This window comes from Undibacterium sp. FT79W (genome assembly GCF_014284215.1).
Lineage (GTDB): Bacteria > Pseudomonadota > Gammaproteobacteria > Burkholderiales > Burkholderiaceae_D > Undibacterium > Undibacterium aquatile.
Genome location: NZ_JACOGB010000002.1, coordinates 173,015 through 286,935, shown reverse-complemented (window position 1 = coordinate 286,935; position 113,921 = coordinate 173,015). Strand labels below are relative to the sequence as shown.

Below are 113,921 nucleotides of genomic sequence, written 5' to 3'. Positions count from 1 at the left end.
GAGCCGCAGCCGTAGGTTTTGAATTTCGCATCTTCAATCACGCCATTCGCGCCCACTTTGATTTGCAGTTTCATTACGTCGCCGCAGGCAGGTGCGCCTACCATACCGGTGCCAACCGTTTCGTCGCCTTTTTCAAATGCGCCGACGTTGCGTGGATGTTCGTAGTGATCTAAAACTTTATCTGAGTATGCCATGATGATGCTCCTGAATTTTTTACTGTTCGTTCTCTCTGGCGAACAATATCACCAGAATCCGGATACGTTAATGAACGTGTTGCCTTAGTGTGCTGCCCACTGAATTGTCGAGATATCGATGCCTTCTTTGTACATATCCCACAGTGGTGATAATTCGCGCAGTTTTTCTACTTTGGTTTTCAGCAGATTGATCGCGAAATCAATGTCTTCTTCGGTAGTGAAACGACCGATCGTAAAGCGTATCGAGCTGTGCGCGAGTTCATCGCTGCGACCCAGTGCGCGTAATACATACGATGGTTCCAGGCTGGCGGAAGTACATGCGGAACCGGATGAAACGGCGATATCTTTGACCGCCATGATCAGAGATTCACCTTCAACGTAGTTGAAGCTGACGTTCAGATTATGCGGAACACGGTGCGCCATATCACCATTCACATAGGTTTCTTCGATTTCATTCAGCCCTTTGGCCAGACGATCACGCATGGCACGTACATGTGCCAGCTCGCTTTGCATTTCTTCTTTAGCGATACGGAACGCTTCGCCCATGCCTACGCATTGATGCGGAGCCAGTGTGCCGGAACGGAAACCGCGTTCATGACCGCCACCATGCATTTGCGCTTCGAGGCGCACGCGTGGTTTGCGGCGAATGTACAAGGCACCTATGCCTTTTGGGCCATACGTTTTATGCGCAGAAAAAGACACCAGATCGACTTTGACTTTTTCCAGATCGATTTCAACTTTGCCGGTTGCCTGTGCTGCGTCTGAATGAAAAACGATGCCTTTTTCGCGGCACAGTTCGCCAATTTCAGCGATAGGCTGAACCACGCCGATTTCATTATTCACCCACATCACCGACACCAAAATCGTATCGGGGCGGATTGCTGCTTTCAATTGCTCGACTGTGATCAGGCCATTGTCCTGCGGTTGCAGGTAGGTGGCTTCAAAACCCTGACGTTCCAGTTCGCGCACAGTATCGAGCACAGCTTTGTGCTCGGTTTTCACCGTAATAATGTGCTTACCTTTGGCTTTATAGAAATGCGCTGCACCTTTCAGTGCAAGGTTATTGCTTTCCGTTGCGCCGGATGTCCAGATGATTTCGCGTGGGTCAGCGTTGACCAGTGCTGCGACATTGCCGCGTGCTTCTTCAACCGCAGCTTCAGCATCCCAGCCGTACATGTGACTGCGGGATGCAGGATTGCCATACTGGGCACGCAAAAACGGGATCATTTTGTCTGCAACGCGCGGATCAACCGGGGTCGTCGCCGAGTAATCCATGTATATAGGAAAATGCGGTGTTTTCAGCGTATCGAGCAGGCTTTGTTCTAAAGGGGCATTCATTCAAGACTCCAAATATTCAAGTAGCAGTGTGATTGGCATGCGGCTGACGCACGACAACGACCTGGTTTTCCGAGATTTTCTGTTTTTGCTGATTGACCAGATCCTGCAGGGAAACTGAGTCAAGATAATCGACCATTTTAGCGTTCAGCGTCGCCCATAAATCATGCGTCATGCAGTGCAGGCCATTTTCATGATCGCTGCCGTGACAACTGCCTTTACCGCCGCATTGTGTGGCATCGAGCGGCTCATCAACGGCAATAATAATGTCTGCCACCGTGACCTGTTGTGCTTTGCGGGCAAGATTGTAGCCGCCGCCGGGGCCGCGTACCGACTCGACGATTTCGTGTCGGCGCAGTTTGCCAAACAGCTGTTCGAGATAGGACAGGGAAATATCCTGACGTTGGCTGATGCCGGCGAGCGTGACAGGACCCTTGTCCTGACGCAATGCCAGATCAATCATTGCCGTAACGGCAAAACGTCCTTTAGTAGTGAGGCGCATACGCTAGCTCCTGGTGCCTGAGACAGAAATTCCTTAATGCCCTGAGTTGTTGAGCATTTTGATCAAGTATAGCAAACTTGAGTAATTCTGTCAGGCAAGGGCTTTTTTTGCGATGGCGGGGAAGGTGCGGCGTTTGTCACGGCTTGGCGCAAATGTCAGCGCAGATCAGGATTGCAGAAATAGCTGTTCGACTTTTTCGCGTGCCCACGGCGTTTTGCGTAAAAATTTCAGGCTCGATTTTACACTCGGATCGGAAATGAAGCAGCGCACCGGGATTTTTTGCCCTAATACTTCCCAGCCGTACTGATCGACCAGATGGTGAAGAATTTGCTCTAAGGTAATGCCATCGAGGCTGCGTTTTTCCATGATATATGCCAATATTATGCCAATAAGGGGGAGTATGTGTGATTTTACGGCTAATGTCCGCGTAAAGTCTGGGCTTTTAAATATACTCACCCCAGTATATTTTGCTGATTGCAAAGGCTTTTAAGCATCTGTGATGGGCTAGGCGGCGTATTCGGCACTCTCAATCTGGTCTGTTTCATCCTGAAAAAAAGCCCCGGCAACGTAGCCGGGGCTGAAGGCTGGAGGCAAACCCTGATTCAGATATCGAAGCTGATTCCCTGCGCCAGCGGCAGCGAGTTGCTGTAATTAAAGGTATTGGTAGTGCGGCGCATATAGGCTTTCCAAGCATCAGAACCAGATTCACGACCGCCGCCGGTATCTTTTTCGCCGCCAAAAGCCCCGCCGATTTCCGCACCCGACGGGCCGATATTCACATTCGCGATGCCGCAATCGCTGCCGGTTGCCGAGACGAAGGTTTCCGCTTCACGCATGTCGGTGGTGAAAATCGCAGAGGATAAACCTTGCGGAACCGCGTTATTCCATTCGATCGCCTGTGCCAGATCCTGATAGCGCACGATGTAAAGGATAGGCGCGAAGGTTTCGTGATGCATCGCTATCGTTTGTGCTGGCATTTCAACGATTGCCGGGCGTACGTAATAACCGGCTTCGCAGCCGGACACAGTAATACGTTCGCCGCCGGATACTTTGCCATGTTCGCCCTTTGCAATCGCCAGAGCACTTTGCATTGCTTCAAATGCAGCCAGGTCAATCAAAGGGCCGACCAAGGTGGTTTTTTCCAGTGGCGAGCCGATAGGTAGGCCAGCGTAGATTTTCTGCAGGCGTGGCACCAGTGTGTCGTAGATGCTGTCGTGCACGAATAAGCGGCGCAGGGTGGTGCAGCGTTGTCCGGCTGTGCCCACCGCTGAGAAAGTAATCGCACGTACCGCCATTTCCAGATCGGCGCTGGGAGCGACGATCATCGCATTGTTGCCGCCGAGTTCCAGTATGCTGCGGGCGAGTCGCTGCGCGCATACGGCGGCGACCTGTTTTCCCATGCGTGTGCTGCCGGTGGCGCTGACGAGTTTGATGCGTGGATCTGCCACCATGCTGGCACCGGCATCACGACCGCCGATAATCAATTCGGCTAAACCTTCGGGTGCATCGCTGCCAAATCTGGCCACGGCCTTCATGAATAAAGCGTGGGTGGCGATTGCGGTCAGCGGCGTTTTTTCTGATGGTTTCCAGATCACGCTGTCGCCGCAAACAAAGGCGAGTGCGGCATTCCATGCCCATACTGCGACCGGGAAGTTAAACGCTGAAATCACGCCGACCACGCCCAGCGGCAGCCATTGTTCCATCATCCTGTGCCCCGGGCGTTCCGAGGCGATGGTCAGACCATACAACTGGCGCGAAAGCCCGACAGCGAAATCGCAGATATCGATCATTTCCTGCACTTCGCCCAGACCTTCCTGCAAAATTTTGCCAGCTTCGAGCGTGACGATTTTGCCCAGCGCTTCTTTGTGCGTGCGTAACTCGTCACCAAACAGGCGCACCAGCTCGCCGCGGCGTGGTGCCGGCACTTGTTGCCATTGCTGAAATGCCGCTTGTGCACGGCCGATGCGGGCATCGATCTGCGCAGCGGAGTCGGCAGCCAGACTGGCGAGCGGCGTGCCATCGACAGGGGAAATGCTGTGCAGTTCTGTTCCCTGATAATGGCGGAGATCAACTCCCATGCTATTGAGTAAGGTGTGAAGTGTCGCGTTATCCATGATCGTGATTGCTCATTTGGGTGGAAGCGGGTCTTCTTGTGGATGACCCGCTTCGGTTAAAAATAATGACGTCGCAGCAGAACGTCAGCCTGCCGGATATCAGACAGCGTAATACTGACCAAAACGGTTACTGAGGAAATCAGATAACTTCGTTTGCTCTTGTCGCACCAGTCCACGTTGTGGCAGCTTGCCGCTGACCACCAGATCCACCATCGCGCAGATGCCGGAAGCGGTTGTTAATTGTATGGCAGACAGCAACTGACCATTCACATTCTGAGCATAGATTTTTTTCGCATACGATTCTTGTTCCAGCCGGCCAGCGCGCATACCGACCACGCTGACGAATACCAGCACCACGTCTTGTTTGGTCATAGGAATGGACGTTTCCAGTACATCTTTCAGGATGGGGCGGCGTTCGATTTTGCCGAGTTCCAGATCACGGATCAGCATTTTGACGATGTCGCGATGGCCTGGATAGCGTACGGTTTTGTAATTCAGATTTTGTACCTTGCCCTCCAGACTTTCGCAGAGTGTGCCGAGGCCGCCGGAAGTGTTAAAGGCTTCGTAGTCGATGCCGTCGAGTGAAAAGTGTTCGATTTCTTCGAGCGCCGCGGTTTCACGTAGTTGGCCATCGACGATCGCTTCACAAGGATTGCAGTATTCGTTGATCAGACCGTCAGTGCTCCAGGTCAGATTGTATTTCAGCGCATTGTTCGGAAATGTCGGCAGGGCGCCGACGCGCATGCTGACATCACGCAGGGTGTCGAAACGCTGAGCAACGTCGTTGGCAACGATAGAGATAAAGCCCGGCGCCAGACCACATTGCGGCACAAATGCCGAATGCGCTCCCTCGGCGAGTTGTTTGACGATACGCGTGCTTTCCACATCTTCGGTCAGATCGAAATAGTGCGAATTTGCCTCGCGCGCAGCACCGGCAATAATGGGAGTCAGAAAATAGGGACAAGCGGACAGCGTTACCTGATGACCGCGTATCAGTTCCGTCACCGCAGCTTTGTCGCTCAAATCGGCCTGCACGATGCGGGTGTGTGGAAACGCGGCCTGTTCTACGTACTTCAACCGTTGTGGGTCGCGGTCTGCCACCGTGATTTCGTAGTCGCCGGTGTGCGACAACAGGTTCAGAATTGCGTCGCCGATTTTACCTGCGCCGAGCAGGATGAGTTTGCTTGTCATGATGTTCTCCAAAACCTGATTGATGTTGTAAAAAGGTGCTGGAGCAAGTGTAGATGTAAATTTTGTCAGATAATAGTAGGTAAAATATCGTCAAAATGTAGCAATATAATTCAATATGACGATATATAAAATCAAAATGACGATATGAAGCCTGCGCTCGATGATATTGACCAGAAAATACTGGCCTTGCTGATGGATGATGCACGCACGCCGGTGACGACGATTGCCCGGCAGGTGGCGATTGCGCGCACGACCGTGATCGCCAGAATTGCGGCATTGGAAAAGCGCGGCATTATCGAAGGCTACGGCGTCAGGCTCAGTCATACGATGCGCCAGCCCGCAGTCAGGGCGTATGTAGGGATGTCGGTCGAGGCTAAATGCGCGCCATCGCTGATCCGTCATTTGCAGCAATTACCGGAAACCGAAACCTTGTGCGCGGTTAGCGGAGCGATCGACTACATGCTGACTTTGCGCTGCGATACGACAGAAACACTGGATCGTTTGCTCGATCAGATCGGTGCGATGGATGGGGTGCGGCAGACTTCCACCTCGGTCATCCTGAGTAAAAGGATAGACCGCGCCGCTTTATGATACTGCTGGAGATGAGATACTCCCGGTGAGTATGCTTAAAGAGTCAGCGCCGTTACTTGAGTCCGGCGCGATGGCATAGGGGAGTATCTTACGAAATCAGGGCTTGTTCAGGAATTACTGGATGCTTTAATCTGCGCTTTTTTATCGTAAGCACCGGTTTTTTTCGCGACGTTGTTGTCTGAAAAATGGGTGTTCGACTGCTGCAGGATTTGCAAATGTACCGATGCGCGATCAACGCCACCACGATCAAGCTGTGTCTGAACTTGCGCACTTGCGCTGGCAGAGGCAGATTCCTGAGCGACGTCAACGGTGTTTCTGTCTTGCGGATTCTGCGGAATTGTCATGGATGTCATGGCCAACACGTTGCTGCAAAAGACAGTACCAGCCAGCATAGTGGCTGAAAGCAAACTCAGGAGTAGCGGTTTTTTTAACATGATTACCTGCTGATATGTGAATGCTGCAAACGGAAGTACATGCAACTATAAGGTAAGTGTTGTGACTTGCCAAACAATTTAGTGTAAATTTTTTTTCAGATCGTCAGTATAGTTGCTTACTTATACCAGCAATGCTGGCTTTTTATGCAATTTTGTTCTGGCTTGCTGAATACTTTGATCCTGGCGGTCAAATGCCAGTTTTTCTTCGGCTGTCAGGCGTTTTCCTGTAATTTCCACGGTGTGTACAGTGGATGCGGATTGCGCAAGGTCGAAAGCGATCTTCTGTTGCTCCGTCATTCTCTGGGCTGTTATTGTAACGACAGGAATCAGTGGGTCGCTGATGGCTGTTTGCTGGAATGCTGTTGTCAGTGCGATGGCTGCGGCAAATCCAGCGATGCTGAAGATGCTTAATTGTGAAGTTGTCAGTGATTTCATGGTTGTTCTCCGGTTGTTTGATTGGTGTTGCGATGGTTGTACTGTAAATAACGCCCCAACATATCGCCAGCGGGATGCGATGAAATGCAGAAAGTCAAGGTTAAAGCTAAAAAAACAACGACTGAAATGCGATGACCTGACTGCGATTTTGTGAACCGGGATTAGGAATGACGTTTTACTGGAGGCGATATGCCTGAATTCAGAAGTGCTTGTCTGTGGTTGGTATTGAGTGCATTCCTGCCTGGAATGGCACAAGCACAGACATGGGGAGCGTATCCTGCGATGCCGCCAGCGGTGGTGCAGGCGGTTCAGTCGATCAGAGATAATGCCACCAGTGAAGCGGCAGCCCCTTTTCGCCTGTTTGAACAAACGGAACATGTGCAGATAAAGGATTGGCTGCAACGACAAAATGCACTAACGGATAGTGTGATGGCAAGGCTGGAAGGGCGCGACGCCTTGCTGGCACGTCTGCGCGGACAGATCTTGTCTGAAGTGCCGACTGTTCCCGTCACCGGGAAAGCTGCTGCGATTGAAGATATAGAAAACGCCGACAGCAGGATTTATGTGCAGGCGGGTGCGGATCAGCACAGACGCGTCATTATTCAGAGCAAGGCAGTTGGCGCTGAGCGGGTCTTGTTTCTGACCACAGATAATGAGCAGATACAGCGCTTGTTACCCGCGCCCGACATGAGCAAACTGGGCGTACTGACACAAACTAATAACAATGGTCGTACAGAATTGCATCTCAGCGTCGTCCATATCAGTGAGGGGCGGCTATTGGATGATCGCATTACGCTGGCTGATGATGCTGAAAATAATGCGTTCTGGAAAGCGGATAGCAAGGCAGTTTTTTATACCCGCTCTGCTGATCGCCATAGCAATGGAATTCAGCAGAGAAAAACTGAAATTGCGCAGCACATCATCGGCGAGCCGGTGCGCATTGATAAAGTGATCGTCGGTGCCGGTATGGCAAAACCTGCCCGCTTGTCGTCTGACGACACTGTGCGCATGAGAATCGTACCGGACGCGGCGCTGGTATTCGTTGAAGTGACGCACGCGAACGGTAAAGTAAAAAGCTATTTTTACGCAAAACAAAGTGACGTGACTGGTGTCGGCACAGCCTGGAAATTATTTGCGGCGCCTGCGGATAAAATCGAGAGTCTGGAGTTCGCCGGGGACGCAATTTATCTGCTATCGCGTAAGAAAACGACCAATGGCAGCCTGTTAAAAATCGATTTAAAAACGCTGAAGCTGAATCAGGCAAAGCCATTGGTGAAAGATGGAGCCGCGATCTTGCATGAATTATTCGCAGTAAAAGACGCGGTGTATTGGCATGCGAGTGAAGCGGGCGTGAGTCAATTGCTGAAAGCTGACGCGAATAGCGGGAACATCAGTGCTATCGTTTTGCCTTTGCGGGGACAAGTCAGTGAAATGTCGCTGGAGCCTGCTTCCGGCCAGCTTTCTTTTATTCTGCAGTCTGCCAGTGTTGCACCAGTCAGATATCGTCTTGGTAAAGACGGACAGCTTGTTTCAGTCTTGACCGCAGGTACGGCAGCGCAGCCAACCGCCGGTATTCTGAGTAAAACTTTCTATTTGGCCGCCGCCAATGGTGAGCGTATTCCTTTAACGCTGATTTATCACGCAGGCCTGGAAATGGATGGTAGCCATCCGGCCCTACTGGTGACTGACTATGCTACGCCGCCATTCTTTGCCCCGGGGTTTGATACAAGCAGAATGGCGTGGCTGGAGCAGGGAGGTATTGTAGCGATTGCACAAATGCGTTCTGCAACAAATGATGTTGATAGAAAAGCTGCCAGACTGGCGAAATACACTGCAGCGGACAATAAAAACGACCAAAGTGCGAAGGTGATTCTGGCGGCAGAGTATCTGATCAAGGAGGCTTATACATCACCCGGAAAACTTGCTGCAGAGGAGTTGGACTCCGGCAAGGATGCCGTGATTAAAGCGGCATTGCGTCGCCCGGATTTGTTCGCGGCGGTGCACGTGCATAACGTGCGTAGTGAGGCTTTGCCTACCGCCGATGAAAAAATCACGCCGAAAAAAAATCGCACGACTGCAGTAGAGACGGCATTCGCGTTTGATGAATTGCGTTCTGGCGTGGCTTATCCCGCGATGCTGATATCGGCTGATGCCACTGAGACTGGTGTCCCGCTGTGGATGTCTGCCAAATTAGCCGCTGGCATGCAAATACTCAGTGCCAATAAAAATCGTCCAGTTTTACTGCGAACATCGGCAAAGAGGTCTGATGCTGAAATGCAGACTGCACAGTCAGCACAGTCTGAGCGCGCTGATGCGTGGGCTTTTCTGCTATGGCAGGCCGGAGTTAAGAAGTTCTCTTTGATCGGTAGTAAATAATCGGATAGCGAAAACTTCGCGATCCGATTGTGGGTGCTGCTTATTCCTTGTCAGCAAGCCGCATAGTTTACAGTCACGACGTGAATGGCGAGGCCACCTAATGAGGTTTCTTTGTATTTTGCCTGCATGTCAGCACCAGTCTGACGCATCGTTTCTATTGCATCATCTAAAGTCACTTTGTGCTGACCGTCACCGCGCAACGCCAGTGATGCGGCGGTGATGGCTTTGACGGCACCCATGCCATTGCGTTCTATACAGGGAATCTGTACCAGCCCGCCGATAGGGTCGCAGGTCATTCCCAGATGATGTTCTATGCCGATTTCAGCCGCAGCCTCGATCTGTGCATTAGTACCGCCGAGTGCAGCGGTCAGACCGGCGGCAGCCATCGCGCAGGCGACGCCGACCTCGCCCTGACAACCTATCTCAGCGCCGGAAATAGAGGCATTTTTTTTGCACAACATCCCAATCGCGGATGCAGCGAGCAAAAAGTTACGTATGCCTTGCTCAGGGTTAGATGGCTTACAGTCTTCTGCGTAATAGCGCAACACCGCAGGAATAATGCCGGCGGCACCATTGGTCGGGGCCGTCACAACGCGGCCACCGGCCGCATTTTCTTCATTGACTGCCATCGCGTACAAGCTGACTCTGTGCAAGCCATCATGTGGCAGCACATCAGCGCTGGAATTCGCCGCACGCCATAGATTCGCAGCGCGCCTCTGTACCTGCAAACCACCAGGCAATTCACCACTCATCTGCAAGCCACGGGCGATGCAGGTTTTCATCACCGCCCAGATGTTATCGATACCCGCATTCAACTCTTCGTCACTGCAGTGACAGTTTTCGTTCGCGCGTAACATCGTCGTGATCGACAAACCTGTGCGTTGGCCATGAGCGAGTAAATCTGCCATGGTATTGAATGGGAATGGCACTGGTTTCGTAGTGTTCTTACTCTCTGTGGGAGTGGCTGTTAATTCCTCTTCAGAGTAAATAAAACCGCCGCCGGTAGAGTAGTAAGTTTTTTCAGAAATACTGCCGTCGCTGCGCGTGAGGAAAAATTTGAGACCATTCGGATGGCCGGGTAAGACTTCCTGTTTGAACCAGAGCAGATCGGTTTGCGGATCAAACGCAACGCTGTGCTGTCCGAGTAATTTCAGCTGTCCGGTTTGCTTCAGAATGGCAAGCTTTTCTTCTACGCTTTCTGGCGCGACATCTTGCGGAGTTTCTCCCATCAGGCCGAGCAGCACCGCTTTGTCTGTGGCGTGACCGACACCGGTCAGGGCGAGTGAACCATACAGCGCAACCTGCACATTTGTTGCCAGATGCAGATCGGGTGTTTCCAGTAAAAAACGCCGGCCTGCCAGCATGGGGCCAACGGTATGAGAGCTGGAGGGGCCGACGCCAATTTTAAATAAATCAAATACACGCATGTCCATCGTCGCCACTCCAGTCTCAAATTTTATTTATGCAGCCTTGTCTAATCCTTTGGCTGCTACGGTGATATTTTTCAGCATGTCAGCGACCAACGCATCGAGACCGATGTTCGCCTGCCATTTCCAGTCCTTCTGTGCCTGACTGTCGTCCAGACTTTGTGGCCAGGAAGCTGCAATTGCTTGTCTGCTGTCCGGGGCGTAGTGTATTTCAAATGCAGGCAAATTTTGTTTGATTGCAGCGGCCAATTCACGCGGATTGAAACTTAAACCTGCGACATTATAGGAAGAACGTACAGAAAGTTTGGTCGGGTCTGCATCCATTAGCGAAATCGTGGCGCGGATCGCATCTGGCATATAGATCATCGGCAGCGTGGTTTCTGATTCCAGAAAACACTCATAGGATTCGCCACGCAATGCTGAATGGAAAATCGCAATCGCATAATCAGTAGTGCCGCCGCCTGGTGGAGACTTGTAACTGATGATGCCGGGATAGCGAATGCTGCGGACATCAACGCCATATTTTTCGAAATAATATTCGCACAGACGTTCACCGGCGAGTTTGCTGATGCCGTAGATCGTGCTTGGGTCCATCACCGTGTATTGTGGCGTATTGACCGGCGGTGTGTTCGGGCCAAACGCGGCGATGGAGGAAGGCCAGAATATTTTCAGTGGTTTTCCGGCTTCACCTCGGATGCGGGCGATTTCCAGAATATTCAGCAAACCATCCATGTTCAGTTCCCAGGCTTTCAGCGGCGCTTTTTCGCCGGTTGCCGATAACAGTGCTGCCAGTTGATAAACCTGCGTGATGTTGTACTGTTCTATCACTTCGCTGATACGGGCTGCATTCAGTACGTCGATGATTTCATAAATTTTTGCGCCGTACAGGCTGGCGTGGCTGATATCGGCCGCCACCACGTTGTCTGCGCCATGCTGCAGTGCGAGCGCTTCAACCAGCTCACTACCGATCTGACCGTTGGCGCCAATGACTAATATTTTTTCCATGTCCATTCCTTATTTAATCAGACCCAGTTCGCGGCCAGCTTGTGCAAAAGCAGCGAGTGCGGTGTTGAGTTGTTCTGTTGTGTGTGCGGCAGATAGCTGGACGCGGACCCGTGCTTGTCCCATTGGCACGACCGGATAGAAGAAGCCGGTGACAAACACGCCGAGCTCATACAAGCGAGCGGCAAATTTTTGCGCAACTGGCGCATCGAACAGCATGACCGGAACGACAGGGTGCGTACCCGGTTTAATCGTGAATCCAAGCGAGACGATTTCGCGGCGGAAGTGCTCGGTATTCGCATGCAGACGGTCGCGCAACTCGGTTGAAGAAGATAGTCGTTGCAATACCGATAAAGAGGCACCGGCGATTGAGGGCGCAAGCGTATTCGAGAACAGGTAAGGGCGTGATTTCTGACGCAGGGTGTTGATCACTTCTTTGCGTCCCGCTGTAAAGCCACCCATCGCACCGCCCAATGCTTTGCCCAGCGTGCCAGTGATGATGTCGATGCGCCCGATCACATTGTGATGCTCATGCGTACCGCGACCGGTCTTACCCATGAAGCCGGAGGCATGGCACTCGTCTATCATCACCAGTGCATCATATTTATCCGCCAGTGCACAGATTTTATCGAGCTGGGCAATCGTACCGTCCATCGAAAATACACCGTCAGTGACGATGATACGATGGCGTTTATCAGCAGCAGCCTGCAGTTGCGTTTCCAGATCAGCCATGTCGTTATGTGCATAGCGATAACGTGCCGCCTTGCATAAACGGATGCCGTCGATAATCGATGCGTGATTCAGTGCGTCGGAAATGATGGCGTCATTTTCATCAAACAGGGGTTCAAACACACCGCCGTTAGCGTCGAATGCGGCAGCATACAAAATGCAATCTTCGGTACCGAGAAATTCTGCGATCGCTTTTTCCAGCTGCTTGTGTACCGTTTGCGTGCCGCAGATGAAACGTACCGACGACAAGCCATAGCCAAATTGTTCTGTTGCAGCAATGGATGCCTGCACCATCGCTTCGTCGCCAGATAGACCCAGATAGTTATTTGCGCACAGGTTAATTAACTGGCGACCATCGTCGCAAGTGACAACCGCACCCTGACGCGACGCAATCACGCGTTCTGATTTGTACAAACCTTGCTCGCGTAAATTGTTCAGATTTCCCGCTAAATTGCTGATGAAGTGTTGTCTGGATGTAGTCTGGCTCATGATAGTCTCGGTAATTGCTGCGGCTGACGGGTTTCTGCTGTTAGACTGAAAAAAGAAAGTTTTTTTAACTTATTTAGAATAAATTGAAAAATTCAATATCTAGAACATAAATTCGATATATCGAATATTAAGCATTAATTTTTAATGATGCAAGAGCCTTTATGAAAAAAGTTTTATCAAATACACCGCCGGAAGTAGGCGCAACCTTGCAGAAATTGCGTCTCGACCGCGGCCTGACGCTGGAAGATTTGTCGCGTACCGCGGGTGTTTCCAAATCGATGCTATCGCAAATTGAACGTGAAAAAGCGAACCCCACCATTGCTGTTGCATGGCGACTGGCAAATGCACTGGGTGTGACGATGGCTGAGCTGTTGTCGTCGGAAGTGCCGCAGCAGGATGTAATCCGTTTGCTGGAGTCACACGAAACACCGACACTCTCCGGTGAACACGCTGGCTATGTTTTACGGATTCTTGGCCCTATGGATCTGGCCGGTAAATATGAATGGTACGAGTTAATGCTGGCACCCGGCGGGGCCTTGGTATCGAATCCGCATGATCCAGGCACGACTGAACATCTGACGGTGCTGCAGGGCAGTGTCGAAATTGAAGTGGACAACACACGCAAGAAAGTTAAAGTCGGTGCCACGGCCCGTTACGAAGCCGACAAAAGTCACGCCATCAGAAACACTGGTAAGACTGAAGCAAAAGCGTTGATGGTGGTGATACATCGTTGATGCAGCACCTTGCCAGCTATTGTTGAGAGTGTTACAGCAAGAGCGCCGCGTTGCACTGCCGATTTACCGCTGGTTTGCGGACATTGATAACGGGCGCTTTGTGAATTGACCTGATCAGAAATTTTCCTCATCAGAGCGGTAGCGCAGGTGGTCAAAAAAATAAATTTTAGTAACAAAATGCAATATTGATCTGGATCAAAGCGCTTACTTTGATAAGCTCAGGCCATATTATTGAAAAAGCATTTTTAAACAGGAGTGTTGTATGTCGCAAACGCAACCGGGGTGGTTTGCTAAAGAGCGCACGATCGCAGGCGAGGGTTTTAACCGCTGGTTGGTGCCGCCAGCCGCATTAGCGATACATTTGTGCATAGGCATGGCGTATGGCTTTTCGGTGTTCTGGTTGCCTTTGTCGCGTGCCATCGGGATTAAGAATCCGGTCGCCTGTCCGCAGGATATGAGTTTGCTGGCTGAGTTGTTCGCCAGCGATTGCGACTGGCGTATTTCTACTTTGGCGTGGATGTACACCTTGTTTTTTGTGTTTCTCGGCAGTTCGGCCGCCTTATTCGGTAAGTGGCTCGAGCATGCCGGGCCACGCAAGGCAGGCATCGTGTCTGCACTCTGCTGGTGTGGTGGTCTGGTCATTTCTGCTTTTGGTATTTATATCCATCAAATGTGGCTGATGTGGCTGGGTGCCGGTGTGATCGGCGGTATCGGACTGGGTCTTGGCTACATTTCGCCGGTCTCTACTTTGATTAAATGGTTTCCTGATCGTCGCGGTATGGCAACGGGCATGGCGATTATGGGTTTTGGTGGCGGCGCGATGGTGGGAGCTCCGCTGGCCGACTGGCTGATGCGTTTCTATACGACGCCGGTGTCCGTCGGTGTATGGGAAACCTTCCTGACGATGGCGGCGATTTACTTTGTCTTTATGCTTGCCGGTGCTTTTGCTTATCGCGTACCAGCTTCCGGTTGGGCACCTGCAGGCTGGGCGCCAGCGGCGACCCAGATCAGCAATGTCATGATTACCAGTCGCCATGTTCATCTGGAAAAAGCGTGGAAGACGCCACAATTCTGGCTGATATGGAGTGTGCTGTGCCTCAATGTTTCTGCGGGGATTGGCATCCTGGGTATGGCATCGCCATTATTGCAGGAGGTGTTTGGCGGTAAGTTGATTGGTGTTGACGTTGCTTTCAATGATCTGACCGCGGCACAAAAAACGCAGATCGCAACCATTGCAGCAGGCTTTACCGGTTTGCTGTCCTTATTCAATATCGGTGGGCGGTTTTTCTGGGCTTCGTGTTCCGATTACCTGGGGCGCAAGGCAACTTATTTCATTTTCTTTGTTCTTGGGTTCGTTTTGTATGCGTCCATCCCCAGTGCTGGTAAGACTGGCAGCATGGCGCTGTTTGTGCTGGCGTTCTGCATAATTTTATCGATGTACGGCGGCGGATTTGCTACGGTACCTGCATATCTGGCAGATATGTTTGGCTCGCAAATGGTGGGTGCAATTCATGGCCGCTTGCTGACGGCATGGGCAACGGCTGGTGTGCTGGGCCCTTTGCTGATTACGTATATCCGCGAATACCAGATTGCTCAAGGCGTACCAAAAGCACATGCTTACGACGTCACGATGTATATCCTCGCCGGATTGTTGGTGCTTGGTTTTGTCTGCAATTCAATGATAAACCCCGTGGAGCCGGAGAATTTCATGAGTGATGAAGAGCTGGCATTGGAACGTAAGCTCGCGCATGATCGCAGCGTTACCGTTACTGACAACGGCGTTGCCCCGGTTGCCAGCGTATCCAGCCATCCTGTCTTGCTGATTGCCGGATGGGCGGCGGTCGGCATTCCTATGTTGGCAGGAATCTGGATCACCTTTCAGAAAGCCATTGTGCTGTTTAAGTAACGGATAGTCACAGAGGTTCTGATGGATAAAAAGGTCATACAAGTCTATACCCAGCCTGCCGGTGGCTGGGGTGCTCTGAAAAGCGTGGCGCAACAAATTCTTGAGCAAGGAAATCCTGCCAAGGGCGCACGCACGCTGTTATCCGCGAATCAGCCTGATGGATTCGATTGTCCCGGCTGCGCGTGGCCGGATGCCGATCACACATCGACGTTTGAATTTTGTGAAAACGGCGCCAAGGCGGTTGCTGCGGAGTCAACCGCGCGACGAGCCACGCCGGACTTGTTTGCTGACTACACCGTGACCCAGCTTGCTGAAAAAACGGATCACTGGCTGGAAGCGCAGGGGCGTCTGACACATCCACTGGCTTATGACAGGGTTAGCGATAAGTATCTGCCGGTGTCGTGGGATACCGCGTTTGAATTAATTGCCATGCATTTGCGTGCTCTGCCGACGCCAGACGATGCGATTTTTTATACCTCTGGTCGTACCAGTAATGAGGCCGCATTTTTGTATCAGCTGTTTGTGCGTGAATTCGGTACAAATAATTTTCCTGATTGTTCCAACATGTGTCACGAACCTTCCGGATATGCGATGCGTGAGGCCATCGGAACTGGCAAGGGTACGGTGCTATTAGCTGATTTTCAGAAAGCAGATGCCATTCTGATTTTTGGACAGAATCCCGGCACCAATCATCCGCGTATGCTTGGTGAGTTACGCGCAGCAGCAAAGCGTGGCGCCGCGATCATGTCATTCAATCCTTTGCGTGAACGTGGTCTGGAAAAATTTCAGAATCCGCAAGATATGTCTGAGATGCTGGGCGGCAAAGTAACGACAATTTCCTCGGATTATTTTCAGCTCAACATTGGTGGTGACCTCGCCGCCGTTAAAGGCATGATCAAGTGTGTGCTGGAGGCTGATATCGTCGCGCAGGCCAATGCTCAACCGCGTGTGATCGATGTCGCGTTTATTGCAGAGCATACGGCGAATTTTGAAGTTTTTGCGGCGGATGTGCTGGCCGAGTCCTGGGATGTAATCGTCAGCGAGTCCGGTCTGGATCGCACGCAGATACAACGTGCTGCTGACAGTTACATGGCGGCAGGCAAGGTGATCGCGTGCTGGGGAATGGGAATCACGCAGCATAAGCATTCGGTGGCGACGATACAGATGATATTGAATCTGCTGCTGTTGCGCGGCAATATCGGCAGGCCGGGTGCCGGCCCATGTCCTGTGCGCGGGCACAGCAATGTGCAGGGCGATCGCACAATGGGCATCAATGAAAGACCGAAGCGGGCTTTTCTTGAACGTCTTGGTAAAGCGTTTGATTTCGCTCCGCCGCTGGAAGATGGTTACGACACTGTCAGCGCAATTCAGGCGATGCTGGATAGCCCCGATAAAGTGTTCTTTGCCATGGGCGGTAACTTTGCCACGGCGACGCCGGATACACCATTGACCCATCGCGCTTTGCAAAACTGCGCGCTGACCGTGCATGTCACAACCAAGCTCAATCGCAGTCATCTGGTTTGTGGTCGCGAGGCATTGATTTTGCCTTGTCTTGGTCGCACTGAAATCGATATTCAGGCCAGCGGGCCGCAAGCGGTGACGGTGGAAGATTCGATGAGCATGGTGCATTTGTCGTCTGGCATCAACCCACCGGCATCGCCAGATTTACTATCGGAACCCATGATCGTAGCGCGGCTGGCGATGGCAACTTTAGGTGAAAAAAGTAACACCGATTGGATGGGGCTAGTTGCTGATTACGACCGCATCCGCGACAAAATCGCGCTGGTATTTGATGAGTTTGCCGACTTTAATGCGCGCGTTAAAGCGCCGGGCGGATTTCATTTGCGGAATTCTGCTGGTGAGCGGGAATGGCTGACCACATCGGGGAAAGCCAATTTCTATGCGCATCCGGTACCGACTGATCTGCCAATTCATCAGGCGCGTGAGCAGCGTGATTCGCCGGTATTTAACCTCGCAACGATGCGCTCTCACGATCAGTACAACACGACCATTTATGGTTTGAATGATCGCTATCGCGGCGTGTTCGGCGAGCGTCGCGTTTTATTTATTCATGCGGAAGATATCGCTGCCATCGGCATGCAGGCGGGTGACTGGGTGGATATCGAAAGCCTGTCTGACGATGGCATCCGGCGTCAGGTAAAGCGCTTTATGCTGGTCGAATACAATATTCCGCGTGGTTGTCTGGCGGCTTATTTCCCTGAAACGAACGGGCTCGTTCCACTCTCCAGTTTTGCAGATCACGCCCGCACGCCGACCTCTAAATCGATCCCTGTGATCTTACATCCGCATCTGGCTGGCAATGAATAATGAACCGGTATTGTTGCGTCCGGCATCGTCAACCTTGGTTGATGCTTTACTACATGAGCTGGCATTGAGCAGTACCCCCGTTCCCGTCCTGCGTCTGACCAAGCGCTTACGTGTGCGCCTGAGCAGCTTGCTGCGTTGCGTCGCTTATCTGGGTGAGGACATTATCGCTGGCAACCCCGGCCCCGGTTGGGTGCAGTTACATCAGGATGGCGACAGAACTTTGTTGAGCCTGACACAAAAAGGTCGTGATAAATGGCAACAGGAACGCTGAATCCGCCGGATATATTTGCGCGCGGCAGCCGTGAAATGACTGTGGACCAACATAAGTTTGCCGATGGATGGTTCTTGCAAACCAGCGACAGTATTGCTGAGGAAGTGCCGGTTGCGCTGGTCTTTAATGGCATTTCACATGCGGTGATGATGGCGACGCCGCTGGATCTGGAGGATTTTGCGATCGGCTTCAGTCTGGCAGAGCGTATCGTCGATCAGCCTTCGGAGATTTACGATATTGTGGTGGTCAGCAATACCGCGATACTCGGCATTGAATTGCAGATACAGATCGCCTCTCAATGTTTTGTCAGACTCAAAAATAAACGTCGCAGCCTGTCGGGCAAAACCGGCTGTGGCTTGTGCGGTCTTGAAAGTTTGCAGTCATTGGATCTTGCCACGCCGCGTCTGAATGCTGATCATCGTGTGAGTAAAGCAGCACTGGCCAAAGCGTTTGGGCAACTCAGCAGCAAGCAGGTACTGAATGCCGCTACAGGCTCTATGCATGCAGCCGCATGGGCTGATCTGGACGGCGACATCCTTTGCGTGCGGGAAGATGTCGGTCGCCACAATGCGCTGGATAAACTGATCGGTGCATTGCGTTGTGAGCGCGGTGAGGTTGCCGATATTCGTGATTCTGTTGCGGGAAACGCATTGGCAGCCGGTTTCGCGATCATGAGCAGCCGCGCCAGTTACGAGTTGCTGCAGAAATCGGCGCGTGCGGGCATCAGTATACTGGCGACGATTTCTGCCCCGACCAGCTTAGCCATCAGCATGGCGGAATCAGCCGGTATCTGTCTGATCGGTTTTGTCCGCGAACATGGCTTTGTTGTGTACACCCATCCGCAACGCCTGCAAGCTGGAAGTGCATGATGCTGTTGCATTGTAAAACTGTACTTAGCTGTTACGGCAGTTCATCGTCTGATTCGTGTTACTGACTGCCGCACCGTAACAACGCCAGACTTACTTTCATTCGTTTTGCCTGGGTTTTGAGGGGGTAAGGGCGATATAATAGATGGAAAATTCATCTAACCTCTTAATATACTTCAGTCATCTTATGCAATACGCTTCAACCCGCGGACATGCCGCCGCACAAAATTTCTCAGAAATTCTCTTAGGTGGTCTGGCGCCGGATGGCGGATTGTATTTACCCACCAGTTACCCGCAAGTCAGCGGTGCTGAACTGGATGCATGGCGCGGTCTGTCATACGCCGGTCTGGCGTTTGAAGTGCTGAAAAAATTTGCGACTGATATTCCGGCAGACGACCTGAAAGCGATTGTTGAAAAAACCTACACCGCTGATGTGTATCGCAATGCGCGTCAGGGTGAAGACGCAGCGCAGATCACACCCTTGCGCGTGCTCGAAGATAAAGATGGCCGCAAGCTGATCCTGCAAGCCTTGTCGAATGGCCCGACGCTGGCGTTCAAGGATATGGCGATGCAATTGCTCGGTAATCTGTTTGAATATGCGCTGGCAAAAAAACAAGCGGAACTGAATATTTTTGGTGCCACTTCCGGCGATACCGGCAGCGCAGCTGAATATGCAATGCGTGGCAAAAAAGGCATACGCGTTTTCATGCTGTCGCCGCATAAAAAAATGAGCGCGTTCCAGGCCGCACAAATGTTCAGCCTGCAAGATCCGAATATTTTTAATATCGCGGTCGAAGGCGTGTTTGACGATTGTCAGGATATGGTGAAGGCCGTTTCCAATGATCTGGCGTATAAAGAACGCCAGAAAATCGGCACAGTCAATTCGATTAACTGGGCACGTGTGGTCGCGCAAGTGGTCTACTACTTCCGTGGCTACCTGAGTGCAACGAGCAGTAATGCGCAAAAGGTGTCGTTCACTGTGCCTTCGGGTAATTTCGGCAATATCTGTGCCGGACACATCGCACGCATGATGGGTTTGCCGATTGATAAGCTGGTCGTGGCAACCAATGAAAATGATGTGCTTGATGAGTTTTTCCGCACAGGTGTTTATCGCGTGCGTAAATCGGCTGAAACCTGGCATACCACCAGCCCGTCGATGGACATTTCCAAAGCCTCGAACTTTGAACGCTTTATTTACGATCTGCTCGATGGCGATGCAGACCGGGTGAAAGCCTTGTTTGGCAAAGTAGAAACAGCGGGCGGTTTTGATTTGTCTGGTCAACCTGGCAGCGATGGCGACGAGTTCAAAAAGGTGGCCCGTTTCGGTTTTCAATCAGGCAAATCGGTGCATGCAGACAGGTTGAACACGATACGTCAGGTTGAAAAAAATTACGGCATCACTATCGATACGCATACCGCCGATGGTATCAAGGTCGCGCTGGAGCATATAGAAACCGGTGTGCCTATGATCGTGCTGGAAACTGCCTTGCCAGCGAAATTCAATGAAACCATCCGTGAAGCGCTGGGGCGCGATGCGGAACGTCCAGCCGGTTTTGAAAACATTGAAGCGCTGCCGCAGCGCTTTGAAGTGATGACAGCCGATGTCGATAAAATGAAAGCGTTTATCGCGGCGAACACTGGTTTGTAATTGGTTTCTAGTAGGTTTTTAACTTCTGCTGATTGCTTGTTTATTGATGCGCCTTTCCGCAGGTTTTTGCCTGCTGAGGCGCATTTTTATTGGGCGTGTTTTTTTTCTGATTGCGATTTTGTTTTTTGGGTTTGTATGTGAGGGCCGATCACCGGGAGCGGAAAATGTCCCGCAAGTGACTCAGTAATCGCGGTCCGAACACATTGATCAGCAAACCTCCCATCACGATCAGCGCACCGGTAATCTGCAACGCGCTGAGCGCCTCGCCGAGTAATACCCATGCGGCTGTCAGGCCGATCACCGGCACCATCAAAGTCAGTGGCGCGACCATGTGCGTTGGCAAACTAGCCAGTAATCGTCCCCATAAAGTGTAGCCGGTCAGGGTGGCGGCAAACGCCAGATAGACGATGGTCAGTGCCGATGGCAGGCTCATATTCAGCAGGCTGTGGCTGATCTGATCGGGGCCTTCAAACCAGAGCGACAGCAGAAAAAAAGGAATCACCGGCACCAGCGCACTCCATGAGACCAGGCTCAGTACAGCTGTCGGGCCGATTTTCTTACTGATTACATTGCCGCTTGCCCACGAAATGGCGGCGCAAATGGTCAGTGCAAAACCCGCTAAGGTGACCTGACTTGCTGAACTGGTGATGCTGGCGCTGCCGAGTAAGACCAGCCCTGTGCTGGCAATCAGCATGCCCAGCAGGTTGCTGGGGCGCAGCTTGTCGCCAAAAACGAGCGCCGATAAACCCACCGTAAAAAAAGCCTGCGCCTGTAGTACCAGTGATGCCAGACCCGCTGGCATACCTATCGCCATGGCGGAAAACAGAAAAGCGAATTGCCCGAGGCTGATCGTCATCGCATACGCCACCAACAGTTTCAACGATACCTTTGGACGCGGCAAAAACAGTATTGCCGGAAACGCGACCAGCATGAAACGCAGGGTTCCCATCAGAAACGGTGGAATGCCGCGCAGGCCGATTTTGATGACGACGAAATTCATCCCCCACAAAAACACCACGATCAATGCCATCAGAAGGTGGCGGGGGCTAAGGCTGTTCTGCGACATATCGTCCGTCAAAAAAGGTGGGGAAGGTGGAGGGCTGCTTTCAGGTAGCTTCTGGTTCTGCTTAGTTGAAAATCAGCGTATCAGCGTTGATCCGCAGCGCGTCCTTGCAAACGTTGCAGCAACTCCTGATGCGCAGCAAGATCAGCAGGGTGGTATTTTCTGCTGGTGCTTGCCGGATAATTTGTCAGATCATTGCCGCCTTTCCAGTTCTGCGCCGGACGCACCGGGCGCGGGCTGAAACCACCGCCACAATTCGGGCAAACGTTATGCAAAATCGTTTCAGCACAGTCGGCACAAAAAGTACATTCAAAACTGCAAATCCGCGCATTGCTCGAGGCAGGCGGTAAATCGGTATCGCAATGTTCACAGCCGGGACGAAGTTCTAGCATGATGATCAAAATGGTCGGTGGAAGGTATGCCTTCAGCATAACAGCCTCTGTTGGCGATAAAAACATTTTTGCTTGTCTTTTACGGTTACCTTGAGTGTATGTGTATTTTTTGTCGATGTGCCTGGGGCTTACTTGATTGGAGTTATGCCTGATCCATGATTCTTATCTTGTATCTGGACGACCAGATCGTATGTGGCGTGCAACTTCGCTCAGGACGTAGTTAAAACAACAGATAAATAGAGATATCATCAAATTACGAAATTCATCGTATATAATTACGATGAATTTCGTAATTAATGTTTTTGGAATGTGACTATATGAATCCTCCCACCCCCGCTGAACTAGAAATTCTTGCCATTTTGTGGCGATTAGGTGAAAGCAAAATCCAGGCGGTAAATGACGAACTTTGTCAAATACGCCCTGTAGGTTACACAACTACTCTCAAGACCATGCAGATCATGGAGCAAAAAGGTTTGCTTGGACGGAGGAGGGATGGTAGGAGTCATATTTACTACCCGCTTGAAAATCAACAATCGACCCAAGTGTCTTTGCTCGAGCGGCTATTGAATAGTGCATTTGCCGGATCAAAGACAGCGCTAGTGATGAGCCTCTTTGGAAATCAAGCTGTGAGTAAAGGTGAGGTTCTGGAGTTAAAAAACTTCCTGGATCAGCTTGAATCCTCCTCTCCAACAGATACTCAGCCTCGGAGCTCATTGAGTGCCCGTTTAATTGAAGACAAAGGAGGAAAATCATGAGTGTCGATGCCGAAACGATTTCTTCCATTGTTTTTGCATTGGGATGGACCGTCATTCATTCAATATGGCAGTGCAGTTTGATTGCTCTATTTGCTCTGGCAATTTCACAATTGACGGCGCTAAATAATTCCAACCTGCGTTGTAATCTATATAGTCTTAGTATGGTGATTTGCGGAGCATGGAGCACACTCACTTTTTCTCAGTTGTATAAATCACGCGTTACACAAGACATAATCGCTCCAACGACAGGTCGTTTGACCGAAACAATGGCTGCATGGTCAGCAAGTGAGCTGCCAGTTGAAATGCGCTTTCTGGTTTGGATAGCATTATTCTGGGGCATCGGCATTCTATTTTTTCTGGTGAAATTAGTCACTGAAGTAATACGTAGCTGGCTATTGAAGCGGCAAAGTACAGAGATACACAGCGCCGAATGGCAGATCGCATTGGCACGATTAAAAAAGAATATCGGCGTAAGTAGAGATGTTGCTATTTGCTTGTCTCAGAAATTATCTATTCCATGTGTTGTCGGTTACTTTAATCCCATCATACTGTTGCCAAGCAGTGTATTTCTCGGCTTGAGTCCGCTGCAAATTGAGATGATTATCCTTCATGAATTGGCACATATCAGACGCAACGATGTCCTGATTAATTATGTGCAGATTGTGTTGAAAATCGTGTTCTTTTTTAATCCAGCATTGCTTTATCTTTCACGCTGCACCGATCTGGAGCGTGAGCATGCTTGCGATGATTTGGCGGTTCAGGCTTGCGGCGATGCATTTTTATATGCGCGGACCTTGCAAGTGTGCGCGGAAATGAATTTATCGGTGTCGCGTCAAATAGCTTTTGGGAATCAACTTTTTGAAAGGAACACGATGTTAAAGCAGCGCGTATTTCGTTTGTTTATGAGGGAAGTCAAATCGCAGCAAGGCTTCAAAAAAACAGCCAGTGTTTTTGGTTTGCTTGTCTTATCTCTGACAATTGCTAGTTGCAGCTTGTTGAAGTTGAATGAAGCTGATCTTGATATTCGTGGTAAAGGAGTGCGTTTTGAGATATCCATCAAGAGGAATGGTGAAATTCTGGCACAACCCGTACTGTTGTCTGAATTTGGTCAAAAAGCCAGTGTCGAAGTAGATAATCAGATAAAAATAGTCAGCATAGCGCAAAAACCTCAAGGTCAGCGTTCATATGTGGAATCGCTTATTTATCAAAACGGAGACAAGGGTTGGATTCTCATTCAGCAACTAGATATGTCTGCTGCTATTGCACAAACTCCCTCATTTGAATACACAACCCCAGACAAGCAATATCGCATCGTGATTAAACAGAGGCTCGCAGATCTTCCGCGCTAAGCAATTCGTTTGATTGCATCATGCGCGAAGCATTACGGCGATTTGCTGCCGACTTTGTGAGGTTAAGAATTGCTCCTTGCCTGTCGATTTTTCGTGCCGATAAAATCAGTTCGACATGAAAAAAATCTGACTCATCAATAAAAATATGTGGTCATTTGATATTGCACGTTGAATTCTCAGGAAGAGTGCGCTCGTATGCGGTGGGGTACGGGTGTATTGCTCAAAAATAATACTCCCTGGAGTATTTTTTAGGCACCTTATTTTATGCTGACAATAAGGCGAAAATTGCACATACTCCCTTCTTTTCTTGTTTTTTGAAGTTTCCTGAGACGAGTGCAACATGCTTTGCGCTGGTCAGATGCGAGACCACTCCAATCAACCATAGTCGTATGAATAAGGTCAGGACTGACGCAAAGTTGCACCGGCAAGGCAAGGCATGGCGACGAAGACAGTACGAATAGTACGGCTAGGAGCCATAACGCCGCTGGGGCGGTTTTGCGTCAGTCCTAAAGGTGAATGATGATGCGTAGCTACCCATACCGAATCCTGAATGTGTTTGCTGAGTCTGATTTTGGCGGCAATCCTTTGTGTGTGTTTGAACATGCCGATGGCTTGTCGGATGCTGAAATGCAGGCGCTGGCTTTGCAGTTCAATTTATCGGAAACAACGTTTATTCTGCCGTCCGACACAGCAACAGCCCGCATGCGGATTTTTACGCCGGGTACAGAAATGGCGTTTGCCGGTCATCCCAGCATTGGTACTGCGCATGTTGTGTCTGCGCTTTGTCATGTGGGAGATGCTGCAGGAGATGCGCTGACACTGGAATGTAAAGCTGGAATAGTGCCGCTGAACCTGCGCGATCAGGTGTGGACGTTTGCCGCGCCGCAGGCGGTGCAGACTAGGGCGTGTGAGGTGAGTCCGGCAGAGATTGCCCGCTTGCTAGGCTTGCGCGAAGACGACTTATTGTCAGCACCGCTGTGGGTGAGTACCGGGTCTGATCAGTTATTGGTTGCCCTGAAAACACCGGATGCAGTGCGTCGCGCGCGGCCGGATGCCGCTTTGCTGGATACCTGGCCTGTAAGCAGTTTGGGGCGGCGCACTGCGTATCTCTTTGCGTTTGATGCTACTGCCGGTGCGGATGCGGCAGGCCGCCAGCCGGTGACTGCACGTTATTTCTTTGTCCGCCCTGAAGGGGGCGTTGGTGAAGACCCCGCGACCGGCTCTGCCTGCGCCAATCTGGGTGGCTGGTGGCTGACGTCAGGGCGTAATCTACCCGCCAGCCTCGTGGTGGAGCAGGGTGTGCAAATGCGACGCCCTAGCCAGTTGTATCTGGACGTGGCGCTTGATAAAACGATCAGGGTTGGCGGCAAAGTTGTTGAAATCGGCCGAGGCATGATTCAAATCAGCTAAAAAGACGGCGGAATCCGCAGAAAGCACGGGAAGTGTTTCTGGAAATCCTTTAAAATAGCGACTTCATTCAAATGCAGTCAGTGGAGCGCCGCCTCAAGCGCCGGTGCTGAGCCCACTACAGGATATTCCCCTATGAGCATGTCAAATACATTAGAAATCGTCGCAGAATTGCGCGCCGGACGCATGGTGATTCTGGTTGACGAAGAAGACCGTGAAAATGAAGGCGATCTGGTGATGGCAGCGGAATTCGTCACACCGGAAGCGATTAATTTCATGGCGAAATATGGCCGTGGTCTGATCTGCCTGACATTGACAGAAGAACGTTGCGATGAGCTGAACCTTGCCATGATGACGAGCCGTAACGGCACCTCGTTTGGCACTAATTTCACGGTATCGATTGAAGCTGCAGAAGGTGTCACTACGGGTATTTCCGCCGCAGACCGCGCCCGTACTGTGCAAGTGGCGGTGGATAAGAAATCGACTGCGCATGACATCGTGCAGCCAGGTCACGTGTTCCCGTTAAAAGCACAAAAGGGCGGTGTGCTGATGCGTGCCGGCCATACGGAAGCGGGTTGCGATCTGACTGAAATGGCGGGGCTGATACCAGCTTCTGTGATCTGCGAGATCATGAAGGACGACGGCACGATGGCACGTCTGCCGGATCTGATCGAATTCGCCAAAGAGCATCAACTGAAAATCGGTACGATTGCTGATCTGATTCATTACCGCAGTCAGACTGAAAGCATCGTCGATCGCGTTGCCGAACGTAAGATGGATACAGTGCATGGCAGTTTTCAGGCAGTGGTGTATCGCGATAAGCCTAGCGGATCAGCGCATCTGGCTTTGATCTACGGTGATATTTCGGCAGAAAAAGAAACTCTGGTGCGCGTCCATCAGCCGGTATCGATCCTTGATCTGCTGGAAAGCAAGGCGACCACGCACTCATGGAATATCGCAGCGGCGATGCAGACGGTGCAAGCGGCGGATTCCGGCGTCATCGTGTTGTTAAATTGCGAAGAAACTGCCGAGCAAATGTTTGATCAGTTTAAAGCGCTGCAAACGCCAGACAGCCGCCCGGCGACTGGTCGCGCTGCCCGCATGGATTTGCGTAACTATGGTATCGGCGCACAAATTTTGAAAGATGTTGGTGTACGTAAGATGAAGCTGTTGGCCAGTCCGCGTAAAATGCCTTCAATGACAGGGTTTAATCTGGAAGTAGTCGGTTACATGGATAAGCCGGAAGCAGCGCAATAATATTGTCGTCGTGCTCAGTTGTTTCTGGTTTCTAGTTTTTGTTAACCATCCCATTCAGGCGCGTCAGCGCGAGAGAGAATATTATGACAGTAGGACATTACGAATCAAATCTGGACGGCGCGGGTGTACGCGTCGGTATCGTGCAGGCACGTTTTAACGAAGTCGTCGGCAACGGTTTGCTGACGGCCTGCCTCGCTGAACTCGCACGTCTTGGTGTGATGAACGAAGATATTTTGCATGTCACTGTACCGGGCGCACTGGAAGTGCCGTTGGCATTGCAAAAACTGGCTGAAACCAATCAATTCGATGCGTTGATCGCGTTAGGTGCTGTTATCCGTGGCGAGACTTACCACTTTGAGTTGGTATCGAATGAATCCGGTGCAGGTATCACCCGTGTTGGTCTGGATTCTGGCATTCCTATTGCGAATGCGATTCTGACGACGGAAAACGATGAGCAGGCAGAAGTCCGCATGTTTGAAAAAGGTACAGATGCGGCACGGGTCGCAGTTGAAATGGCGAATCTGACCCTGGCGCTTGAAGAATTGGCCGAAGCCACAGAAGAAGTCGATTACGACGCTTAAGTTGTGTTCAGGCCGGCTTGCATCTGTATTGATGCAGGTTCGGCACTGACACCGCAGTTGAAGAACAAGTAAGATCAAGCAAGAATTCAGCAAGAGAAAATATGAATAATAATTCCATACACGCCAATCCAAGTAAAAGCCGTTCACCACGTCACCGCGCGCGCGAGTTTGCGTTGCAAGGCCTGTATCAATGGCTGTTGAATAATGAAGATTCCGGCGTGATTGATGCGCATATTCGTCAGGCACATGGCTTTGATAAAGCGGATCGTGAGCATTTTGATGCCTTGTTGCATGGCGCGATCAATAATTCCATCGCCTTGCGCGAAGATTTTGCACCGTTGATCGATCGTACGATTGCTGAATTGTCACCGATAGAACATGCAGTTTTATTGATCGGTGCGTATGAGCTAAAAAATCACGTAGAAATTCCTTACCGTGTCGTGATTAATGAAGCGGTAGAGTTGACCAAATCTTTTGGCGGTCTCGATGGTCATAAATACGTCAATGGTGTTTTGGATAAGCTGGCCGCTAAATTGCGTCCGAACGAGGTCGCAGCGAAGTAATTCTTTGTATTCCGGTAACACAGATCACACCGCCTCTTTTCTACGAAAGAAAACAGGCGGTTTTTTTCAGGGTTTCATTTGTATGCATAATAATCTCGCCTCCCGTCTTGATAATATCGCCCCGTTTCATGTCATGGAGTTGATGAAAATGGCCGCCGCGCTGGAAGAGCAGGGGCGTCATCTGATTCATATGGGGATAGGCGAGCCGGATTTTACGGCGCCGCAGACGGTAATTGATGCAGCAGCTAAAGCGATGGCAGATGGACGTTTGCAATATACGTCCGCTCTCGGCCTGCCTGCTTTGCGCGAAGCCATTGCGACGTATTACTTGCAGCAATACGGTCTGACGATTCCGGCTTCACGCATTATTGTGACTGCCGGCGCCTCGGCTGCGCTGTTGTTGGCATGTGCGGCATTGGTTGAGCCAGGCAAAGAAGTCTTGATGCCAGATCCTTGTTATCCATGTAATCGCCATTTTGTTGCCGCGTTTAATGGTCAGGCGAAACTGGTGGCAAGCGGCGCCGAGGATCGTTTTCAGCTTTCCGGTCAGATGGTGCGTCAGAACTGGGGTGACAACACCAGCGGCGTATTATTGGCATCGCCATCCAATCCAACGGGCACCTCGATCAGCACCTCCGAGTTGAAGGCGATCATTGCCAGCGTAAAGCAGCGCGGTGGCTTTACGATTGTTGATGAGATATATCAGGGCTTATCCTATGATGCAGCGCCATTTTCTGCGTTGTCACTGGATGACGATGTGGTTGTGATCAATAGCTTCAGCAAGTATTTCAACATGACGGGCTGGCGTCTGGGCTGGATCGTCGTGCCGGAACGCATCGTGCCACAAATCGAAAAACTCGCACAAAATCTGTTCATCTGTGCGTCGTCTGTCGCCCAGCATGCAGCACTTGCCTGTTTTACGCCTGAAACAATGGCGATTTACGAAAACCGTAAAGCAGAGCTTGAGCGCCGTCGTGATTACATCGTGCCTGCTTTGCGGGAGTTGGGTTTTGGGATTCCTGTGATGCCTGACGGTGCATTTTATGTCTATGCCGATTGCTCGCGTTTTACCGACGATGCCGATGCTTTTGCAAAGGAAGTCCTGACGCAAGCGGGAGTCGTGATAGTTCCCGGGCTGGACTTTGGTCCTGCGACAGCCAATACCTATGTGCGTCTTTCGTATGCGAATTCATTTGAGAATCTGCAAGAAGCCGTGGCGCGGCTCAGTCAGTTTTTGCAATCAAGACCAGCATACAAATAAAAAAAGCAGCCTGATGTAACGTCAGGCTGCTTTTTTTTAGCGGAACAGCTTACAGCGCAGCAACCTGTTCGGTATGCGTTGTTTTTGCTTTTGCTTCCGTTGGTTCGGATTTTATTGCCGGTGCCGCTTCCAGTGGGCGCGGTAACGGTGCTGCGGTCGCTGGTGCGGCAAATGTTGTCGGTACTTTCTTACCGGCAGAAACGTCTTTCAGGCGTTTATATTCGGTCAGAACCCTTGAGCCGTAGCCGGAATCAGAGTCAAAAGCCCCTGCGCCAACATACATTTTCAGACCAGCTTCGACAGAACCGGTGCGTGACACATAATCCTTCAGAATCAAAGCGCCGACTTTGATATTGGCGACCGGGTTCAATGCTGCTTTGACGCCGCCCATATCCTCAAATTTTTCATGATGGACTTTGGACATGACCTGCATCAGGCCTTGTGCGCCGACAGGGCTTTCCGCGAACGGATTCAGGCCGGATTCAATCGCCATCACTGATAGGATCAGTAAAGGGTCAAGCTTGATTTCTTTGGCTGTCAGATACGCTGCCGATACCAGCATATTGGTTGCATCACTGGCGACGCGATAACGTTTTGATAACCAGTTGGTAACCCATTCCTGCTGACGCTGATTGCCCAGCATTTTGGCATCTTCTTCAGAGTATCCAGCCGCATGTACGTTGGCACTGGTATTGACCTTGCCTGGTGCTTGCATCAGCATCGCAAGGCTTGGTGGTGGCACTTCTGCTTCGACCGTGGCTTCTGCCTCAGCGAAGGGGGACAGATTTTTAAATTTGTCAGCCAGTTCAGGTTTGATAAACATCATCGCCAGCATAGCGATGGAGGTGATACCGAAAGCCATGAACAGGTGGCGCATGGAAGTGATAAAACCGCTGGTTGTATCACGTGCTACTGATTGCAGCGCGGCGCGCTTCTCTTGTTTAGTTAAATTACTTTGTTGTACAGCTAAAATAAAACGTTGAAACATATTACCTCCTGAATATACGCGTCGCAAAAAAGCCGAACGACAAGCCGTTTGCAAATTTATACTTTCGCGAATCAGAAACATCGTCCTCGTCGCAAGTCGCGATCGGAAGACGCCGGAGCTGTTTATCAAATTAAGTCCGTCAGACTTGGTACTGGAGTGTCCAGTGATAAACAACTATTTTCGGGGGAAGGCAGACGCCTTTTGAAAACAATCCTTACAATGTTGTGTGGGGCCCGATCCCCGTGAATGATGTTACCGATATTGGCGAAACTTTCCTTGTATCGAAAGTGGCGGAAGTTTTGACTTCTGCATCAAGTTGGGCGAATTGTAGGGGCGGTTTTATATCGAGTCAATACTATCAAACTTGTTTTATATAACTTATAGGTATAATAAAATCTACCGCAATGCAGCAAAAATCAATAAAATCAAGCACTTGGCGAATTAAGCTTGATCATCTGATTCAGACATGTAAAAAAGCGAAAAATGATTAAATATTCTGATTTGAGAGACTTTATTTCTCAACTGCAACGAATCGACGAGTTAAAGCAGATCGATATCGAAGTTTCACCTCATCTGGAGATGACTGAAGTCTGTGACCGCACTTTGCGTGCTGAAGGCCCTGCGCTTTTATTCAATAAACCAACCGGCCATCGCATCCCTGTGTTGGCAAATTTATTCGGCACGCCGCGTCGCGTTGCGCTTGGCATGGGCGCGGATGATGTCAGTGAGTTGCGCCAGATCGGCCATGTGTTATCGGCTCTAAAAGAACCGGAACCGCCAAAAGGTCTCAAAGATCTGATGGGTATGGGGTCTTTGGTGAAAGCAGTGTGGGATATGGCGCCGAAAGAAGTTCGCGGTGCTAAATGTCAGGAGATCGTATGGGAGGGAAATGATGTTGATCTTTCCCGTCTGCCGATACAGCACTGCTGGCCGGGCGACGTTGCGTCGCTGATTACATGGGGATTGGTGATTACCAAAGGACCGAATAAGAAGCGCCAGAATCTGGGTATCTATCGCCAGCAGGTGCTGGGGCGGAATAAGGTGATTATGCGCTGGCTCGCTCATCGTGGCGGTGCGCTGGATTTTCGTGAGCACTGTATCGTCAATAAAGGAAAGCCATATCCAATTGCCGTGGCGCTGGGCGCTGATCCGGCGACAATTTTAGGTGCTGTAACGCCTGTGCCGGATAGTCTGTCGGAATATCAGTTTGCCGGTTTGCTGCGTGGCAGCCGCACTGAGCTGGTGAAGGCGATAGGCAGTGAATTGCGCGTGCCGGCATCGGCAGAAATTGTGCTGGAAGGGCATATCTATCCTGATGAGAACCATTCATCGGGGTATGAACATGCTCTCGAAGGGCCGTATGGCGATCATACCGGTTATTACAATGAGCAGGACTGGTTCCCCGTATTTACGATAGACAGGATCACCATGCGGCGTGATCCTATATATCACTCGACTTATACCGGCAAACCACCTGATGAGCCGGCGATACTTGGCGTTGCTTTAAATGAAGTGTTTATCCCGTTGCTGCAAAAGCAGTTCAGTGAGATTACTGATTTTTATTTGCCGCCGGAAGGGTGCAGCTACCGTATGGCGGTAGTGCAAATGAAAAAATCGTATGCAGGCCATGCCAAGCGTGTCATGTTCGGCGTCTGGAGCTTTCTGCGTCAGTTCATGTATACCAAGTTCATCGTGGTAGTGGATGAGGACGTGAATATTCGTGATTGGAAAGAGGTGATCTGGGCCATCACCACCCGCGTCGATCCGGTGCGGGATACCACGCTGGTCGATAACACACCTATCGATTATCTGGATTTCGCCTCGCCAGTCAGCGGGCTTGGTGGGAAAATGGGGATAGATGCGACCAATAAATGGCCAGGTGAAACTGATCGCGAATGGGGAACAACAATCACGATGGCACCCGAAGTGAAAACCCGGGTCGATCAGATCTGGCGACAGCTCGGGCTCTGAAGTATATTCAGTTTGCAGGTTCATCCGCTGCACCGTTCACATACTCGGGGGGAGTATGGGTCTATATAGCTAGAAGGTCGTTTGTTATTAACGGCAAGGAGCTATATTTCCTACATACTCCCTTGATTGTGTGCTGCTACATATATATGAGTAACATTGCTTATCGGTATATCGGTTCTTTAGTGTTGCTGGCGGCGCTATCGTTTGTCTGAATAGACTATTCTCTGGGTCAGGGCGTCACTCTAAGTTGAGTCAGTGTGACAAAATATCCTGTCGAGTGTTGGCATCATCCGGCCCGTTAATTTGAAGTAGCATTTCTCGCTCGGAAACTTGTGTATATCTATGCAGGATTGCGCTATAATGCGCACTGGCGGGCCCCTGCGCATTGCGGCATGGCCAATCTGGTCAGGTCGGGAACGAAGCAGCCACAGTCATTTACCGCAAGTGCCGCAGATCAGGCTCGCCAACCTTCCTCCGTTTCCCATCCGTCTGTTTTCCACTCTCCCACCCTTACTTTTTGCCAGTATTGTTGCGTTCAGCGTCGTTCATTTTCGAATCGTTTTGATTTTAATTGCACACCAGAATGAAAGCTGAAATCATGGCTGTTTGCATCCATTGTTTTTTCCGCAGAATTACCAATCGCTGTCTTTTCCTTCTGAAATGTATATTTGAAATGAGTCGTACTCTCTATCCGATGACGCAAAGGTTTATTGCGTGGTTTTCTCGTCCCATTTTGCTGGGCGGCTTGTTGTTGTCTATCCCCGCCTTTTATTTGTTGCTGGCTGGTGAGACCGATGTGTACCGGAAAATCGGGCACGGCACATACATTTTTTCCGCGCTCATTATCGCTGTCGATGTTTATCTGCAGTGGGCAAAAAACCGTCATCGTCGCCGCCGTCGCCACGGCAAACTGATTATGGACGCCATCATTATTATTGGTTGTGTGCTGAGTGGCTGGCCGACCAGTGGTGAGTGGGGTGTGATTGAGTGGTTACTGCGACTCTCTCTCTGCACGGTGATACTGCTGAGAATGGCAACGCTGCTCTTGCAGAAATTAAAACCCAGTCATCTGATGCAGGTGATTGGTTTGGCTTTGTTAATGCTGAGCACCGCCGGTGCCGGTTTTTACTGGCTGGAACCGAACGTGAATAGCTACGCCAATGGTGTCTGGCTTGCGTTTACAACGGTGGCAACTGTTGGTTACGGCGATATAGTGCCATCGACCCCGGCATCAAAAATTTTCGCGGTGTTTATTGTGCTGCTCGGTTACGCGATGTTTTCGATAGTCACTGCAAATATCGCAGCGCTGTTTGTCGGTGAAGAGGAAAAACTGTTCGAGCGGGAATTTCATGCTGATATCCGGGTGTTGACGCGCGAAGTTCAGGCCTTACGTGAAGAGCTGCGTCAGCGGGATAAGATCATGTTGCATTTGCAGGAGCAATTGGATAGGCATGAAGGGCGGGAATGATGGTGATCAGTTATTTAAATTTCCTTTGCGGCAGGTACTATGTCGCGCAACGAATAGGGTAAAATCGCAGGATGTCCTATCAAGTTCTCGCCCGAAAATATCGTCCCAAAAGCTTTGACACGCTGGTGGGGCAAGAGCACGTGGTCCGTGCTTTAACGCATGCGCTGGAGCAGCAGCGGTTGCATCACGCCTATCTGTTTACCGGAACCCGTGGTGTCGGTAAAACGACGTTGTCACGCATACTGGCCAAATCCTTTAACTGCGAAACTGGTATTACCGCCAACCCTTGTGGTGTCTGTGATGCCTGTGTCGCCATTGATGCTGGCCGCTTTGTCGATTATATAGAGATGGATGCGGCGTCTAACCGTGGTGTCGATGAAATGGCATCGCTGTTGGAGCAGGCAATTTATGCGCCGTCGAATGCACGATTTAAAGTGTATATGATCGACGAGGTGCACATGCTGACCAACCACGCTTTCAATGCCATGTTGAAAACGCTGGAAGAACCGCCTGAACACGTCAAATTCATTCTGGCAACGACAGACCCGCAAAAAATTCCGGTCACAGTCTTGTCGCGTTGTCTGCAATTTAATCTCAAACAAATGCCACCGGGCCATATTGTCGGCCATCTGGAAAATATTCTTGGGCAGGAGCATATTGAATTCGAGCAGCCGGCGCTGCGTTTGCTGGCGCAAGGCGCGCATGGTTCCATGCGTGATGCCTTATCCCTGACGGATCAGGCGATTGCTTATGCCGCTGGTAAAGTGAGTCTCGATGCGGTGCAAGGGATGCTCGGTGCGCTGGATCAATCGTATCTGATCCGTTTATTGGATGCGCTGGCTGAGAATGACGGCAAAGCCCTGCTGGATGTGGCAGATGAAATGGCCGCACGCAGTTTGTCGTATAAATCCGCGTTGCAGGATCTCGGTACTTTGCTGCATCAGCTGGCGATTGCGCAAATGGTATCGGCAGCCGTTGCTGATGATTTGCCTGAGCGTGAACAGGTGCTGCGCCTGGCGAACGTATTTAACAAAGAAGAAGTGCAGTTGTTTTACCAGATCGCTGTGCATGGTCGGAATGAATTGGCGCTGGCCCCCGATGAATATGCTGGTTTCAGCATGACGCTGTTGCGTATGCTGGCTTTCCGTCCGGTGGATGGTGGCGTGCTGACGCAGTCAGGCGGCACGGGTATATCGCCAGCTCCTCGCCCGGGTAATGGGATGCCTTCTGCTCCGGTAAGGGGAACTGCTTCGTCAACACCGGCGGCACCTGCAATACCTGTTAAAACGGCGGCGGTAAATTCTGCTTCTGCTTCTGCTTCTGCTTCTGCTCAGACTCAGCAGAATGTCTCTACTCAGCCAGCGGCGACGGTTGCAACTGCTGTTCCGGCTGCAAAGCCGATGAGCCCTGCAATGGCCGCGCTTGCGGCTGCCCGAGCGGCCAGCGCAAAAGCTGGATCGACGACAAAGCCTGCGGCATCGAAGCAAGAAAATGATGTCGCGCCGATTGTGACGCCAGTTGTTCCTGTTTCTCCTGTCGCCTCTGCAATGCCTGCCCCGGTTGCTGTTGCTAAGATTGCGCCTGCTGTTGCTCCGTTGGTTGCTCCAGTAGTTGCTCCTGCCACTGAACCTGCACCGGTACCTACGCCTGCGGCTGCCAGAGCACCGCAGGAAATGGAGCCGGTCGGCATGGATGGTATGCCACCGCCATGGGATGACGACGTCTGGCAGGCATCAGCATTCGCATCTGCGCCCGCACCTGCACCGATTTCGAGTCCCGCGGTGACGCGAAATTTTCAGCAAAATACAGTCGCTGAGTCTGTGGCGCCGGTGGCTGTATCAGAAACGCCTGCTGTGGCAACTGCCACAGTTACACCGGTGGCAAATGTTGAGCCAGTGGCTATGGACCGCACTTTGTGGTCGGGCCCGGTTCCAGCGTTGGAATGGGATGGTAACTGGCCAGTCCTGGCAGCGAGTCTGCCTGTGCGCGGTGTGGCGCAACAACTGGCGCAACAAAGCGAACTGATTCATTGCAAGCAAGACGGGAATGCTTTTGTGTTTGAATTGCGCGTTCCGCTATCGACCTTATTGTCTGCGGGGAGTATCGATAAGTTAGCTGCCGCTTTATCCGAACGTTTCGGTAAAAACATTCGGGTGGAAAGCAAAATCGGTGCTGTTGAACTGACGGCCAACGCAAAAGCAGTCGCGGACCGCGAGGTGCGGCAGCAACAGGCTGAGTTGGCAATACAAAACGACTCTTTCGTGCAAACCCTGATGCGGGAATTTGGCGCTGCGATTGTGACTGGCAGCGTGCGTCCGATCTGATCTGGTTTGTACATTCCTTCCTAATTTATTTATTTCCTTACTTTTCAGGAGCAACTCTTATGATGAAAAATCAACTCGCTGGCTTGATGAAACAAGCGCAGGCTATGCAAGACAATATGAAAAAAGCGCAGGATCAACTTGCTCTGATCGAAGTTGAAGGGCAGGCGGGAGCAGGCATGGTGAAGGTGGTTATGACATGTAAAAACGATGTGAAGCGCGTGACCATTGACCCATCCCTGTTTGGCGATGATAAGGATATGCTGGAAGATCTGGTCGCTGCGGCGTTCAATGACGCTGTGCGTAAGGCAGAAGCAACATCGGCTGAAAAAATGTCAGGTTTGACGGCAGGCATGCCTTTGCCTCCTGGCTTCAAAATGCCATTCTGAACGTGAAAAAAAACGGTAGCCTCGAACATCTGGCGGAAGCCCTGCGCCGCTTGCCCGGCATAGGGCCGAAGTCGGCGCAGCGCATGGCATATCATCTGCTGCAGCATGACCGTGAAGCCGCATCCGGGCTCGGCCATGCTCTGCTGAACGCAGTTGATCGCATTCATCACTGCGCTTCCTGTAACACCTTTACTGAGATCGACATCTGCGAAACATGTCAGGATGCTGAGCGTGATGACAGTATGCTGTGCGTCGTCGAGACGCCATCAGATCAGATGATGATAGAACAGACCCTGACATTCAAGGGAATGTACTTTGTGCTGATGGGGCGTTTGTCGCCGCTGGATGGCATAGGTCCGAAAGACATCTATCTGGAAAAGTTGATTGCACGCGCGACCAATGGCATTGTGAAAGAAGTGGTTCTGGCGACCAATTTTACGAACGAAGGCGAAGCAACCGCGCACTACATCAGCGAAACTCTGAAAGCACGTGGTCTGAAAGTCAGCCGTCTGGCACGAGGCGTTCCTGTTGGCGGCGAGCTTGAATACGTTGATGCTGGCACGATTGCGCGCGCCATGCTGGATCGGCGTACGACCTGAAGCAATCACAATGTCTGTGCTGATGCCACCGCCTTGTTCTGCTCGTGCGAGTGCACTGCATTGTTTCAGTGATTGTTTTTCTATCGATGTTGATGAATCTGTGAGGTGCAATCCAGACCCGGAAATCCATTAACTTTCTTTCTTCCCTGACTTCCTTTTACTTTCTTCCACCTCATGACACAAAATCGCAAGGGCCCTTTGGCAGGTATCAAAGTTCTTGAATTGGGCACTCTGATTGCAGGGCCTTTTTGCGCTCGCATGCTGGCAGAATTCGGTGCTGATGTGATTAAGGTTGAGTCGCCGGATGGTGGTGATCCTTTGCGTCAGTGGCGGATATTAAAAGATGGGACTTCACTCTGGTGGAGTGTGCAGGCGCGCAATAAAAAAAGTATCACCCTGAATATGAAAAGCGCGGAGGGGCAGGAGATCGCCCGTCGGCTTGCGCTGGATGCCGATATCATTATCGAAAATTATCGTCCCGGCGTGCTGGAAAAATGGCAGTTGGGCTATGAACAGTTGAAGGCGCTGAATCCGGCGACGATCATGGTGCGTTTGTCTGGTTATGGCCAGACTGGGCCAATGAAAGATCAACCTGGTTTTGGTGCTATCGGTGAATCTATGGGCGGCTTGCGTTACGTCTCCGGTCACGCTGACAGGCCGCCGGTGCGGGTGGGTATTTCTATCGGTGACTCGGTCGCCGCGTTGCACGGCGTGATAGGCGCGATGATGGCGTTGCGCCATCGTGATGTCACAGGTGGTCGCTGGAATGGAAAAAGCGGTGAACACAGTATCGCAGGGCAGGGGCAGATGGTGGATGTTGCCTTGTATGAGTCGGTCTTTAATCTGATGGAATCGCTGGTGCCGGAATTTGATGTGGCCGGTGTTGTCCGCGAACGTACCGGTGGTGCGTTGCCCGGCATTGTGCCATCGAATACCTATACCACTGGTGACGGTGAAAATATTGTGATCGCCGGCAATGGCGATGCGATTTTTCATCGCCTGATGAAGGCGATAAAGCGCGAAGATCTGGCGCATGATCCGGCGCTGGTACGGAATGACGGCCGCGTGCCGCGCACGGCGGAAATTGATGCAGCGATACAGGATTGGTGCGCGACACAGAATATCGATAGTGCCTTGCAAATACTGAAAGCGGCGGATGTGCCAGTCGGTAAAATATACTCGGTGCGCGATATGATGAATGATCCGCAATTTCAGGCGCGGCAGATGTTTGAGCAGCATCATTTCGCGGATGGTGAGGGAATTAAGTTGCCCGCGATTTCGCCTAAGTTATCAGAAACACCGGGACAAACCGCGTGGCTGGGCCCTGAGCTTGGTGAGCACAACGACGAGGTATTATCTGCGCTCGGTTACTCCGAGGCAGACATCGCAGAATTACAAAATAAAAAAATTATTTAAACGGAGATCGCAATGAATCGTCAGTTCTGGAAGCAGTTCCTGATTGCCCTGGTATTATTTTTATTGGGCTACTTCACGTTTAACAGCAAGTTGTTTGCGGCAGAGTTGCCGCCAGTTGAGAATATGGCTGTTGTCGGCTGAAATCTGAGAGCGTCAGAGCAAGAATCAACCAGAGAAAATCCGCCTGAATTTTAATCAATTAAAAACTCAGGCTGATCGCGTGGTCTTCTTTCTGTCTCTGACTTAGAGGATGTTTCGTCAGCTCAGCGTTTTGATATATTCGCGGAAGCCGGCTAGCAGCATTTCTATCGACATCGCGGCAAGTATTAAGCCCATCAGGCGTTCAAATGCCGTCATCACGTGAGCACCTAACACTCGTTGCATACGTTCTGCACTTAGTAAGACGATCAGCCAGACCACCGCCACGGCGGTCAGTGCACCCAGATGCACCAGCATTTCCTGATTATTGTCAGATGAAAACAGCAGTACCGTCGCCAGTGCAGACGGGCCCGCCAGCGCTGGGATGGCGAGCGGCACGATGAAGGGTTCGTGATTATCCTCAGTGTCGCCAAAAATACCGCCTTCTTGCGGAAATACCATACGCAGCGCGATCAGGAACAGAATCACGCCGCCACCAATGCGGATGGAAATTTCTGATAATTGCAAGGCTGTCAGAAAATTTTTGCCGAAAAACATAAACAGCAGCAGCAAAATAAAGGCAATGCCGCATTCGCGTACGATCACGCGCCAACGCCGTTCTGGTGAAACGTGTGAGAGTGCGCTGACGAAAATCGGCACGTTGCCGAACGGGTCGGTAACGATGACCAGAAGGATCAGGGTTTGAAAAAAATCTTGTGCCATGAATTACATTTTCTATTGAATAGTGAAACCAGAATATTCTGATGGTTGCGACCTGTGTCGCTGCGGTAGTGATGACAGGAACTGGTGCTACAGATGGTCAGTGTTGATCAGTTTGCAGTGCCTTTTATGTTGAGTCGCAAGCTGAAGAGGCTCAATTTTCCTGTGCTTTGACTGTGGCTGTCAATCAAAGCAGCGGCTAGTCGGCGGTTTTGCCGGAAATAGAACTTTCGCACCAGAGCGATACAGCATAATTAGCGTTACTATTACTCCCCGGATAGGTGCATGCCTGTCTTTTATTTTTTTGAATGTGCCTGCTTCGTCTTGTACGGTAAAGACAAGCAGAGTTGCGCTGGATGGTATGAATCATGAGTGAAACAAAAGAACGCCCGGATACGCCTTGTGTGGCGGTGTGTTCCACGACCTTCGATGAAATTTGTCGCGGCTGCGGCCGCACTGTCACCGAAGTGGCGGACTGGGTGTTTATGAATGCAGAACAAAAAGAAGTCGTCTGGCAACGTATTTTGTCGCAAGGATATCCACGAAGGAATAGCTGAGACGACAAGCGAGGCAAATTTATTGATCCTTGATCACTCTTAATTTAAAAAATAAAAAATACTGAAAACGGAGACCAGGTAATGTCAGACATCAAGAAAACAGGGCGTCGCCGCTTTATTTTAGGCGCGGCCGGTGCTGCTGGCGCTTTGCTGGTTGGCTGGGGGCTGATGCCGCCGCGCCAGCGTTTGAACGCGGCGCATTCTTTGCCTTTGGTGAATGATGAAGTCGCACTCAATGGCTGGATAAAAATTGCCAGAGACGGTAGCGTCACCGTTGCCATGCATCGCAGCGAAATGGGGCAGGGCATACATACTGCGCTGCAAATGCTGGTGGCGGAAGAGCTCGATGTCGCGATGGCGCAAGTCAAAACCATGCCAGCGCCCATCGATAAAATCTACGGCAATCTTTCTATGCTGGCCGATGGCCTGCCTTTTCATCCTGACGATCAAGGTGTGATCAAACAATTCGCTCAGTGGATGACATTGAAAACCTCACGCGAACTGGGTCTGCAGGTAACGGGTGGGTCTTCCAGCGTCAAGGATGCGTGGTTGCCTATGCGTGAGGCGGGGGCGGCAGCGCGTGCGATGCTGATTGCCGCGGCGGCGAAAGAGTGGAACGTGCCTGCAGATCAGTGCACGACCGCGAATGGTATGGTGAAGCACACATCCGGCAAGCAAAAGTCTTACGGTGAGCTGGCAGCCAGTGCAGCTGAAACCAAGCCCGCGCAGATACGGCTGAAAGCGCCTGCAGAATTTAAACTGATCGGCCATCCCGAGCCGCGCACCGATGCCAAAGTGAAGGTGGATGGCAGCGCGCAGTTCGGAATCGATGCGCATCCGGCTGGAATGCTGTTTGCGGCACTGAAATTAAGCCCGGTCATCGGCGGCAAGATTAAACGCGTGGATCAGGCCCCGGTGCTGGCGATGTCTGGCGTCACGCATGTCGTCGATTTTTCCGCCGCCGTTGGCGAGGCCGGTGTTGCTGGTGTGGCTGTCGTCGCCAAAAACTATTGGACGGCGAAAACGGCCTTAGCCGCATTGCCGGTGGAGTGGGATGCCGGTGCGCACGCGCAGTTATCGACCGAATCTGTATTCAAAGAGCTGGCAGAAAAACTCGATAGCGAATCTGGCTTCACTTATTACAAACAAGGTGATGCTACTGCGATTTTGGCCGACTCTAAGGAAGTGGCTGTGGCTGGCGCCTCGGTCGCAAAAACCATCAAGGCAGAATATCGCGCCCCGTTTCTTGCACACGCCACGATGGAGCCGATGAATTGCACGGCACAACTGAAAGATGGCAAGCTGGATTTGTGGGTATCCACCCAGGTGCCAAGCATTGCCGTGGCGGTGGCCGCCAAAGCTGCGGGCATCGGTGCTGAACAGGTGCAGTTGCACATGTGCTTTCTGGGTGGTGGCTTTGGTCGCCGCTTAGAGGTGGATATGGTGGTGCAGGCGGTAGCGATTGCAAAACAGACGCAGGGCTTGCCGGTCAAGCTGATCTGGAGTCGAGAAGAAGATATGGCGCATGATATGTATCGTCCGGCAGCGCTGGCGCGGTTTACGGCGGCGCTTGACGATAAGGGTAAGGTACTGGCCTACGATAATAAATCGGCGTCTGGATCTATCATGCATCAGGTGCTGAAACGGACTTTTGGTTTGCCGGGGGCGGGGCCGGATAAGACGACGGCGGAAGGTGAATTTGATATGCCGTATCAAATTGCACATCAGAAAATCGCCCATGTGATTGTGCCCACGCCTGTGCCTGTCGGCTTCTGGCGTTCGGTCGGGCACTCGCATAATGCCTTTTTTAAAGAGAGTTTTATCGATGAGCTGGCGCATGCTGCGGGCGCTGATCCTGTCGATTTCCGGCGTGGTTTGCTTGCGAACCGGAAACGTCATCTGACGGTGCTCGATGCCGCGATGAACAAGGCGGGGAAGCCAGCCGAAGGTCGTGCGCACGGCGTCGCTTTGCATCAGTCATTCGGTACTGTCGTCGCGGAAGTGGCCGAAGTCTCGGTGCAGAATGGGCAAATCCGCGTACACCGGGTGGTCTGTGCGGTCGATTGCGGCATTGCCGTCAATTCCAATATCATTACGCAACAGATGGAATCGGCAGTTATTTTCGGTCTGAGTGCGGCATTGTATGGCGAAGTGACGATCAAAGACGGCAAGGTCGTGCAGAGTAATTTTCATGATTACCCGGTGTTGCGCATCAACGAAGCGCCACAGATTGAGGTCGTGATTATTCCGAGCGCAGAACCGCCTGAGGGCATCGGTGAGCCGGGCGTGCCGCCAATCGCGCCCGCAGTCGCGAATGCGGTATTTAAACTGACAGGCCAGCGATTACGCAGTTTGCCTCTGAAACTGGCTTGAATGGCCTAAATATACTGGGGGGAGTATTTATTTAGGCCCTTTGTTTATGCAGACATTAAGGTGGTTTTCAGAAAAACAGGGGGGAGTATAGTAAAAATTCACTTTTTTTGTTATTTTTAAGTAACAAATAATCATGTTGTCATGTTCCCGCTTTATACTGCTTCGCTTTGGATGAGATGGGTAATCGCAAAGCAGATAATCAAGCTAATTCAGGGTGCCAGAGTTTTTGTGTTCAGGATTCCTTGGTTGTGCAGAGACCCTCTCAGAGCGGATTTACAGAATTAACCGAATTAATAGATAGGCTTATGTTTACTTCTCAATCGATTTCAGTTTTGCCAGCGGCATCTCGTCAATCCCGTCGTTCGCGTGGTTTTACGCTGATCGAAATTATGGTCGTCGTTGTGATTATGGGTATCCTTGCAGCGCTGGTCGTGCCTAAGCTGATGGGGCGTACCGATGATGCGCGTATCTCGGCGGCTAAACAGGATATTTCCACCCTGATGTCGGCGCTCAAGTTATATCGTCTCGATAATCAGCGCTATCCCACCACAGAACAAGGTTTGCAGGCCTTGATTACCAAGCCGACTTCCGGTCCTGCGGCGAACGGCTGGAAAACCGGTGGTTACATCGATAAATTACCTAAAGACCCATGGGGCAGTCCGTATCAGTATCTGTCACCAGGCATTAAAGGTGAAGTCGATGTTTTCTCTCTCGGTGCGGATGGTCAGCCGGGTGGTGTTGAAAAAGATGCCGATATCGGCTCCTGGGATTTGTAAACTCTGCATCGTTTCCCACTCATGACACTGCGAAGCAGGCAGCACGGCTTTACACTACTCGAATTGCTGGTAGTGATGATGATCGCCGGTCTGATGCTGGGCGCGGTCGCGTTTAACGCGATGCCGAGTCCGCGTCAGCGCGTCGAACAAGACGCGAATCGGATTGCCTTGCTATTGCAACTGGCGCGGGATGAGGCCATTCTGCGCAATTTGCCAGTCGCATTTGAAGCGGATCAGTACGGCTACCGTTTTCAGGTGCGCGAAGACCGGGTCTGGTTGCCGCTGCGCGACGACATGTTGCGTGATCGCGCATTTGAAATTTCTCCGGTAGAACTGAGTATGGAGCCGCCAAGCAATCAGGCGGCAGCGGTGCGGGTTGTGTTTGGCCGCGAGCCTGTCGATAAGCCTTTCATTATCACTTTACGTGTGCCGGATGGCAGTGTGCGTATCCGCGCTGATGGCGTCGGACATTTTTCCGTGGAATGAGATGCGTCTGAAACTCCCTCGTCACGCTGGATTTACCTTGCTCGAAGTGCTGGTGGCGCTGGTCATCGTCGGTACTGCGCTTGGCGCGAGCCTGCGTGCGGTTGGCAGCCTGACGCAAAACAGCAATGACCTGCGTATCTCGCTGATGGCGACATGGTCGGCAGAAAACCGCTTGTCGCAAATCCGTCTGGCGCGCGAATGGCCTTCGCTGGGTGAGCGTACGTTTGAATGTCCGCAGGCTGATTTAAAGCTGACCTGCGAAGAGCATGTGATCGCGACACCGAATCCCTCATTTCGGCGCGTCGAAGTCTTCGTTTATGAAACAGATAAACCCGCGCGACGCATTATCAAGCTGACTCAGGTGGTGCCGAATGCACTGTAATCACCGGTCCGCCGCACCGCGCGGTTTTACCCTGATTGAATTGCTGGTGGCAATCACGATACTCGCCATTGTCGCCGTGCTTGGCTGGCGCGGTCTGGACGGTATTGTGCGTGCGCGTGTCGCTTTGAATGCGGAAATGGCGCAGACACGCGGTATCCAACTGGCGTTTGCCCAGATAGAGAATGACTGCGCGCATCTGATGGATGCCAACTTGCTGCAAGGACGCAGTGTGTTGCGGGCGGCGGGAAGCAAGCTGATGTTGATACGCTCGGTACTGGAAGATAACCAGCCGCTGCGTTTTCAGGTGATTGTGTACAGCGTGGTCGATGGCAAACTGGGGCGGCGTGAACTGATACCGACCCGCGAAATCGCGGCATTGGAAAACGATTGGCAAAGTGCTGCTGCAGATACCGATGTGACGCCGGTCATACAGTTGCAGACCGATGTGACATCGCTGGCGATGCGCACCTGGACGCAGGGCGAAACTGGCTGGCGGATCGATGGCACTGATATACAAAACGCTGCGACGGATGGTGCAGCAAAGAATCCCGCGATCAAGAGTGCGAAATTGGCCGGGCTGGAAGTGTCCATGCAAGTACAGGGGCGTGAAGCACCGATGACAAAAGTATTTTTGCTGGGGGCGAGCTGATGCAGATTGCCTTTCATCATTCCCGGCAACGTGGCGTCGCTGTTGTGACCGCGCTGTTGCTGACGACGCTGGCGATCACGATTGTTGCCAGTCTGTTCTGGCAGCAACAGGTGCAGGTGCGTTCGATAGAAAATCAACGCATGCAGTTGCAAAAGAAATGGATATTGCGTGGCGCGATCGACTGGGCAAGGCTGATCCTGCGCGAAGATAAAAAGCAGAGCAATGTCGATCATCTGGGGGAGCCATGGGCGGTCAGACTCGAAGACACGCGTCTGGATCAGTATGTTGAAAATGGTCGGGCCGACACCGATGCCAGCGATGCGAGTTTGTCCGGGCAAGTGATCGATGCGCAGTCTTTATATAACTTAAATAATCTGGCGACGGACGGCGTCGTTGATGGCCGTGAAACTGCCGTCTTTGCGCGCTTGCTGACGAATTTGCGTTTCTCCGGTGATCTGGCGCAGCGCACTGCCAGCGCGATTGCGCAAAGCCAGCCAAAAGCGGTGGTACCGAAAGGCGCACCGGACAGCGCCCCCGCCAGTGCGCCTGCGAATTCTGGTGGTAATGTAAAAACCACATCGGAAGACGCGCAAGCTGCAGTACAATTCCTGCGGTTTACACAGGTCGATGATTTGTTGTCCATCCCGGGATATACGCCAGAGATGGTGAATAAATTGCGTTCGTATGTGATCGCCTTGCCCCGCAAATCCGTTATCACAACGATTAATCTGAACACGGCTCCCGCCGAGGTGTTGGCGGCGCGGATCGAGGGCATGAGTTTATCGGATGCGGCAATGGTGGTTGCCAGCCGCGAGCGTGCTTATATCACCGGCTTCGCCGATTTTGAGACGCGTTTTCCGGATAAGGCAAAAATGACTTCTAAAAAAGAGGTCGATACCTCAACCAATTATTTTGTGGTGAACGGTAAGGTTAAAATGAACCGCTCGCTGATGGATGTCAGCGCATTGATAGAGCGGGCAGAGGACGCATCGACGACGGTGCTTTGGGTAAGAGACAACTAAATTACATGGCAAGTACACTCACTATTTCTTTACCCTCGCGGGTGGCTGCTCAGAGCAGCCCGGACTGGTCTTCGCAGACATTTCCGTTCGCCTTATTTTCGGCAGAAGGCAATATATTGCAGCAGGGTCTGCAAACGCTGACAGAGTTACGCGCCTTGTCGGTTGGTGCCCGCCAGCTCCATTTACTGCTGGCTGCCAGTGATGTCAGTTTACTCACGATTAAAGTGCCGCCCATGTCGGCAGCGAAATTTAAAACCGCGTTGCCGAATCTGCTCGAGGAACAACTGACTTCCGACCCTGCCGATGTGGCGCTGGTGGCGACACCGGTGGTGAATGGTGAGGCAACGGTTGCCGTCGCAGACAGGGCTTGGCTGGAGACGATTGCAGCAAAGGTCAAAGACTGGCCGGTAAAGAAAATCGCCGCATTTCCATCACAACTCGCACTGACGTTGCCGGGTCAGGAAAGTCACGCGGCAGCGTTGATTGAAAACCGGGATGGCTTGCTGGCGCTGACGATCAGGCAATCTGAATTGCAAGGCATGGGGCTCAATCTTGCTGAGGCAGAGCGGGATAGCGCAATCGCGATGCTGAATTTGCTGGCACCGGAAACCAATGTCGAATTGTATGTTGGCGTTAATGAAGTCGAGCAATATCAGGCACTGTTGCAGACACTGGAGTTGAACGAGCGTATTCAGGTGCGGGCAATCAGCTGGCAAAACCGAGTTGGCGGCGTCAGCCTGAAAACACCGGATCTGATGTCAGATGTCGGCGCGATTCATAAACCATCAATCGATTGGTCTTTGTGGCGCTGGCCTTTGCGTTTGCTGGCAGTGATGGTGATACTCAATATCGCTGCATTAAACATGGAATGGTTCACTCTGAAACGTGAAGCCAGAAATTTAAGCGCTGCTTTGACGCAAACGTATAAAAACAGCTTTCCTAAAGAAACGACGATTTCTTATCCACTGGAGCAGATGCGGCAGAAAGTGGATTTAGCGAAACGCTTGTCCGGTCAGTTTGCACCGAATGATTTTGCTGTGATGGCGGCGCAGTTTACCCAGGTGTGGGAACGTGTGATGGTTGGCAAGCCAGCCGATGTGGTGTCGGTGGAATATAAAGATCGCGGTCTGAATGTCAAAGTGAAATCGCCGGGGCAGATTCCGTTGGATCAACTGCGCGGCGCACTGGCGGAACAGTCTATGCGTATGGAAGCCACACCCGATGGGATATTGCATATCACCATGGGAGGAAAAAACTGATGAAGAAGCAATTGACGCAAGAGTTTGCGCTGTTCTGGGAACAACGTGACGCGCGTGAACGCCGCATGCTGAGCATTGCCGTGGCGGTGATTTTGTTGGCGCTGGTCTATCAGATTTTTCTTGACCCGGCGTTATCGGGGCGGACTAAATTGTTGAAACAGATTCCTATTTTGCGCCAGCAAGTTGCCGAGATCAGCGCGCTCAGCGTACAGCAATCCAAACTGGCGGCGGGTTTGTCGCAGATGATAGAGCCGATTACCCGGGAAAGTGTGGAGGCATCGTTGGCGACACGCGGCATTAAGGCGCAAACACTCAGCGTGACGGATGATATCGTGCGTTTGCAAATTCAGACGGTCGCCTATGCGAATATTATGGAGTGGCTGATGGAAACGCAAAAATCTTCGCGTTTGACGGTTGAGGAAGCGCGTTTTACCGCTTTGCCAGAACCGGCGCAGGTGAACGTCAGCCTGACATTGAAACAGCAACGCGGTGGACTTTGAATTATGGCGGTAAAGTCAGCAGCGGGATCTTGGGTTTGGATTTTGACCGGCATCGTCAGTATCACGTTATCCGTCTTGTTTTTTTTGCCTGCCAGTTGGCTTGGTGCTTTACTGGAAAAGCAAACGCAGGGGCGACTCAGTCTCGGTGACGTGCAGGGTTCGTTCTGGCGTGGATCGGCGTTTGTCGGTGTTGCTTCCGGTGTCAGCGGCCCGGTAACGCCTTTGTTTGCAGGGCGCTTTGCATGGAAAATTTCGCCGCTGATTTTGCTGGCACAAGTGGAAGCTGAGTTGGATAATCCTGAATCGCTTTCGGCCATCGTCAAGATACAGGGTAATTTTTCAGAGTTGCAGGTGAGTCCGGCAAGTTTGCTGTTGCCAACAGAGCGGTTAGAAGGGTTGGGGGCACCGCTGAATACGATAGGGCCTACCGGGAAATTGCGGATGTCGTGGAATAATTTACGCTTTGCCCGGGATGCAGGCAGACTGAACGGATATGGGCAGTTGCAGCTGGAATTATCGGAAATGGCATCGCGTCTGTCGCCGGTCAAACCTTTGGGCAGCTACAACATGGCGTTTGATTTACACGGCGCAAATGCCGATCTGCATCTGAATACCTTAAAAGGGCCGATGATGTTGGCCGGCAGCGGTACATTAAACGGTGGCCATTTCCAGTTTTCAGGCAAAGCCTGGGCAGAAGAAGGGCAGCAGGCAAGATTGGCAAATTTATTGAATTTGCTGGGGCAGCGCCGTAAGGACGGCGATCAGGATGTCATCGCTTTAGAGTTTAAATAGTTCAAATGAAAAAATATCCATTAAAAAACAAGGCAGCTATGATCAGCAATTCCTTACGCAAACCGATGCGTCACTTGTCCGTCATGACAGGGGCGGCAGTATTGAGTGCCGGTTGTCTCATCAGCTCTTCTGTGTTGGCACAAACACCAGCGCAAAATACGGCGGATTTAAATTTTGTCGGTGCCGATATTGAATCTGTTGTTAAAGCGATTGGTCATTACACAGGATCGACTTTCATCATCGATCCACGGGTGAAAGGTCAGGTCACACTGGTATCTGAAAAACCGCTGACGAAAGATCAGGCGTTCAAGTTGCTGACATCGACATTGCGTCTGCAAGGGTATGCGGTTGTGTATGCAGATGGCTATTATAAAGTGGTGCCGGAATCTGACGCCAAACTGCAACCAGGTCCTACGCAGTCTGTGCAGAATGAGAAAGGTGAATCGGTCAGAGGCGATCAGGTGGCAACCCAGATTTACCGACTGAATTATGAGTCAGCGACCAATGTAGTGACGATTTTGCGGCCATTGATTTCGCCTAATAATACGATTAATGCGAATCCAGGTAATAACTCGGTGGTGATTACCGATTACGCCGATAACTTAAAACGTCTGAATAAAATTATTGCGTCTTTAGACGTTCCCGCGACGGTGGATATGGATGTGATTCCTATCAAACACGCGATGGCGAGTGATATTGCCGCACTGGTGAGTAAGCTCAGCGATAACGGCGCAGCGACGGAAGGTGGACGTGCAGTCTTACTGGCTGATCCGCGCACCAATTCCGTTTTGTTGCGCGCGCCTTCGGCAGCGCGTGCAAATCTGGTTAAAGAGCTGATTGCCAAACTGGATCAGCCAACGGCATTGCCTGGTAATGTGCATGTGGTTTATCTCAAGAATGCCGAGGCGGTGAAGCTGGCGCAGACTTTACGCTCCATTATTTCCGGCGATACCAGCGCCTTACCTGCCAGTACCGGTTTGTCGAATACAGGCAGCGCTGCGAATGGAACGAATAGCCCGCTGACCTCTAATTCCAATGCAGGTGCAAGTAATACCGGTGTCACCGGCGGTTTGCCGCAATCGTCCGGCAGCAGTTCTGCATCGGGCAATTCCAGTGGCGCAGCCGGCTTCATTCAGGCCGATGCGGCGACGAATACATTGATCATTACGGCGAGCGAAGCGGTGTATAAAAATCTGCGTTCCGTGATTGATCAGTTAGATGCACGACGTGCGCAGGTGTATGTCGAGGCGCTGATCGTTGAAATCAGTGCAGATAAAGCGAATGAATTCGGCGTGCAATGGCTGGGATTGTCTGGCGATAGTAATAGCAATTATCGTGTTGGTGGCGGCACTGCATTTACGACAACTGGAAATAACATACTCAGTCTTGCCACAGCAGCGACGCCCACACCAGGCAATGGTTTGTCTATCGGTGTGTTCAAGCAGATCAACGGTAAACTGGGTCTGGGGGCTGTGGCGCATATCCTCAATAGCAGTGGCAATGCAAATATCTTGTCGATGCCAAATCTGGTTACTCTGGACAATGAAGAAGCAAAAATTGTAGTTGGTAAAAACGTGCCTTTCATTACCGGCCAGTTCACCACTTCTGCATCCACCGGCACGGCTGGTGTGAATCCGTTCCAGACCATAGAACGTAAGGAAGTTGGTCTGAAACTGACTGTCAAACCGCAAATTTCCGAAGGCGGTACGGTGAAGCTGGCGATCTATCAGGAAAGCTCAAGTATTGACGAATCTGCGGCGGTGACCTCGTCAGGCCTGATTACCAAACAACGTTCCATTTCCACCAATGTGCTGGTTGAAGATGGGCAGATTCTGGCGCTGGGTGGCCTGATGGAAGACAGTACTTCTGACTCCGTTGAAAAGGTGACGGGTCTGGCGGATATTCCTGTTATCGGTAATCTGTTTAAGTATCAGACGGCCAAGCGCGGCAAAACTAATCTGATGGTATTTTTGCGCCCGACGGTGATACGTAATGCAGATCAGAGCAACAGTGTTTCTGTTGATCGCTACGACTATATGCGTACGCAAATCGCACCGAATAAGGATGGGGTACCGGCTGCGCAGTTGCCTGAGATGGAAAAAGGCAAGCTGATGTCGACGTCGACTTCGCTACCGTCAGATAAGCCGAAGTCCGGCGGTCAGGAAAGCAAGTAAGCCATGATGGAGAATCGCTTATTGCCATACGGGTTTGCGCGAGATTTTTCTGTGTTGGCCAGCCGCGACAATGCTGTCGCAGGGGCGCCGGTAGAGTTATCCGTATCGAATAAAACCAGCCCTGCTGCGATCGCTGAGGTCGGGCGTAAATTTGGCACGATCAAGCTGAATATGCTCAGCCACGATGCGCTGAGTGACCTGATTGCTAAAGCGTATGCAGGCTCCGGCGGCGATGCCGCTGATGTTGTTGGTGAGGTGGAGTCCGACCTTGATCTGGCGAAGCTGATGCTGGATATGCCAGCGATAGAAGACTTACTGGAATCGGCTGACGATGCACCCGTTATTCGTATGATTAATGCTCTGCTGACGCAGGCATTGCGCGATGGCGCCTCCGATATTCACATAGAACCGTTTGAGCAGATTTCAGTCGTGCGTTTTCGTATCGATGGATCGTTACGGGACGTCGTTCGGCCGCGTAAAGCAATTCATGCTTCCCTGATCTCACGTATTAAGATCATGGCGCAACTGGATATCGCCGAAAAGCGTTTGCCTCAGGATGGCCGTATCACTTTACGGATTGGTGGCAAGCCCGTCGATGTGCGTGTATCGACTTTGCCGACCGGTCATGGTGAGCGTGCTGTTTTACGTTTGCTGGATAAGGAAGCTGGGCGTCTCGATCTGAGTAATCTTGGTATGAGTCCGGATGTTCTTGAAAATTTTGATAAGCTGATCGCGCAGCCGCACGGCATCGTTCTGGTTACCGGGCCGACTGGTTCGGGTAAAACGACGACGCTGTATGCTGCGCTATCTCGCGTCAATGCTGGCACGACCAATATTCTGACAGTCGAAGATCCGATTGAATATGAATTGGCGGGGGTCGGGCAAACGCAGGTCAATGCGAAGATAGACATGACGTTTGCCAAAGCGCTGCGCGCTATTTTGCGCCAGGATCCGGATGTGATCATGATCGGTGAGATCCGTGATCTGGAAACAGCGCAGATTGCCGTGCAAGCCTCATTGACAGGCCATCTGGTTCTGGCGACTTTACATACGAATGATTCATCTGCCGCAGTGACCCGTTTGCTGGATATGGGGATAGAACCTTTCTTATTGTCTTCTTCACTGTTGGGTGTTGTGGCTCAGCGTCTGGTACGCAAACTTTGTACGCATTGCCGTCGTGAAGAAGGTGGGCAATGGCATGCGACTGGCTGTGAACACTGCGGCCATACTGGTTATCAGGGACGTGTTGGCGTGTACGAATTGTTGCAGACGACGGAAGATATCCGTGCGCAGATTCACCATCAGGCATCAGAGGCGGAAATCCGGCTCGCCGCTCAGCATAATGGTATGAGAACCATGCGCGAAGACGGCGATCGCTGGGTGAAGAGTGGCGTGACAACGCCTGAAGAATTATTGCGCGTCACTAAGGAATAATTATCGTGCCGGCATTTCGATATGAAGCGATAGATAGTCATGGCAGCAGCAGTACCGGTGTGTTAAACGCCGATAGTGCGAGAGCGGCGCGCAGTGATTTACGAGCACAGGGTCTTGTTCCTGTGTTGGTTGAGGCTATCAATAACAATGCTGACGGCGGTGCCCGTCAGCGACGCTCTTTTTTCTCCGAGCGCTTATCCAGCGTGGAGCTGGCTTTATTTACCCGCCAGCTTGCAAGTTTGCTGGAGGCAGGATTGCCACTCGAACAGTCATTAACAGCGTTGCTGGAACAATCTGAGCGTACCTTTATCCGCGACATCATTGCTTCTGTGCGATCCGAGGTGATGGCTGGAGCCGCCTTATCAGATGCACTGAAACAGCATCCGGATGATTTTGCCGATATCTATTGCGCTCTGGTGGCGTCAGGCGAACAAATTGGTCATCTGGCGCGTGTTTTGTCGCGTCTGGCCGATTACATCGAACGTCGTAACGCGCTGGTGCAGAAGGTGAAGCTGGCTTTTACTTATCCGGCGATTGTGACGGTCGTGGCATTTGCGATTGTGATTTTCTTGCTGACGTATGTGGTGCCGCAAATTGTTTCTGTGTTTGCGAACACCAAACAAAAACTGCCGCTGCTGACCGTGTTGATGCTGGCCGTCTCAGATTTTGTGCGGGTGTATGGTTGGCTGGTTGCTTTGCTTGGTGTTGCGGCTTTTTCAGTCTGGCGTCTTGCATTAAAAAATCCCGAAATAAAAATGCGCTGGCATCAGTGGTTGTTGACCGCCCCTGTTTATGGCAAGTTTGAGCGCAGTTTAAACACGTCCAGGTTTGCCAGCACGCTGGCGATTACGACAGGTTCGGGCGTGCCGATTTTACGTGCGCTGCAAACGAGTCGGGAGACCTTATCGAATGTCGCAATGCGCGCGCAGGTCGAGGATGCTACGGCAAGTGTCCGTGAGGGCGTCAGTCTGGCACGGGCATTGTCTGCGCATAAGTATTTCCCACCTATGCTGATTCATATGATACGCGCAGGCGAAGTCACGGGTGAGCTGCCTGCTATGCTGGAACGTGCATCGAATGCGCAGGAGCAGGATCTGGAGCGCAGGGCGCTGACGATCGCGGGTTTGCTGGAGCCTGTACTCATACTCGCAATGGGCGCGGTGGTGTTACTGATCGTGTTGGCAGTCCTGATGCCTATTATTGAAATTAATCAGCTGGTACGCTGACAAGGATAGAAATGAAGCGTTTACCTCTTTTGTGTAGTGTGATTGCATTTGCATTATTGTGCGTGACCGTCAGTTTCTGGGGCTTGCGTATTTTTAATCCACAGAACCGTAGTGTTGCGGCACCAACGCAGCAGAACAGCATAGAGCCTGGTTCTGGGCAGTGGGGCAGCTTGTTCGGTGCTGCGCCCGCAAGTCAGATGGCAGCCAGCAATTATCAATTGAAAGGTGTGATCATCGCAAAGCGATCAGCAGAAAGTCTGGCGATTGTCAGTGCTAATGGCAAACCTGCGCAGTCAGTCGCGATTGAGATGCAGATTGCGCCCGGTGTTGTATTGAAGGAAGTGCACGAGCAGTATGTGCTCATTTCAGATAACGGCGTGGTTCGTCGAGTCGATCTGCCACAAAATGCGGTCGTGAATATCGCAGCAAATCCGGTTCGTCCTCCGCCAACCGAGATTATCGGCATTAACCCTGTGGCACCGGTGGCATTTCCTGCGCATCAGGCGCAGCCGGTTCCGCCAGGCGGTCCGGCACCGGTTCCAAGCCCGGTTGTCACTCCGGGGCTTTCTACCGCCTCGTTGCCTGCAGTGATGCCTGGCGCACCGGGTGCTGCACAATGACTGTACGTAGCCCAGACAATTTACCAGCGCAGATTACTGATTGCATACAACTCGCCGATTCATCCTGGCATCCTGCGATATTGAATGGTTTACAGGCGATGCATGCAACAGATACCACTTATTTTTCGCGCTTATGCTCGACTGATTTTTTACCGACGGAAGGGCGTTTGTTTGCAGCGTTTCAACAACCGTTAAATGAAGTTCGCTATGTGTTGGTCGGTGAGGGACCTTATCCGCGCGCTGATAGTGCAACTGGTGTTTGTTTTATGGATGGTGCTGTCGATAGTCTGTGGGCTGAAGATGGTTCCGGCTTATCTAAAAAAGTCAATCGTGCGACGTCGTTACGCAACTTTATGAAAATGCTGCTTGTCGCTTCCGGTGATCTCAATCAGGAGCATACGAGTGGTGATGTGATGAAAGCTGTTGCCACCTCTGCTTTGAATGATGAGGCAAGGTTTATCCGGAAACTCGCTGATTTGCAACAAAATATGCACAAGCACGGCTTTCTGCTACTGAATGCGACGCTGGTTTTTCGTGATAACGTGGCACCAGTCAAGGATGGCAAATCCTGGCAGCCGTTTTTACAAGCCGTTTTTTCCAGTTTACTGGAGCAGAAGTCTTCTACATCTCTGCCATCCCTTGTTTTGTGGGGGAAAATTGCGGAACAGTTGAAGCAGATTCCGGAAACGGCGTACTTTCCGCAAATCCTTGCAGAACACCCGTATAACCTGAGTTTTATCAAAAATCAGAAGATGCAGGATTTTTTTCGTCCTATGCAATTACTACATAATTGCTCAAAGGAAAATTTTTGTTAGAAGCATGCGCTTATTGTGGCGTAGTTCCTGCCTTTGTAGAATAATCTAAGCTTGGGTTTTTACAGGCTTCACGTCGTCAGTTATCGCTTCCACTCGCTTCTTTATGCTAAAAAAAATTAAAACATCTGAATTGAGAGTGGGTATGTTTGTCACTGAGTTATGCGGCTCATGGATAGATACGCCATTCTGGAAAAAATCGTTTCTTCTGTCGGATTCCGCGGAATTGCTGGAGATCCAGAAATCAAAGATACAGGAAGCGTGGATAGATACAAGCAAAGGCCTTGATGTTCTTCAAGCCGAGCCTGAAGCAAAGCAAGAACCTGACCCAGTCGTCGAAACCGTTATCGTAAAAACGCCAGTTCCAAGGCAGACAGCACCGGTTTCTATGGCAGAGGAGATCGACAGAGCATCCTTGATTGTGAATAAATCGCGTGCGGCGGTTTTTTCTATGTTCAGTGAAGCGCGGATGGGAAAAGCCGTTGATGTCGGTAATGCGCAGGAAATGGTTGAGGAAATTGCAGACTCTGTGATGCGTAATCCCGGTGCTCTGATTGGTCTTGCGAGACTGAAAACCAAGGATGATTACACTTACATGCATTCGGTTGCGGTCTGTGCGTTGATGGTCGCGTTGGGCAAGCAATTAGGCTTAAGTGATGTGGACACCCGTGAGGCAGGGCTGGCAGGCTTGTTGCATGATATTGGTAAGATGGGCATTGACCCTGACATCCTGAATAAGCCAGGTAAGTTGACTGATGCGGAATTTGTCTCTGTCAAAGAGCATCCGGCGGCTGGATACAAAATGCTGCTGGAGGCAAATGGCGTCAGTCAGGTTGCGCTCGATGTGTGTTTGCATCATCACGAAAAAATGGATGGCAGCGGCTACCCGGATCGTCTGAAAGGTGAAGAAATCAGCCTGTTTGCGCGGATGGGAGCGGTGTGTGATGTGTATGATGCGATCACCTCAGACCGTCCATACAAACAAGGTTGGTGTCCTGCAGAATCTTTACGGAAAATGGCCGAGTGGAGTAAGGGCCATTTCGATGAAAAAGTATTCCAGGCATTTGTAAAGAGTATAGGCATCTATCCTGTAGGTACTCTGGTGCGGATGGAGTCCGGGCGACTCGGCGTCGTTGTTGAGCAACAGGTCGGCAAGTCTTTGTTATCACCCAAAGTCAGGGTGTTTTTTTCTGTCAAATCTATGGGTTATATCGTTCCTGAGTTGCTGGATCTGGCTGGCCCGGGCTTGCAAGATAAAATTGTCGCAAGAGAAGATGCATCGAAGTGGGGGTTAAAGGACATCAATCGCTATTGGCTTGGTGATGCTGCTCCATATTGACTTGTACGGTTTCATTTGATTCGATATAAAAAAACTCCACGGCATAGCGTGGAGTTTTTTTTCAATAACGCGTGATGCATTATCTTTCTGGTTGTATCACCACTTTACCGGTCACTTTGCGGGCTGCGATATCGTTTAACGCGTTGGCTGTTTCGTTCAATGCATATCGGGCAGAAATATGGGGCTTGATTTTTCCCTCCCTCAGCCAGCCTATCATTTCGCTCATTGCCGCCATATTGGCTTTGGGTTCGCGCTTGGCAAATTCACCCCAAAACACACCGACCAGAGATGCGCCTTTTAACAGGGCGAGATTCAGTGGTAATTTCGGAATCTCACCATTTGCAAAACCGACGACCAGATAACGTCCACGCCAAGCGATAGAGCGGAATGCAGGCTCAGCGTAGATGCCGCCAACCGGGTCATATATCACGTCCGGTCCTTTGCCTCCAGTCGCGTTTTTGATCGCCTCACGTAGATCAGTGTTGCTGTAATTAATCGTCATATCGGCGCCATGCTGGCGGCAGATGTCGAGTTTTTCATCTGACGAAGCTGCCGCAATGACTTTGGCACCGATCGCTTTTCCGATCTCAATCGCAGCCAGTCCGACGCCGCCTGCGGCACCCAGTACCAACATGGTTTCACCCGCTTTCAGTTGCGCTCTGTCAACAACCGCATGATGTGATGTGCCATAAGTTAGCGTGATTGCAGCAGCTGTATCAAAATCCATTCCTTCCGGCATAGGAATAACAGCGTTGGCGGGCGCTAAAACTTGTTGGGCGAACGCCCCTTGACCGATAAAGGCAATTACCTTGTCACCAGTCTTGATATGTTTTACACCCTCACCGACAGCGTAAACAATTCCGGACAACTCGCTGCCCGGCGTAAACGGTAGCTCAGGTTTGAACTGATATTTGTTTTGTATGATGAGGAAGTCAGGGAAGTTAACACCAGCGGCCTTGACCGCAATCGCCACCTCTCCGGCGCCGGGTGTCAGGTCCGGGAGTTCGATTACTTCCAAGGTGTCCGGGGTGCCCCAGGTTTTACATACAACGGCTTTCATATGAAGTCTCCAGTTTTAAAAATAGTACGACCGTTTAATTTTTTTTGATTATGCCGTAAAAATTGATGACAGGAGGAATTTGTTTTTCCGCATCAGGTAGAATGTGGCTTATGAAAATCTTAATTAGTAATGATGATGGTTATCTTGCCCCTGGCATCGTTGCTCTGGCGGAAGCGCTGATGCCTTTTGCCGAGATTACGGTTGTTGCGCCAGACAGCAACCGCTCAGGTACTTCGAATGCCTTAACGCTGGACAGACCGTTGTCGGTGCAACGGGCAGCAAACGGCTTTTATTTTGTGAACGGCACTCCCTCCGACTGCGTGCATATCGCATTAACGGCGATTATGACTGAACGACCTGATTTGATTGTTTCAGGCGTTAATCAGGGACAAAACATGGGCGACGATACTTTGTATTCCGGTACAGTGGCCGCGGCTACTGAGGGATACTTATTTGGAATTCCCGCAATCGCCTTTTCTCAGGTGAATAAGGGGTGGCAGCATCTGGATGCGGCGGCGGCAGTGGCTGCTGAATTGGTTCTGCGCGGGTTTCCTGAGTTGCCTTCACCTTATTTGCTGAACGTGAATATTCCTAATCTACCCAGGAGTGACATAAAAGGAATACGCCGGGCGCGCCTCGGGAAGCGACACAGTTCTGAGCCCGTTATTCCGATGAGAGATCCGCACGGACGTGATATTTACTGGATAGGACCACCGGGAGGTGTTCTTGACGGCGGTGAAGGGACTGATTTTGACGTGACATCGAAAAATTACGTGTCCGTCACACCATTGCAAGTTGATTTGACCAATACACGACAATTGGACATGCTGGCCATGAACATTCAATGACAACGAAAGAAAAGCGTTTCCCTCTCTCCTTATCGTCGGTTGTTGATCAACGCGAGGCAGGGCGTGGCGATCGTTCAGGTCGCAGTGCATCGACGCAGACGGCAACGCAAAATGCAAGGCAGGGTGCTAATCTGGCTGCCCGCATAAGTGCTGTGGAAAACGGTGGGAAAAAAGCACCTGAACAAGCTGTGCCATTCGCTAGTCCTTTGGTTTCTGATGGCGTCCGACGTGCAATGGTTGCAAGGGTGGCGCAGCAGGGAGTCAGTGATACTCTGGTTTTAGCAGCATTACAAGCGATTCCCCGGCACATGTTTCTGGACTCCGGTCTCGCCAGTCAGGCGTATGTTGATGCTTCGCTTCCTATTGGTCATCATCAGACTATTTCGCAGCCATACATTGTTGGCCGGATGTTGGAGATTTTGCGGAACGGAGCAGCTCTTGATAAAGTGCTGGAAATAGGAACTGGATGTGGTTATCAGGCCGCAGTGTTGTCGCTAATAGCGAAAGATGTTTATTCTGTTGAGCGTATCAAGGCCTTGCACGAATTGGCGAAAAATAATCTGCGGCCAATGCGCATTGCGAATATCCGTTTGCATTATGGCGATGGCATGTTAGGTATGCCTCAGGTCGCCCCGTTTGACGGTATCATATTGGCTGCTGCCGGCATGGAAGTGCCTCACGCCTTACTGACGCAACTGAAAATCGGTGGGCGCTTGATTGCGCCAGTCGGTGATCGGCATCAGGTTTTACAGCTAATCGAGCGTGTTTCAGTAAATGACTGGAATAGTACTATGGTAGAAAATTGTCACTTCGTTCCTTTGCGCTCCGGAGTCATTTGAGGTCGTGGCACAAGATCGTAATTCACCTGTAAATTTGTAATGAGAATGAACAAAATAAAAAGCCTGAAAAATTTAATGGCGTTGGGATGCGTCGCTTCGCTTCTGGCAGCGTGTAGCTCGACGCCGAATAAAGCGCCAGTGGTTGAGCGCGGTATGTCCTCGTCCAACGAGGTTTATGTGCCTCCACCAGCGCCTAAACAGGTGGTTAAACCAGTTGAATCCGCGCGGGGGAATTATGTGGTCAAGCGCGGTGATACTTTGTACCGAATCGCTTTAGATCATGGGCAGAGTTACAGTGATCTGGTCGTCTGGAATAATCTGAAAAATCCGAATGACATCAAGGTGGATCAGGTGTTGCGGGTTGCGCCTCCTGAAATCAATGGAGCACAGCCAGTGGCAATCGCATCCTCGTCCTCAATTGAGGTGAAGCCGCTGTCTTCAGGTTCGAGTGGGACCAAGATGACACCTAAGGGAGATAAACGCCCATATTCAGAAAGCAATCTTGCGGAGCTTCAGAAACCAGAAGGTAGTGGAGTTGCACCCGTCAAAACTGAAGTTGCAGTAGCAAAACCGCAAGAAAGATCTGCAGAGAGTGCTGCCGATGTTGATGCGGTTGACTGGATGTGGCCAGTTGATGGCAAGCTGTTAGCCGGGTTTGACGATAAGAATAAAGGCTTCGATATTGCTGGGCGTATGGGGCAGGATATTTTCGCAGCTGGCGCTGGTAAAGTGATGTATGCCGGTAGCGGTATCCGTGGCTATGGAAATTTAGTGATTGTGAAGCATAACAACAGCCTGTTGTCAGCGTATGCACATAACAAGACAATTCTTGTCAAAGAGGGGCAGTCCATCACTAAAGGGCAAAAAATAGCTGAGATGGGGAACTCGGATAGCGATGGCGTTAAGTTGCACTTTGAAATACGCTTGCAGGGAAAGCCGGTTGATCCATCACGTTATTTACCTTCGCGCTAGATTTATTTTGTCTGGTTTTATTGGTGATTTTTTTTAAAGAGTGTTGTTGGTAATGTTTTTTTTTGTTGAGGTTGGTCATTTCTTAAAGTTGTCTGTTTCGTATACATATTTTATTCAGATGGAAATCTATGCAAAAAAATACGATCGACCGCAAGTTAAATGTCGCCGCACACGAAGACGCTGAAATCACTCCCGAAGAGTATCTGGATAATGCTGAGACAGGTATTGTTTTGGATGTCGAAGTAAGTGACGATGTTGATGAGCCCAATGGGCGCGAAGTCGATCCCATTTCTTTAATTGTCGCGCCTATTGACGAGCTCAAGACTGTATTAGCGAGTGAATTATCTACTGACACTACCCAGTATTACCTGAATCAAATTGGTACTCGCCCCTTATTTAACTCTGCGGAGGAGTTGCATTTTGCGACGCTGGCAAAACAAGGAGATTTCGACGCCAGACAGAAAATGATAGAGCACAATCTCAGACTGGTTGTCTCGATTGCCAAGCATTACATTAATCGCGGTGTTGCTCTGCTCGATATGATAGAGGAGGGGAATCTCGGTTTAATGCATGCAATTGACAAATTCGAGCCTGAGCGTGGTTTTCGTTTCTCTACCTACGCAACCTGGTGGATACGTCAAAGTATAGAGCGGGCAATTATGAATCAGGCGCGAACCATCCGCTTACCAGTTCATGTGGTTCGTGAGCTGAATCAGATTCTCCGGGCAAAGTATCACCTTGAGTCACGTCAGAGTGATGGCCGCGAGGCAAAAGCTGAGGATATCGGATTGCTGGTCGATCGGCCAGCGGATGAGGTGCAGGATATTCTTGCGTTGTCTGAACATGCAACTTCTCTTGATATGCCTTTGGATAATGACCCGCAATCTAGCTTGATGGATTTGTTGCCAGGCGATAGTGATACGGCTCCTGATGCTCTGGCTGAGCATCATGAAATGACCATCCTTGTCAGAGACTGGCTTTCGCGGCTGTCCGATAAGCAGCGTATAGTCGTTATCCGGCGTTTTGGGCTGGATAATGATGATCCGGCCACTCTGGAAGCTCTGGCTGATGAAATGGGTATCACAAGAGAACGTGTTCGTCAGATTCAGCAAGAAGCCTTGATTAAGTTGAAGCGCTCATTTGCATCGCGCGGACTGGGTCGGGATTCTTTGCTGTGACGGGTATTCGTTCTGGATATTCTGCACTTTAGTTGTTTATTGCTAGGGTAGAGTCTCTCACTTCTTTTATAATTCCGCTTTTGAAATCGATCATTAACATGGCGCAGCTGTTTTTCGCGCCGACATTCCCATGAATAAAATTGAAATACGTGCTTTTGATATGGACGCGCGTGGCGTCGGGCATTTGCAAAACGAAGATGGTACGCAAGGTAAAGTAATTTTTGTCGAGGGTGCGTTGCCAGGTGAGACGGTTACTTTTAGTAGCTATAAAAAGAAGCCAAGCTGGGAAGTGGCGACGCTGACGGATGTCGTTCACGCGTCTTCTCAACGTATTCAGCCTAAGTGCGATTTTTTTGGCACTTGCGGCGGATGCTCGATGCAGCATCTGGAGCCGGATGCGCAGGTGGCGATGAAACAACGCATTCTGGAAGATAATCTCTGGCATATCGGAAAAGTAAAAGCTGAGACAATGCTGCGCCCAATTTATGGACCCACCTGGGGATATAGGTACCGTGCCAGATTATCGGTTCGTCATGTCATCAAAAAAAATAAGGTGCTGGTTGGTTTTCACGAAAAAAAATCCCGCTATGTGGCGGATATGGAAACCTGTCAGATATTGCCACCACATGTTTCTGCAATGCTGGTGCCGTTGCGCTCACTGATTGCCTCGTTGTCGATTATTGAATCCTTGCCGCAAATTGAATTGGCGATAGGCGAGGGTGTGACCGCAATGGTGCTGCGCATCATGGAGCCGCTGACTCCGGACGATGAGGTGAAGTTAAAAGCGTTTGCAGATCAGCATAGTGTTCAATGGTGGTTGCAGACGAAAGGACCGGATACTGCTGCGCCTTACTACCCAGCGGAAAGTGATTTGCATTATTTGCTGCCAGAATTTGGCGTTAAGATGCCTTTCAAGCCGACAGATTTTACCCAGGTGAATCATCATATTAATCGCGTATTGGTGGCACGCGCTTTGCGTTTATTGGATGTGCAGAAAGACGAGCGTATTGCGGATCTTTTTTGTGGGTTAGGTAATTTCACGCTGCCGATAGCAACGATGGCAAGAGAAGTGGTTGGCATTGAAGGTAGTACTGCACTGACTGAGCGCGCTCTTGAAAATGCAATACATAATGGCTTGGCGGAGAAAACCTCGTTCAGTACGCGGAACTTGTTTGAGGTGACGGCGGACGATTTGATTGACTTGGGCAAGTTTGATCGCTTCCTGATTGATCCGCCGCGTGACGGTGCCATGGCCCTTTGTCAGGCCTTGATTGATTTGACCGAGAAAAAACCTGAATTAAAACCGAAACGACTTGTCTATGTTTCGTGTAGTCCATCCACGCTGGCCCGGGATGCAGGTATGCTGGTAGGAAATGCAGGGTACAGGCTGAGTTATGCTGGCGTGGTGAACATGTTCCCGCATACTTCGCATGTCGAATCGATGGCAGTATTTGATCTGATTAACTAAGTCAGATTGCGTTGACGTGAAGCATTTGGCTTTGGCTTACTCTAAAGACATGTTCTGCCAAGTGTTTCATGCTAAAATCGAAGGTTAGATGAATTCTTGAGTTTTTGTCTTAACCCTTTCTTTTTATTGGAGTTTTTGATGGCTATCGAACGTACATTGTCTATTATTAAACCTGACGCAGTTGCGAAAAACGTAATTGGTCAAATTGTCAGCCGTTTTGAAAACGCAGGTCTGAAAGTTGTTGCTGCTCGTCTGACTCAATTGTCCCGCGCTGAAGCAGAAGGCTTTTATGCTGTTCATGCAGCACGTCCATTCTTCAAAGATCTGGTTGATTTCATGATCTCCGGCCCTGTATTCGTGCAAGTTCTGGAAGGTGAAGGCGCGATTTTGAAAAACCGTGATCTGATGGGTGCAACTGATCCTAAGAAAGCAGAAAAAGGTACTATTCGTGCTGATTTCGCTGAGTCTATCGATGCAAATGCAGTGCACGGTTCTGATGCTGCTGAAACAGCTGCAGTTGAAATCGCTTACTTTTTCCCAGCATTAAACGTGTATTCACGTTAATTTGAAGTAGATTGATTAGTAATTAGAAATTATCTCCCTGCGCCACAAAATGTTGTGGTGCGGGGTGTAAGAAAGAAAAACGCATGACGGTACTCATTAATTTATTGGATTTAGATCCTGCGCAGCTCACTGCATATTGCGGCGAGCTGGGTGAGAAGCCGTTCCGTGCAAAGCAGTTGCAACGCTGGATTCATCAGTTTGGCGCGAGTACGTTTGACGAGATGACTGATCTTGCGAAGTCTTTGCGAGAAAAGTTGGCAACCAGAGCGGTTATCGCTGCTCCCTCAGTAATTAGTGATCACACTTCTTCTGATGGTACCCGTAAGTGGTTGGTTGATGTAGGGCAGGGGAATGCTGTTGAAACAGTGTTTATTCCTGAAGAGAATCGTGGAACCTTGTGTATCTCGACGCAAGCGGGATGTGCGGTGAATTGCCGCTTTTGTTCCACTGGTAAGCAAGGATTTAATCGTAATCTGACCGTTGGAGAAATCATCGGTCAGTTATGGATGGCAGAGTTTGAGTTAAGAAAAACTAAAGGCGTAATTCCTGGTCCAAAAGGTGAGCGTCAGATCACGAATGTGGTGATGATGGGGATGGGGGAGCCGCTGTTAAACTTTGAACCAACGGTCGCCGCGTTGCGTTTGATGCTGGATGACAATGCGTATGGCTTGTCCCGTCGGCGTGTTACGGTGTCGACCAGTGGTGTTGTTCCTATGATGGATAAGTTGTCGCAGGAGTGCCCGGTTGCACTGGCAGTTTCTTTGCATGCCTCGAATGACGTGCTGCGCGACAGTTTGATACCGTTAAATAAAAAATACCCGTTAAGTGAGTTGATGGCGGCGTGCAAACGTTATCTGGAATTTGCGCCGAGAGATTTCATCACCTTTGAATATTGCATGTTGGATGGCGTCAATGATACGGATCAGCATGCACGGGAGCTGATTCAATTGGTTAAAAATGTGCCTTGTAAGTTTAATCTGATTCCGTTTAATCCATTTCCGGAGTCGGGGCTGAAGCGTTCTGCCAATCCACGGATTAAAGCATTTGCGCAGGTGTTGATGGATGCCGGTATCGTCACAACGACACGTAAAACGCGGGGCGATGATATTGATGCAGCATGTGGTCAGTTAGCGGGTGATGTAAAGGACAGGACGCGTGTGCAGGAGCGCATGCAAAAAATGGCGGAATATCAAAAGAAGTTTGGCGAAAATTTTGGCAAGATCGTGGAGATCACACAGTGAAAATTTTTGAATTTGGCTCTCGTGCAAAACAGGTATTGCTCCTTTCTCTGGTTTTGTCTGTTTCTGCTTGTGCGTCCAGGCATTTGGATGCGCGTGTCGACGAGTCCGCTGTTTCAGCGGAAAAGCTTGAACTGCAGAAGCGTGCATCCATCAGGATGCAATTGGCTGTTGGCTATTATCAGCAAGGACAGCACAAAGTTGCACTGGAAGAGATCAGACAGGCGTTATTGATTTATCCGGATATGGTTGATGCCTACGCTGTTCGTGCCGTTATTTTTATGGATACAGGTGAAAAGCAACTGGCGGAAGATAATTTTTTGCAGGCACTGAAGCTATCTCCTGGTAATGTCGATGTGGAGAATAATTATGGCTGGTTTCTTTGTCAGAATAGTCGCGAAAAGCAGGGCTTGGCTTATCTTGATCGCGTTATAAATAATCCTGCATATGCCAATTTAGGCAAAACTTATAACAATGCGGGTCTTTGTAGTCTGAGGATGAAGGACTCGCCTCGCGCTGAGAAATATTTCATCGAGGGGTTTAAGCAAGATCCCTCAAATCCGGGTATTAATGCAAATCTCGCCAAAATTCTGTATGACCGTGGTGAATATGGTCAGGCTCGTTTTTACATCAACAGAGTAATTAAGTTTGATGTATTAACTGCAGATGTTTTGTGGCTTGCAATTAAAATTGAAAAGCGACTCGGCGATGAGGCTGCAATGACTGGCTATGCGACGCAATTGCGTCGACGTCATCCGGGTTCGCGTGAATTTGGCCTTTTGCAGCGGGGATCTTTTGATGAGTGATGTGGGATTGAGTCCAGCGTCAGAGGTGCTGCCTTCTGGAGGTGAGTCTAAGCCTGTGCTAAGTGTTGTTCAGACTGCCGGTGGGCTGTTATCTGCAGCCCGCACTTTGGCCGGTCTGAGCGTTGAGCAGGTAGCTGGACAGCTTAAATTGTCTCCTCGTCAGATTATTGCGTTAGAAAATAATGCTTTTGAACAGTTGCCAAAGTTAGTGATTGTGCGGGGATTTGTACGTTCCTACGCTAAGCTGCTTAAACTGGATCCTGCCGAGCTTATCGCTTGTTTGCCTGATGAGCAAACCGGGCAAGCGCTGGATGCTGGTCTGCAACCTACGCTGGCAACCCCTTTTCAGGAATCGCGCTCGCCATTTTTGGGAAGAAGTGAAAATAATAATCGCAAATATTTGATAGCAGCCGCCTTTTTTGCGATGGCTGCATTGTTATTTGTGTCGTATCAATATGTCGAACAATCCTCTTATGTGAAGGCCTTTTTCACGAGACCATCTGTTCAGGTTGATGCTCTGTCTGTTTCGGCAAGTTCTGTAGATGCAGTTTCTGCATCTGTGCCCGTTGTTGAAAAAATCAATTCTGTTTCAGCTCCGTCTTCTGCGGTTGCCGAGATTACCAAAAGTGCGGATGCTGAACGCAGTGAGCCGGCTAAAACCTTAGTCGAAGTGACATCTGCCAGTCATTCCGCTGCTGCTGTAGCTACATCCAATACAGCTGAGAATACGCCTTTGGTTCAACCTGTTGCTGCAGGTAATGATAAGTTGCGGCTGAGGTTTCGCCAGGATTCATGGGTGCAGGTTAAAAAAGAAAATGGCACAGTTCTCACTTCACATTTGGCAAAAGCGGGGACTGAAGAAGTGTTTGAGGTGAAAGAAACCTTGCAACTGAGACTGGGCAACGCCGCGGGTGTTGATGCGTCGCTTCGTGGTAATCCAATGGATATCACAACAGGCAAAGACTCGAATGTCGTTAATTTGATTGTCAAGTAAATATGGAGTCTCTTTTGTCCGAAATTTTGTCTGGTCCTCGCCAGAGGCGTTTCAGCCGTGCGGCAAGCATCGTCTACGGAAAGCGCAAAGTTGTAATCGGTGGTGAAGCGCCAGTTGTTGTGCAATCAATGACAAATACGGATACTGCCGATGTAATTGCGACTGCAATTCAGATCAAGGATCTGGCGCGGGCTGGTTCTGAGTTGGTGCGTATCACTGTCAATAATCCTGAGGCGGCTGCAGCGGTTCCGGCTATTCGCGAACAACTCGACAAAATGGAGGTTGACGTTCCGCTGGTCGGTGATTTTCATTATAACGGCCATACCTTGCTACAGGATTTTCCTGATTGCGCGCAAGCCTTGTCGAAGTATCGGATTAATCCGGGTAATGTAGGTCAGGGGGCAAAGCGGGAATCTCAGTTTGCTCAGATGATAGAGTTGGCTTGCCGCTATGATAAACCGGTTCGTATCGGTGTTAACTGGGGGAGTCTGGATCAAACCCTGTTGGCAAGAGTTATGGATGAGAATGCTCGCCGTTCCGTACCTTGGACTGCGCAATCTGTCATGTATGAAGCGTTGATTACGTCTGCGATAGAAAATGCGCAGCGCGCAGAGGAACTGGGGCTGGCTGGGGATAAAATTATCTTATCGTGCAAGGTTTCTGGTGTGCAGGATTTGATCGCGGTGTACCGTGAACTTTCGACTCGCTGCGAATATCCTTTGCACTTGGGTTTAACCGAGGCAGGAATGGGGAGTAAAGGGATCGTTGCTTCCACCGCTGCGCTCTCGGTATTGTTGCAAGAGGGGATTGGCGACACCATACGTATATCGTTGACTCCCGAGCCTGGAGGAGACCGTTGCCGTGAGGTGATTGTAGGTCAGGAAATTTTGCAGACCATGGGGTTGCGAAAATTCACGCCGATGGTGATTGCTTGTCCTGGTTGTGGTCGCACGACTTCCACGGTATTTCAGGAATTGGCAGACGATATTCAGACTTTCTTGCGTGAGCAGATGCCTGCCTGGAAGAAGCAGTACCCTGGCGTTGAGAGTATGAATGTTGCTGTCATGGGATGTATCGTGAATGGTCCTGGTGAGTCAAAACACGCAAATATCGGTATTAGTCTTCCGGGTACAGGTGAGTCGCCAGCTGCACCAGTGTTTATTGATGGTGTAAAAGCGATGACATTGCGTGGAGATAGAATTGCTGAAGAATTTCAGGCAATTGTGCTGAACTATGTCGCAAAGCGTTATGCACCAACAGTAGTTGATTAATTGAACTGAGTTTCTTATGTCAGAAAATAAAAAAATAGAAAAAATAGTCGGTGTTAAGGGAATGAATGATTTGCTCCCTGACGATTCCGCACTCTGGGAGCTATTCGAAAATACGGTTCACTCAGTATTAAAGAGCTATGGATTTCAACAGGTTCGTACACCGATAGTTGAGCCAACTCCGCTGTTTGCCCGCGGACTTGGTGAGGTGACAGATATCGTCGAAAAAGAAATGTATTCATTTGAAGACTCGATGAATGGCGATAAGCTGACGTTGCGCCCAGAAGGAACTGCGGGTGTGGTGCGTGCAGCAATTGAGCACAATCTTGTTTATGATGGCCCGAAGCGCCTTTGGTATGCGGGCCCTATGTTCCGCCATGAAAAGCCTCAGCGTGGACGCTATCGTCAGTTTCATCAGGTAGGTGCTGAGGCCTTGGGTTTTAGTGGGCCGGATATTGATGCTGAATTGATTATGTTGTGTCAGCGGCTCTGGGATGATCTCGGTTTGCAGAATGTGCGCCTTGAGTTAAATTCGATCGGTGATGCAAACGAGCGAAATTTGCACCGTGCAGCGTTAATCAGTTATTTTGAGAATCACTCTGATATTCTCGATGCAGAAGCGAAGCGTCGCTTACATAGCAATCCACTGCGGATACTTGATACAAAAAATCCAGCGATGCAAGAAATGGTCAATGCTGCGCCAAAACTGTTGGATTATCTCGGTGCTGAGTCGCTGGCTCACTTTGATGGAGTACAAAAAATACTGCGTCACAACAGTATTCCGTTCACGATTAATCCGCGTCTTGTGAGAGGTATGGATTATTACAATCGCACTGTTTTTGAGTGGGTGACAGACGAGTTGGGGTCTCAGGGAACAGTGTGTGCTGGTGGACGCTATGATACTTTATTCTTAACTTTTGGTGGAAAGCCAACGCCTGCTTGTGGTTTTGCAATGGGGATTGAGCGACTGATTGAATTGATGAAGGTTGCTGGTGATGTTCATCAGCCCTCCTTGTGTGATGTTTATCTGGTTCACCAAACTGACGAGGGGCAAATGCAGTCCTTGGTTCTTGGCGAGCGATTACGCGATGCCGGGCTTGATGTTGTGCTACATTGCGCAACCGCGACCGGGGTTGGTAGTTTTAAATCGCAAATGAAGAAGGCAGATGCCAGTGGTTGCGCATACGCGGTGATTATTGGTGAAGACGAGGTTGCCAATAACAATGTCAGTATAAAATCCATGCGATCCGATATTGCTGAAAATAATCAAATCAGTGTTCCGTTTGATGCTGCGGTAGATTATCTGGTTGATCAGATCGCAGGCACTGGTGATGACAGCTCTTGCTGCGATGACCCGAATCATATTCATATTAACCATTAATCTTATAAAAACATGGCATACGATCTCGAAGAACAAGAGCAACTCGCAACACTGAAAGCAACATGGAAGCAATATGGTAATTTGATTACCTGGGTTTTGATCATCGCGCTTGCTGCCTATGCAGGATGGGTGCAATGGAATAACTATCAAACGAATCAGGCGGGGCAAGCCTCACAGTTATATGAAGAGTTGCAGAAGTCTGTAACAGCAAAAGATGCGGCAAAGATTCAGCGCGCTGTGGGTGACTTAAAAGAGAAGTTTCCTGCGACGTCATACGCTTCGATGGCCGCATTGGTGTCAGCTAAAACATCGTTTGATGCAAATGATTTGAAGTCTGCTAAAAGTCAGCTCCAGTGGGTAATTGACTCTGGTAAAGGCGACGAGTACAAGGCTTTAGCGAAGATACGTCTGGCTGGTATTTTGTTGGATGAGAAATTATTTGATGAAGCGTTGAAACAGTTGTCAGGTGAATTTCCAGCTGAGCTGCAAGCAGATGTTGCTGACAGAAAAGGCGATATTTTCGTTGCGCAGGCTAAATTGGATGATGCTCGAAAGTCCTACCAGGTCGCATTGGACAAGGCGATGGAAAAAAATTCAGTAAAACAATTAATTCAAATTAAATTGGATGCGATTGGTGGATCTGTTGAGTCAGTAAGCAAATAACAGGAGTGTTTATGCATTTTTCTGCCAAAATAATTTCGGCGGCTGCATTGTGTGTTTTGGCAGGATGTTCTTCTTGGAACCCATTCGCCTCAAAATCTGAAAAAAATGTACCGGCAGCATTGTTAGAGATAAAACCGACTCTTTCTGTTAAGCAGTTATGGTCCGTTCAGGTCGGTTCGTCTCAAAATTACGTGTTCTCTCCGGCAATTGTTGGGCAGCAGCTCTATGTTGCTGCCGCTGACGGAACTTTGTTGAAGATTGATGCGGCCAGTGGTCGCGCAGACTGGCGTATTAACGCTGGCGTGCGTTTGACGGGCGGTGTCGGAGCAAATGCCAGAACGGTCGTCGTTGCAGGTGATAAGGGTGGTTTGTTTGCATTCGATAATGAAGGCAAGCTGCGCTGGAAAAACCAGGATTCCACAGAAATTTTATCAGCCCCGGCGTTGTCTGATAGTTTAGTTGTTGTTCGTAGCATTGATAATAAAATTAGCGCATATGACGTTGAAACCGGTGCCCGTAAATGGGTGGTTGAGCGTACTTTGCCTGCTTTAACATTACGTGCGTTCCCAGGTTTGGTCGTTGCCGGTGATCAGGTGATCATCGCTTTGCCAGGTGGGCGTATGGCAGCTTTATCTCTCGCCAATGGCAGCTTGCGCTGGGAGGCCGTGGTTGGTGAGCCAAAAGGTGCGACTGAACTTGAGCGTGTTGCGGACGTTTCGGGATTTCCTGCGATCATTGGGCGTGATGTTTGCGCCAGTGCTTATCAGGGGCGGGTCGGTTGCTTCGATCTGAACACAGGCGCTGTTCGTTGGGTAAAGAAATTATCCAGTGAGGTTGGTGCCGGTGTCGATGAGCGCTTTGTCTTTGCTGCAGATGTTGGTGGTGCTGTGACTGCTTATAATCGTGAGTCAGGTTCTAGTGCTTGGAAAAATGATAAGCTTGCCAATCGGCGCTTGTCAGCACCTGTTTCTTTCGGTCGCTCTGTTGTCGTGGGTGATCTGGCAGGTTACGTGCATTTTCTCTCCAGAGAAGATGGTTCTTTCATCGGTAGGTTGCCTACTGATGGTAGTCAGATTTTAGCTGCGCCTGTTGTGGTTGGCTCAAATTTGATTGTTCAAACAAAATCAGGATTAGTGGTTGCTATCGCAACTGAGTAATATTAAATGAAGCCGGTTATTGCACTTATAGGTCGACCAAATGTCGGCAAATCCACGCTGTTCAATCGGCTTACCCGTTCACGTGATGCCTTGGTGGCTGATTTGCCAGGGCTTACTCGTGATCGTCATTATGGCGAGGGACGTATTGGTGAGCGACCTTTTCTGGTAATTGATACTGGTGGCTTTGAGCCAGTAGCGAAAGACGGTATCTTGCATGAGATGGCAAAGCAGACCAAGCAGGCAGTTGCTGAAGCTGATGTCATTATTTTTATCGTTGATGGACGTCAGGGTTTGACGCCGCACGACAAAACGATCACAGATTTTTTACGTAAGTCTGGACGCTCGGTGATGTTGGTTGTCAATAAAGCCGAAGGTATGAAGTATTCTTCAGTAACAGCAGATTTTTACGAGCTTGGACTTGGTGATCCGTATGTGATCTCTGCCGCTCATGGAGACGGTGTCGTTGATCTTGTAGAAGAATCGCTCGATATTGCATTTGCACAGCGACCGCCAGAATCGGAGCCAGCTGAGGATGCGGTTAAAGGTATCCGGATTGCTATTGTTGGGCGCCCGAACGTCGGTAAGTCAACCTTGGTGAACACCTTGCTTGGCGAAGATCGTGTGATTGCCTTTGATATGCCAGGGACAACGCGGGATTCAATTGAGATTCCGTTTGAGAGGGATGGTAAGCATTATTCCTTAATCGATACTGCTGGTATTCGCCGGCGCGGTAAGGTTTTTGAGGCTATTGAGAAATTTTCAGTGGTCAAAACCCTGCAATCTGTTTCTGAAGCGAACGTGGTTCTTTTATTGCTGGATGCGCAGCAGGATATTTCTGAGCAAGACGCGCATATTGCTGGGTTCATTCTCGAGTCAGGCCGAGCCTTGGTTGTCGGTGTGAATAAATGGGATGGCTTGCAAAGTGATCGGCGAGATGAAATTAAAATGGACATTGAGCGGAAGTTGAATTTCCTCACCTTTGCAAAATTCCATTTCATCTCAGCCCTGAAATCGACAGGCATCGGCCCGTTAATGAAGTCGATAGATTCTGCTTACGCTGCTGCGATGGCGAATTTATCAACGCCGAAATTGACTCGTGCTCTGATTGAGGCGGTTGAGCATCAGCAACCGAAGCGCAAAGGTTCGATCAGGCCAAAATTACGTTATGCTCACCAGGGCGGACAAAATCCGCCTATCATTGTGATTCACGGTAATGCGCTGGACGCCGTCGGTGATGTATATAAACGTTATCTGGAGAAGCATTTCAGGGAAACGTTTTCATTGGTAGGAACTCCTTTGAGAATAGAAATGCGCTCCGGTAAAAATCCGTTTGATAAAACGAAGTAATTAGTTTTCACGGTTTTGTATGACGCAGTATTTCTGCGAATTGAACTAAAAAACATTACAGATATCTGTAATTTCGGATGGATTGCTTGAAAAATACAAGATAATCCCAAACTCCTGATCACAACAACACAATGGAGCTGTCATGAGCAACAAAGGGCAACTGTTACAAGACCCGTTTCTGAACGCGCTGCGTAAAGAACATATTCCAGTATCTATCTACCTGGTGAATGGTATTAAGTTACAGGGGCATATTGAATCTTTCGATCAGTATGTCGTGTTGCTGAGAAATACCGTTACGCAAATGGTATATAAACACGCTATCTCCACTGTTGTGCCTGCGCGCGCTGTGAGTATTAATTCTGAAGCTGAGGCTGAGTAATTTTTTGGCTCCTGATAATTTGGATACATGTCTTTAAATATGCGCGCCGCTTTGGTCGGTGTTGATTTCGGCAAAGATGGTTTTGCCGATAGTCTCGAAGAGCTTTCACTGCTGGCACAGTCTGCCGGAGCGGATGTTGTAACGACAATCACCTGCAAAAGATCAGGGCCGGATGCCGCATTGTTTATCGGCTCTGGCAAGGCTGATGAGGTGCTTGCCGCTGTTGCTGATTCTGAGCTTGATTTGGTCATTTTTAATCACGCTTTATCGCCAGCTCAACAAAGAAATCTTGAGCGTCGTCTCAAAATTCGCGTGATTGATCGTACTAGTCTCATTCTTGATATTTTTGCCCAGAGGGCGAAGAGTCACGAGGGAAAGGTTCAAGTCGAGTTGGCACAGCTACAGCATCTTGCGACGCGCTTAATTCGTGGCTGGACTCACCTTGAGCGGCAAAAAGGTGGTATCGGTTTGCGCGGGCCGGGTGAAACTCAGTTAGAGACGGATCGGCGTCTTCTGGGAGAGCGAGTCAAAATGCTCAAGGCGAAGCTGGATAAGCTGCGTCAGCAGCGGGAAACTCAGCGGCGCTCACGTGATCGCAGTAAAACCTTTTCGGTTTCATTGGTCGGTTACACAAATGCTGGTAAGTCGACACTGTTTAATGCTCTGACGAAGGCTGGTGCCTACGCGGCAAATCAATTGTTTGCGACGTTGGATACGACATCGAGACGCCTCTATCTCGGCGAGGCTGGAAATGTTGTTATCTCAGATACGGTTGGATTTATCCGTGAATTACCGCATCAACTGGTAGCGGCATTTCGTGCAACGCTTGAAGAGACTATTCACGCTGATTTGCTCGTGCACGTAGTTGATGCAAACAGCCCTGTCAGGACAGAGCAGATTTTTCAGGTCAATCAGGTGTTGAAAGAGATTGGCGCTGACCATATTCCGCAGTTGATTGTGTTTAATAAGATTGATCTGGCGGGTCTGGAACCATCAGTTGCCCTGAATGAATATGGTAAAATTGATCGGATTTTTTTGAGTGCCCGTACCGGCGTCGGACTAAGTCTGTTACGCGACGCAATCGCTGATTTCGCTTCTGTTAAAGCGCAACAAATGTCAGATGAAAAATTGACTTCTCAATTCGATGACGTTCGTTTTAATCTCCATTAGTTCGAAAATTACTCATTGGATATCTAAAGAATGATTGGTTCATTTCTAAAAAAAATTGGTGTTACGTTATCGCTGAATGATCCTCAGTGGGGACGTGGATCAAAAAATAATCAGGATGGCAAGAAGTCACCGGAAACCCCTCCCGACCTCGATCAGGTCTGGAAAGATTTGAATCAGCGTTTATCCCGTTTCTTAGGGCAAAAAAACGGCGGCGGTGATGGCGGCGGCGGATTTAATCCTGATTCATCCACTACCCGATTTGGTATCGGTGCGATTGCTTTTATCTTTGTTTTTGTCTGGCTGGTGAGCGGTATTTTTATTGTCCAGGAAGGGCAGAATGCTGTTGTCACGACTTTTGGAAAGTATAGCCACGTGAATGGCGCGGGTATGAATTGGCGCTGGCCTTATCCGATTCAGAATCACGAAATTGTGAATGTGTCACAGGTTCGTACTATCGAAGTCGGCTATCGTTCAAATGTGAAAAATAAGCAGGCACATGAATCCTTAATGCTGACTGATGACGAGAATATTGTCGATATCCAGTTCGCAGTTCAATACAAATTGAAAAGTGCCGCTGAGTGGCTTTATAACAACCGGGATCAGGATGAAATGATCCGTCAGGTCGCAGAAACTGCGATTCGTGAAATTGTCGGTAAAAGTAAAATGGATTTCGTCCTTTACGAGGGGCGGGAAAAAGTCGCAATGGATGTTGGTGCACTGATGCAGCAGATACTGACCCGTTATAAAGCAGGCGTTCAGATCGCGAATATCACGATGCAAGGCGTTCAGCCACCGGAACAGGTGCAGGCAGCATTCGATGACGCAGTAAAGGCGGGACAGGATAAAGAGCGACAAAAAAATGAAGGCCAGGCCTATGCTAATGACGTGATTCCAAAGGCGCGTGGTGAGGCTTCCCGTACCTTGCAAGAGGCTGAAGGTTACAAGTCACGAATTGTGGCGAATGCTGAGGGGAATGCCTCTCGCTTTAAGCAGGTATTGAGTGAGTATCAGAAGGCGCCTGCGGTGACGAGGGACAGGATGTATCTCGAAACAATGCAGCAAATTTTTACCAGTACGAGTAAAGTTTTGATGGATACAAAACAAAGCAACAACATGATCTATCTGCCGATTGATAAAATGATTTCCCAAGAGGCAAATAGCGTTAAACCAGTTGTTGTACAGCCCGTTACTCCAACGACTGCAGAACAAATTCCGTCTGTGGAGATGCGTTACAATAAAGATGGGCGTGCCAGAGATACTCGTGATTCACGTGACAGAGAGGTGCGCTGATGAATAAGCTGATTTCATTTTTTCTGGCTGTAATCGCAGCACTTTTAGTCACCTATTCGACAATTTTTATTGTTGATCAGAAGTCGCATGCAATTGTGTTCGCCTTTGGGGAAGTTAAGTCCGTTATTAGCGAACCTGGCTTACATTTCAAATTACCGCCACCATTCCAAAATGTTTTGTTGCTTGATAAACGGATTCTGACTATTGATTCAGCTGAGGCAGATCGCTTCATTACAGCGGAAAAGAAAAACATTCTTGTCGATTCCTATGTTAAATGGCAGATTACTGAACCGAAGCTGTATTACGTGAGCTTCAGCGGTGATGAGCGCCGGGCAAAAGATCGCCTGTCTCAGATAGTAAAAGCGGCACTGAACGACGAAATTACAAAGCGGACTGTGCGTGAAGTGATTTCAGGCGAGCGCGGCAAAGTAATGGAGGCGATCAAAAGCAAAGTTACTGACGAAGCTAAGCAAATTGGTGTTGATATTATCGATGTTCGTTTGAAGCGGGTTGATTATGTTGAGCAGATTAATAATTCTGTTTACGACCGCATGAAATCAGAGCGTTTGCGTGTTGCGAATGAGCTTCGCTCTACAGGTTCGGCTGAGTCTGAGAAAATCAGGGCTGACGCAGACCGGCAGAGAGTTGTGATACTTGCTGAGGCTTACCGTGAAGCTGAGCAAATGCGCGGTGAAGGTGATGCAGAGGCGTCGCGGATTTATGCGCAGGCATTTGGGCAAAATCCTGAGTTTTATAAATTTTACAGAAGTCTGGAGGCTTACCGGGCCAGCTTCAAAACTAAGAGTGACGTCGTTGTCGTTGATCCTAGTTCTGAATTTTTCAAATATTTTAAAGCTCCCGGCAGTGCTGTTAATGGTGGCTCGGCAGCAAAGTCTAAGTAATACTTATATATTTTGATCAAACAGCGATCTACGCCAGCTTTGGCGCAGGTCGCTGTTTGCCGGATGAGCCCAATAAAGTTCATTCTCTCGTTTTCTTAATTTTTGATTGTTTTTCATGCCGAACTGGCTCTTACCTGAAAATATCGCTGATGTCTTGCCCTCTGAGGCTCGCAAGATTGAAGACTTGCGTCGTGTTTTTCTAGATCATTTCCGTTTGTATGGTTATGAATTAGTTATGCCTCCTTTGCTGGAATATATAGAATCACTCTTGACCGGTGCAGGTCAGGATATGAATCTACGTACTTTCAAGCTGGTTGATCAGATGTCTGGTCGTACGATGGGCGTGCGCGCAGACATGACTACTCAGGTCGCACGTATTGATGCCCATCTTTTAAACCGCAGTTCGGTGACTCGCCTGTGCTACGCTGGCAACGTCTTGCACACTAAGCCATCAGGGTTACATGCAACGCGTGAACCGATTCAGATCGGTGCTGAAATATACGGACATGCAGGACTCGAGGCGGATGCAGAGATTCAGGAGCTGGTGATTGCCTGTTTAAGGCTGGCTGGCATTGAGCAAGTGCGCCTGGATTTGTGTCACGTGGGTGTGTTGCGTGCAATACTCGAAACAGATCCACTTGCGAAGCAACAAGAGAATATTTTGTTTGCGCTGTTAGAGTCCAAGGATATTCCGAGTATAAAAAGTGTCAGTGAAGGTTTTTCTCCTGAGGTCAGGCGTGCTTTGCAGGTCTTACCAACTTTGTATGGTGATGTGTCTGTCATTGGCCGGGCAAGAAAGGAGTTACCTAATCTGGGTGGCGTTATGTCTGCGTTATCTGAGCTTGAGTATCTTGCTAATCTGGTTGGTAACGACAAGGTAACGATAGATCTGGCAGACCTGCGGGGTTATCACTACCACAGTGGTGTTATGTTCAGTGCGTTCGTTCCAGGTTTGCCTAATGCCGTTGCTCGTGGTGGGCGTTACGATCACGTGGGTGAGGCTTTTGGTCGCTCCAGGCCTGCAACGGGCTTTTCTTTGGATTTGCGCGAATTGGCGCGTCTGATGCCTGTTGCTGAGAGAAAAGGGGCGATCCGTGCCCCTTGGAGTCGTGACGCAGGTTTGTTGTCAAAAATTGCAGCGTTACGTAGTGAAGGGGAGGTGGTGATTCAAAATCTCCCTGGGCATGAGAATGAACAAGATGAATTTGACTGCAATCGTGTGGTCGTATTCGATGGTGAACAATGGATTCTTCAAAATGTAGGTTGAGTAATGTCAAACAATAAAATTGCAAAAAATGTCGTTGTCATTGGTACCCAGTGGGGCGACGAGGGTAAGGGAAAGATTGTTGACTGGCTGACGGATCATGCTCAAGGTGTGGTTCGGTTTCAAGGTGGCCACAATGCAGGTCATACGCTGGTGATCGGTGGACAAAAGACTGCGTTGCAATTAATTCCTTCTGGAATTATGCGTGAGGGTACGGCTTGCTATATCGGTAATGGTGTGGTTTTGTCTGTTCCAGATTTGTTGCGCGAGATCGATAAATTGCAGGCAAACGGCGTGGAGGTTGTTTCCCGTCTCAAAATCTCTGAGGCATGTCCGGTCATTCTTCCTTACCATGCCGCGTTGGATGCAGCTCGCGAGGCTGCTCGTGGTGCTGCCAAAATCGGCACCACAGGTAAAGGTATTGGTCCTGCCTACGAGGATAAGGTTGCACGTCGTGCAATTCGTGTCGCTGATTTATTAAATGCTAAGCGTTTTGCTGAGAAGTTGAAGGAAAACCTGGATTATCACAACTTCGTGTTAACGAATTATCTCAAGGCGCCAGCGGTTGATTATCAAAAGACTTTGGATGACACGTTGGCTTTAGTTCCGCGTATTCGTCCTATGGTTACTGATGTTTCCAGTGCTTTGTACGCAGCGCACAAAGCTGGCGCAAGCCTCCTGTTTGAGGGCGCGCAAGGCAGCTTACTGGATGTTGATCATGGTACTTATCCTTTCGTTACGTCAAGTAATTGCGTGGCAGGCAATGCTGCAGCAGGTACGGGCGTTGGTCCAAATATGTTGCATTACATTCTTGGAATTACTAAGGCGTATACGACACGTGTTGGTTCAGGCCCATTTCCTTCCGAATTGCCGACGGATCAGGGCGTTGGTAAGCATTTGGCGAGTGTTGGGCATGAGTTTGGCACAGTAACTGGGCGTGCCCGTCGTTGTGGTTGGTTTGATGCTGCACTGTTGAAGCGATCTGTTCAGATTAATGGCGTTTCTGGCATGTGTTTGACCAAGCTTGATGTGTTGGATGGTGTTGAAACTTTGAAGCTGTGTACTGGTTATAAACTGGGTGGAAAAATTGTTGATATTTTCCCGGTTGGTGCAGAAGAGGCGGCGATGTGCGAGGCTATCTATGAGGAAATGCCTGGTTGGTCTGAGTCAACTGTAGGTGCGAAGAGCATGGAAGCTTTGCCCGAAAATGCCCGCAATTACATTAAGCGCATAGAGGCGCTCGTCGGAGTGCCAGTTGATATGGTCTCTACCGGTCCTGACCGTGAGGAGACTATCGTATTGCGCCACCCGTTTATTTAAAGGAAAAATAAAAATGAATACACCTGCTTCTACGGATAAGGATCTGTGGGTTTCTTGGGATGCTTACCATCGTTCAATTGAGCAGTTGGCGCTTAAAGTGCATGAGTCAGGCTGGAAGTTTGACCAGGTCTTGTGCCTTGCGCGGGGTGGTTTGCGACCAGGCGATATTTTTTCCAGAATTTTCGACGTTCCTTTGGCAATTCTTTCGACAAGTTCTTATCGTGAGGACGCTGGAACTGTCCAAGGTTCTCTGGATATCGGCAAATATATTTCTATGACCAAGGGAGCTTTGCAGGGCCGTGTTTTGGTTGTTGACGACCTTGTTGATTCCGGTGTGACGCTTGAGCGTGTTCTACATCACTTGCGCGAAAATTTTCCAGCGGTAACGGATGTTAAGTCCGCGGTGATCTGGTATAAAGCTTGTTCTTCTGTCGCACCTGATTTTCATCTTGATTATCTGGCGACGAATCCATGGATTCATCAACCATTTGAAGAGTACGATAGTATCAGGCCGCATCAGTTAAATGCCTGGCTGAAAAAAGGTGAGACGGCTTAATGATGTGAAATAAAAAACGGGAGTTATGTACTCCCGTTTTTTATTTGGTTGATTGCTATGCTTAATTTAAAGATTTATTTTGAGTAAGAAAAAGCCCGTTGATAAAATCAACGGGCTTTCAATAATTTGGTGCCCACGGAGGGACTCGAACCCCCACACCTTGCGGCACATGGACCTGAACCATGCGCGTCTACCAATTCCGCCACGTGGGCGACAGAAGGCGTAATTATAGAGTAATCAGGATTAATTTACTACGACTTTCAGTCGAAAATTTGAATTACTTTTTCGGGAGAAGATGCGAGATGAGTGAACTTTGGAATTATGAAATAGAAAAAGCCCGTTGATAAAATCAACGGGCTTTCAATAACTTGGTGCCCACGGAGGGACTCGAACCCCCACACCTTGCGGCACATGGACCTGAACCATGCGCGTCTACCAATTCCGCCACGTGGGCGACAGAAGGCACTTATTATAGATTGTTTCGGTATTATGTCAAGACGTGAGCCTGGTCGGATTAGAATAGTTAGCTAAATAACGTGCGCTCCGGTAAACTGTAACGATGTCTTGTATATTCGGGGCAAGATTTAACTTTTAGAGAAATTCACAACATTTGAATAAGCATTTATACACAATTCCGAGTCGCGAAGATATTTTAGGTGTTCTGCGTACAACTAAAGTAAAGCTGACGGCGAATGCTATTGCAGCGAAGTTAGGCGTAAAAACCGAGGAGCTTGATGGTATGACGCGACGATTAAACGCGATGGAACGCGACGGTCAGGTTACATCAGATAAATCTGGAAATTTCGTGCTGGCGAATCAGGATAATTTTATTTCGGGTAAGGTCAGCAGCCATCGAGACGGTTACGGCTTCTTGATTCCAGAGGACGGCAGTGAAGATTTGTTTTTGCCTGAACGGGAAATGCAGAAGGTACTGCATGGTGATCGTGTGACAGCACGAGTTACAGGAACCGACAGACGTGGGCGTCTCGAAGGCAGCATTGTTGAAATACTGGAACGTGCAAATACACATGTCATCGGGCGTTTATTAAACGAAAATGGCGTCTGGATTGTCGCGCCGGAAGATAAGCGTTATAGCCAGGATATTTTACTCGCGGGCTCTCCCGGCAAAGCGAAAGCAGGACAGGTTGTCAGCATAGAGTTGACTGAGCAGCCAACTCGTTATGCGCAAGCGGTTGGAAAAATTGTTGAGATTCTGGGCGATATTGACGATCCTGGAATGGAAATAGAAATTGCTGTCAGAAAATTTGGTGTTCCTCACGAGTTTTCGGATGCAGCAAAAAAAATGGCATCCAAATTACCGTCTGAGGTGCTGGCTAAGGATCTGGAAAACAGGGTAGATTTGCGTGATATTCCGTTGGTCACGATTGATGGTGAAGATGCGCGTGATTTTGATGATGCGGTTTACTGTGAACCCGTAAAGATAGGGCGTAGCAATGGACATCGCCTGATTGTCGCTATTGCTGACGTCAGCCACTATGTGACGCCGAATGACGCATTGGATGAGGATGCGTTGTTGCGTAGTACGTCCGTTTATTTCCCACGTCGCGTTATTCCCATGTTGCCGGAAAAACTGTCTAACGGTCTGTGTTCACTGAATCCAGAGGTAGATCGATTGACGTTGGTTTGCGATATGGTGATAACACAAGATGGCGATATTAAGGCCTACCAGTTTTATCCAGCGGTAATTCATTCGGCAGCGCGTTTTACGTACACTGAGGTGGCTGAGATTCTCGGAAATACGAAAGGAACGGCCGCTGCCAAGCGCATGTTGCTGGTGCCACACCTGAGCAATTTATACGCAGTGTTTCAGTCATTATTGAAAGCCCGTCAAGCGCGCGGCGCGATTGATTTTGAAACCACGGAAACGTACATTATCTGTAATGCCGCGGGTAAGATAGAACGAATCGTTCCACGCACAAGAAATGACGCGCATAAGTTGATCGAAGAATGTATGTTGGCTGCCAATGTATGTGCTGCGAATTTACTCGAAACCTACAAGCATCCGGGCACGTACCGGATTCATGCCGGCCCGACTAAAGAGAAGTTAACGCAAGTCAGAAATTTTCTGAAACAAGTCGGCTTATTTCTTGGCGGTGGAGACAGCCCGTCGGCGTCTGATTATGCTGCGCTGATGGAAAAGGTAAAAGGACGACCTGACGCGCAGTTGTTGCAGACCATGCTACTGCGCTCTATGCAGCAAGCAGTCTATAGCCCAGACAACATAGGTCACTTTGGTTTGTCCTATGAGGCTTATGCGCATTTCACCAGCCCGATCCGACGTTACCCTGATTTGCTGACGCACAGAGCGATCAAAGCGGTTTTGCAAGGAAAGGTTTATGAGCCCAAAGGCATCAATCTGAGCTTGTTAAATACGACAATTTCTAATGCTGCGCGTAAGCAGCAGGTTGCGGATAAAGCAGCGGGTAAAAAGAAGCCAGAGAAAGATCTCACCATCTGGGACGCTTTGGGAACTCATTGTTCTGCAAATGAACGTCGCGCTGATGAAGCATCCAGAGATGTTGAAGCATGGTTGAAGTGCTACTTTATAAAAAATAAACTGGGCGAAGAATTTATCGGAACGATTACCGGGGTTACGCAGTTTGGTATTTTTGTTCAGTTAGACGATATCTTTATTGAGGGCCTGGTTCATATCACCGAGCTTGGCGCTGATTACTTTCAGTTTGATGAAGCCAGACATGAGCTGCGCGGCGAACGTACCGGAAAGCGTTACCAGCTGACCGATAAGGTAAAAGTGCAGGTTAGTCGCGTAGATCTTGATGCACGTAAAATTGACTTGAGCCTGGTTCAAAATGTTGTCGGTAGTACGGTTGCTAATCGTGGCTCAGGATCAGATAAGTCAAAAAGAAATTCCCCATTACTTTCTGCATCTGCAGGTAAAACGGTTTCAGGGGCAAGACGAGGATCAGCCACTGAGTATGTGGAATTGGAGCGCGCATCTTCAGGGGATCGTTCTTCTAAATCATCCAAAAAGTCTCCGGTCACCGGTAAAAATAAATTGCCGTCAAGCGGTAAGGTAGCAGGAAAATCAGCAAAAAGAAGACGTTAAGTTAATTAGTAAAGAGCAATATGAAAAGTAAAATGATTTTTGGTTTCCACGCGGTGACTTCACGTATTCGTCACGAAGCGTCGTCGGTGGAAGAGATTTATGTTGATTCCGGCCGTAGCGACCGACGTATGCAGGAGTTGTTGCATGCGGCAAAATCTGCAGGTATCCGGGTTATTCCAGCAGATGATCAGCGCTTATCGAACATCGTTGGTACCCGTCGGCATCAAGGTGTCGTCGCAAAAGCAGGAGAGTTATCTCTGGCTCGCAATCTTGATGAGTTATTGGATGCGATAGATGGTCCGCCATTGTTATTGGTACTGGACGGAATTACTGATCCGCATAATCTTGGTGCCTGTTTGCGCGTTGCCGACGGTGTCGGTGCACATGCCGTTATTGCACCAAAAGACCGGGCCGTAGGATTGAACGCGACTGCAGCAAAAGTTGCCAGTGGTGCGGCTGAAACTGTGCCTTATATCACCGTTACCAACCTTGCACGCACATTGAGAGAGTTGAAAGAGCGTGATATTTTGCTGGTGGGGACATCTGATGATGTCGATCAAACCATTTATGACGTGAATTTTACGGGGGGCAGTGCGCTGGTGATGGGCTCTGAAGGTGAGGGGATGCGCAGGCTGACCAGAGAAACCTGCGACGTTCTGGTTAGCGTACCCATGTTTGGTTCGGTTGAAAGCTTGAATGTTTCAGTGGCTTCAGGTGTTTGTTTGTACGAGGCGAGACGTCAACGCTTAATCAAAGCTGTTTAAAACCAAAATTGATCTTTAATACTATTTCAGTGCGCTTCGGCGCACTTTTTCTGAATAAGCTACTATCCTAGTCCGTCTATTTATTGCACTCCCACATGTTCAGCCATTTTCGTGAAGATATTGCCAGCATTATTAAGAAAGATCCGGCCGCCCGGAATGCGTGGGAGGTAATGACTTGCTATCCGGGTTTTCAGGCTATCGTGATGCACCGTTGGGCAAAATGGTGCTGGACTCATGGTCTGAAGTGGTTGGGGCGTTTTATTTCATATATCGCCCGCGTAATTACCGGTATCGAAATCCATCCTGGTTCAACAATCGGCCGCAGAGTGTTTATCGATCATGGTTTTGGTGTTGTGATCGGCGAAACCGCAGAGATAGGCGATGACTGCACGATTTATCAAGGTGTGACTTTAGGTGGAACATCCTTATCGCGCGGAGCAAAGCGGCATCCCACCCTTGAGCCAGGTGTCATTGTTGGCGCAGGTGCCAAGGTGTTAGGGAGCTTTACGATAGGTGCTGGCGCGAAAATTGGTTCTAACTCTGTTGTGCTGAAACCGGTTCCCGCTGGTGCAACTGCAGTTGGTAACCCTGCGCATATCGTCAAAAAAGAACCCAGTGCGACTGACCAAGTCGGTGACAGTCTGTTTTCAGCGTATGGTGTTACGCAGAGTAGTGATGATCCTGTCTCAAAGGTATTGCATAAATTGATTGATCACGCTGTATCGCAGCAAGAGCAAATTGAAAAATTAACCGCCGCGATTTCCTGTGCCGGGATCGTTTGTGAGCAGGCGACAGAAAAGTTAAATCCAGAACAAATAAATAGTCTGGTTGAGTAAATTTTATACCTGGTTACGGTGTGAATTTACCAGTGAGTTGAGACCCGCTCTGATTTCGACCGGTAATTCACTCGCGCATATACCTAAAGGTCCGACTCCTTTGCTAACCAGAATGTCGGCGGCATTGCCGTGTACCCATGTTGCCAGTTGCGCTGCATGAAAACAATCGAATCCTTGCGCTAACAAAGCACCGCAGAGACCCGCAAGAACATCACCAGTGCCACCTGTCGCTAATCCCGGATTGCCGCTTGTATTGATGCGCAAAGAGCCGTCAGGGCTTCCAATCACGCTGCCAGCACCTTTCAGTATCACGACAGCATTAAACTTAGTGGATAATTGGTTTGCTGTAGATAAGCGGTTGCTTTGAATTTCTTTCACTGTCATTCCAAGTAAGCGCGCTGCTTCCAGCGGATGTGGTGTCAGAATAGACGCTGTAGTTCTGTTTTTGAGTTTTCCCTGCAGAGTTAAATCTGATGCGATCAGATTAAGTGCATCAGCATCAAGCACCAATGGCGCATCTGAATCTAATATTGAATGCAGAATGTCTTTGGCGGTTTGACAGATTCCCATGCCCGGACCGGCAACAATAACTCCCGTTGCATACTGAATGTCTTTCGCATTCCTGCACATAATTTCTGGGTAGCATGAGTCGTAAGTTATTGCTGAATGGATGAATCCGATAAAAACTTTGCCCGCGCCTGAAAATAGTGCACTGCGTGCAGCGAGTATTCCGGCTCCGGTCATGCCGTTCGCCCCCCCGATAATGACGACATCGCCGTAACTTCCTTTATGGCTATTCTGTTTGCGGTCAGGCATAGCGAATTCGAAACTTTCCGGACAATTCAAAAAACAGGTGCTTATCGGGTAGAGATATTCTGGGATATCTAAATCAGCAACGGTTACTTTGCCCGCGTAGTCTTTACCGTCGGCGGTATGTAATCCCGGTTTGTTTCCTATAAACGTCAGCGTATAGTTTGCCCGTATCGCAATATGGTGTTCACCGAGTACAACTCCGGTATCTGCATCGAGTCCGCTGGGAATATCGAGGGCTAATATGGGAATATTTTTTTCACTTGATATGGAATTCAGCTTGGCGACGATATCGGCGCAGACACCAGTGATTTCCCGTGTCAGGCCGATACCGAATAGTCCATCAATAATCAAACGCCAGCGCGGTTCCAGTATTGCTTGAAAATCTTTTGGTGAAATAACTCGTGCACCGTTGGCGATAGCGTGCTCGAAGCAAAACAGCGCATCAGGTGAGTATTTTTCAGAGTTTGCGCAAAGTAAAATGCTGATGTCGTACCCATGTGAGGATAAATTGGCCGCAGTTTCACAAGCATCGCCACCATTATTCCCTGGTCCCGCCACAACCAGAATCGGCGCGCAGACTTGTCCCAGTAATGACATCACAAAATTAGCGGCGGCTTCGCCAGCTTTTTGCATTAACGATGTCCCGGGACTCTGTTTTTTTCCTGACGTTTCCAGTTCCCTGATTTGTTTTGAGGAAAAAAGTGTTAAGTAGTCAGGCATTGGTTTATCCGTCACATTATTTACTGGAGGGAGGTTTTAATTGTGGCGTTGAAGTTGCTGCTGGCGCCCCTAAGGATTGTATTGTTTCTAAACCTTGTTGAAATAAATTTTCAATCGGCAGCAGTAGGTAAGGCAATATCAAACCCACCATCAGGAAACCAACACCGATCGTAATTGGAAAACCGATACCAAATAAATTGAGCTGAGGTGCAGCGCGGGTCAGTATTCCAAGAGCAACATTAATGACGAGTAGTGCCGCAACAATTGGCAATGCCAGTCTGAGTCCGGTGATAAAAATCTGCTCGCCCCAAATAACCAGTTTATGGACATTGAATCCGCTTTGTAGCGTTGTCGAGATGGGTATCGTTTTGAAGCTCTCAATCAACGCGCTGAGCAGTGCAAGATGCGCATTCGATGTCAGGAAGATTAAGGTTGTCAGCAACACCAGAAATTGCGCAATGGCAGAAGAGCGCCCCTGACTCAAGGGATCAAAAAAAGTGGCGAAACCCAGGCCCATTGTTAAACCTGATACCTCACCAGCCATTTCGACAGCTGCAAAAACGATGCGTATAACAAACCCCATGCCTAAACCAATAACAAGTTGTTGAGCAAGGATCACCATCCCCGTCAGTGAGACTGGATCGACGTCAGGGTGTACAGGAATCGTTGGTGCGACAATGAGGGCAATCATGACTCCCAGTGCAATCTTAATTTGTACAGGAACAGTGTTATTGCCAAAAGGAGGGGTGATCGCAATCATCCCCAGAATTCTTGTCAAAGGCCAGATGAACGATGTGATGAGGTTGATTAACTCATTGCTGCCAACGGAAAGCATAGTTGCGATACTACCCAGCCATCGTTGCAATGCTGGTGAATGCTTGTCTCATGTAGTCAGTGAGTATGGTCAACATCCAGGGACCGGCAATAATTAATGTGACGAAAATTCCGACCAGTTTCGGAATAAAAGAAAGCGTGGTTTCATTAATCTGGGTCGCCGCTTGAAAGATACTGACTAACAGGCCGATGACCAACGCAACCAGCAGCATTGGTGCTGAAACCAGTAATGTCACTTCAATTGCCTGCCTGCCAAGCATCATTACGCTGTCGGGGGTCATATTCTTCCTTAGTAAAAGCTTTGCGCCAGAGAGCCTATGATTAATTGCCAACCGTCCACCAATACAAAAAGCATGAGCTTAAATGGTAATGATACGATGGACGGTGACACCATCATCATACCCATAGACATCAGGACGCTGGCGACGACCATATCAATAATCAAAAATGGAATGAAAATAGCAAAGCTGATTTGGAATGCCGTTTTCAATTCGCTGGTAATGAAAGCTGGGATCAATACCCGCAAAGATACTTCTTCAGGGCCTTGCAATTGAGGGGTATTCGATAATTTGACGTATAACGCGAGATCGGCCTGACGGGTTTGCTTCATCATGAATTGCTTCAGAGGCGCAGCTCCCTTGTCCATTGCTTCCATCATGGAAATTTTATTTTCCGCAAAAGGTGTATAGGCTTCGGCATAAATTTTGTCGAGCACTGGTCCCATCACAAATAGCGTTAAAAACAAAGAGAGTCCGACCATGACCTGATTCGGCGGTGCCGACTGTGTTCCCAATGCCTGACGTAATAAAGATAAGACGATGATGATGCGGGTAAAACTTGTCATCATCAGCAACGCTGCAGGAATGAAGCTGAGTGCAGTCAGGAATAAAAGTGTTTGTATGCTCAGGGAGTAATTTTGTCCACCGCCCGGAGCTGGAGTGCTTGTAATCGCCTGTAAAGCGGCGCTAGACTGAGCCAGGGCGATATCCGGAAATATGAGCGAAATCAGAACGACAATCTGACAACAATAAAGAAGTGAAGTGCGCAGGATTTTCATGCGGAATTTACGTATTTGTATCAGTTGGCGTAGTCACACGCTTTTCGATTGTTCGTTGCAGCCAATCCTGAAAAGAGCTGTGATTTGCCGATGTTGCTTGCAATAAGGACTCCTGTTTTGGGAGTGTCGCCAAATTGTTGATATTTGAAGCTGTGACGCCAAGCACCAGCCATTGATCTCCAACTTCAATAACCATTACTCGTTCACGATTTCCTACATTCAGACCGCCCAGAATCTTCATTGGAATCTTATTTGCAGAGGTTGCCGGGCCAATCCGCTTGAAAGCCCAGGCCGCGAAAAACATTAAACCGAGAACAAAAAGCAGGGCCAAGGTGATTTGCAACAAGCCAGCTCCGGGCGTCAGCGGGGCAGCATCGGCAGCGAGGGCATGGTCAGACGCAGCCAGTAAAAATAACGATATGAATTTACTGTGAGGTTTCATTATTTATTCAGTTTGCGAATTCGTTCTGCGGGGGTCACGATGTCAGTCAAACGAATGCCGAATTTATCATTGACCACCACAACTTCGCCTTGAGCGATCAGGCAGCCGTTCACCAGTACATCCATCGGCTCACCTGCCAGACCATCAAGTTCCACAACGGAACCCTGCGCCAGTTGTAGCAAATTTTTAATCGCGATCTTGGTTCTTCCCAATTCAACTGTCAGCTGCACAGGGATATCGAGAATGAAGTCGATATCGTTGTGTGTTTCAGTCGAACTTCCTTTTGCGCTGAATTCTTTAAATATCGCAGGATTTGCTGGCGGTTCGGATTTTTGGCTCGCCGCTGCAGCTGCCGCAGCGGCATCGGCTTTCTCCTGCTCTGCAATTGCTGCGCCCCAATCGTCTTCGCTGATCGGGCTATCTGTATTTTCATCCATGGTTCTCTCCTTGTGCTGCTACTTCTTGTACGCTGGAACTGATCAGTTTTTCCACACGTAACGCATATTGTCCGTTGAATACACCGTATTTGCATTCCATTACCGGGGTGCCATCAACCTTGGCAGAGATCACTTCCGGAATATTTAAGGGAATGATGTCTCCGGTTTTCATATTCAGAATGTCGCCTAGTGTGACACGGGTTGTGCCTAAGTCAGCAACTATTTCCACTTCCGCAATCTGAATCTGCTGCGTCATCAAACGAACCCAGCGTTTGTCAACTTCCAGTGTTTCACCTTGCAGGCTACTGGTCAGAATATCTCTGATAGGCTCAATCGTGGAGTAGGGCATGCAAATATGCATTTCACCGCTAACTGGCCCCAATTCTATGGTAAAGGTTGTCGATACCACTACCTCGTTTGGTGTCGCAATATTGGCAAACTGGGTATTCATTTCAGAACGAATATACTCGAACTCAACTGGATAGACTGGCTCCCACGATTTTGCGTAGGTTTCAAAAATAATTTCCAGAATGCGTTGAATAATTCTTTGCTCAGTCTGCGTGAAATCACGTCCTTCAACACGAGTGTGGAAGCGACCGTCACCACCGAATAAATTGTCGACCAAAAGAAATACCAGGCCAGGGTCGAGCACCACCAGCGAAGTTCCCCTGAGTGGCTTCATGTGCACCAGATTCAGATTGGTCGGTACAACCAGATTACGGATGAATTCACTATATTTGGAAACTCTGACCGTTCCAACGGAAACTTCTGCGCTACGGCGTAAAAAATTAAATAACCCTATGCGTAAAAGACGGGCAAATCTTTCGTTGATAATTTCCAGCGTCGGCATACGGCCGCGAACAATGCGCTCTTGCGTCGCAAGGTTATAGGGACGTACACCCGACGTGTCTTCTTGAGACTGAGAGTCATCTTGATCTCCCGTGACGCCCTTTAACAGCGCATCGACTTCTTCCTGGGAGAGGAAATTATCTGACATAGTGCTATTGAACTACAAAGGAAGTAAAGAAAACGCCCGTTACTTTTTGCGGTTCACCTTTCGCAGTAAAAGGTTGATTAACTTTTTCAATGATTTCGTCTACCAGTTTATCTTTGCCCTCAGTGGAGAGAATATCATTGGCATCTTTGCTCGATAAAAGTAACAGCAATCGACTGCGCACCTGAGGCATATTTGCTTTAATCAGTGATGACTGATCTTCACCTTCCACCTGAAGTGTCATCGCGATTTGCAAATACTTATCGCCGCTATCTGACTGCAGATTTACCGTGAACGCATCTAAAGGAAGAAATACCGGCGCCTTCGCTGGTTCTGCTTTGTGCTCTTTTTCTTTTGACGCAGATTTTTTCGATAAAAAGAAAGCAGCACCACCACCGACGCCACCGAGAACAAGTACCGCGGCCGCAATGATAATAATTAATTTTTTCTTTGATTTTGCTGGAGCAGCTTCACCGGTTTCGGGAGCTGCCTTAGCAGGTTTCTTCGCCATATTTTTCCTCTCAAGCAGCGGTATTTTTCCGCTATTTCTTATATTATCTTCGAAAAAAAGCACCGAATAACAGTAGAAAAGACGGACAAATACCACTCATCTTTTCAATTCTGAAAAAATAATAATGCGGCCTATGCATGAAGAACGCATTATTCCCGGTTAAATGCTTTATTTCTTTATTCTACCTGTTTGAGAGACAAGTTTTTCAACTAAGCACTATGCAAACGTATCGACAGCCCCAATGCGAGAGATTATTTTGGTCGTTTTGACGTCGGATATAGGTTGGTTGCTGATAACGCTTTCGCTCCCACCATTTCTGGCAATTGAGGTGGATGGATTTGTTTGTCTGAATTCGCGACCTTGCTGCCCCTGATTAGATGCTTCTGCGTTGACTGAGAAACCTGATAGTTGGACTCCGGCATCATCCATCATCTGACGCAATTTAGGCAGAGAAGCCTCCAGTGCCTCCCTGACATCTGGATGTGCGGAGATAAAAGTTGCGTTTGCCTGATCGTTCGTGACATTCAATACGATTTGTAATGGACCCAGATCAGGTGGGTTCAGAGTTAACTCAGCCGATTGCATGCTGGCGCCTACCATCCAGATTACTTTTTGTCCCACCGCTTTATCCCATGCGGACGAATTCAGTGGGGGTGATATCTGGTTAGCAGAAACGGCACCGGTGAGCGTCGCATTCTGCGTAGCGTTAAGCTGTTGTTGTGGCGGCGCTTGTTGGACGTTGGCCGGGCTCATCGCTTCATCTTTTCGTAAGCTTAACGCAAGCTGATCAATAGATCGTTCCAGTTTATCGGCAGAGACATTTGTTTTCGGCGATACATCCTGTGGAGTGCTTGTTTGCAACTTGAGCGGCTCACCTTTTTCTGATTTAAGGTCCAGGTGATCTGCAAACGATGTTGATGTGTCAGATCCTATTCCTTTGTCTTTTACAATCTGGGAAGTATCTGTCGCTGGAGTTTCGGCTTTGAGCTCGGGGGCGGTTGTCTCCAGGCGGGCTGATAGGGTATTGCTGACGATGACGTCAAAGGTGCCTTCTTTTGATATTCCTGCAGACGGGGATACATTTTTTTCATTCAACGGCTGTAGCGATAAGCCGCTGTTTGAGGCATCCGAAATGACGCCTGTGTCGCTTTTCAACACGGCATCATCGCCAGATTTTGCTGGTGCCAACTTAGGAATGTCATTTAAGGCGTTAAATAATTGTATCAACTGATGATCGCCGTCATCCGTTTCTTTTTTTTCCGTTTGAGTGTCTTCTTTTTCAGTATCTTCGCTTTTCTTCAGCGCAGTGCTAGCCTCATTCAATTCTTCAGGCGGCGTTGCAGCGTCTTGCTTAGGTGGCTCAACATTTTTTGTAGGCAATTTGCCATTGGTTTCCCTTGGGGCAGGCGCTGACGTCGCTTTATTTCCGCTTATTTCTTTCTTGAGCAGCTTATTAAAAGAGTTATCAGCATTCACCACTGGATTGCTCTTGCTCGTTTTCGCCGCACTGTTCTGATTATTGAGTGCGCTGACAATATTGAGTGTTTGCATAGATGTTGCCGTTATTAAGTTGCTACTCTGATTTATAAAAATACGCCCGTGCAGCAAAATCGTCGGTTTGTTTCTGATCCGATTTGGCGTCCTTTTTTTGCTGCACCATTTTTACCCTGTGATCGAGGGTGTTATATGACAGCCGTTTCTTTTCATTCCCTTGCCAATCAAGTTTCGCTGCCTGAACTTTTGATTCAGCATTTCGTATCACTTCTTTTTGACCTTCAACGGCACTGTCCAGTTTGGCTAAAAAACCTAGAAAATTTCCATATTGGCTGGCACTGATACCAGCGGCGGCGGCGGCCTGGAATTTGCTGTCGTAATCATCTCGATACTGGATTAATAAATTCAGCTTACTTTGCGTTTCTTCGTGATACCGAATGGCTTGTCCCAAGCGCTTCGCAGCGTCATCGGTTTCCCGGTCCGCAATCTCAATTAAGGTGTTTATTGGTGATCTCTTTGCCATCTGTACCTAAGTATAGAGCTAACTAAAATTATCTATCCTTGGAATAGAGCCCGAAGTCCATCCAAGCTCTCTGATATGCTGCATTTCTGAGTAATATCTTGCTGTAAAAATGCGATGATTCGCGGATGCAGTCGAATCGCTTCGTCAAGCAAGGGATCTGAGCCTGGCGCATAAGCACCAACGCTGATCAAATCTCTGCTGCGCTCGTATCTTGAATATAGTTGTTTCAACTTCCTGGCAAGTTGCTGATGTTCCGGAGTCGTGATGCTGTGCATCGCCCGGCTGATAGATTGTTCGATATCAATGGCAGGGTAATGACCGCTCTCAGCCAATGTGCGATTCAAGACTATATGACCATCAAGAATTGCTCGCGCAGAGTCCGCGATAGGGTCCTGTTGATCATCGCCCTCAGTCAGTACTGTGTAAAACGCGGTAATCGAACCGCCGCCTTCTTTGCCATTGCCGGCCCGTTCGACAAGCACAGGTAATTTTGCGAAAACTGAAGGAGGGTAGCCTTTGGTTGCAGGCGGTTCGCCGATCGCCAGAGCAATTTCCCGTTGCGCCATCGCATATCGTGTTAACGAGTCCATGATCAGTAAAACGCTGTGTCCTTGATCTCGGAAATATTCGGCGATCGTTGTTGCGTACGCAGCGCCTTGCAAACGCAATAATGGCGGAGCATCCGCTGGCGCTGCTACGACTACCGACCTTGCCAGCCCCTCTGTGCCAAGAATCTGTTCAATAAATTCTTTTACCTCGCGCCCCCGTTCACCAATCAATCCTACGACGATAATGTCTGCGGTAGTAAACCGTGCCATCATTCCGAGCAGCACACTTTTACCAACGCCCGAACCGGCAAACAAACCAAGACGTTGTCCTCGTCCAACGCTGAGCATACTATTGATCGCGCGAACGCCAACATCAAGTGTGTCGACAATCGGTGCCCGTTCCAGCGGGTTGTAAATCCGCGCGGCAAGTGGCGCGGATTCCGTCGTTTTCAGGGCGCCAAGTGTATCTAGCGGACGTCCATTGCCGTCTAGTACACGTCCTAATAGCTGGTAACCGACTGGAAGTTGACGGCTTCTGTCGCTTGGTCTTCTGAGTGGATGACTGGATGTTTGTCGTGACTCTTCGGCAAAAACCGGAGCGCCGGGAGTAACACCTTCGAGGTCGCTATGAGGCATCAGGAACAGCCTGTCTCCATCGAAACCGACAACTTCTGCTTCGATTTTCGCACCGCCCGCTAAATGTATAGAACAGGCACTTCCTACCGGCAAGCGCAAACCGACGGCTTCCATGACTAAGCCTGTGACTTTAGTGACTCTGCCGGCGGGTTGAACGGCATCATTTCCGGCCAGCAGATCTTTGCTGCCAGTCAGAATAGATTTCCATTTGTCTGTGAAAGCAGTGTCCATGGGATTTACTCAGAATCCGATGCATTTTTTCGCATCAAGGCTGTTAAGCGTTCCCATCGGGTTTCAACATTGGAGTCGATGAGATTTTGAGATGTTTCAATTTTGCAGTCACCGCGAGACAGCTGTTGATCGGAGATAATACGCCAGCCGTTGGCGATCATCGTGTCGCCAAGGTTATTTTTAACGATGCTTGCATCGGCCGGATTTAAACTGATGCTTGCATTTGTTTGTACTGATGGTAATTGCGCGATCGCATCCTCAACAATAGGGAGAATGATATTTTCATCCAATTCTATCCGCGTTTTTAAAATTGTTGATGCCAGGCTGATCGCCAGATCAAGTAAGTCTTTGCCTGTGGCTTTTCCTGCTTCGCCTAATTCAGTTGAGAACTTTTCTGACAAGTCATGCATGCTTTGAAGGTCAGGCTGCATATTTTCTGTCGCCATGCGCTGTCCTGCCTCTTGTCCTTCAATCAGACCGCGTTCATAGGCTTCCTGATAGCCAACGGCATAGCCTTCCTGTCTTGCTTTTTCACGTATTTCTTCCAGTTCATGTTCCGATACAGTCGGCACTAACCTGGTTGGCTCGGGTTCGTGTTTGGGCTCTGGAATGTGATGAGGGCGCGTTTCACCAAATGATGCCATTTCCCATCGTTGGTAAGCCGAAACGTCGTCTTTTCGTAAGACACTAGACATAAGAGTCTTCACCTTTCGCGCCTAACATAATCTGGCCTTCATCGGCGAGTCGACGCACAACGAGCAGAATTTGTTTTTGCTGCGCTTCCACCTCAGATAATCTGACCGGCCCTTTGGATTCAAGATCTTCGCGCATCATTTCAGCGGCACGCTGAGACATATTTTTAAAGATTTTTTCCCGCATATCCTGATTGGCGCCTTTGAGCGCGATGATCAGCGAATCGGATTGCACTTCGCGCAGCAGCAACTGAATACCCTTGTCATCAATTTCCATGATATTGTCAAAAACGAACATCTCATCCATGATTTTTTCTGCCATATCACCATCATATTTGCGCAGATTATCCATAACAGACGCTTCGTTTTCACCGCTCATGAAGTTCAATATTTCTGCTGCGGCCCTGACCCCACCGATTGATTTTTTCTTCAGGCTTTCATTACCAGTCAGCAGCTTGGTGAGAACGTCATTCAACTCTCTGAGTGCAGCTGGCTGAATACCATCGAGCGTAGCGATGCGCAAAACAACATCATTTCTTAAGCGCTCTGAGAAATTATTTAAAATTTCACACGCCTGATCGCTTTCCAGGTGAACTAAAATCGTTGCGACGATCTGTGGGTGTTCATTTTTGATCAGGTCGGCAACCGACGCTGAGTCCATCCATTTCAGACTTTCAATGCCGCTGGCGTCTTTTCCACCCAGGATACGATTCAATAAAGACGACGCCTTGTCGTCACCCAGTGCTTTGGTGAGGACATTGCGGATATATTCGTCAGAGTCTAAACCGACAGATGAGCTGAGATCTGCGGCTGCTTTAAACTCGTCGAGAACCTTCGCTATGCGCTCGTGGGGGATTGCACCTATTGTCGCCATAGCAGCGCCAATTTTCTGTACCTCACGTGGGCCCAGAAATTTCATTACCTCTGCAGCACCGTCTTCACCAAGCGCAAGCATGAAGGTTGCTGCTTTTTGTACGCCATCATCACTCATTGTTAATCCATGTCTTGATTACGTTAGCAACAATTCTCGGGTCATTTTTTGCTAATTCTTTAGCCATGTCCAAGGTTAACTCATAACTGTTTCCTTGTTTTGCGGCTTGTATTTCTTCTTCGCTGGAGAGATTGACATACGCATCATCGTCTTCCTCCTGCTGTAATTCTTTTTCAGCTGAGGTGAGTTTTTCCGCTTCTTCAGCTTCTTTTTTGGCTTTTTCTTCGGCGATGTCTTTGCCCATAATTTTGTACAACATGGGTTTCAGATAGCCAAAGAATAAATAGGCGAAAACTGCGGCGATTAATAAGTATTTCCCCAGTTCTTTTGCTAACTGGATTGTTTCTGGTTGTTTCCAGAAGGGTACTTCTACTATAGTTTCTTTTTCCGGACCGGCAAATGGGCTATTAACAACATTCAGAGTATCGCCACGGTCTTTATTAAATCCCATCGCTTCGCGCGCCAGATCGGTAATTTGTGCCTTCTCAATATCCGTCAGCGCTCTGGTCGTAATCTTTCCGGATTTATCGGTCTCGTTCTTGTAATTCACAACAACGGCGACGGACAATCGTTTTACGCCACCCATTCCCTGCTGCGTGTAGCGGATAGTTTTATCAACTTCATAGTTGATGGTGGAGTCTTTTTGTACAAGTCCTGCGTTTGCTGCTGAAGCAGACGTTGCAGTGCCGCTGGCCACTATCGGCGCTGTTACAGGCACTGGTGGCTGATTGGTCAGTGAGCCGGGAATGCCGGACGCATTATTGTTTTTATTGTAGCTTTCGCTGGATTGCTGGCTGCGTATTGTGGATGCCTCGGGTGGAGAATTCGGACGATAACTTTCCGCTGCCTGTTCAGTTTTTGAAAAATCGATATCTGCAGTTGCTTCTGCACGAACATTATTCGCGCCAACTATCGGAGAAATAATAGATTCGATGCGTTTGACAATATTTTGTTGAAATTCCTGTACGTATTTGAGCTGGGATGGATCAAGATTGTTGCTTCCAGCTTGTTTATTCATATCCGAAAGCAAATTACCGTTTTGATCCACAATCGAGACGTTTTTGGTTGACAGTTCTGGAACGCTGCTTGCGACTAGATGCAGAATAGCGCTGACTTGTTGTTGATCCAGAATCCGGCTTGGATATAAATTTAATAATACCGATGCTGTTGGTTTTTGCTGATCACGTATAAAAACAGAAGATTTCGGAATCGCGAGATGCACCCTTGCTGACTGCACGGCTGATACTGCCTGAATTGATCGTGCCAACTCACCTTCAAGTGCACGTTGGAAATTGACTTGTTCGAGAAACTGGGAAATTCCTAGCTTCTGATTTTCCATTAATTCAAAACCGACATTGCCACCTTTGGGTAATCCTTGTGACGCGAGCTTCAGGCGAGCATCATGTACCTGACTCGCAGGTACGAGAATCGCACTGCCAGTTTCCGAATATTTATACGGAATGTTCATTTGCTGCAAGGATGCAACGATGGCGCCACCATCCCTGTCGTTAAAGTTTGAAAACAGCACTTTGTATTCAGGTTGCTGCCCCCAAAGCCAGATCCCAGCCATTATCGCCAGTATCAACGCAGCGCCGGCTGAAAGCACCGCTGTACGGACACCTGGCGTTTGAGGAATCCCAAATATTTTTTTGGGTTCCACAAGTTCATCAGGAGTCATGATCATATTTTCAGCGGTCGCCATAATTCACCTGATCAGCATTGAACATTGAGAAGTATATTTGCATCATGTTTTGAAGCCATTTTGGTTTTTTCCTTACTACGGATTTTGCACTGAATTTTGAATTTCAATCAGCAGAGTAGGCGTCAATTAGTGCATCTTTTTATCGAAATGGAGAATTTCTTAGGTGGTAAGGTAGATGCTAGATCAATCTTTATTGACTTTGGAGAATGTATGAAAATGGCTGGCATTGACAGCAGTCGAATTGATGCAATGGTTGCTCAGTTAAAAGCGACGGCTGCGAAAATGGAGGCGGGGAGCGGAATTAGTCGCACCGAAGAAAGCGATGCGCCCAAGCGCATAGACTTTGCAGATGCCCTGAAAGCGTCATTAGATCAGGTAAACAAAGTTCAACTGACATCGCAGCAGTTAGGAGAAAAATTTGCTCTGGGAGACGATAAAGTCAGTTTATCTGATGTCATGATTTCAATGCAAAAAGCAAATATTTCATTTCAGACGACTGTGCAAGTCAGAAACAAATTGATCACTGCATATCACGACATCATGAATATGCAGATCTGATCTTAAGCAGAGATGAATTGATCGGTATTTCAGCGGATTCCAGTCATTTTGGAATTCCGCTCCCGTTCTAATTTCATGATGTAGCGTTGAACACTGGTCAGCACTGAATTTGATAAATTGAAAAACTGGCAGCCTATACGACGATTAGTTTTCCCATTTAATAAAACCAGGTCTTGAGAGTTTCTGATTTGCAGCGCTACATCAATCAGGCCAATTGTCGGCAAATCCAGTTTACAGTGCTCATAGATTTTTCCTGGGGTGCAGTCAAGGATTTTTCTCTCGTCAAGCACGGCAATACCACCGCAACTGATATCGACCAGAGATAATTTCAAAACTTCAATACTATCATTCACCTCAACAGAAAAGCTTACTTTAATCGGCGTTGAGACTGGAGTATTGATTCGATAATACTCACGTCGTTGCAGTCGGATCAGGTTTGACGGGATGCTGAATTGTAAAGCTGGGCGGTTCTCAAATTCGGCACGATGGACACCTGTTGTGGAAAACTGAATGCCGATCTTATCCAGCAGCCCCTCAAATGAAACGCGGTGTGCTTCAATTATTCGCTGGTTGGCCAGTTGGCCGGGGGCGCAATCAACTATTACAGTACTATTATTATCGTCAACGTGTAAAATGGACGTGATAAATACTTCCGCCCCATCGTGAATCAACATACTGATGAGCTGGTTGCTATCTTTCAGCCCGCGCAATAAGGAAATAATTTCCCTGCGAGAATCGACCTGAAAAGGACTTTGGTTTTCAGTCCCGAGAGAAGGAGGGGATTGCATGTTTTTTATTTGCTCTTATCTGTCAAAATTTTAAGATGGTAGAGGTAGTACGGTTCAGGGTGTCTCCTGCTCGACCCCGGACTTTTCTTTGTCTATATGGTAAAGCCAAGCGAGCAGTTCTGCAACAGCGATATATAGAACCGGGGGAATGTTTTCGTCCAGATCGACTTTCATCAATAAAGATACCAACTCTTTTGATTCGTGGACGTGGACTCCGTGTTCTTTCGCCCTGCTGATTATCTCATCAGCAATTATTCCCTTGCCTTTGGCAACAACCCGTGGAGCACTATCCCCGCTATGGTAAGCGAGTGCGACTGCGTGTTTATCGGCGGGCTTATTTGCTGTCATTTTTTCTGACACTCAGGCTATCCAGAATCGTGTCTAAAGAGGACAGGGCGGACGATAGTTGCCCAGCGTGAGTTTTAAGGGCGCTTACAGTCTCTTCATTTTCTGCATTGATATTTAAGCTTAAATGATTTGCACGAAAATTAAACGTTGCTGAAACTGTGCCCAGAGAGGGTAAATCAAACTTGACGGTACTTTGCCAGTAATTATTGTCGTCAGGTGAAAATTCGCTGGTTTGATGAGAAGGCTTATCTCTCTTGATTTCCCATTTCATGTATTGTCCAGGGAAAAGCTCGCCTTGCCAACGCAGGCTTTGATTTTCCAAGGTTCGCAACTGTTGCTGGATGAGCTGAAGTAATTCTTTATTTCCTGAGATAAGATTGCTTTCCCCGCCGCTAATATTCTGCTTCAGTGCAGAAAGCATGGACTGCGGCTCTGTTAGTAAATCACTGAGCTTTATTTTTCCGTCCACCCATTCTGCGAGGTGAGATTCGTAAAAGAGGCCACTCTGGCTGATTTTTTTTTCTAATAATACAGCCGTTTTTTCGATGCTATTTAAATCGGCCTGCGAGTTTAGTATTGCAGTTTTTCCGACAATCGCGTTGCTTTCGGTACTTGCATCTCCAGACTGCAGAATGGTGCCAATCAGTTTGCTGGCCGTACTTAAAAAAGTAACGCTGCTGTCCGATTGAATACCAGCCTCCAGATGGGGGAGGGCTGACGTGGATTGGGGGATTGTTTTTATTTGCGCTAACTTGCTCGCATCTTCCAGCCTTGCCTGGGGCGAAGCTGAAAAATCAGATAGCGTTTTTTTGCCAGGTGTGTAGGTTTGCCCGGCAATGAAGCTTTCTGGGATTTGAGATTTACTTTCTAAGGCAAACGTTGGTTTCGGATCTGTTGAAATTAAACGCAACGAGACTGAGTCTCCCTCCTTAACGCCTTCCGGGAGTTGCATGCGAACGCTAAAATTAGCGACCCGGACAGTAAAGCTGCCGTCCTTTTGTCGGTTGAGGATTTCCCCTTTGAGTTGCTGACCTACAACGAGTTGTGCAAGTTTTGAGGCAACTTCCTGCTTGAGCGAATGGAGTCCCGAACTCGCTGATGCCGCCTCGATATCGGCAGTCGTAATCGAATTATCGAGGCGGTATGGCATATCTGTTACGCCGAGCTTGCGGCTCCATAAGTGTGATTCAGTTTGCGTTCGGCACTTGACGCTTTCATCAGATTAGACAATTCAGCCATCCACGGTTCTGTAATGTCGCGAATTTCTTTATCGTCGGCCAGTATTTTTTTTATGACACGAATTTTTCGCTCTTTGAGTTCCGGAGGTAAGAATGCCGGACTCTCATTATCACGAATTTTTTGAACCTTTGAGCTGCAATCGTTTTCCAGCTCCGTCAATTGTTCCCAGTCGCGGTTGCGGGCGGCATTCAACATTTGATCAGTGAGTACGGCAATATTCTCGTACAGCTTAATAATTTCTATGCTTTCCATTATGAATCAGGCCTCAAAAACGTGAACTTGTCGTGGTTGTAAAGGATCGTGTTCGCTGATCGCCGGCTGCGTTGGTGCTTGCGCTGCGGGTTCTATGGTTTCCCATGTTTGTTTCAGATCACGTAATAAAGTTTGCACTTCCAGTAATTTTTCTTCATCTTTATTCAAATTTCCCAGCAATAGCTGTCTGCTCATATATTCATACAGCGCATCCAGATTGAGTGCAATTTCACCGCCCACTCGCTTATCCAGGCTGGCACGCAAGCCGTTATCAATAATGGAAATAGCGTGGGAAATTGATTTTCCTTTTGCTGCAATCTCTCCCTTTTGCATTTGCTGTAAAGCATTTCCAATCGCTGTGATCGCACCATCGAATAACATGACGATCAGTTTGTGGGGGCTGGCAGCTATGACGCCGGTTTCCACACCAATTTTTGTATATGCACTTGCACCATAGGATTTTGATGAGCCAAACATAGCTAGTCCTTTGAGTTTTCTAAATTATCAGTTGCTTGTTACTTATTCGTTGAACCGTTCAGAATGCCAATCTGAGCAGTTAAAAAGCTTTGTGTTGCATTTAATTTCGAAATGACGGAATCAAGAGCAGAATATTGCGCCTGAAGGCGGTTCTGGGTTTTAAGCAAGCGCGCATTCAGCTCGTCGGTTTGTTTCTGTAGTGACGCTAATGTCGTGTTAATACCTTTTGTTGCACTACTGATCGTGCCTGTCGTTCCAAGGAAACTGGTGACAAGATTATTCAGTTTGTATGCGTAACCCTGAGAAAAACTGACTTTGCCGCGGTCACCCGTTGCACCGCCGTTCACTAAGATTTGCAAGCCTTCAGAAGGTGAGCCGGATGCGCCAGTCAATATTTGACCTAAACCTGTCGCTGAGACGCCGTTTAATGTACCGGCGACATTTTTTCCCGTTGTTCCTGTGCTGACTGTTCCAGTCAATGCACTGACACTCGTGCCAGCGTTACTGGTCAGGCTGACATTGGACGCACTACCAAAACTTCCTGAAGTAATATTCAAGAAACCATTGCTGTCAATTGAGGTGGTAACCGTGACACCTGCATTGGAGAAACTGGCAGTACCATTGACAGACGACTGTATCATCGAAGCGAGTTGTGACGCGGTGTAGTTTCCTGCCGCTAAACTCACTGTGCCGGAGAGTCCGTCAATTTTGACATCAATTTTTGTGCCCGCAGCAATCGTAGTTGATGCCGAATTCAAGTTGACATCACCGGTTAACACACCTTGCGTGGCAATCTGCGTTACTTTGATTGCATAGTCGCCAGGCTGTGTTGCGGCCGTGGAGCCGGACAAACTGGTCAGACTATCTGTTGTTTTGCCCATTGCCGAAAACAATCCGCCGACATCATTAAAATTATTTGTCAATGCGGTCTGCAGTTTGCTGGAGTCAACTGCTAGTGATCCGTCTTTCTGAAAGCTGATGCCGATCTGCGCCAGACTGGTGAAGCCTCCACCCAGACCATTTACTGCGGTTGACAAAGTGTTTCGTACCTGATTTTGAATTGCCTGGACAGTTGGGTCGCCAAGTAACGCCCCCGCAGCTTTTGTCGTTGGATTATATGAAGTCAGTTGTGCAATCGTGCTGTTCAGACTGTTGTACGCAGAGACAAAAGAGTTAATGCTATTTTGCACTGCCGATGTATTGGTATTGACTGCAATCGATGTGGTGCCAATTTTCTGAGCGCTGATTGTCACACCCTGAATGGCCGTTCCGACCTTATTGCTCGCGCTGGATACGGCAATGCCGTTGACGGTCAGGTTGGCATTCTGACCAGTAGTCACTTCTTTGAAATTCTGGGAGCCTGCGGGATCATAAGAAAGCAGATTTTGCAGATTCGCATCTCCGGCAACACTGATTTTCAAACTTGATGTTGCACCTGTTGAGGTCGAATTCAGCACTAAATGATAAGGAGTCGCACTGCCGTCACCGACGATGGATGCATTCACGCCGATTTTTGCGTTATTGATGGCATCCCGGATGCCTTGCAGTGAATTATTTGTGCTATCAATCGTTACTGTGCCTGTTGCCTGACTTGCATCTTGTGTGAACGTTGCTCCACTATATATTCCGCCAGTCTGAGTGCCACCTGAAATACTGCCGAACTGAAAGCTTAACGTTGTGCTGGCACCACTGCCGATGGAGGCTGTAGTATTGATTTGTCCTGCGCTGGATATAGTCTGAGACTGTGCAAGTTGCGTCACATTAACGTTGTAATTGCCAACACTGGCGGTGCTGCTTGCTGTAACTGAGGCAACTGCTGTATCACTTGCTGTTGCTGCGAGCGTCTTAAAGGTGGACGCACTGCTCAGTGCAATCAGGGAAGACTGGAAGGAGCTGACAGAACCACTTAAAGCGCCTAATGCAGTGACATCCGCCTGATAACTTGTTTGTTTTTTCTGAATAGATGCTAGCGGCAGACTCTCAATGGCCATGAGCTTGCTGACAATGGTGTCAACGGGAAGTCCAGAACCTACACCGGTGGATTGTATGGCCACAATAATTCTCCTTTTGAGGTCCTTACTATATCAAATCTGATTCTTGTTCAATTGAGATGAAAGAAGGGGTTTTACCTGCTATTTTAAAAAGATCGTTACCGATTAAGCTTCGTTCTTAATGAGTAATCCTTTTAATTTATCTAAGGATTTAGATATTTCAAGTGCCTCTTCCGTTGGAATCTGGCGTAACACCTGATTTGTTTGCTGATCAATAATTTTGACAACAACACGCTTACTGTCAGTATCGACGCTGAAGCGTAAATCCTGTGAGCGAGCCTGCAGCGCATCGTTAATATGAGCGATTGCTTTATTAACTTCGGTGCTGTCAAATTTCTTATTCTCAGAATTGTCGACTGCAGTTGCCGTGGGTGCGCTAATGTTATTAGCAGGAGGGGCTGACCGTACGTTGGTGACGGCAGTTTTGTCACTGATCAATTGCCCCGATTGAGGCGGGTTGCCAATCGATGGGATGTCCATGATCATTTCCTTCAAAGTTAGATTCCCCTGATCATAACTGATCAGGGGAATTATCTACATCAATAGAAAACTGAAGCTATTGATTAACGCAGCAGTGCGAGAACACCGTTAGGTAATGAGTTAGCTTGAGCCAAAATTGCAGTACCAGCTTGTTGCAACACTTGAGAACGAGTCATATTTGCTGTTTCCGAAGCAAAATCGGAGTCTTGAATACGGCTACGTGCTGATGCCAAGTTTTCTTGTGATGTTTGCAAGCTGTTGACAGCAGAAGTGAAGCGGTTTTGTATCGCACCCAAAGAAGCGCGTGAACTATTGACCGATGCAATCGCCGAATCGATGGTTGCCAGAGCTGACTGCGCCCCTGCCGCCGTACTCAGATTCAGAGAGGATACACCTGCACCGACTGTGACTGCTGCTGAAGTGAAGCCACCTGTCAAGTTTGCTGCTGTCAAACCTGTACCTGTACCATTTGCCAGAGTAATACCAGCAGAGCTTGTGGAAGACAGGGAAAGTGTCGATGTAGCAATGTCTGTCGCACCAGTTGCAGATACGGTGATACCTGTATTGGCTGCAGCTGCAGCTGCATTAGTACTTGCTGTAACTGTGATATTACGTCCATCTGCAGCTGCCAGGGCAACAGCACCAGTTGTTGTATCAAATGTAGCTGATACGCCAGTTTGTGAGCTGATCGCATTAACAGCAGCAGCAACTTGTGCGCCACGTTGAGCGCCGGAAGTCGAGGCGCTCAATGCACCCAGATTGACACCGTTAATTGTGATGTCGCCAGAAGCGATTGCTGTTGCGCTTGTTGATGCTGTACCGGCAACTGTTGTAGAACCAACTGTTGCTGTCACACCAGTTTGACCACTGATTGCGTTAATTGCTGCAGCTTTAGCAATACCACTACCAGTTGCATTAGAGAAGGATACGCCATCACTAGCAGATGCGCCGACTTGGTAACCGTTGATCGACAAGTCACCGGATGCCAGAGCTGTCGTTGTTACAGCACCCGCACCTGCTACAGTTGTTTTGTAGCTGGATGTGGAGCCAACACCGAGAGACGATGATTTTGCACTGGCAATTGCTGAAATGCTGATCTGATCGTTTGAGCTGCCGTTTGCACCAACCTGGAATGTTTGGTTTGCAAAGCTACCGTCAAGCAGATTCACACCGTTAAAGTTAGAAGAGCTTGCAACACGGTTGATTTCAGAGATCAACTGGCTGGCTTCGTTATTCAGGGATGCGCGGTCTGATGCACTGTTAGAGCCGTTGGCTGCCTGAACTGCCAGATCACGAATACGTTGTAAGTTGGAACCGATTTGTTGCAGATCGCCCTCAGCTGTCTGAGCCAGAGAGATACCGTCATTCGCATTACGTGCAGCTTGGTTTTGACCATTCAGCTGCGAAGTCATACGTTGAGAAATTGCGAGACCAGCGGAGTCATCTTTTGCGCTGTTAATACGCAGACCGGATGACAGACGTTGCATGGATGTTTGCAAAGAGCCTTGAGATGTAGTCAGGCTGCGTTGTGCATTCATGGATGCAATATTGGTATTGATATATGAAGCCATTTTGATACTCCTTACCTAAGTTATTAAATTCGGCGTTAAAACCTCAAACTTCGGTCTGTCTGTTGACTGTTGCACCGCCGTTGTAAAGGGTTACGGACGGGAATCAAAAACTTTTAGCTAGTTTCCGCAAATAAATACTATTTTTTTTGCTTAAGTTTTTCGCGATATTCCGCTCAACGACAGCTTTTAAAATTTCTTGAGGGCTTAATTTAAATATCTTTCACCCCTTTATTCGGGCTTAAGCATTTATTTTTTCCCTTTAAAATGAATTTCGATGATCATAATGTCCTCGGGAATTATTTTTTGGTCATGTTTTTGGTCTTTGCCACCTTAAAGAGAATAGATAATGAGTAAAGTCGGCTTGCACCCCGGAAATGCATTTAAAGAAGCAAAGGCTTTGTATAAGGCTAATCAGGCAGAAAAAGCGAAAGCACTCTGTCTCCGGATTGTTCAGCAATATCCTTTGCATCAGGACGCCAATTACTTTCTCGCCAAATTAGCTTTTGAAGGCGGCTTGAATGAGGAATCGCTACTTTTTTTACAAAAAGCGTTTTCAGGTGCGCAGCAATTCAACGCAGATAAGCATGCTTATTATCAGGTTCTTAATCGTTATATACAGAGCCGTTCATTTGAACAGCTTGAAATTGCCAGTCTGTGGCTGACCGGATTTAATCCTAAAGATGGTATTGCCTGGGATTACCTTGGCATCAGCCGCCTGGAACAGGGGAAATATCCCGAAGCCTACGAAGCGCTTCAACACGCCGTGGCGCTATTGCCGAACAATCCTCATGTGCTGGCGAATATTGGTAACGCGCTGATATCTTTGGAGCGTTGTGCCGAGGCAGCTACTTATTTGCGGAAAGCGGTCTCAATTGATCCGGCGATGGTGGTGGCGCAGAATAATCTTGGCAATGCCTTGCGCATGATAGGACAGACGCAGGCTGCCGTAGATACTTTGCAGATTGCGGTACGTCTTAATCCCGGTCTTGCTTATGTTTACAATAATTTAGGCCTGGCATATCGTGAGAATAATCAATACAGCGAGGGCATCAAGTGTTTTTATACTGCACTGGAATTGCAGCCCGATCTGATTCAGGTGTATCCGAACCTGATCGATGCCCTGAGACAGAATGGCGAGGTGCAGCGTGCGATTGAATGCGGTAATGAAGCGATGGATCGTTGCGCGAATATCCCGGAATTCTGGGGTGGCTACGGCGATGCCCTGCGCGAGGCTAATCATCTCGATCCTGCGATTGAGGCCTACATGCGGGCGCTGTCATTTAAAAAAGACTCGCAGTCTTCGTTTAATCGCAAAATATTCAGCAATTTACTGTTCTGCTTAAATTACCACCCAGATTTACCCGCAGAAGCCATTTTCGGCGCATATCAGGATTTCGATCAGCGTTTTGGTTTGCCAAATAAAGTCTTCTGGCGTCCTTTTGATAACGTACGCGATCCAAATAAGCGTTTGAAGGTCGGTTATGTCGCGCAGGCGTTTTATAACCAGGTCTGTAAATATTTCCTGTTGCCTTTGCTGGAAAAACACGATAAAAGTCAGGTCGAAGTTTATGCGTATGCGAATCCGCCGTTTGAAGATGAGACAACGGAATATTATAAAAAGTCGGTTGATCACTGGATCTACACCCGCGAAATGACGGATGCAGAACTGGCAGAACGTATCCGTGCAGACGGCATCGACGTGTTGATCGACGTTGCGGGGCACACAAACAGCAATCGCCTCGGCGTCTTTGCGCGCAAACCTGCGCCGGTTTCGCTGCATTGGCTGGAATACGGCTACACCACGGGTTTGACTGCGATTGATTATTACCTGACGGACAAAGCTACCGTTACCGATAACTGCGCCCACCTGTTTTCTGAAAAAGTCTGGTGTCTGGATGGCCCAGCGTATACCTATCGTCCGGATGTACGTAAAGCGGAGCTGGTGCCACCGCCTGTGCTGGAAACGGGCGTGATTACTTTTGGCAGCCTGTCGCGCTCAGTCCGTATCAATCATAAGGTTGTGAAGGTCTGGTCAGCGATACTGGACGCGATGCCGAATTCTCGTCTGATTATTAATAGTGGCGACTTTAAAGACGTCAAAGTGCAGGATGAAATGGCATCGCGTTTCATGCAATACGGCATCGACAGGTCCCGGCTGGAGATCGGTTTTACCAGCCCATCATGGGAAGTCTTGAAGCAAATTGATATCGGCCTCGACTGTTTTCCGCATAATTCCGGTACGACGCTGCTGGAGAGTATTTATATGGGTATTCCTTTCATTACGCTGGCTGATCGTCCATCCGTCGGACGTATTGGTGCCAGCGTGTTAAGGGGGGTGGGCCGCGACGAATGGGTGGCACAAACTGAAATGGAATATGCGCAGAAAGCCCTGATCCTCGCACACGATGTTGATGGTCTTGTGCATTTACGGCAGACGCTGCGCGCCGAGATGGAAGCCTCACCATTGATGGATGAGCCAGGTTTTGCCCGTGATGTTGAAAAAGCCTATCGCGGCATGTGGGAGATTTACTGCAAGGAGAATGCGCAATGAAAGCAGTGATTCTGGCCGGTGGTCTGGGAACACGAATCTCAGAAGAAACCCATCTCAAGCCCAAGCCGATGATAGAAATCGGCGGCCATCCGATTTTGTGGCACATCATGAAGAGCTACTCATCGCATGGGGTGAATGAATTTGTGATCTGCTGTGGTTATAAAGGCTATCTGATCAAAGAGTATTTTGCGAACTACTTTTTGCACATGTCGGACGTCACCTTCGATATGCAACACAATCGCATGGAAGTGCACGAAAGACATGCCGAACCATGGAAGGTCACGCTGGTGGACACCGGCGAAGACACGATGACAGGCGGGCGGCTCAAACGTGTGGCGCGCTATGTGCAGGATGAAGAAGCATTTTGCTTCACTTATGGCGACGGTGTGTCTGACCTCGATATCGCTGCCTCAATCGCATTCCATAAAAATCACGGCAAGCTTGCAACTGTCACGGCGGTGTTACCACCGGGGCGCTACGGTGCGCTGGAGCGTGACGGCGATCAGGTCGCCGGTTTTACGGAAAAACCTCGCGGCGATGGCGGCTGGATTAATGGCGGTTATTTTGTGCTGTCTCCCAAAGTGCTCGATTTTATTGGTGACGACAGCGTCAGCTGGGAAGCGGAGCCCTTGGCCAGATTAGCGCAACAGCAGCAACTCATGGCCTACGAACACGCTGGTTTCTGGCAGCCTATGGACACGCTGCGCGAGAAAAATCTGTTGGAAGATTTGTGGCAATCAGGGCAGGCACCATGGCGAACATGGTAAATACCAGCGTAGTCAGTCTTGGGGAAGTCAGCGCATTTCCTGCATCTGAACCCAGCTTCTGGCAGGGGCGACGGGTCTTGCTGACCGGGCACACTGGTTTTAAGGGCGCATGGCTGGCATTCTGGTTGCTGCGTATGGGCGCGACAGTGACTGGACTGGCACTGGCGCCGCGTACCTCGCCTGATTTATTTGATGCGCTGGGCTTGGCAGGGCGCATGCAGAGTCACATTGGTGATATCCGCGATGCTGCGCTGGTGCGTCAGATTGTGGCCGAAAGTCAGCCGGAAATCGTTTTGCATCTGGCGGCGCAGGCGCTGGTGCGGCCTAGTTATAAAGATCCGCTGGATACTTTCTCCAGTAATGTGATGGGCACCGCCAACGTGCTGGATGCTTTGCGTGGCGTGAACAGTGTTCGCGTGGCGCTGATGGTGACGACTGATAAAGTCTATCGTAACCGCGAGTTGTTGACGCCGTATCCAGAGACAGCAGAGTTGGGCGGCCATGATCCGTACAGCGCGAGTAAAGCCGCTTCTGAATTAGTAATTGCCGGTTATCGCTCGGCATTTCTGGCAGAGCAGGGCGTGACGGTTGCGGTCGCCAGAGCGGGTAATGTGATCGGTGGCGGTGACTGGTCGGAAGATCGCTTACTGCCGGATGCAGTGCGTGCATGGCAAAAGCATGAACGTCTGCAGATACGTCGCCCGGAATCAGTGCGGCCGTGGCAACATGTACTGGAGCCCGTCTCGGCTTATCTGACCCTGGCGCAACGGGCTTACCATTTGCCGGGGCTGGGCGAAGCCTGGAATTTTGGGCCGGACGAAGTCGCCACCGTGCGTGAAGTTGTCGAACTGGCGCAGGGCGCTTATGGTGGCGGAGAGGTCGATTTCGCTCACGACATCATTGGTCCGCATGAAGCAGGTTTGCTGGCGCTGGATGTCAGCAAGGCGCGCCGCGAGTTGGGTATACGTTCGCGCTGGGATTTGCAGAGCGCGGTGCGCCGCACGATGTGCTGGTATCGCGATTTTGAGCAAGGCGTGAGTGCCAGCGATTTGTGCGAGCGCGATCTGGACGCATTTTTACTCGGTACAGAATAAGGACGCCGCCAGAAAATCCGGTGCAAAGGTAAGTAGAAAGAGGAAAAAAGCAGGAAAATGGCTTCTATATACTCCCCCGGGTATATTTCAAGCTCCTTTGTTTTCAAGGAGATGAGAGGGAAATTTCTCAAAAGTGGGGGGAGTATATGAAAACAGGCAGCGATAACGCCAAATCAGGATAGTGAATGTCGGGCTGATGAAGATAAAAATGTATGGCACAACGATTTGAACTGTTGACGACACCGATCATCGGTTTGTCGCTCTTGCAGCGTCGGCCGCTGGCGGATGCGCGCGGCTATTTTCAGCGCCTGTTTTGCGCAGAAGAACTGGTGGAATTCGGTTGGACGCAGGGTGTCGCGCAGGTGAATCACACACAGACGCTGGAAAAGGGCAGTGTGCGCGGCTTGCATTTGCAATTGCCCCCGCACGCCGAAATGAAACTGATTACCTGTCTGCAAGGAGCGGTCTGGGATGTCGCCGTCGATTTGCGCAAAGATTCCCCTACTTTTTTACAATGGCATGCCGAAGTGCTGTCTGCCGAGAATAAGCGCTCATTCCTGATACCACAAGGGTTTGCGCATGGTTTTCAGACACTGACGGATCATGTTGAAATGTTGTATTGCCATAGTCACGCCTATCAGCCGACGGCGGAAATGGGATTAAATGTCTTTGACGAGCGGCTGGCGATAGGCTGGCCTTTGCCGGTGACGGCGATGTCTGACAAAGACCGGCAGTGGCTGTTGCTGGATGATGATTTTGAGGGAGTGAGCGTATGAAATGTCGGCATTGTGGTCAGGCTCTGACACAGCCTTTTCTGGATTTGGGGAGCGCGCCGCCGTCGAATGCTTACCTGACTGCGGAAGCATTGCATCAGGCTGAAGTCTGGCTACCATTGACACTGATGGTGTGCGATGCATGCTGGCTGGTACAGACGCTGGATTTTACCGGACGCGAAAATCTGTTTGATGCCGACTATGCCTATTTCAGCTCATGTTCGTCGAGCTGGTTGCGTCATGCTGAACAATTTGTCACGACCATGCGCGCGCAGCTGGCGCTTGATTCCCAGAGTTTGGTGGTGGAAGTGGCGGCGAATGATGGCTATCTGTTGCAATACGTTCAGGCGGCAGGCATTCCCTGCCTGGGCATTGAGCCTACGCAGAGCACCGCCAATGCTGCACGAGCCAAAGGTATTCCGGTCGTTGAGCGCTTTTTCGGGCGTGAGCTTGCCGCAGGATTGGTCGCGCAAGGGCAGTCGGCGGATCTGACGGTGGCCAACAATGTGCTGGCGCATGTGCCTGATATTAATGACTTCGTCGCCGGATTTGCACTGTTGTTAAAACCCGAGGGCGTGGCCAGTTTTGAGTTTCCGCACCTCTTAAACATGGTGCAGCAAAATCAGTTTGATACCGCGTATCACGAGCATTATTCGTATTTGTCTTTGCATGCGGTGCAAACGATATTCGAGCGTAATGGTTTGCAGATCATTGATGTCCAGGAGTGGCCTACACATGGAGGCAGTTTGCGCGTGCTGGCGCAACGCTTAGATGTAAAAGCCAGAGCCGTGCAACCTGGCGTTGGCGATATTCTTGCGAAAGAACGTGATGCCGGTATGAATGCGCTGCCGTTTTACCGTGATGTGCAAAGCAGGGCGGAGCAGGCGAAATTCGATCTGTTGGAATTCCTGCTCGATTGCAAGCGCCAGAATCTGCGCGTTGCTGCCTACGGTGCTGCTGCCAAAGGAAACACCCTGCTGAATTTTTCCGGCATCCGGCCTGACTTATTGCCTTATGTGGTGGATATTAATCCGCACAAGCAGGGTAAGTTTCTTCCCGGTAGCCGGATTCCGATTGTCAGTCTCGCGCATTTGCTGGCCGACAAACCTGACAGAATTCTGATTTTGCCGTGGAATTTGCAGGACGAAATCATGCATGATCTGGCGGCCGTCAAAGAATGGAATGCCCGTTTCGTCGTCGCTATTCCACAATTGCATCTTCTGTAAAGGAGCTTATTGTGATCGAGATTCATCCCGATGCGCGTATTTCCAAGCTGGCAGATATTGAAGATTCTGTGCGCGGCACCCGCATCGTTATCGGTGCGTTGTCCAGTATCGACAGCTTTGTCAAATTCAAACCCGCGGGCGGCAGCGGTGATGTCGTGATCGGAGAGCGCACCACGATTAATTCTGGTTGCGTGCTCTACACAGGCAATGGCATTCGCATTGGCAACGATGTGGCGATCGCGGCAAACTGTACTTTTGCCCCCGTCAATCATGCGTATCAGGATAAAAGCCGACGGATCAATCAGCAGGGCTTCTTGCCAAGCAAGGGCGGTATTGTGATTGAAGATGATGTATGGATCGGTGCTAATTGCGTGATTCTTGATGGCGCTGTGCTGCGGCAGGGTTGTGTCATTGGCGCGGGTTCTGTCGTGCGCTCTGAGGTGCCCGCTTTTTCGATTAATGTCGGCGTTCCTTTACGCCGGGTCGGGTGGCGTGAATGAGCGTGCCGACCGCAGCGATGCATGCCACTCTGATTGGCGGTCATGGATTTGTCGGGCGCCATTTACAGGCGCAATTGCGCAGTCTTGGCTGGACCTGCGATGTGCCGTTGCGCGATGATGTGAGCTTGTTTCAACGCGATCTTGGACACGTCTTTTACTGCGCTGGTCTGACGGCAGATTTTCGTCAGCGGCCGTATGACACGGTAGAAGCGCATGTCGCATTGTTGTCGAACGTATTGCAACAGGCTTCTTTTCTGAGCTTGACTTACTTATCCAGTACGCGGGTATATGCCGGGGCAAGCACGACGGATGAGGGGGCGGCGTTACAGGTACGCTCCCACGTTTCCGGCGATCTGTATAACATTTCCAAGCTGATGGGCGAAAGCTTGTGTCTGAATAGTCAGCGCGATGTCCGGGTCATTCGTTTATCGAATGTTTATGGACTACATATGCCAGCACAGAATTTTCTGTCTGATGTGCTGACATCGGCAGCGAAAGACAAGTGCGTTGTCTTTCGCAGTTCGCCGCAATCACAAAAAGATTACATCGCCGTGCAGGATGTGGTGCGTTGTCTGCCCATCATTGCACAATACGGCGAAGCAGGAATTTATAATCTGGCCAGCGGCTGCAATGTGTCGAATGCCGAAATCGCCAGCATCTTGCAGAGGCAAGGAGTACGCTGCAAATTTCAAAACAATGCGCCAGATATCTTGTTTCCCACCATGAACGTTGCAAAATTACATGCGCTTTGCGGCGCGTCTCACCACGAACTGGCAACGGATTTGCCTACCCTTTACTCACACTATTGCGAGACACCATGAACCCTATTCAGCAATTTGAAGCCGAACGCGCAGCGCGCATAGAACAACTTGGGCAAGACCATGCGTTTCAGGCGCAGTCCCGCGACTGGCTTGAGCAGAGCATGCGCAAACAGTATGTATATAATTTTTCGTGGCTGGGACGTCCTATCATCCAGAATCCCATCGACATACTGGCGATGCAGGAACTGATGTGGACGGTGCAGCCTGATCTGGTCATCGAGACAGGTATTGCACATGGCGGCTCTATCATTTTTTCTGCGTCTATGCTGGAGCTGATTGCTGCATGTGGTGGCAACCCCGATGCACGCGTTCTGGGCATTGATATCGATATTCGTGAACACAATAAGCAGGCGATACTGGAGCACCCGATGTCGAAGCGCATCACGATGCTGCAAGGTTCAAGCGTGGCACCGGAGATTGTCGCGCAAGTGCATGCTGCCGCCAAAGATAAGCAAAAAGTGATCGTTTTTCTCGATTCGAATCACACCCATGAGCACGTCCTGGCTGAACTCGAAGCGTATGCACCTTTGGTCAGCAAAGACAGCTACTGCGTGGTGTTTGATACCTTTGTCGAAGATGTTCCGGCTGATGTATTTGACAGCCGCCCATGGCAGCCAGGGAATAGCCCTAAAACAGCAGTGCATCAGTATTTGCAGACTCATCCTGAATTTGAGATCGACAAGGCGATGCAACATAAATTGCAAATCACGGTCGCACCGGATGGTTTCCTCAAACGGATTGCTTAATGTGATGCACAAAGCAGCGGCGCTCACAAACAGGCGTTGTATGTTTCGCTGAGTGAGATGATGAATACAAAAAAGGCCGCGATATCGCGGCCTTTTTGTTTCGTTCGTTTATGCGTATCAGTATCAGTTTGCTTTGACCACCCGGTTTTTCCCTGATTGTTTTGCTTCATACATCGCCTTGTCAGCACGTTTGATCAGCGTTTCCTGAGCCTCGTGCGGCATGCGAAGGGCGACGCCGGCGCTGAACGTGATAAACAGGCGTTGTTCATCTGCAGTGAAGAAATGCTTGGTCAGTTCGCGCTGCACTCTGACCATCGCCTGGGCTGCTTCTTCTAAGCCGGTCTCTGGCATGATAATGATGAATTCTTCACCACCCCAGCGGGCGATGACGTCAATGGAGCGCAAGGTTTGTTTTACTACCCGCACCAGATGCACCAGCGCTTCGTCACCGGCGTTGTGGCCGTGAGTATCATTGAGTTTTTTGAAGTTATCCAGATCCAGCATGGCGATACAAAGCGGCGTGCTGCGCCGGTCAGCGCGATCAGCTTCGCGCTCAAAGATATCTTCCATGCCGCGCCGGTTCAGACTGCCTGTCAACTGATCCTCGCGTACCAGTTCACTCATTTGCGCCAGCTTATCTTCGAGACCTTTAATTTTTTCTGCAGCTTCGGTCACTTCTTTCTGCGCGGCGACGATGATGTCCCGTGAGCGCAGGGTTTCTGACTGCACGACCCGGGTTTCATCCAGAATGTTGCCAATGATGTTGCTGACTTCGTTGGCATCGCTGGTGTTTCTGATTTTGTTTGCGTAGAGATCCATCTTGTCCTGATAGACGCCGGCACTGGTTGCCATTGTATTGAGTCTGTCGATAAACGCCGCCATCATATTTTTGACAGAGGTATTCGACTCATCAATACTATTTTTAAGCACGCCCTGTTTGTAGATGACGTCTTTCAGGCTGCGGGTTGCTTCCTGCAGTGCGCGATGATCTATCGGGCCGGAAATCAGATTTTGCACGACTTCAATCTGACCGCGCAGCCAGTTGTCGTTGTCGAGCAGATCGTGAATATTCGTCAGTAACAAATCGAATAAACGCAGTAGTAATTCATGTTGCTCAGCGCTGTCGCCGCTTTGTAGTTCAATCTGAAAGCAAAGTTGCTTCAGGCGGCTGGCAACCTGATTTAATTCAGGCTCATTATTCGCTTCTCTGACTGCCAGACCCAATGCTTCCGATTCGGTCGCAAGAGCTGGATTGGGTTTCAGCAAGGAACTGAGAGCTAATGTCAGCGTACGATACAGTAAGTCTTTCAGTACGCGTCGGCATGGGTCATCTTGCGCTGGTATATCGACCAAAGAAATCGGCGCAGAGTTGCTGATCACGGAAGGCGCAGGATCAACGAGGCTGATCTGATTGGTCGGGGCAGGTGGTTCCGTAATGCGTTGCGTCAGCAGTTCCAGGCCTTTACTGTAATCATCCCAGTTGCCGGTTTTAACGGCGCGACTGAACCGATGGCCAAAAGTAGATAAATCGCTTTGTGATGCTTGCAGGCTGCTGGCAAAGTTTGCCAACAGATTTTCGGCCTCTGAAGGTTTATCGGTTTGTTGTATCGTTTCGGGCGTCGTTGTGGCAGGCGCTTCCTCGCTGATGCCTGCTACTTCGTTATACAGTTTTCGGTAAGCATCGGGGGTCGGCGCAATCCTCTGTATCGCTAATTGACGAAACGTCTCACGTGCGATGTCTGAGGGACTTTTGAATTGTGACGAAGGAGGTTTGGTCGACATGTAGTCTGGTCAAAAACGATAAGCGGTGAACGATAAACAACAAAACGATAAACAACAAAAAATACTCAATCGACAAGCTGATTCTTGATTGCGTAATGTGTCAGTTCTGCATTGTGCCGCAATTTCATCTTTAACAAAATCCTCGCGCGGTATTCACTGATGGTTTTTACTGACAAAGATAATTCTTTGGCAATGTCACTCACCGATTTACCTGATGCGATCATCGTCAGAGTCTGAAATTCACGATCTGACAGTGTTTTATGTGGCTCATCCTCATGCTCCTGATTCAGGTTGTTTGCTAACTCCTGA

The 113,921-nt window shown here is 49.4% G+C and carries 111 protein-coding genes, 2 tRNA genes and 1 other RNA gene (2 of these 114 running past the window's edge); 72 read left to right on the top strand and 42 right to left on the bottom strand.

Annotation, left to right across the window (positions count from 1 at the left end):
- From iscU to H8K38_RS04420, 6 genes are all read right to left on the bottom strand, one after another.
- Positions 1-194, bottom strand: partial view of a Fe-S cluster assembly scaffold IscU gene (iscU, locus tag H8K38_RS04445; RefSeq protein ID WP_186883598.1) — the 5' portion only. The gene continues 193 nt to the left of window position 1, outside the view; 194 of the gene's 387 nt are visible here — the first part of the coding sequence; the start codon lies at positions 192-194; the stop codon falls past the left edge of the window.
- Positions 195-278: 84 nt separating this feature from the next.
- Positions 279-1,532, bottom strand: coding sequence for an IscS subfamily cysteine desulfurase (locus tag H8K38_RS04440; protein ID WP_186883597.1), 1,254 nt, complete (start codon positions 1,530-1,532; stop codon positions 279-281).
- A 16-nt stretch (positions 1,533-1,548) separates the two neighbouring features.
- A complete protein-coding gene (gene iscR, locus H8K38_RS04435; RefSeq protein WP_186883596.1) occupies positions 1,549-2,031 on the bottom strand; it encodes a Fe-S cluster assembly transcriptional regulator IscR in 483 nt (160 codons plus the stop codon).
- Between the two features lie 165 nt (positions 2,032-2,196).
- Complete coding sequence (locus tag H8K38_RS04430; protein ID WP_186883595.1) at positions 2,197-2,397, bottom strand: VF530 family DNA-binding protein; 201 nt, start codon at positions 2,395-2,397, stop codon at positions 2,197-2,199.
- A 236-nt stretch (positions 2,398-2,633) separates the two neighbouring features.
- Positions 2,634-4,145 carry an aldehyde dehydrogenase family protein gene (locus H8K38_RS04425; protein WP_186883594.1) on the bottom strand — a complete coding sequence of 504 codons (1,512 nt, stop codon included), beginning with the start codon at positions 4,143-4,145 and terminating at the stop codon, positions 2,634-2,636.
- A 99-nt stretch (positions 4,146-4,244) separates the two neighbouring features.
- Positions 4,245-5,336: a saccharopine dehydrogenase family protein gene (locus tag H8K38_RS04420; protein ID WP_186883593.1), complete on the bottom strand. Its 1,092-nt coding sequence runs from the start codon at positions 5,334-5,336 to the stop codon at positions 4,245-4,247.
- Positions 5,337-5,480: 144 nt separating this feature from the next.
- On the opposite strand from H8K38_RS04420, the gene H8K38_RS04415 reads away from it, so the two are divergent.
- The gene (locus H8K38_RS04415; protein WP_186883592.1) at positions 5,481-5,927 is read left to right on the top strand and encodes an Lrp/AsnC family transcriptional regulator; all 447 of its coding nucleotides are present in this window, start codon (positions 5,481-5,483) and stop codon (positions 5,925-5,927) included.
- A gap of 107 nt (positions 5,928-6,034) precedes the next feature.
- Here the strand turns inward: H8K38_RS04415 and H8K38_RS04410 are convergent, their stop codons facing one another.
- A complete protein-coding gene (locus H8K38_RS04410) occupies positions 6,035-6,280 on the bottom strand; it encodes a hypothetical protein (RefSeq protein WP_186883591.1) in 246 nt (81 codons plus the stop codon).
- 201 nt (positions 6,281-6,481) lie between these two features.
- Complete coding sequence (locus tag H8K38_RS04405; RefSeq protein WP_186883590.1) at positions 6,482-6,796, bottom strand: hypothetical protein; 315 nt, start codon at positions 6,794-6,796, stop codon at positions 6,482-6,484.
- 189 nt (positions 6,797-6,985) lie between these two features.
- Between H8K38_RS04405 and H8K38_RS04400 the strand changes: the two genes are divergently transcribed.
- On the top strand, positions 6,986-9,172 hold the full coding sequence (locus H8K38_RS04400; protein WP_186883589.1) for a prolyl oligopeptidase family serine peptidase: 2,187 nt from the start codon (positions 6,986-6,988) through the stop codon (positions 9,170-9,172).
- A gap of 50 nt (positions 9,173-9,222) precedes the next feature.
- Here the strand turns inward: H8K38_RS04400 and H8K38_RS04395 are convergent, their stop codons facing one another.
- The 3 genes from H8K38_RS04395 to kbl are packed head-to-tail and all read right to left on the bottom strand — an operon-like array spanning position 9,223 to position 12,819.
- On the bottom strand, positions 9,223-10,605 hold the full coding sequence (locus H8K38_RS04395; protein ID WP_186883588.1) for an L-serine ammonia-lyase: 1,383 nt from the start codon (positions 10,603-10,605) through the stop codon (positions 9,223-9,225).
- Between the two features lie 27 nt (positions 10,606-10,632).
- On the bottom strand, positions 10,633-11,604 hold the full coding sequence (locus H8K38_RS04390) for an NAD-dependent epimerase/dehydratase family protein (RefSeq protein WP_186883587.1): 972 nt from the start codon (positions 11,602-11,604) through the stop codon (positions 10,633-10,635).
- A gap of 9 nt (positions 11,605-11,613) precedes the next feature.
- Positions 11,614-12,819, bottom strand: coding sequence for a glycine C-acetyltransferase (gene kbl, locus H8K38_RS04385; RefSeq protein ID WP_186883586.1), 1,206 nt, complete (start codon positions 12,817-12,819; stop codon positions 11,614-11,616).
- Between the two features lie 161 nt (positions 12,820-12,980).
- Between kbl and H8K38_RS04380 the strand changes: the two genes are divergently transcribed.
- From H8K38_RS04380 to thrC, 6 genes are all read left to right on the top strand, one after another.
- Entirely contained in the window at positions 12,981-13,553 is a 573-nt protein-coding gene (locus H8K38_RS04380; RefSeq protein WP_186883585.1) for a helix-turn-helix domain-containing protein, read from the top strand.
- A 262-nt stretch (positions 13,554-13,815) separates the two neighbouring features.
- Positions 13,816-15,459 (top strand): OFA family MFS transporter, encoded by a 1,644-nt coding sequence (locus tag H8K38_RS04375; RefSeq protein ID WP_186883584.1) that lies wholly within the window; start codon positions 13,816-13,818, stop codon positions 15,457-15,459.
- Positions 15,460-15,480: 21 nt separating this feature from the next.
- A complete protein-coding gene (locus H8K38_RS04370; protein WP_186883583.1) occupies positions 15,481-17,787 on the top strand; it encodes an FdhF/YdeP family oxidoreductase in 2,307 nt (768 codons plus the stop codon).
- Positions 17,780-18,058 (top strand): hypothetical protein, encoded by a 279-nt coding sequence (locus H8K38_RS04365; RefSeq protein ID WP_186883582.1) that lies wholly within the window; start codon positions 17,780-17,782, stop codon positions 18,056-18,058. Before H8K38_RS04370 ends, H8K38_RS04365 begins: the two co-directional genes overlap by 8 nt.
- Positions 18,040-18,927 (top strand): formate dehydrogenase accessory sulfurtransferase FdhD, encoded by an 888-nt coding sequence (fdhD, locus tag H8K38_RS04360; RefSeq protein WP_186883581.1) that lies wholly within the window; start codon positions 18,040-18,042, stop codon positions 18,925-18,927. Before H8K38_RS04365 ends, fdhD begins: the two co-directional genes overlap by 19 nt.
- Before the next feature lie 184 nt (positions 18,928-19,111).
- On the top strand, positions 19,112-20,572 hold the full coding sequence (gene thrC / locus H8K38_RS04355) for a threonine synthase (protein WP_186883580.1): 1,461 nt from the start codon (positions 19,112-19,114) through the stop codon (positions 20,570-20,572).
- Between the two features lie 148 nt (positions 20,573-20,720).
- Here thrC and H8K38_RS04350 read toward each other — a convergent pair whose 3' ends face one another.
- Positions 20,721-21,638 (bottom strand): EamA family transporter, encoded by a 918-nt coding sequence (locus H8K38_RS04350; protein WP_186883579.1) that lies wholly within the window; start codon positions 21,636-21,638, stop codon positions 20,721-20,723.
- An 80-nt stretch (positions 21,639-21,718) separates the two neighbouring features.
- Positions 21,719-22,027 (bottom strand): DUF1272 domain-containing protein, encoded by a 309-nt coding sequence (locus H8K38_RS04345; RefSeq protein ID WP_186883578.1) that lies wholly within the window; start codon positions 22,025-22,027, stop codon positions 21,719-21,721.
- Positions 22,028-22,344: 317 nt separating this feature from the next.
- Here H8K38_RS04345 and H8K38_RS04340 point away from each other — a divergent pair, with 317 nt between their 5' ends.
- The 7 genes from H8K38_RS04340 to H8K38_RS04310 all read left to right on the top strand — a co-directional run bounded on the left by H8K38_RS04340 (position 22,345) and on the right by H8K38_RS04310 (position 29,200).
- On the top strand, positions 22,345-22,782 hold the full coding sequence (locus H8K38_RS04340; RefSeq protein ID WP_186883577.1) for a BlaI/MecI/CopY family transcriptional regulator: 438 nt from the start codon (positions 22,345-22,347) through the stop codon (positions 22,780-22,782).
- Positions 22,779-24,131 (top strand): M56 family metallopeptidase, encoded by a 1,353-nt coding sequence (locus H8K38_RS04335; RefSeq protein ID WP_186883576.1) that lies wholly within the window; start codon positions 22,779-22,781, stop codon positions 24,129-24,131. The genes H8K38_RS04340 and H8K38_RS04335 overlap by 4 nt, the downstream gene beginning before the upstream one ends.
- Before the next feature lie 522 nt (positions 24,132-24,653).
- Entirely contained in the window at positions 24,654-25,541 is an 888-nt protein-coding gene (locus tag H8K38_RS04330; RefSeq protein WP_186883575.1) for a PhzF family phenazine biosynthesis protein, read from the top strand.
- A gap of 132 nt (positions 25,542-25,673) precedes the next feature.
- On the top strand, positions 25,674-26,795 hold the full coding sequence (ribBA, locus tag H8K38_RS04325; RefSeq protein WP_186883574.1) for a bifunctional 3,4-dihydroxy-2-butanone-4-phosphate synthase/GTP cyclohydrolase II: 1,122 nt from the start codon (positions 25,674-25,676) through the stop codon (positions 26,793-26,795).
- An 83-nt stretch (positions 26,796-26,878) separates the two neighbouring features.
- A complete protein-coding gene (gene ribH, locus H8K38_RS04320) occupies positions 26,879-27,376 on the top strand; it encodes a 6,7-dimethyl-8-ribityllumazine synthase (RefSeq protein ID WP_186883573.1) in 498 nt (165 codons plus the stop codon).
- A gap of 101 nt (positions 27,377-27,477) precedes the next feature.
- Complete coding sequence (gene nusB / locus H8K38_RS04315; protein WP_186883572.1) at positions 27,478-27,939, top strand: transcription antitermination factor NusB; 462 nt, start codon at positions 27,478-27,480, stop codon at positions 27,937-27,939.
- 82 nt (positions 27,940-28,021) lie between these two features.
- Positions 28,022-29,200, top strand: a complete 1,179-nt coding sequence (locus tag H8K38_RS04310; RefSeq protein WP_186883571.1) for a pyridoxal phosphate-dependent aminotransferase — start codon at positions 28,022-28,024, stop codon at positions 29,198-29,200.
- 49 nt (positions 29,201-29,249) lie between these two features.
- On the opposite strand, the gene H8K38_RS04305 is transcribed toward H8K38_RS04310, so the two are convergent.
- On the bottom strand, positions 29,250-30,188 hold the full coding sequence (locus H8K38_RS04305) for a transglycosylase SLT domain-containing protein (protein ID WP_186883570.1): 939 nt from the start codon (positions 30,186-30,188) through the stop codon (positions 29,250-29,252).
- 486 nt (positions 30,189-30,674) lie between these two features.
- Between H8K38_RS04305 and ubiD the strand changes: the two genes are divergently transcribed.
- From ubiD to H8K38_RS18370, 8 genes are all read left to right on the top strand, one after another.
- Positions 30,675-32,159 (top strand): 4-hydroxy-3-polyprenylbenzoate decarboxylase, encoded by a 1,485-nt coding sequence (gene ubiD / locus H8K38_RS04300; protein ID WP_186883778.1) that lies wholly within the window; start codon positions 30,675-30,677, stop codon positions 32,157-32,159.
- A 369-nt stretch (positions 32,160-32,528) separates the two neighbouring features.
- An RNA gene (ffs, locus tag H8K38_RS04295) (signal recognition particle sRNA small type) lies at positions 32,529-32,627 on the top strand.
- A 205-nt stretch (positions 32,628-32,832) separates the two neighbouring features.
- The gene (locus tag H8K38_RS04290; RefSeq protein WP_186883569.1) at positions 32,833-33,627 is read left to right on the top strand and encodes an ion channel; all 795 of its coding nucleotides are present in this window, start codon (positions 32,833-32,835) and stop codon (positions 33,625-33,627) included.
- 71 nt (positions 33,628-33,698) lie between these two features.
- On the top strand, positions 33,699-35,951 hold the full coding sequence (locus H8K38_RS04285; RefSeq protein ID WP_186883568.1) for a DNA polymerase III subunit gamma/tau: 2,253 nt from the start codon (positions 33,699-33,701) through the stop codon (positions 35,949-35,951).
- A 59-nt stretch (positions 35,952-36,010) separates the two neighbouring features.
- Positions 36,011-36,337, top strand: a complete 327-nt coding sequence (locus H8K38_RS04280) for a YbaB/EbfC family nucleoid-associated protein (protein ID WP_186883567.1) — start codon at positions 36,011-36,013, stop codon at positions 36,335-36,337.
- A 2-nt stretch (positions 36,338-36,339) separates the two neighbouring features.
- Positions 36,340-36,936 carry a recombination mediator RecR gene (gene recR / locus H8K38_RS04275; protein ID WP_186883566.1) on the top strand — a complete coding sequence of 199 codons (597 nt, stop codon included), beginning with the start codon at positions 36,340-36,342 and terminating at the stop codon, positions 36,934-36,936.
- Positions 36,937-37,110: 174 nt separating this feature from the next.
- Positions 37,111-38,352: a CaiB/BaiF CoA-transferase family protein gene (locus tag H8K38_RS04270; RefSeq protein WP_186883565.1), complete on the top strand. Its 1,242-nt coding sequence runs from the start codon at positions 37,111-37,113 to the stop codon at positions 38,350-38,352.
- 12 nt (positions 38,353-38,364) lie between these two features.
- A complete protein-coding gene (locus H8K38_RS18370) occupies positions 38,365-38,493 on the top strand; it encodes a hypothetical protein (RefSeq protein ID WP_255422818.1) in 129 nt (42 codons plus the stop codon).
- A gap of 117 nt (positions 38,494-38,610) precedes the next feature.
- Here H8K38_RS18370 and H8K38_RS04265 read toward each other — a convergent pair whose 3' ends face one another.
- The gene (locus H8K38_RS04265) at positions 38,611-39,213 is read right to left on the bottom strand and encodes a MarC family protein (RefSeq protein ID WP_186883564.1); all 603 of its coding nucleotides are present in this window, start codon (positions 39,211-39,213) and stop codon (positions 38,611-38,613) included.
- Positions 39,214-39,578: 365 nt separating this feature from the next.
- Here H8K38_RS04265 and H8K38_RS04260 point away from each other — a divergent pair, with 365 nt between their 5' ends.
- The 16 genes from H8K38_RS04260 (at position 39,579) to H8K38_RS04185 (ending at position 55,611) form a co-directional block, all read left to right on the top strand.
- Positions 39,579-39,767 carry a DUF1289 domain-containing protein gene (locus tag H8K38_RS04260; protein ID WP_186883563.1) on the top strand — a complete coding sequence of 63 codons (189 nt, stop codon included), beginning with the start codon at positions 39,579-39,581 and terminating at the stop codon, positions 39,765-39,767.
- A gap of 81 nt (positions 39,768-39,848) precedes the next feature.
- A complete protein-coding gene (locus H8K38_RS04255) occupies positions 39,849-42,140 on the top strand; it encodes a xanthine dehydrogenase family protein molybdopterin-binding subunit (RefSeq protein WP_186883562.1) in 2,292 nt (763 codons plus the stop codon).
- Positions 42,141-42,445: 305 nt separating this feature from the next.
- Positions 42,446-42,916: a type II secretion system major pseudopilin GspG gene (gspG, locus tag H8K38_RS04250; protein WP_186883561.1), complete on the top strand. Its 471-nt coding sequence runs from the start codon at positions 42,446-42,448 to the stop codon at positions 42,914-42,916.
- Positions 42,917-42,937: 21 nt separating this feature from the next.
- Positions 42,938-43,402: a GspH/FimT family pseudopilin gene (locus H8K38_RS04245; protein WP_186883560.1), complete on the top strand. Its 465-nt coding sequence runs from the start codon at positions 42,938-42,940 to the stop codon at positions 43,400-43,402.
- A gap of 1 nt (position 43,403) precedes the next feature.
- Entirely contained in the window at positions 43,404-43,784 is a 381-nt protein-coding gene (gene gspI / locus H8K38_RS04240) for a type II secretion system minor pseudopilin GspI (protein ID WP_186883559.1), read from the top strand.
- A complete protein-coding gene (locus H8K38_RS04235) occupies positions 43,774-44,433 on the top strand; it encodes a type II secretion system protein J (RefSeq protein WP_186883558.1) in 660 nt (219 codons plus the stop codon). Before gspI ends, H8K38_RS04235 begins: the two co-directional genes overlap by 11 nt.
- A complete protein-coding gene (gene gspK / locus H8K38_RS04230) occupies positions 44,433-45,455 on the top strand; it encodes a type II secretion system minor pseudopilin GspK (protein WP_186883557.1) in 1,023 nt (340 codons plus the stop codon). Before H8K38_RS04235 ends, gspK begins: the two co-directional genes overlap by 1 nt.
- 5 nt (positions 45,456-45,460) lie before the next feature.
- Positions 45,461-46,714 carry a type II secretion system protein GspL gene (gene gspL, locus H8K38_RS04225; protein ID WP_186883556.1) on the top strand — a complete coding sequence of 418 codons (1,254 nt, stop codon included), beginning with the start codon at positions 45,461-45,463 and terminating at the stop codon, positions 46,712-46,714.
- Complete coding sequence (gene gspM, locus H8K38_RS04220) at positions 46,714-47,214, top strand: type II secretion system protein GspM (protein WP_186883555.1); 501 nt, start codon at positions 46,714-46,716, stop codon at positions 47,212-47,214. The genes gspL and gspM overlap by 1 nt, the downstream gene beginning before the upstream one ends.
- A gap of 42 nt (positions 47,215-47,256) precedes the next feature.
- Complete coding sequence (gene gspN / locus H8K38_RS04215; protein ID WP_223826882.1) at positions 47,257-48,006, top strand: type II secretion system protein N; 750 nt, start codon at positions 47,257-47,259, stop codon at positions 48,004-48,006.
- 38 nt (positions 48,007-48,044) lie between these two features.
- Entirely contained in the window at positions 48,045-50,180 is a 2,136-nt protein-coding gene (gene gspD, locus H8K38_RS04210) for a type II secretion system secretin GspD (protein WP_186883553.1), read from the top strand.
- Between the two features lie 3 nt (positions 50,181-50,183).
- Positions 50,184-51,614, top strand: a complete 1,431-nt coding sequence (gene gspE, locus H8K38_RS04205) for a type II secretion system ATPase GspE (RefSeq protein ID WP_370587052.1) — start codon at positions 50,184-50,186, stop codon at positions 51,612-51,614.
- Between the two features lie 5 nt (positions 51,615-51,619).
- A complete protein-coding gene (gene gspF / locus H8K38_RS04200; protein WP_186883552.1) occupies positions 51,620-52,840 on the top strand; it encodes a type II secretion system inner membrane protein GspF in 1,221 nt (406 codons plus the stop codon).
- An 11-nt stretch (positions 52,841-52,851) separates the two neighbouring features.
- On the top strand, positions 52,852-53,460 hold the full coding sequence (locus tag H8K38_RS04195) for a type II secretion system protein N (RefSeq protein WP_186883551.1): 609 nt from the start codon (positions 52,852-52,854) through the stop codon (positions 53,458-53,460).
- Positions 53,457-54,275 (top strand): uracil-DNA glycosylase, encoded by an 819-nt coding sequence (locus tag H8K38_RS04190; RefSeq protein WP_186883550.1) that lies wholly within the window; start codon positions 53,457-53,459, stop codon positions 54,273-54,275. Before H8K38_RS04195 ends, H8K38_RS04190 begins: the two co-directional genes overlap by 4 nt.
- Before the next feature lie 103 nt (positions 54,276-54,378).
- Entirely contained in the window at positions 54,379-55,611 is a 1,233-nt protein-coding gene (locus H8K38_RS04185) for an HD-GYP domain-containing protein (protein WP_186883549.1), read from the top strand.
- Between the two features lie 79 nt (positions 55,612-55,690).
- Here H8K38_RS04185 and H8K38_RS04180 read toward each other — a convergent pair whose 3' ends face one another.
- Entirely contained in the window at positions 55,691-56,671 is a 981-nt protein-coding gene (locus H8K38_RS04180; protein WP_186883548.1) for an NADPH:quinone oxidoreductase family protein, read from the bottom strand.
- Positions 56,672-56,781: 110 nt separating this feature from the next.
- Here H8K38_RS04180 and surE point away from each other — a divergent pair, with 110 nt between their 5' ends.
- The 21 genes from surE to H8K38_RS04075 all read left to right on the top strand — a co-directional run bounded on the left by surE (position 56,782) and on the right by H8K38_RS04075 (position 78,275).
- Positions 56,782-57,519 carry a 5'/3'-nucleotidase SurE gene (gene surE, locus H8K38_RS04175; protein ID WP_186883547.1) on the top strand — a complete coding sequence of 246 codons (738 nt, stop codon included), beginning with the start codon at positions 56,782-56,784 and terminating at the stop codon, positions 57,517-57,519.
- Positions 57,516-58,358 carry a protein-L-isoaspartate(D-aspartate) O-methyltransferase gene (locus H8K38_RS04170; RefSeq protein ID WP_186883546.1) on the top strand — a complete coding sequence of 281 codons (843 nt, stop codon included), beginning with the start codon at positions 57,516-57,518 and terminating at the stop codon, positions 58,356-58,358. Before surE ends, H8K38_RS04170 begins: the two co-directional genes overlap by 4 nt.
- Positions 58,359-58,403: 45 nt before the next feature.
- Positions 58,404-59,330, top strand: a complete 927-nt coding sequence (locus H8K38_RS04165; RefSeq protein WP_186883545.1) for a peptidoglycan DD-metalloendopeptidase family protein — start codon at positions 58,404-58,406, stop codon at positions 59,328-59,330.
- Between the two features lie 128 nt (positions 59,331-59,458).
- Entirely contained in the window at positions 59,459-60,508 is a 1,050-nt protein-coding gene (gene rpoS / locus H8K38_RS04160) for an RNA polymerase sigma factor RpoS (protein WP_186883544.1), read from the top strand.
- Positions 60,509-60,638: 130 nt separating this feature from the next.
- Complete coding sequence (gene rlmD, locus H8K38_RS04155) at positions 60,639-61,976, top strand: 23S rRNA (uracil(1939)-C(5))-methyltransferase RlmD (RefSeq protein WP_186883543.1); 1,338 nt, start codon at positions 60,639-60,641, stop codon at positions 61,974-61,976.
- Positions 61,977-62,114: 138 nt separating this feature from the next.
- Positions 62,115-62,540, top strand: coding sequence for a nucleoside-diphosphate kinase (gene ndk, locus H8K38_RS04150; RefSeq protein ID WP_176803749.1), 426 nt, complete (start codon positions 62,115-62,117; stop codon positions 62,538-62,540).
- Between the two features lie 83 nt (positions 62,541-62,623).
- A complete protein-coding gene (rlmN, locus tag H8K38_RS04145) occupies positions 62,624-63,781 on the top strand; it encodes a 23S rRNA (adenine(2503)-C(2))-methyltransferase RlmN (RefSeq protein WP_186883542.1) in 1,158 nt (385 codons plus the stop codon).
- Positions 63,778-64,584 carry a type IV pilus biogenesis/stability protein PilW gene (gene pilW / locus H8K38_RS04140; protein WP_370587051.1) on the top strand — a complete coding sequence of 269 codons (807 nt, stop codon included), beginning with the start codon at positions 63,778-63,780 and terminating at the stop codon, positions 64,582-64,584. The genes rlmN and pilW overlap by 4 nt, the downstream gene beginning before the upstream one ends.
- Positions 64,577-65,578: a RodZ domain-containing protein gene (locus H8K38_RS04135; protein ID WP_186883541.1), complete on the top strand. Its 1,002-nt coding sequence runs from the start codon at positions 64,577-64,579 to the stop codon at positions 65,576-65,578. Before pilW ends, H8K38_RS04135 begins: the two co-directional genes overlap by 8 nt.
- A gap of 2 nt (positions 65,579-65,580) precedes the next feature.
- Positions 65,581-66,849 (top strand): flavodoxin-dependent (E)-4-hydroxy-3-methylbut-2-enyl-diphosphate synthase, encoded by a 1,269-nt coding sequence (ispG, locus tag H8K38_RS04130; protein WP_186883540.1) that lies wholly within the window; start codon positions 65,581-65,583, stop codon positions 66,847-66,849.
- A gap of 16 nt (positions 66,850-66,865) precedes the next feature.
- Positions 66,866-68,227, top strand: coding sequence for a histidine--tRNA ligase (gene hisS / locus H8K38_RS04125; protein WP_186883539.1), 1,362 nt, complete (start codon positions 66,866-66,868; stop codon positions 68,225-68,227).
- 12 nt (positions 68,228-68,239) lie between these two features.
- On the top strand, positions 68,240-68,890 hold the full coding sequence (locus H8K38_RS04120; RefSeq protein ID WP_186883538.1) for a tetratricopeptide repeat protein: 651 nt from the start codon (positions 68,240-68,242) through the stop codon (positions 68,888-68,890).
- A gap of 11 nt (positions 68,891-68,901) precedes the next feature.
- Positions 68,902-70,047: an outer membrane protein assembly factor BamB gene (bamB, locus tag H8K38_RS04115; protein WP_186883537.1), complete on the top strand. Its 1,146-nt coding sequence runs from the start codon at positions 68,902-68,904 to the stop codon at positions 70,045-70,047.
- A 6-nt stretch (positions 70,048-70,053) separates the two neighbouring features.
- Positions 70,054-71,394: a ribosome biogenesis GTPase Der gene (gene der, locus H8K38_RS04110; RefSeq protein WP_186883536.1), complete on the top strand. Its 1,341-nt coding sequence runs from the start codon at positions 70,054-70,056 to the stop codon at positions 71,392-71,394.
- 142 nt (positions 71,395-71,536) lie between these two features.
- Positions 71,537-71,773, top strand: coding sequence for an RNA chaperone Hfq (hfq, locus tag H8K38_RS04105; protein WP_186883535.1), 237 nt, complete (start codon positions 71,537-71,539; stop codon positions 71,771-71,773).
- 39 nt (positions 71,774-71,812) lie between these two features.
- The gene (hflX, locus tag H8K38_RS04100) at positions 71,813-72,943 is read left to right on the top strand and encodes a GTPase HflX (protein WP_186883775.1); all 1,131 of its coding nucleotides are present in this window, start codon (positions 71,813-71,815) and stop codon (positions 72,941-72,943) included.
- Positions 72,944-72,973: 30 nt separating this feature from the next.
- A complete protein-coding gene (gene hflK, locus H8K38_RS04095; RefSeq protein WP_186883534.1) occupies positions 72,974-74,233 on the top strand; it encodes an FtsH protease activity modulator HflK in 1,260 nt (419 codons plus the stop codon).
- Positions 74,233-75,135 carry a protease modulator HflC gene (hflC, locus tag H8K38_RS04090; RefSeq protein WP_186883533.1) on the top strand — a complete coding sequence of 301 codons (903 nt, stop codon included), beginning with the start codon at positions 74,233-74,235 and terminating at the stop codon, positions 75,133-75,135. Before hflK ends, hflC begins: the two co-directional genes overlap by 1 nt.
- A gap of 115 nt (positions 75,136-75,250) precedes the next feature.
- Positions 75,251-76,402, top strand: a complete 1,152-nt coding sequence (locus H8K38_RS04085; RefSeq protein ID WP_186883532.1) for an ATP phosphoribosyltransferase regulatory subunit — start codon at positions 75,251-75,253, stop codon at positions 76,400-76,402.
- 3 nt (positions 76,403-76,405) lie between these two features.
- Positions 76,406-77,719, top strand: coding sequence for an adenylosuccinate synthase (locus H8K38_RS04080; RefSeq protein ID WP_186883531.1), 1,314 nt, complete (start codon positions 76,406-76,408; stop codon positions 77,717-77,719).
- Between the two features lie 13 nt (positions 77,720-77,732).
- Entirely contained in the window at positions 77,733-78,275 is a 543-nt protein-coding gene (locus H8K38_RS04075; protein ID WP_186883530.1) for a phosphoribosyltransferase, read from the top strand.
- Positions 78,276-78,402: 127 nt separating this feature from the next.
- Here H8K38_RS04075 and H8K38_RS04070 read toward each other — a convergent pair.
- Together H8K38_RS04070 and H8K38_RS04065 are read right to left on the bottom strand one after the other, a co-directional pair.
- Positions 78,403-78,487, bottom strand: a tRNA-Leu gene (locus H8K38_RS04070).
- 157 nt (positions 78,488-78,644) lie between these two features.
- Positions 78,645-78,729: transfer RNA gene (locus H8K38_RS04065), tRNA-Leu, on the bottom strand.
- Positions 78,730-78,885: 156 nt separating this feature from the next.
- Between H8K38_RS04065 and rnr the strand changes: the two genes are divergently transcribed.
- The 3 genes from rnr (at position 78,886) to cysE (ending at position 82,963) form a co-directional block, all read left to right on the top strand.
- The gene (gene rnr / locus H8K38_RS04060; protein WP_186883529.1) at positions 78,886-81,363 is read left to right on the top strand and encodes a ribonuclease R; all 2,478 of its coding nucleotides are present in this window, start codon (positions 78,886-78,888) and stop codon (positions 81,361-81,363) included.
- A 20-nt stretch (positions 81,364-81,383) separates the two neighbouring features.
- Positions 81,384-82,127, top strand: coding sequence for a 23S rRNA (guanosine(2251)-2'-O)-methyltransferase RlmB (rlmB, locus tag H8K38_RS04055; protein WP_186883528.1), 744 nt, complete (start codon positions 81,384-81,386; stop codon positions 82,125-82,127).
- A gap of 95 nt (positions 82,128-82,222) precedes the next feature.
- Positions 82,223-82,963 (top strand): serine O-acetyltransferase, encoded by a 741-nt coding sequence (gene cysE, locus H8K38_RS04050; RefSeq protein WP_186883527.1) that lies wholly within the window; start codon positions 82,223-82,225, stop codon positions 82,961-82,963.
- Between the two features lie 3 nt (positions 82,964-82,966).
- On the opposite strand, the gene H8K38_RS04045 is transcribed toward cysE, so the two are convergent.
- The 14 genes from H8K38_RS04045 to fliF all read right to left on the bottom strand — a co-directional run bounded on the left by H8K38_RS04045 (position 82,967) and on the right by fliF (position 95,588).
- Positions 82,967-84,409, bottom strand: a complete 1,443-nt coding sequence (locus tag H8K38_RS04045; protein WP_255422817.1) for an NAD(P)H-hydrate dehydratase — start codon at positions 84,407-84,409, stop codon at positions 82,967-82,969.
- A 103-nt stretch (positions 84,410-84,512) separates the two neighbouring features.
- Positions 84,513-85,331: a flagellar biosynthetic protein FliR gene (gene fliR / locus H8K38_RS04040; RefSeq protein ID WP_186883525.1), complete on the bottom strand. Its 819-nt coding sequence runs from the start codon at positions 85,329-85,331 to the stop codon at positions 84,513-84,515.
- A 10-nt stretch (positions 85,332-85,341) separates the two neighbouring features.
- Positions 85,342-85,611, bottom strand: a complete 270-nt coding sequence (gene fliQ / locus H8K38_RS04035; protein ID WP_186883524.1) for a flagellar biosynthesis protein FliQ — start codon at positions 85,609-85,611, stop codon at positions 85,342-85,344.
- Between the two features lie 8 nt (positions 85,612-85,619).
- Positions 85,620-86,387, bottom strand: a complete 768-nt coding sequence (gene fliP, locus H8K38_RS04030) for a flagellar type III secretion system pore protein FliP (RefSeq protein WP_186883523.1) — start codon at positions 86,385-86,387, stop codon at positions 85,620-85,622.
- 7 nt (positions 86,388-86,394) lie between these two features.
- Positions 86,395-86,829: a flagellar biosynthetic protein FliO gene (gene fliO / locus H8K38_RS04025; RefSeq protein ID WP_186883522.1), complete on the bottom strand. Its 435-nt coding sequence runs from the start codon at positions 86,827-86,829 to the stop codon at positions 86,395-86,397.
- Entirely contained in the window at positions 86,829-87,266 is a 438-nt protein-coding gene (gene fliN / locus H8K38_RS04020) for a flagellar motor switch protein FliN (RefSeq protein WP_186883521.1), read from the bottom strand. The genes fliO and fliN overlap by 1 nt, the downstream gene beginning before the upstream one ends.
- Positions 87,259-88,263, bottom strand: a complete 1,005-nt coding sequence (gene fliM, locus H8K38_RS04015; RefSeq protein ID WP_186883520.1) for a flagellar motor switch protein FliM — start codon at positions 88,261-88,263, stop codon at positions 87,259-87,261. Before fliM ends, fliN begins: the two co-directional genes overlap by 8 nt.
- A 4-nt stretch (positions 88,264-88,267) precedes the next feature.
- Positions 88,268-88,771, bottom strand: a complete 504-nt coding sequence (gene fliL, locus H8K38_RS04010; RefSeq protein WP_186883519.1) for a flagellar basal body-associated protein FliL — start codon at positions 88,769-88,771, stop codon at positions 88,268-88,270.
- 216 nt (positions 88,772-88,987) lie between these two features.
- Positions 88,988-90,322, bottom strand: a complete 1,335-nt coding sequence (locus H8K38_RS04005) for a flagellar hook-length control protein FliK (protein WP_186883518.1) — start codon at positions 90,320-90,322, stop codon at positions 88,988-88,990.
- Between the two features lie 22 nt (positions 90,323-90,344).
- Entirely contained in the window at positions 90,345-90,788 is a 444-nt protein-coding gene (gene fliJ, locus H8K38_RS04000; RefSeq protein ID WP_186883517.1) for a flagellar export protein FliJ, read from the bottom strand.
- Between the two features lie 32 nt (positions 90,789-90,820).
- Positions 90,821-92,203, bottom strand: a complete 1,383-nt coding sequence (gene fliI / locus H8K38_RS03995) for a flagellar protein export ATPase FliI (RefSeq protein WP_186883516.1) — start codon at positions 92,201-92,203, stop codon at positions 90,821-90,823.
- A gap of 5 nt (positions 92,204-92,208) precedes the next feature.
- On the bottom strand, positions 92,209-92,898 hold the full coding sequence (locus H8K38_RS03990) for a flagellar assembly protein FliH (protein ID WP_222610746.1): 690 nt from the start codon (positions 92,896-92,898) through the stop codon (positions 92,209-92,211).
- On the bottom strand, positions 92,891-93,886 hold the full coding sequence (gene fliG / locus H8K38_RS03985) for a flagellar motor switch protein FliG (protein WP_186883514.1): 996 nt from the start codon (positions 93,884-93,886) through the stop codon (positions 92,891-92,893). The genes H8K38_RS03990 and fliG overlap by 8 nt, the downstream gene beginning before the upstream one ends.
- A complete protein-coding gene (fliF, locus tag H8K38_RS03980; protein WP_186883513.1) occupies positions 93,879-95,588 on the bottom strand; it encodes a flagellar basal-body MS-ring/collar protein FliF in 1,710 nt (569 codons plus the stop codon). The genes fliG and fliF overlap by 8 nt, the downstream gene beginning before the upstream one ends.
- Before the next feature lie 96 nt (positions 95,589-95,684).
- Between fliF and fliE the strand changes: the two genes are divergently transcribed.
- On the top strand, positions 95,685-96,146 hold the full coding sequence (gene fliE, locus H8K38_RS03975) for a flagellar hook-basal body complex protein FliE (RefSeq protein ID WP_370587050.1): 462 nt from the start codon (positions 95,685-95,687) through the stop codon (positions 96,144-96,146).
- 29 nt (positions 96,147-96,175) lie between these two features.
- Here the strand turns inward: fliE and H8K38_RS03970 are convergent, their stop codons facing one another.
- The 8 genes from H8K38_RS03970 to H8K38_RS03935 form a co-directional block, all read right to left on the bottom strand.
- Complete coding sequence (locus H8K38_RS03970; RefSeq protein WP_186883512.1) at positions 96,176-96,934, bottom strand: flagellar brake protein; 759 nt, start codon at positions 96,932-96,934, stop codon at positions 96,176-96,178.
- A gap of 54 nt (positions 96,935-96,988) precedes the next feature.
- On the bottom strand, positions 96,989-97,282 hold the full coding sequence (locus H8K38_RS03965) for an EscU/YscU/HrcU family type III secretion system export apparatus switch protein (protein ID WP_186883773.1): 294 nt from the start codon (positions 97,280-97,282) through the stop codon (positions 96,989-96,991).
- Entirely contained in the window at positions 97,269-98,432 is a 1,164-nt protein-coding gene (locus H8K38_RS03960) for a flagellar hook-length control protein FliK (RefSeq protein ID WP_186883511.1), read from the bottom strand. The genes H8K38_RS03965 and H8K38_RS03960 overlap by 14 nt, the downstream gene beginning before the upstream one ends.
- 5 nt (positions 98,433-98,437) lie before the next feature.
- Positions 98,438-98,773 (bottom strand): flagellar protein FliT, encoded by a 336-nt coding sequence (locus tag H8K38_RS03955; RefSeq protein WP_186883510.1) that lies wholly within the window; start codon positions 98,771-98,773, stop codon positions 98,438-98,440.
- Positions 98,774-98,779: 6 nt separating this feature from the next.
- A complete protein-coding gene (fliS, locus tag H8K38_RS03950) occupies positions 98,780-99,250 on the bottom strand; it encodes a flagellar export chaperone FliS (RefSeq protein ID WP_186883509.1) in 471 nt (156 codons plus the stop codon).
- 38 nt (positions 99,251-99,288) lie between these two features.
- On the bottom strand, positions 99,289-101,304 hold the full coding sequence (gene fliD / locus H8K38_RS18670) for a flagellar filament capping protein FliD (RefSeq protein WP_186883508.1): 2,016 nt from the start codon (positions 101,302-101,304) through the stop codon (positions 99,289-99,291).
- A gap of 102 nt (positions 101,305-101,406) precedes the next feature.
- Positions 101,407-101,781 (bottom strand): flagellar protein FlaG, encoded by a 375-nt coding sequence (locus tag H8K38_RS03940; RefSeq protein WP_186883507.1) that lies wholly within the window; start codon positions 101,779-101,781, stop codon positions 101,407-101,409.
- A gap of 83 nt (positions 101,782-101,864) precedes the next feature.
- The gene (locus H8K38_RS03935) at positions 101,865-103,352 is read right to left on the bottom strand and encodes a flagellin (protein WP_186883506.1); all 1,488 of its coding nucleotides are present in this window, start codon (positions 103,350-103,352) and stop codon (positions 101,865-101,867) included.
- A 346-nt stretch (positions 103,353-103,698) separates the two neighbouring features.
- Between H8K38_RS03935 and H8K38_RS03930 the strand changes: the two genes are divergently transcribed.
- From H8K38_RS03930 to H8K38_RS03895, 8 genes are all read left to right on the top strand, one after another.
- Complete coding sequence (locus H8K38_RS03930) at positions 103,699-105,903, top strand: glycosyltransferase family 41 protein (RefSeq protein ID WP_186883505.1); 2,205 nt, start codon at positions 103,699-103,701, stop codon at positions 105,901-105,903.
- Positions 105,900-106,670, top strand: coding sequence for a glucose-1-phosphate cytidylyltransferase (rfbF, locus tag H8K38_RS03925; protein WP_186883504.1), 771 nt, complete (start codon positions 105,900-105,902; stop codon positions 106,668-106,670). The genes H8K38_RS03930 and rfbF overlap by 4 nt, the downstream gene beginning before the upstream one ends.
- On the top strand, positions 106,655-107,764 hold the full coding sequence (rfbG, locus tag H8K38_RS03920) for a CDP-glucose 4,6-dehydratase (protein ID WP_370587049.1): 1,110 nt from the start codon (positions 106,655-106,657) through the stop codon (positions 107,762-107,764). Before rfbF ends, rfbG begins: the two co-directional genes overlap by 16 nt.
- Before the next feature lie 212 nt (positions 107,765-107,976).
- Entirely contained in the window at positions 107,977-108,540 is a 564-nt protein-coding gene (locus tag H8K38_RS03915; RefSeq protein WP_186883503.1) for a dTDP-4-dehydrorhamnose 3,5-epimerase family protein, read from the top strand.
- Complete coding sequence (locus tag H8K38_RS03910; protein WP_186883502.1) at positions 108,537-109,763, top strand: class I SAM-dependent methyltransferase; 1,227 nt, start codon at positions 108,537-108,539, stop codon at positions 109,761-109,763. Before H8K38_RS03915 ends, H8K38_RS03910 begins: the two co-directional genes overlap by 4 nt.
- A gap of 11 nt (positions 109,764-109,774) precedes the next feature.
- Positions 109,775-110,263 (top strand): acyltransferase, encoded by a 489-nt coding sequence (locus tag H8K38_RS03905; RefSeq protein ID WP_186883501.1) that lies wholly within the window; start codon positions 109,775-109,777, stop codon positions 110,261-110,263.
- Complete coding sequence (locus tag H8K38_RS03900) at positions 110,260-111,084, top strand: NAD(P)-dependent oxidoreductase (RefSeq protein WP_186883500.1); 825 nt, start codon at positions 110,260-110,262, stop codon at positions 111,082-111,084. Before H8K38_RS03905 ends, H8K38_RS03900 begins: the two co-directional genes overlap by 4 nt.
- Positions 111,081-111,830: a cephalosporin hydroxylase family protein gene (locus H8K38_RS03895; RefSeq protein ID WP_186883499.1), complete on the top strand. Its 750-nt coding sequence runs from the start codon at positions 111,081-111,083 to the stop codon at positions 111,828-111,830. The genes H8K38_RS03900 and H8K38_RS03895 overlap by 4 nt, the downstream gene beginning before the upstream one ends.
- A gap of 123 nt (positions 111,831-111,953) precedes the next feature.
- Here the strand turns inward: H8K38_RS03895 and H8K38_RS03890 are convergent, their stop codons facing one another.
- Complete coding sequence (locus H8K38_RS03890; protein WP_186883498.1) at positions 111,954-113,612, bottom strand: GGDEF domain-containing protein; 1,659 nt, start codon at positions 113,610-113,612, stop codon at positions 111,954-111,956.
- Positions 113,613-113,677: 65 nt separating this feature from the next.
- Positions 113,678-113,921, bottom strand: partial view of a response regulator transcription factor gene (locus H8K38_RS03885; RefSeq protein ID WP_186883497.1) — the 3' end only. It continues 404 nt past the right edge of the window; 244 of the gene's 648 nt are visible here — the last part of the coding sequence; its start codon lies off the right edge, out of view; its stop codon occupies positions 113,678-113,680.

Excerpts from the sequence above, each read along its gene's own strand:
- H8K38_RS04365 (WP_186883582.1), top strand. The coding sequence starts at position 17,780 with ATGAATAATGAACCGGTATTGTTGCGTCCGGCATCGTCAACCTTGGTT.
- fliS (WP_186883509.1), bottom strand. The coding sequence starts at position 99,250 with ATGTTTGGCTCATCAAAATCCTATGGTGCAAGTGCATATACAAAAATT.
- fliR (WP_186883525.1), bottom strand. The coding sequence starts at position 85,331 with ATGCTTTCCGTTGGCAGCAATGAGTTAATCAACCTCATCACATCGTTC.
- kbl (WP_186883586.1), bottom strand. The coding sequence starts at position 12,819 with ATGAGCCAGACTACATCCAGACAACACTTCATCAGCAATTTAGCGGGA.
- fliP (WP_186883523.1), bottom strand. The coding sequence starts at position 86,387 with ATGAAAATCCTGCGCACTTCACTTCTTTATTGTTGTCAGATTGTCGTT.
- H8K38_RS03930 (WP_186883505.1), top strand. The coding sequence starts at position 103,699 with ATGAGTAAAGTCGGCTTGCACCCCGGAAATGCATTTAAAGAAGCAAAG.
- H8K38_RS04165 (WP_186883545.1), top strand. The coding sequence starts at position 58,404 with ATGAACAAAATAAAAAGCCTGAAAAATTTAATGGCGTTGGGATGCGTC.
- H8K38_RS03890 (WP_186883498.1), bottom strand. The coding sequence starts at position 113,612 with ATGTCGACCAAACCTCCTTCGTCACAATTCAAAAGTCCCTCAGACATC.
- H8K38_RS04350 (WP_186883579.1), bottom strand. The coding sequence starts at position 21,638 with ATGTCGCAGAACAGCCTTAGCCCCCGCCACCTTCTGATGGCATTGATC.
- rlmB (WP_186883528.1), top strand. The coding sequence starts at position 81,384 with ATGAAAAGTAAAATGATTTTTGGTTTCCACGCGGTGACTTCACGTATT.
- fliQ (WP_186883524.1), bottom strand. The coding sequence starts at position 85,611 with ATGACCCCCGACAGCGTAATGATGCTTGGCAGGCAGGCAATTGAAGTG.
- der (WP_186883536.1), top strand. The coding sequence starts at position 70,054 with ATGAAGCCGGTTATTGCACTTATAGGTCGACCAAATGTCGGCAAATCC.
- H8K38_RS04395 (WP_186883588.1), bottom strand. The coding sequence starts at position 10,605 with ATGGACATGCGTGTATTTGATTTATTTAAAATTGGCGTCGGCCCCTCC.
- H8K38_RS04390 (WP_186883587.1), bottom strand. The coding sequence starts at position 11,604 with ATGGAAAAAATATTAGTCATTGGCGCCAACGGTCAGATCGGTAGTGAG.
- H8K38_RS04405 (WP_186883590.1), bottom strand. The coding sequence starts at position 6,796 with ATGAAATCACTGACAACTTCACAATTAAGCATCTTCAGCATCGCTGGA.
- gspI (WP_186883559.1), top strand. The coding sequence starts at position 43,404 with ATGCGTCTGAAACTCCCTCGTCACGCTGGATTTACCTTGCTCGAAGTG.
- H8K38_RS04190 (WP_186883550.1), top strand. The coding sequence starts at position 53,457 with ATGACTGTACGTAGCCCAGACAATTTACCAGCGCAGATTACTGATTGC.
- fliO (WP_186883522.1), bottom strand. The coding sequence starts at position 86,829 with ATGAAACCTCACAGTAAATTCATATCGTTATTTTTACTGGCTGCGTCT.
- H8K38_RS03970 (WP_186883512.1), bottom strand. The coding sequence starts at position 96,934 with ATGCAATCCCCTCCTTCTCTCGGGACTGAAAACCAAAGTCCTTTTCAG.
- fliL (WP_186883519.1), bottom strand. The coding sequence starts at position 88,771 with ATGGCGAAGAAACCTGCTAAGGCAGCTCCCGAAACCGGTGAAGCTGCT.
- H8K38_RS04380 (WP_186883585.1), top strand. The coding sequence starts at position 12,981 with ATGAAAAAAGTTTTATCAAATACACCGCCGGAAGTAGGCGCAACCTTG.
- H8K38_RS04305 (WP_186883570.1), bottom strand. The coding sequence starts at position 30,188 with ATGTTTCAACGTTTTATTTTAGCTGTACAACAAAGTAATTTAACTAAA.
- rlmN (WP_186883542.1), top strand. The coding sequence starts at position 62,624 with ATGACGGTACTCATTAATTTATTGGATTTAGATCCTGCGCAGCTCACT.
- hisS (WP_186883539.1), top strand. The coding sequence starts at position 66,866 with ATGTCAGAAAATAAAAAAATAGAAAAAATAGTCGGTGTTAAGGGAATG.
- H8K38_RS03990 (WP_222610746.1), bottom strand. The coding sequence starts at position 92,898 with ATGTCTAGTGTCTTACGAAAAGACGACGTTTCGGCTTACCAACGATGG.
- rpoS (WP_186883544.1), top strand. The coding sequence starts at position 59,459 with ATGCAAAAAAATACGATCGACCGCAAGTTAAATGTCGCCGCACACGAA.
- H8K38_RS04120 (WP_186883538.1), top strand. The coding sequence starts at position 68,240 with ATGGCATACGATCTCGAAGAACAAGAGCAACTCGCAACACTGAAAGCA.
- H8K38_RS04265 (WP_186883564.1), bottom strand. The coding sequence starts at position 39,213 with ATGGCACAAGATTTTTTTCAAACCCTGATCCTTCTGGTCATCGTTACC.
- gspL (WP_186883556.1), top strand. The coding sequence starts at position 45,461 with ATGGCAAGTACACTCACTATTTCTTTACCCTCGCGGGTGGCTGCTCAG.
- H8K38_RS04195 (WP_186883551.1), top strand. The coding sequence starts at position 52,852 with ATGAAGCGTTTACCTCTTTTGTGTAGTGTGATTGCATTTGCATTATTG.
- H8K38_RS04170 (WP_186883546.1), top strand. The coding sequence starts at position 57,516 with ATGACAACGAAAGAAAAGCGTTTCCCTCTCTCCTTATCGTCGGTTGTT.
- H8K38_RS04340 (WP_186883577.1), top strand. The coding sequence starts at position 22,345 with ATGAATCCTCCCACCCCCGCTGAACTAGAAATTCTTGCCATTTTGTGG.
- H8K38_RS03900 (WP_186883500.1), top strand. The coding sequence starts at position 110,260 with ATGAGCGTGCCGACCGCAGCGATGCATGCCACTCTGATTGGCGGTCAT.
- H8K38_RS03895 (WP_186883499.1), top strand. The coding sequence starts at position 111,081 with ATGAACCCTATTCAGCAATTTGAAGCCGAACGCGCAGCGCGCATAGAA.
- rfbG (WP_370587049.1), top strand. The coding sequence starts at position 106,655 with ATGGCGAACATGGTAAATACCAGCGTAGTCAGTCTTGGGGAAGTCAGC.
- gspG (WP_186883561.1), top strand. The coding sequence starts at position 42,446 with ATGTTTACTTCTCAATCGATTTCAGTTTTGCCAGCGGCATCTCGTCAA.
- cysE (WP_186883527.1), top strand. The coding sequence starts at position 82,223 with ATGTTCAGCCATTTTCGTGAAGATATTGCCAGCATTATTAAGAAAGAT.
- ispG (WP_186883540.1), top strand. The coding sequence starts at position 65,581 with ATGGAGTCTCTTTTGTCCGAAATTTTGTCTGGTCCTCGCCAGAGGCGT.
- H8K38_RS04260 (WP_186883563.1), top strand. The coding sequence starts at position 39,579 with ATGAGTGAAACAAAAGAACGCCCGGATACGCCTTGTGTGGCGGTGTGT.
- iscR (WP_186883596.1), bottom strand. The coding sequence starts at position 2,031 with ATGCGCCTCACTACTAAAGGACGTTTTGCCGTTACGGCAATGATTGAT.
- H8K38_RS04330 (WP_186883575.1), top strand. The coding sequence starts at position 24,654 with ATGCGTAGCTACCCATACCGAATCCTGAATGTGTTTGCTGAGTCTGAT.
- rfbF (WP_186883504.1), top strand. The coding sequence starts at position 105,900 with ATGAAAGCAGTGATTCTGGCCGGTGGTCTGGGAACACGAATCTCAGAA.
- H8K38_RS04180 (WP_186883548.1), bottom strand. The coding sequence starts at position 56,671 with ATGAAAGCCGTTGTATGTAAAACCTGGGGCACCCCGGACACCTTGGAA.
- fliN (WP_186883521.1), bottom strand. The coding sequence starts at position 87,266 with ATGGATGAAAATACAGATAGCCCGATCAGCGAAGACGATTGGGGCGCA.
- H8K38_RS04370 (WP_186883583.1), top strand. The coding sequence starts at position 15,481 with ATGGATAAAAAGGTCATACAAGTCTATACCCAGCCTGCCGGTGGCTGG.
- fliI (WP_186883516.1), bottom strand. The coding sequence starts at position 92,203 with ATGGACACTGCTTTCACAGACAAATGGAAATCTATTCTGACTGGCAGC.
- nusB (WP_186883572.1), top strand. The coding sequence starts at position 27,478 with ATGAATAATAATTCCATACACGCCAATCCAAGTAAAAGCCGTTCACCA.
- H8K38_RS18370 (WP_255422818.1), top strand. The coding sequence starts at position 38,365 with ATGAATCGTCAGTTCTGGAAGCAGTTCCTGATTGCCCTGGTATTATTT.
- H8K38_RS04280 (WP_186883567.1), top strand. The coding sequence starts at position 36,011 with ATGATGAAAAATCAACTCGCTGGCTTGATGAAACAAGCGCAGGCTATG.
- H8K38_RS04135 (WP_186883541.1), top strand. The coding sequence starts at position 64,577 with ATGAGTGATGTGGGATTGAGTCCAGCGTCAGAGGTGCTGCCTTCTGGA.
- gspE (WP_370587052.1), top strand. The coding sequence starts at position 50,184 with ATGATGGAGAATCGCTTATTGCCATACGGGTTTGCGCGAGATTTTTCT.
- fliJ (WP_186883517.1), bottom strand. The coding sequence starts at position 90,788 with ATGGCAAAGAGATCACCAATAAACACCTTAATTGAGATTGCGGACCGG.
- H8K38_RS04245 (WP_186883560.1), top strand. The coding sequence starts at position 42,938 with ATGACACTGCGAAGCAGGCAGCACGGCTTTACACTACTCGAATTGCTG.
- H8K38_RS04255 (WP_186883562.1), top strand. The coding sequence starts at position 39,849 with ATGTCAGACATCAAGAAAACAGGGCGTCGCCGCTTTATTTTAGGCGCG.
- H8K38_RS04415 (WP_186883592.1), top strand. The coding sequence starts at position 5,481 with ATGAAGCCTGCGCTCGATGATATTGACCAGAAAATACTGGCCTTGCTG.
- bamB (WP_186883537.1), top strand. The coding sequence starts at position 68,902 with ATGCATTTTTCTGCCAAAATAATTTCGGCGGCTGCATTGTGTGTTTTG.
- H8K38_RS04235 (WP_186883558.1), top strand. The coding sequence starts at position 43,774 with ATGCACTGTAATCACCGGTCCGCCGCACCGCGCGGTTTTACCCTGATT.
- H8K38_RS04420 (WP_186883593.1), bottom strand. The coding sequence starts at position 5,336 with ATGACAAGCAAACTCATCCTGCTCGGCGCAGGTAAAATCGGCGACGCA.
- H8K38_RS03915 (WP_186883503.1), top strand. The coding sequence starts at position 107,977 with ATGGCACAACGATTTGAACTGTTGACGACACCGATCATCGGTTTGTCG.
- H8K38_RS04080 (WP_186883531.1), top strand. The coding sequence starts at position 76,406 with ATGTCAAACAATAAAATTGCAAAAAATGTCGTTGTCATTGGTACCCAG.
- ribBA (WP_186883574.1), top strand. The coding sequence starts at position 25,674 with ATGAGCATGTCAAATACATTAGAAATCGTCGCAGAATTGCGCGCCGGA.
- H8K38_RS03955 (WP_186883510.1), bottom strand. The coding sequence starts at position 98,773 with ATGGAAAGCATAGAAATTATTAAGCTGTACGAGAATATTGCCGTACTC.
- H8K38_RS04290 (WP_186883569.1), top strand. The coding sequence starts at position 32,833 with ATGAGTCGTACTCTCTATCCGATGACGCAAAGGTTTATTGCGTGGTTT.
- H8K38_RS04440 (WP_186883597.1), bottom strand. The coding sequence starts at position 1,532 with ATGAATGCCCCTTTAGAACAAAGCCTGCTCGATACGCTGAAAACACCG.
- H8K38_RS04285 (WP_186883568.1), top strand. The coding sequence starts at position 33,699 with ATGTCCTATCAAGTTCTCGCCCGAAAATATCGTCCCAAAAGCTTTGAC.
- hflX (WP_186883775.1), top strand. The coding sequence starts at position 71,813 with ATGCGCGCCGCTTTGGTCGGTGTTGATTTCGGCAAAGATGGTTTTGCC.
- fdhD (WP_186883581.1), top strand. The coding sequence starts at position 18,040 with ATGGCAACAGGAACGCTGAATCCGCCGGATATATTTGCGCGCGGCAGC.
- hflK (WP_186883534.1), top strand. The coding sequence starts at position 72,974 with ATGATTGGTTCATTTCTAAAAAAAATTGGTGTTACGTTATCGCTGAAT.
- fliG (WP_186883514.1), bottom strand. The coding sequence starts at position 93,886 with ATGAGTGATGATGGCGTACAAAAAGCAGCAACCTTCATGCTTGCGCTT.
- H8K38_RS04375 (WP_186883584.1), top strand. The coding sequence starts at position 13,816 with ATGTCGCAAACGCAACCGGGGTGGTTTGCTAAAGAGCGCACGATCGCA.
- H8K38_RS04425 (WP_186883594.1), bottom strand. The coding sequence starts at position 4,145 with ATGGATAACGCGACACTTCACACCTTACTCAATAGCATGGGAGTTGAT.
- H8K38_RS04075 (WP_186883530.1), top strand. The coding sequence starts at position 77,733 with ATGAATACACCTGCTTCTACGGATAAGGATCTGTGGGTTTCTTGGGAT.
- H8K38_RS04185 (WP_186883549.1), top strand. The coding sequence starts at position 54,379 with ATGCTAAAAAAAATTAAAACATCTGAATTGAGAGTGGGTATGTTTGTC.
- H8K38_RS04345 (WP_186883578.1), bottom strand. The coding sequence starts at position 22,027 with ATGCTAGAACTTCGTCCCGGCTGTGAACATTGCGATACCGATTTACCG.
- H8K38_RS04400 (WP_186883589.1), top strand. The coding sequence starts at position 6,986 with ATGCCTGAATTCAGAAGTGCTTGTCTGTGGTTGGTATTGAGTGCATTC.
- surE (WP_186883547.1), top strand. The coding sequence starts at position 56,782 with ATGAAAATCTTAATTAGTAATGATGATGGTTATCTTGCCCCTGGCATC.
- H8K38_RS03935 (WP_186883506.1), bottom strand. The coding sequence starts at position 103,352 with ATGGCTTCATATATCAATACCAATATTGCATCCATGAATGCACAACGC.
- H8K38_RS04335 (WP_186883576.1), top strand. The coding sequence starts at position 22,779 with ATGAGTGTCGATGCCGAAACGATTTCTTCCATTGTTTTTGCATTGGGA.
- ribH (WP_186883573.1), top strand. The coding sequence starts at position 26,879 with ATGACAGTAGGACATTACGAATCAAATCTGGACGGCGCGGGTGTACGC.
- H8K38_RS03960 (WP_186883511.1), bottom strand. The coding sequence starts at position 98,432 with ATGCCATACCGCCTCGATAATTCGATTACGACTGCCGATATCGAGGCG.
- H8K38_RS03940 (WP_186883507.1), bottom strand. The coding sequence starts at position 101,781 with ATGGACATCCCATCGATTGGCAACCCGCCTCAATCGGGGCAATTGATC.
- thrC (WP_186883580.1), top strand. The coding sequence starts at position 19,112 with ATGCAATACGCTTCAACCCGCGGACATGCCGCCGCACAAAATTTCTCA.
- H8K38_RS04310 (WP_186883571.1), top strand. The coding sequence starts at position 28,022 with ATGCATAATAATCTCGCCTCCCGTCTTGATAATATCGCCCCGTTTCAT.
- fliM (WP_186883520.1), bottom strand. The coding sequence starts at position 88,263 with ATGTCAGATAATTTCCTCTCCCAGGAAGAAGTCGATGCGCTGTTAAAG.
- H8K38_RS04410 (WP_186883591.1), bottom strand. The coding sequence starts at position 6,280 with ATGACATCCATGACAATTCCGCAGAATCCGCAAGACAGAAACACCGTT.
- H8K38_RS04005 (WP_186883518.1), bottom strand. The coding sequence starts at position 90,322 with ATGCAAACACTCAATATTGTCAGCGCACTCAATAATCAGAACAGTGCG.
- H8K38_RS04085 (WP_186883532.1), top strand. The coding sequence starts at position 75,251 with ATGCCGAACTGGCTCTTACCTGAAAATATCGCTGATGTCTTGCCCTCT.
- H8K38_RS04430 (WP_186883595.1), bottom strand. The coding sequence starts at position 2,397 with ATGGAAAAACGCAGCCTCGATGGCATTACCTTAGAGCAAATTCTTCAC.
- fliF (WP_186883513.1), bottom strand. The coding sequence starts at position 95,588 with ATGGCGACCGCTGAAAATATGATCATGACTCCTGATGAACTTGTGGAA.
- rlmD (WP_186883543.1), top strand. The coding sequence starts at position 60,639 with ATGAATAAAATTGAAATACGTGCTTTTGATATGGACGCGCGTGGCGTC.
- hflC (WP_186883533.1), top strand. The coding sequence starts at position 74,233 with ATGAATAAGCTGATTTCATTTTTTCTGGCTGTAATCGCAGCACTTTTA.
- gspD (WP_186883553.1), top strand. The coding sequence starts at position 48,045 with ATGATCAGCAATTCCTTACGCAAACCGATGCGTCACTTGTCCGTCATG.
- gspK (WP_186883557.1), top strand. The coding sequence starts at position 44,433 with ATGCAGATTGCCTTTCATCATTCCCGGCAACGTGGCGTCGCTGTTGTG.
- H8K38_RS03910 (WP_186883502.1), top strand. The coding sequence starts at position 108,537 with ATGAAATGTCGGCATTGTGGTCAGGCTCTGACACAGCCTTTTCTGGAT.
- gspM (WP_186883555.1), top strand. The coding sequence starts at position 46,714 with ATGAAGAAGCAATTGACGCAAGAGTTTGCGCTGTTCTGGGAACAACGT.
- H8K38_RS04045 (WP_255422817.1), bottom strand. The coding sequence starts at position 84,409 with ATGCAAAAAGCTGGCGAAGCCGCCGCTAATTTTGTGATGTCATTACTG.
- ndk (WP_176803749.1), top strand. The coding sequence starts at position 62,115 with ATGGCTATCGAACGTACATTGTCTATTATTAAACCTGACGCAGTTGCG.
- H8K38_RS03965 (WP_186883773.1), bottom strand. The coding sequence starts at position 97,282 with ATGACAGCAAATAAGCCCGCCGATAAACACGCAGTCGCACTCGCTTAC.
- H8K38_RS04270 (WP_186883565.1), top strand. The coding sequence starts at position 37,111 with ATGACACAAAATCGCAAGGGCCCTTTGGCAGGTATCAAAGTTCTTGAA.
- hfq (WP_186883535.1), top strand. The coding sequence starts at position 71,537 with ATGAGCAACAAAGGGCAACTGTTACAAGACCCGTTTCTGAACGCGCTG.